Origin of the sequence: Pandoraea captiosa (assembly GCF_902459775.1) — a bacterium.
In the GTDB taxonomy this organism is placed as follows: domain Bacteria; phylum Pseudomonadota; class Gammaproteobacteria; order Burkholderiales; family Burkholderiaceae; genus Pandoraea; species Pandoraea captiosa.
In genome coordinates, this window is the sequence record NZ_CABPSQ010000014.1 from 1 (window position 1) to 114,280 (window position 114,280).

Here is a 114,280-nt window from a genome sequence, read left to right on the forward strand (position 1 = left end):
GAGATCAACGGCGAATTCGGTCAGACGGACGTGGTGCTGGTACTGGGCGCCAACGACGTGGTGAACCCGGCCGCGAAGAACGATCCGGCTTCGCCGATCGCGGGCATGCCGATCATCGAGGCTTACAAGGCCAAGACGATCATCGTCAACAAGCGTTCGATGGCGGCGGGTTATGCCGGGCTGGACAACGATCTCTTCTACCTCGACAAGACCATGATGGTCTTTGGCGACGCGAAGAAGGTGATCGAAGACATGGTCAAGGCTGCGGCCTGATCGACGCGTGTATGGGGCGCGCCGTCGCGTGCGGCGCGCCTTGGCCATTTCGGTGGCTCACTTTCTCTTCTGGCAGGGCCCAAAATGAACGTATCGCTGAGACAACTCAAGGTCTTCATGGTCGTGGCGCGCAGCAAGAACTTCAGCCGCGCGGGCGCCGAGATCGGGCTGACACAACCGGCGATCAGCCGCTGCATCAACGAACTGGAAGGGCAACTCGGCCTGCGTCTGGTGGACCGCACGACCCGCGAAGTCGCGTTGACGGACGCGGGCGTCACGTTGGCGGGCAACCTCGATCGTGTACTCGACGAACTCGAAATCGCCCTGCTTCAGACGCACGGCGCAGAAGCGCGCACAACGGGGCGCGTTCGTATCGGCGCCGCGCCGACGATCTCCGCCACCCTCATGCCGCGCGTGCTGCTCGCCTCACAGGCCACGTATCCCGACATTGCGCTCGCGCTCGTCGACCAGATGCAGCGCGCGGTGCTCGACAGCGTTCGCGCGGGCGACGTGGACTTCGGTATCGTGGTCGCCCCGCAAGGCGCCGACGATCTGACGACCGAGCATCTGATGAGCGAGCCGTTCTGTCTCATTTGCCGCACGGATCACCCGCTCGCCTCGCAGGCGGCGGTCCACTGGTCCGAACTCACCGGCGAGAATCTGGTGCTGCTCAACCAGAGTTCGGGCAGCCGTGCGCTGATCGATCGCGCGCTCACCACGCAAAAGGTGCAGGGCACCATCACGCAGGAGCTGGGACACGTCAGCACCATCTTCCGGATGGTGCAGGAGGGGTTGGGGGTGAGCGTGCTGCCGCCGTTGGCCTTGCCGCTGCCGGAGAACTCCACGCTGGCAGTGCGTCCGTTGCTGCCCGCGTTCGAGCGCAACATCGTGCTCGTGCGTCGCAAGAACCGGTCGCTCTCGCCGGTGGCGCATACGGTGTGGGAGCTGATTCATCGAGTCGTGCGTGAGCGCAACAAGGGATTCGCGATGGCAGTGGAGCCGTCGCAAACTGCTTCGCCGATCTCCGCTAGCTGAATCCTCGATTCGAATCAAAGACTTGCGTCCTCTCATCAAGGGCTTGTCCACAGACTTGAACACATAATCTGTGGATAAGCTGGCGGCGCTGGCGAGCGATTTGCCCGCGAGTGCCGCCGTCTGATGGCCTTCTCAAAAAATCCCATATCGATCAAGCGCTTGGGTGGGCGCGTCTGCGCGTTGTCCACAGCCTTGTGAACAAAAACGGTGGATAAGTCGCCACCGCCGTTACGCGCGAGGACCTCGCGGGTGCATTGGGCGATGCGGCGCAATGCCGCGCTTCGTTCACCGTCGCATTGATGTGAAGCCGGACGCGCATTGCGGGCCCTGTTGCGCAAGATGCACTGTGTTGTCACACAGAGTGCGCTAGAATTCTCAACATCGATTGCAAGTTCCACAACGCTGGCACTTCGCACATCTCGCTTCAGACGACGTTCCAGCGATATTCATCGACACGCACAAGGCAGCGTTCTGCGCCGTGTCATTCCCACACTTTTCCAATTCCGATGACTTCTGAAACAGCGAAGCCACGCACGGGCTTTTGGCCTGCACGCGCGGCAACGATGGCATTACTCTTTTGCAGCGGTTTTCTTTATGCGACGTGGGGCGTTCATGTGCCCACCGTCAAGGCGATGTTCGACCTGAACGACGCGAGTCTGTCAGTGGCGATGTTCGCTGTGGCCGGGGGCGCGATCGTCACCATGTCGCGCATGGCGCGTTGGGTCGGACGCGCCGGCAGTCGGCACGCTAGCCTGCACTCCGGGATCGCGCTCGCGCTCACCAGCGCCTTTCTCCTGTCGATGCCCAACTATTGGGGCCTCGTGGCATGGCTGGCGCTGTACGGCGCGGCGAATGCGACGTACGACGTTGCCGTGAACGCCCAGGCGGCCACGCTCGAAGCGCGTTATCGCAAGCCCATCATGGCGTCGCTGCACGGTTGTTTCAGCCTGGGCGGCATGGCGGGCGCGCTGGTCGGCGGTGCGTGGCTCGCCCATCAGGGCTCGCCGCAGTGGCACGTCGGGCTGGCGGCGCTCGGGTGCGCGGTCGTGATTGTCGTCGGCGCCCGGTTCATGCAACCGGATATGTTGCCGGGAGAGGCGTCGGTGGCGAATACGCAGACCGGGACGCCCGCGCGAAAGCACACGCCACCGCCGGTGCTCGACGATGCGGCGCGCCGCAAACTCAACCGCAAGCTCACGGGTTTCGGCGTGCTCGCGTTCCTTGGACTGGTGGTGGAGGGCGCGATGTACGACTGGACGGCCGTGTACATGCGCGAAGTGGTCGCTGCGCAAGGCGCGTGGATCGGTGCAGGTTACGCGGCATTCTCCGTGGGCATGGCGGCGGGGCGCTTTGGTGGCGATCCGGTGCGCGCGCGCATGGGCGGTGCACGGTTGCTGCGCGTGAGCAGTCTGCTTTGCGTGGCTGGGGTCCTGCTTGCGCTGTTCTGGCGTGAGCCCTTGGCGGCCGTGGTGGGCTTTGCGCTCGCCGGACTCGGTCTGTCGAACGTCATGCCGGTCATGTTCGCGGCGTCGGGCGAAGTGGCGCGAAGTGCCGGAATGGCAAGCGCCGAGGCGATTGCGGTAATGGCGCGCCTGGCCTATCTGGGGCTGCTGGTCGGGCCGGTGCTGATCGGCGCAATTGCGCATGGCGTCGATCTGCCGGTGGCGTTGGGCGTGGGGCTGCTGTGCATCGTGCCGATCGCTGTGCTCGCGCCGAAGATGCTTGCCGGGGTCGACGGGCGCGCCGATAGGCCTCGTTAGGCCTCGTCAGGCCTCGTTAGCCCGGGTCAGCCCCGGTCAGCCCCGTCAGCCCCCGACGACAGACTGACGATCACGCGCGCCGCTGAGGTTACTTCAGTGTGACGGCGACTTCGCCGACGTCCTCGATCACGCCCCGCAGCTCACCCTTGCCGCTCGCGGGGATCATGCCGACGTACGAGCCGCAGGTAACGATCGCGCCCGCGCGCATGGTGATGCCGCGTTTGCCGTTGTGGTTGACGAGCCACGTGAACAACGCACGCGGGTCACCGCCGGTGTTGAAGACCTTGGGCGGCGTGATGTCCTGGCCGTTCAGCGTGAAGACGGCCTTCGGCGTGAGGTAGTCGTAGCCGGCGTCGTAACGGCGACCGCTACCGATCACCAGCGCTCCGTTGTTCTGCAGATCGGCGAGCGCGAAGCGGCTGTCGAGGCCCTTCCCGGCGAAGCGGCTGTCGGTAATCTCGATGGTCGTGAGCATGTCGTCCACGAACATCATGGCTTCGCGTTCGTCGTAATTCCCCGGCTTGATGTCGCGCGCGAGGCGGAAGGCGATTTCGAGTTCGAGGCCAGGGCGAAAGAAATCGTCGAGGGCGAGCACGCCACCGGCGTTGCTCACCACGGACGCCGGAATCGGCGCGCAATTCGGCAGATCGGTCGGCGTCTTCGCACCGACTTTCCATGCGGCAATGGTCTCGCCGAGCAAGTCGAGTGTGCGAAGCTGCACGGCGTAAGCGGCATTGGCATCGACCGGCAGCAAGGCAGCGGCGGGCGAATCGATCGGCGTGTCGCCACGGCGAGTGTCGGCGAGCAGACGAGCCAGCGATTCGACGGCGGGTTGGGTCTCGAACATCTTGCGAATCTCCTGAGGGAAGGGCGATGCGCCGGTCAGATGCCGACAGCATGTGGCCCACATCGTATACAAAATTCGTGCGATGTTGCGCTGCGGCGCGAACGTGTCGCTTTCTCGGTGAAAACACCACACAACGTAGTCAAAATGACGGTGATCTGCGAGAATCTGAGTTCGTAATATTTCGTAATATTCCGTCGGTTCGCGATAGGTGAGCCGATCAGTATTCCGATTTGTATTCCCATCGTGCGGCGTTCCGAACAATTTCCGACCAAGGTTTGACGCCGCTCGCGCAAGTGCTGTGCATGCAGTCGCAGTCTTTCATCCAGCAACGAATGACCAAGGCAGGCCTATGCACTCCGTCACACTGAACGCCGTACGCGACCACACCGTCCACCCACCGAACACCGATGTCACCCAGCCGATCAGCCGTCAGGCGTTGCATCTCGCCGTGATGGATCGCTTGCGCAAGATGATCACGGAGGGATCGCTGCCGCCCGGCGCGCATCTGAACGAGCGCGCGTTGTGCGAGCAACTGGGGGTGTCGCGCACGCCGTTGCGCGAAGCGCTGAAGATGCTCGCGGTCGAGCGTCTGATCGATCTGTTGCCGAATCGCGGCGCCCGTGTCGTGACACTGTCCGAGAGCGATATCGCCGACGCTTTCGAATTGCTCAGCGGTCTCGAGGCGCTCGCAGGCGAGTTGGCCTGTCAACGCATTACGCAGGCGGAAGTCGACGAGATCCAGGAATTGCACAGCGCGATGGACGCCTGTTATGCGAACGGCGACCTTTCCGGCTACTTCGACTGCAACCAACGGATTCACGACCGTATCAACGCGGCGGCGCGTAATGCTGCGCTCACGCAAATGTATCAGTCGGTCAATCACCGGCTTCAGGCCCTGCGTTTTCGCTCCAATCTGCATGCGGGCAAATGGGAGCGTGCGGTCGAGGAGCACGTCGAGATGCTGCGCGCGTTGCATCGGCGCGATGGCGCTACGCTCGGACGACTGCTGCGCGCGCATCTGATGGCCAAATGTGCGGCCGTGCTCGCCAACGCACGCGCGGCAGCGTGACCTGCCGGGGGCGTGCTTCAGTGCATCCCATGCGGCATCATGCCGCCCGGTTCATGCTCACCAGTCCTTCATTGAGCATGGCCGCGACGTAAGCGTCCGTCTTGCTGCGCAAGTGCGCTTCCATCATCGGGCGCAGCCGCTTGCCATCTCGCTTGCGTAACAGCGCGAGCATCTGCGCATGTTCGTCCACGGCCTGACGCCAGCGCTCCGGCGTTGGCGTCAGGCGCTCGCGCACATGCCGCAACCGCGCATTCAGATTGTGGAAGTACTCGGCGAGCGGCCCGTTGTCCGCCATACGCAGAATGCTCAGGTGAATCTGCTGATTCAGCGCGAAGTAGGCGGCGTGATCGGCGCGTGCGTAGGCGGCTTCCATTTCATCCTGCAACCGGGCAAGCGCCTCAAGATCTGCATCCGTCGCTTTTTCGCACGCCTGCTCTCCCGAGAGTCCTTCGAGCACGGCCATGACGGCGAGCAGGTTGACGACCTCGTCAACGCTCACGCGCGCAACTCGGGCGCGACGCGTCTCGGAAATTTCCACCAATCCTTCATTCGCCAGGCGCTTGAGCGCCTCGCGCAGCGGCGTGCGCGATACCGCCAGTTCATCGCACAGTGCGCGTTCGGACAGCGGCGCACCGGGGCGCAAGTCGCCTCGCACGATGCGCGCCTTGAGCGCTTCATACGCGGCGGCGTTCAGTGAGGCAGCGGAGACGGTCATACGTGAGGCCATCAAAAATGGAATGCCAATTCTGTTCGCATCGGAGGTCGTCGTCAATCTGGAGAACGTATAAATTCCACGTTAACCCTGATTTTTGTGATTTTTTATTGCCACCGGTGTGCTGGTGATCTTATCGTTTACAAAAAATTGGTATACCAAATAATCCAAGTCGGGTGGTGACTTCACGCGCCGACGATCCAGGGAGGCAATGTGGCATCGACCGTTCTAACCGAACTGACCGGGCAAGGTGGCGCCATCGCGGTGGTCACGCTCAATCGTCCCGAGAAACTCAATGCGTTGACCAAGCCCATGTGGCAGGCGCTGGGGGACACCATCCTCACCTTGTCCGCATCGCCTGACGTGCGCTGTATCGTGCTGCGCGGTGCGGGCGAGAAGTCGTTCGCGCCGGGCAACGACATTGCCGAGTTCGAAACCGACCGCGCCAACGTGGAACAGGCGCGCACGTACGGCGCGCTCATGCATCGCACGCTCGACGCGCTCGCGAACTGTCCTGTGCCGCTCGTCGCCATGATCCATGGCATTTGCGTGGGCGGCGGCATGGAAATTGCGGCGTCGTGCGATATCCGGATTTGCGGGGAATCGAGCCGCTTCGGGGCGCCGATCAACAAGCTCGGTCTTGTGATGGCGCATGCCGAGTTGTCCGGTCTTGTGCATTTGCTCGGGCCCACGAAGGCGCTGGAAATCTTGCTGGAAGGCCGGATTTTCGATGCGCAGGAAGCGCTTCGCATCGGGCTCGTCACGCGTGTGGTGGCAGACGCCGACGTGGCGCGCGAAGCCCTTGCCAGCGCGCAGCGCATTGCGGCCGGCGCGCCGTTGGTGGCGCGTTGGCACAAGCGATTCGTGCGTGAATTGGTGAGCGGCAAGCCGCTCACCCCTGCCCAGATCGACGAAGGGTTCGCGTGCTTCGGCACGGCAGACTTCCAGACCGGCTATCGCGCCTTCCTTGAGAAGACGACGCCGGTTTTCGAGGGGCGCTGACATGACCGATACCCGCAACGAAAACGCAACGAAGGCCGGCCCATTGCAGGGCGTCAAAGTGATCGAGCTCTCGCACATCATGTCCGGTCCGGTGTGCGGCATGATGCTCGCGGACATGGGCGCGGACGTCATCAAGGTCGAGAAAATGGACGGCGACGACGCGCGCCGTTTCGCGCCGATCCTCTCGCATGGCGAATCGGCGTCGTTCATGATGCTCAACCGCAACAAGCGCGGCATTGCGCTCAATCTGAAGACCGAGGGCGGCAAAGGCGTGCTGCGCAAGATGCTTCTCAGTGCGGACGTCGTGACCGAGAACTATCGCAAAGGCACGATGGAGAAGCTGGGGCTGGGCTACGACACGCTGCGCGAGTCGAATCCCGGCCTGATTTATTGCGCCATCTCCGGCTATGGGCGCACGGGACCTTACGCGGACAAGGGCGGTTTCGATCTGATCGCTCAGGGACTTTCGGGATTGATGAGCGTGACGGGCGAGCCGGGACAGGCGCCGATCAAGGCGGGCTCGCCAATCGCCGATATCAACGCCGGCATTCTCGCGGCGCTGGGTATCTCGGCGGCCTATGCGCATCGGTTGCGCACGGGCGAAGGTCAGGTCGTGGACACATCGCTGCTCGAAGCCGGTTTCCAGCAGATGTACTGGGCCGCCGCCAACTTCTTCGCCAGCGGCGAGAATCCGCCGAAGTTCGGCTCTGCGAATCCTACGAGCACCCCGTATCAGGCGTTTCGCACACAGGACGGCTGGATCAACATCGGTGCGGCCAATCAGGCAAATTACGAACGTCTGTTGCAGGTGCTCGACGCGCCGGAGATTGCCGACGATCCGCGTTTTGCGACGAATGCGGGACGCACGGCGAATCGCGACGAACTCGTCGAGCGTCTTACGGCGTATCTCATGCGAGACACGACGCAGAACTGGGTCGAGCGCCTTGACGCGGTCGGACTGCCGGTCGGTCCGGTGTTGTCCATTTCGGAAGCGGTGACCCATCCACAGATCGTGGCGCGTGAAATGGTGGTGCAAACCGTTCATCCGCTCGACGGCCCCACGCGCAGTATCGGCCTGCCGATTCGTTTTTCGCGGACACCGAAGTGCACGGGTGGTCCGGCGCCCCGTCTCGGCGAGCACACATTCGATGTGCTCGCAGAGTATGGCTTCGACGCCGCGCACATTCGCGATCTCATCGCGCAAGGCGCAGTGCATGCGCTGGAGAGCGGGGCAGTGGTGACAGCATGATGTATATGCGCCGTCTGTCATGCGGATTTGCCGCGAGTTGACGCGCCACAGATCAATTCGTCAGAACTTCCTTTCCGGGAGCGGGTCGGTTTTGGAACCAACCGTGTCGTAAGGAGGGAGGCATGACCCTTGGCAGACGCTGTCGCAGCACCCCCGGCCACTCGCCTATTCCGTGGCACTCGCCATGGTCGCGCGTACGCCAAGCGCGTACCATAGGACTTCATTCGCTCGCATTTTCCGGCATCTCGACAACGACGGCTGCCGGAAATCCATTCCTCTTCTGTTCCCGAGGTGAGCATGCCGGCACGCATTGAAGACTACGCAATGATTGGCGATTGCCGCAGCGCTGCATTGGTGGCGCGCGACGGCTCCATCGACTGGCTCTGCTGGCCGTACTTCGATTCCCCGGCGTGTTTTGCCGCCTTGCTTGGCGGCCCGGAACATGGCCGCTGGAAAATCGCGCCGGAAGATCCGCGCGCGACCACCACACGTCGCTATCACGACGATACGCTGATTCTGGAGACGCGCTTCGAGACCGTGGAAGGTTGCGTTGCCGTGATCGATTTCATGCCGCTGCGCGACGGCGCTGCCGAGTTGGTGCGTCTGGTCAAGGGCGTGCATGGCACGGTATCGATGTCGATGGAACTGATCCTGCGTTTCGACTACGGGGCGTCGGTGCCGTGGTCACGACCGCTTGCGTCCGACGACCCGACCGGGCCCGGCATGCGCCTCATTGCAGGCCCCGACAAGGTGGTGATGCGCACCCCTGTCGAGATTCAGGACGTGCCCGGCAGCCTGCGCGCACGGTTCGATGTGAAGGCGGGCGACACCGTGCCTTTCGTCCTCTCCCGCGTCTCGTCCCATCACGCAGATCCTCGCGAAATCGATCCGCTTGCCGCGCTCACCGATACCGAGCGTTACTGGCGGACCTGGGCCAATCGCTGTCAGCTCGACGGACGTTGGTCGGAGGCGATTCGCCGCTCGCTCATCGTGCTCAAGGCGCTGACGTTCGTGCCGACGGGCGGCGTCGTGGCGGCGCCCACGACCTCGTTGCCCGAACAACTCGGGGGCGAGCGCAACTGGGACTATCGCTACTGCTGGCTGCGCGACGCTACGTTGACCTTGCAGGCGCTCATGCTCGGGGGCTACTACACCGAGGCGAGCGACTGGAGTCACTGGCTGGTGCGCGCCGTGGCCGGTGCGCCGTCGCAAGTGCAGATCATGTACGGGTTGTCGGGCGAGCGGCGGCTGCCCGAGTGGGTGGTCGACTGGCTGCCGGGCTATGAGGGGGCGAAGCCGGTGCGGGTGGGCAACGGCGCGGTGGGGCAGTTGCAGCTTGATGTCTATGGCGAGGTCATGGACGCGCTGCACCAGTCGCGCCTCGGTGGACTGCCGCCGGATGACGCGACCTGGGAGGTGCAGACGAAGCTCGTAGCGCATCTCGAGACGGTGTGGCGCCAGCCGGACGAGGGCATATGGGAAGTACGCGGCGGGCGACAGCACTTCACTTATTCGAAGGTGATGGCATGGGTGGCGTTCGATCGCGCGATCAAGTCGGCCGAGCGTTTCGGGTTGCCCGGACCGGTCGACCATTGGCGACGGTTGTGCAAGGAAATCCACGCGGACGTTTGTGCGAACGGTTTCGACAAAACGCGCAATGCGTTCATGCAGGCGTACGGGTCTTCGGAGATGGACGCGAGCGTGCTGATGATTCCGCTCGTGGGTTTCTTGCCACCGGACGACCCGCGTGTGGTCGGCACCGTGGAGGCGGTTGAGCGCGAGTTGATGCAGGACGGTCTGGTGCAGCGATATCGCACCAGCCGCGTCGACGATGGGTTGCCGGCGGGCGAGGGCGCTTTTCTCGCATGCAGTTTCTGGATGGTCGATTGTCTCGTGATGATCGGTCGTCAGCGAGACGCGCGCGCGCTGTTCGAGCGGTTGCTGTCGTTGCGCAACGACGTCGGATTGCTCGCCGAAGAATACGACACGACCCACGAACGTCAGGTCGGCAACTTCCCCCAGGCGTTCTCGCATATCGCGCTTGTTCACGCGGCCATTCGTCTGGATTCGCTGGCTGACGACGACCGTGCGGATGACGCGGCAGACGATTTGTCGGTCGACGACGACGCCCATCTGGAGCACGTGGGATATCGGGCGATCCGCGCCTGACTCGGCCTTGGCACGGGGGCGGCTGTCTACGGCATGCCGCCTCCGCGTTTTCATTTCGCCTTCACTTTACCGATCCCCTCGGTCCCTCGATCCGCTCGACCGTCACTCCGTCAGGTCGAAGTCGTCTTCCCGCGCATTCAGAATCCCTGCGAGCGTGCGCAATCCCGAATCCAGCAGGTCCATGGTCGGTCCGGCCAGCGCCAGTCGCACCGCGTTGGGCGCGTGTCCTGCGGTGACGGCGAATGCCGTGGAGGGGGTCAGCCCGATGTCATGCCGCGCTGCCGCCGCCACCAGCGCCTGCGAGCGCCAGTGCGCCGGCAACGTGAGCCACAGGTGATAGCCCTTGCCGTTGGTGCGCACATCGAATCCAGCCAGGCAGTCCGCAGCGATCGCCTGCCGTTGGCGCGCGTCGATACGCTTTAGCCGCACCAGTTCGGCAATGGTGCCGTCGCTCATCATGCGCTGCGCCGCAGCGAACGCGTAGCCCGGTGCGGTCCATCCACCGGATCGCACTGCTGCCATCACGCTTTCCCTGAGGTGGGGTGGCGTGACGAGAAATCCCAGATTGAGTCCTGGCGCTACCTTCTTCGACAAACTGTCGACCACGATACAGCGCTCGGGGGCATGCGCGGCCAGTGGAGTGGCGCTGTCCAAAAACCCATAGACATTGTCTTCGATGACGACGAGGTTCAGCGTCTCGGCCATACCAAGCAGATCGGCACGTCGCGCCGGGCTCATCGTCATGCCCAGGGGACTCTGAACCGTGGGCTGGAGGTAAATGGCCGATAGATGGCCATCGCGATGCGCTTGTCGTATCGCTTCCGGTCGCACGCCGCCTTCATCCATCGCCAGCGGGACGAGCGAGATGCCCAGCCGTGCCGCGATGCCTTTGATGAAGGGATACGTCAGCATCTCCACGCCGCATCGCCCCCCGGGCGGCACCACGGCGGCCAACGCGGCGGCGATGCTCTGGCGTCCTGCGCCGGTGAAGACAAGTTGATCGGGAGACGGTGTCCACGCCCCTTCGGCAAGAAACGCAGCGGCGGCATTGCGAATGGCGACCGTGCCACCGCTCGTGGCCGGGCTCAGGGCGAGTTCGAGTTCGGCGGCACGCTCCAGTCCCGCGAGACTCCGCGCAATGAGTCCGGATTGCCCCGGCAGGATCGGGAAATTGAATTCGAGATCGATGCGCACGCCGCGCGGTTCGCCCGGCGCCTCGGCGCCGCGTCGCGTCTGCCCGGAGACGAACGTGCCGCGTCCGACCTCACCGACCACAAGTCCACGTCGGAGCAATTCGGCATAAACGCGGCTCGCTGTCGAGGCAGCAATGCCATGCTGGTCGGCGAAGTCGCGTTGCGGCGGCAGGCGGTCGCCCGGCCCGAGCGAGCCGCTCGCAATGTCCATGGCCACCTTGTCCGCAAGCGCCAGATAGTCGGTCTTGGTCATATATTGCACCGAGAGCAATGTTTTAATTGCACTGACTTTAACATCGGAGCATTCTGATTGCACCTGCCGTGTTGGCGGCGGGGTCAACATTCCAGGAGAGGCTTCATGTTTGCAGTGCCATGGTCCCAGCGGTATGCCGCGGCGAGCGAACCGCCACGCGGTTGCGTTTGCACGCGGGCAAGGAGCGCATGATGGCGCTGCCCATGCTGTCCGGTCCCGAACTGACGATCGCGACCATTCTCGTCGCGTTCGCCGCCGTGTTTCTGATTGCCTTTATGAAGGGGGCGTTCGGTGGCGGGTTCTCCATCGTCGGTATTCCCCTGCTGTCGTTCGTCATGGACCCGGTGAGCGCGGGCGGCATGCTCGCGCCGTTGTTCATCGCGATGGATCTCTTCGCGCTGCGGTACTGGAAGCCGTCGACATGGTCGCGCCCGGACCTTGCGCGGCTCGTGCCCGGACTGCTCGTGGGCATTGCTGCGGGATACCTGTTGTTCCGGGTGCTGGACCATCGCGCGATTTCCATCGTCATGGCCTTGATCACGCTTGCGTTCGTCGGCCTCTGGCTGGTCTCGGGGGCGAAGCAGACCACGCGGGAGCGCTCGACACCCAAGGCGATTACCGCTGGCGTTGCGTCGGGGGTGACGACCATGGTGGCGCACTCGGGCGGACCGCCGTTGGCGATGTATCTGTTGCCGCTGGGGCTGAGCAAGGAGGTGTATGCCGGAACGACGAGTCTGTTCTTTACCGTGGGGAACGCAACGAAGGCGGTGCCGTGGCTGCTGCTGGTCCGACCGACGGGGTCGGTGTGGGTGCTGATGGGCGTTTGCCTGTTCGCGATTCCCGCCGGTGTGGTCTCGGGCTGGCGGCTTCACGCCAATCTGGATCAACGCCACATTTACCGCGCTTGCTATGGTTTGCTGGTGGTCACAGCGATCAAGCTGCTATGGGACGGCATCTCCGGTTATCTCGCTTGAAAGCGTTGCCGGAGCGTGGCAGGGGGATGCGTCGGGAAATTCAGGAATTCGTGAAAGATGCCGTAATATTTTCGAATCCTTAATTTTTTCCGGAGACCCCTCGCTCCATGACCATCATCATTCCCGCCAAGGGCAGCGCAACGTCCAGCATGCTGGACATCTGGCAGGCGCATATCGCACAGCAGCAGGCGGATAAAGCGCAAGCAGCACAAGCGGCCCAATCTACACAGCCAGCGCAGGCAGCACAGGCAGCGCAGACGGCGAAGTCCGCAGACACGGGCGGCGCTGCGAACGCGACGCGCGCTGCTCAGGTCGAGAACGGCCGCGCGGAGGCCGCCGGCGCGTCCGACGACGCCGCGCCGCAAAGCGACGGCGAGAAGGTCACGCTCAGTCTGCGCAGCGCCAGCGAGGCTGCCAGGCAGGCTGGCAAAGCGATGACCAGCCAGGCAGCCGGCGGCGGTGGCGCGGGCGATTCGATCGTCGAGCAGACGATTCGCAAGCTCAAGGACATGCTTGCCAAAGTGATGGCGCAACTCGAAGCCGTGCGCAACAACGACCGCCTGCCGCCCGACGAGAAGATGCAGCAGGTCAGTACGCTGTCTTCCGAAGCGATGGCGATTCAGGCGCAGATCACCGCACTCATGGACCCGACGAAGACCACCGGCACGCGCGTCAACACGACGGCTTGAACCGGCCGCGCGTCCCATGGCGCCGGGCATCGATGCATGGCGCTCATCGATCCCGCAAAAATGTGCATGAACGCGCATGGATGTGCGGGCGCGAAGCGCGATAGAATTCTGCTTTCGCTGAATTCACTCTGACGCCCGGTTTCTCCGAAGGCCTCATCCCCGCGCCGCATGAAGCAAGACAAGACACTCACCGCTTTGCTATGGATCGTCGCGGCGGGCTTCTTCATGCAGGCGCTCGACACGACCATCGTCAACACGGCGCTGCCTGCGATGGCCGCGAGCCTTGGCGAGAACCCGTTGCGCATGCAGCCGGTCGTGGTGTCCTATTCGCTGACGATGGCCATGCTCACGCCCGCATCGGGATGGCTGGCCGACCGCTTCGGCACGCGACGTGTCTACTTCGTCTCCATTTTGCTGTTCGTCCTGGGGTCGATTGCCTGTGCGATGGCGCATACCCTGCCGCAGCTCGTGCTCGCGCGGGTGCTGCAGGGCGCGGGTGGCTCGATGCTGCTCCCGATCGGGCGTCTTGCCGTGCTTCGCACGTTTCCGGCCGGTGAGTACCTGGCGGCGCTGGCCTTCGTGTCGATCGCCGGACAGGTCGGCCCGATGATCGGCCCGGTGCTCGGCGGTTGGCTCGTGCAAGTCGCGTCGTGGCACTGGATCTTCCTCATCAACGTGCCCATCGGCCTCATTGGCTGTTTCGCGGTACGGCATTACCTGCCGCGCCCGTCCAGAGACGACATCATCGAGACCGGTTTCGACTGGATCGGCTTCGCGCTGCTTTCCGTGGCGATGGTGTCGTTCACGCTCGCGCTCGATCACCCGTTTGCCGATGCGGGATGGGGACCTTCGGTCGGCCTCGCGTTGCTTTGCGTAGCGACGACGGTTGGCTACTGGCCCTATGCTCGCCGCCGTGCCGCGCCGTTGTTTCCCCTGGCATTGTTCGAGACGCGCAGCTTCAGTCTCGGTCTGCTCGGCAATCTCGTCGCGCGTATCGGCAGTAGCGCCGTGCCGTTTTTGCTGCCGCTGTTGCTTCAGGTGGCGATGGGCTACAGCCCGCTCGCGTCGGGTCTGATGATGCTGCCGGTCGCGCTCTCGGGCGTCGTCGTCAAGCGCATGGTCACTCCGCTGGTGGCGCGCTACGGTTACACGCGTTTTTTGATGGTCAATACAGCCGTCGTCGGTGGCTCGATTGCGAGCTTCGCACTGTTCGGGCCAGGCTGGCCGATCTGGCTGGGGCTGATTCAGTTGGCGGTGTTCGGCGGCGCGAATTCCATGCAATTCGCAGCGATGAATAGCGTGACGCTCAAGGATCTGGGTGCGCGCCGCGCGAGTGCGGGCAACGGTCTGTTCTCGATGGCGCAAATGCTCGCGCTTGGACTGGGCGTGACCATCGGCGGTCAGTTGCTGGCGTTGTTCGGTCACCTGGCCGGGCCGACGGGCGGCACGGTCGCCGGGTTTCGCATGACGTTCGTGTGCGTCGGGCTGATTACGCTGGCTTCGGCGCTGGTGTTTCGTCGCGTGGAAGACCCGGCCGCCGGGTCTGCACACGGCGGTGGCGGCGCGCAAACGGCGTCCGCCACCGATCTCAAACGTTGAGCCGGCGCTCGCCTATTTCTTCACCAGCGCACACTTCGATTCGGCCAGCGGCGCAAATGCCTTGTCGGCCGGAATCGTCTCCAGGATCTTGTACAGATCCCACTCCGACTTCGATTCGGCGGGCGTTTTCACCTGCACCAGCAGCATGTCGTGCACCAGTTTGCCGTCGGCGCGGATCTGACCGTTGCGAATGACGGGATCGTCGATCTTCATGGACTTGAGCTTGGCCATGACGGCGTCCGCTTCGTCCGTGCCGGCTGCCTGAACCGCCTTCAGATAATTGAGGACCGCCGAATAGACAGCGGCCTGCATCATGGTCGGCATCTTCTTGTGCTGCGCATGGAAGCGCTGGGCGAACGCGCGGGAGCGGTCGTCCTGATCCCAGTAGAAACCGTTCGTGAGGATCATGCCCTGCGCGTTTTTCAGGCCCATGCCGTGGACTTCGGTGATGAGCGAGAGCAACGGTGTGAATACCTGTTTGCCACCCTGAATGATGTTGAACTGGGCGGCCTGCTTGACGGTATTGAGCGTATCGGTGCCGGAGTTGGCCAGTGCGATGACCTGTGCGCCGGACGTTTGCGCGCGCAGCAGATACGACGACAGGTCGGGGGAGTTCACCGGGTGTTTCACCGAGCCGACCACCTTGCCGCCCTGACGCGTCAGAATCTCGCTGGCGTCCTTTTCCAGCGCCTGCCCGAAAGCGTAATCGGCGGTGATGAAATACCACGACTTCAGGCCGCGACGCAGCAGCGCCTGAGAAGTCGAGTTCGCCAGCGCGTAGGTGTCGTACATCCACTGCACGCTGTGCGCAGTGCATTGCTCATTGCTGATGGCTGACGAGCCTGCCCCCGTGACGAGTGCGATCTTCTTCTTCTCATCGGCGATGCGATCGACGGCAAGCGCGACGTTCGAGAAGGTCAGGTCGGTGATCATGTCGACCTTGCCCCGGTCGTACCATTCGCGCGCAATGGTCGCGCCGGTGTCGGTCTTGCCTTGCGAGTCGGCCGAGACCAGTTCGATCGGTGCGCCAAGCACCTTGTGGTCGCGCGAGAAGTCGTCGATGGCCATGGTGGCGGCGAGCACGCTGCCCTTGCCGGCGTTGTCGCTCGACACGCCCGAGAGGTCGGTCAGCACGCCGATCTTGACGACGCCGTCAGAGATGACCGGTGTGGCAGGCGCGGCATGTGCACGGGTGAGGGGAGCTAGCGCGGCGACGGTGGCGACGGCGGTGAAGAGAGTGAGCGCAGCCGTCGAGATAGCATTCGACGCCGCGCTCCCAAGCGCGCGGCGCAGTGCGCCGTTCGGGGTGGGCATGGTTGTCTCCAGTATTTGTTATGGCGCCCCGGTGGCGGGGTCTGTCACATATTAAACATCACGTAATCGGTTGCGCAATGCGTAACCGATCGGTGTTTTCCCCGCTGTGGTGCGCCAGCGTTATTGGCTGCTCCGTTTTGGCGTGCGCCATTTTCGGGAAGTGAGAATCGGTGCGGGGAACGCGTCGAACGGCAATCGAAATCACGACTTTTGGTCAGTATTGCGACATAATTCTCCTCGCTACCCCCCGACGACTCTGCGCCTTGCGCGCACCGCCTGCCCGTGCCGACTGTCTTTCTGATCGACGACCATGCGATGTTTCGCGAAGGCCTGCTCCTCGCGCTGCGTGCCGCCGCCCCCGAGTTGAGCTTCGAGGCTTTTGCGACCGGCGCGCAAGCGGTTCGCGCGCTTCCCCTGCGGCCAGACGTCCATGCCGTCATGGCGGACTACTATCTTCCCGATCTTGCCGGTGCGGCATTGCTCGCCCAGCTGCGCGCCGTGCGCCCGGATCTTCGTCTGCTGGTGATCTCGGCGTCCGAGGACTCGCAGGACGTTCGGGCGGCGCTGGGGGCAGGGGCGCATGGCTTCGTTCACAAATCGGCGGATAGCCGTACGCTGGTCGATGCGCTTCAGACGGTGATGCGCGGCGAGCGCTATCTCTCGCCAGGGTACGACCTCAGTGTGGAGCCGGTCGCCGCAGCGGCAGCCGGAGGCGACGAGCATGCGCCACGGCCGCAATGGCGTGAAGGCAGCGAACCGGCGCTCGACGACGTGGCGCTCATGCAGCGGCTCGCGTCGATTACCCCGCGTCAGCGCGAGGTGCTTCGCCTGGTCTGCGACGGGTTGCGCAACGGCGAGATTGCCGCACGGCTCGGGATGACGGAGAAGACGGTGAAAGCACACGTGTCGGCGGTGCTTGCCGCGCTGGGCGCGCTCAACCGGACACAGGCCGCGGCGTTGGCGCGTCGCGGCGGGCTGCTCGGCAAGCCGTCCTGAAAGAGCGCTGAATCGTTCTGAACGCTCCGAGCCCGGTGCCCCCTGTCTGGTCGCTAGGTTTGCGACTTGAGCGCCTGCTCGACGGTATGTCGCAGCAGTTGCGCATCCACGGGTTTGTGCAGCAGCGGCCACGCACGGGCCGATGCTTCCACGATGCGCTGCGGGTCGGTGTCGCCGCTCAGGAGAATGGCCGGAATGGTGTCGTCGGCGAATTCTTCGTGTAGCCGGTCGATGGCGTCGATACCTGTTTCGTGATCGCGCAGCCGGAAGTCGCTCAGGATCAGGGCGGGCTTGCTGCCGGTAGCCGCCGCCGCGCGAACGATGTCCTCCCCGCTGCTGCCGCCGACGATGCGATAGCCCCACGCGTCGAGCAACAGACACAGGCCGTTGAGGTTCTCCGCGTCGTCCTCGATCACGCACACGAGCGGTTTCTCCGCGTCAATCCCCGCCGCGTCATGCTGCGCGGCGCCGGCGCTCAGATCTGGCGGCTGGCGCACGGCCCGCACGTCGGCCAGCGGCACGCTCAGCGAGAACACGCTGCCACGTGCCGGGACGGACCGAACGAACAACGGGTGGCCGAGCAGGTCGGCGGTCCGGCGCACGATCGCGAGGCCGAGGCCAAGGCCCTTGGAGCGATCGCGCTCCGGATTGCCGACCTGATGAAACTCGAGAAAGATCTTGTCGAGATCGCCTTCGGCAATCCCCACGCCCGTATCCCATACGTCGATGCGAACCCGATCACCGCGCCGGCGCCAACTGATCAGCACCCCGCCGTGGGTCGTGTGACGAATTGCGTTGTCGATCAGGTTGCGCAGCACCCTCTCCAGGAGCACCGGGTCGGATCTGACCGCCAGCGCATGACCGGAACGGGGCGGGCGCACGCGCAGGATCAGCCCCTTCGCGGCCGCTTGAGGCGCGTACTCCAACTGCAACTGATCGATCATCGGCGCGAGGTGCATCGCCCGGGCTTTCGGCTGGATCACCCCGGCGTCGAGACGGGAGATATTGAGCAGGCCGTCGAACAACTGTCCCATGGCGGCCGTTGCCCGCCCGATATGATCGACCAGTTGGCGGCTGCGGGCGTTGAGGGTCTGCTCGCGCAATACACCGACGTACAGGCTCAGCGCATGCACGGGCTGACGCAGATCGTGACTCGCGGCGGCAAGGAACCGCGACTTGGCTAGATTGCTGCGTTGCGCCGCGTCGCGCTCTACCGCCAGTCTCGCCAGCAGGTCATCGTTCTCGAAGCGCATGTGCAGCGAATCCATCTGAGTCCGGTACATCCGGTAAGCGAAGGTGAACGTGACAGCGAGGTACAGGCCCCCGGCGACCGCCAGGGTGGAATGAATGGTGCCGCCGAGCATGCCGAGCGCGACAAAGCTCGGTGCGTAGTAAGGGACTTCGAACGCCAGTAGTACCGGCGGATGGATGCAGTATGCGTAGATCGCCCCGGTGCCGAGCGTTAGCAATCCGACGATCATGAACATCTGCTGGGCGGCAGGGGCCTGGTATAGCCAGATGGCATAGGGAACGCCCCACAGCAGGCCTGCCGCCAGCGCGCCGACCCGCACGCGCCAATCCCACTGCCGCAACGTCCTGAGATCAGGGGCATCGGCCTCGGCGGTGCTGGCCGATGGTGCGGTTTGAGTCGAACTGGCGCTCGGCGTGGCATGATGCGCGGCATGCGCCGCTTTGGCCTTCCGGGCGGTGCGCCGCGAAAGTTGCCGTGGTCCGCCGATCAGCACGCTCGCGCGCCACAGCGTGAGCAATGCATGCGCGCCGGCCCAGAGCAGCAAGTCGCGTATCGGGAACACCTCGTGGAGCACGGCCACGATCAGCCAGACCGTGAGGAACGACCCGGCGAGCGAGGTCGGCAAATTCTTGCGCAGGGTGCGCAGACGCGCGACATAGACCTCGTCGTCATGCCCTCGCGCGAGGCGTGGTGAGTCGCTTCGGGCGGCTTGGGCGAGCACATGCGGGGACGCATGAGAGGGGGCGTGCGCGATGGACGGGTCGGCGTTCGGGGGCGGCACGGTGCGTGCCGTCCGGTCGTGCGCGGCGCGCGCGTCAGGGCGGTCCGAGGAAGGGGCGTTGGGCGCGTGCGGTGTCACGGGGCGGGTGGCGAATGAGAGGGAGCCGAATTGTGCCGAGGCATGCCGGAATGGCGCCCTGGGGCAGGCAGAGGTGAGTCTCCCATAGAAAAATCGCCCGCGCATGGGACTTTAGTCCAATGCCGATACGCAAAATGCTCGCTACGATGGACGTTGGGTTCGCCACACGGGGGCAGACGCATGGCCGGTGGGCGCATACGGCGCAAACGATGCGTTCGGCACACGCGTGGCGAGCCTGAGCGATATGTCGCTCGCAATAAACGGTCGGCGGGCTCCGGGGGGGGATCGCCGTCCGTGGCACCGGCCGGTTCCGCAACGCAGCGCGGAACCGGCGGTTACCGTGTCACCGCGCCTTGCGCCGCGCTGACTATCCCCTCCGCCTCAGCGCAGTCAATTGGCCCATTCAACAGGCCCATTCAACAGGCCCACTCAACCGGCCTACCCAGCCGAAGCACTCAACCAGCACAGCGGGCTGCGCCAGTGCCTTGTGCGCTGGTGGCGATGGCGTTGCCGATGCCGTCCGACAGCCGGTCGACGAGCTTGCGCTGTGCAGCGACGACGCCGTCGATGCCGCCCGAAGCGGGTTCCGTCGCCGCGAAGCGACACGTCAGCACGAGATCGCCAGGGACTTTGCGAACGCTCCACACCGCGGTCAATGCGGCCTGTTCGCCGGGCACCGACTCGAAACGTTGCACCGACGTCGACACGCGATAGACCGCAAGGCTATCGGCACGTGGCACGCCATACACATCCATGGCGCCCAGACGCTGCGTCAGGTTGCGCGAGATCGTCGACGTCAATTCGTTCTTGAGCGGCGCAGACCAGCGGGACGCTTCGAGAATGTCGACACGTCCGCCGCTGCGCGTGACCACGATTTGCGGCCGGTCGACCTGCTCGGGCACGGCCACCGGGGAAACCTCGATGGCGTAGGGCGTCGCCGGTGCGCTCGCCCCGGTCGTGGCGACGGCGCCCCCATTCACCCCGCCATTCACGCCCCCATTCACCCCGCCATTTGCATCGGCAAGCGTATAGAACGTGGGTTGCGGCGACGCGCAGCCCGCCAGCGCGAGCACGAAGGCGGCAGTCGCTGCCGTGGCGTTGAATCCCGCCAGTGGCGTCTCACGCCTGCGCGCGGCCGGGCGCGGGGAGCGGGTCATCTCGGTCGGCTTCGTCATGGTTGCGGATCCTTCGGTTTGCCGCGCAGCAGCGCTTCGGGGTGCTGCTGCAAGTAGTCGGCGAGTGTGTTCAGCGAGCGCAGCGTCTTCGTGAGTTCCTGCATGGCCTGACGCACGTCCTGCTGCACCGGCGCATCTTCGGACAGGGTGCGCTCGGCCGCGCCGAAGCTCTTCTTCGCTTCGCCCAGCGTCGCCTTCGCTTCCGGCGCAATTTCGCCATCGAGCTGGCGGAAGAGGCCCTGCGCGCTCTCGAGCGTCTTGTCGAGCTTGCGCAGCGACGAGTCGAGATTCTGTCCGATGCTATCGAACGGAATCTTGTCGAGCTTGCTCGCAATGTCCGCAATCTGGAGCTGCAACTGGTCGAGCGTATTGGGCACGGTCGGCATGTACAGCGTTTCACCGATACGTTCGGCCTTGGCGGGTTTGGCGCTCGGGAAGAAATCCAGCGCCACGTACAACTGGCCGGTCAGCAGGTTGCCGGTACGCAACTGACCCCGCAGGCCGCGCTGGACGAGGGCGTCCAGAATCCGGTGGCTCTGGAGTTCGGTCGGCGGCACGCTGTTGGTCGGGTCGCGACGGCGCAGGCGCTCCGGATAGACATCGACCGTCACCGGCATGTTGATCTGCTTGGTCGCCTGATCGAACTCCACGCCGATCGACGTGACTTCGCCAAGCGTGATGCCACGGAAGTCGACCGGCGCGCCGACGACCAGCCCGCGCAGCGACTGCTGGAAGCGGAACACCACCTGCACCGGATGCGTGTCGGGCGCCTTCATGGCGGTCGCTTCGTCCGGGGCCAGCCGGAATTCCTGGCCCGGCTTGGCGATCACGCCTGCGCCGGAGCCGTCCGGCGCCTGAAAGGCGATGCCGCCGATGACCACCGACGCGAGCGACTGCGTATTGACCTGGAAGCCGCTCGAATCGAGCCGCAGGTCGATACCGCTTGCATGCCAGAAGCGTGTGTTCGTGCCGACGTACTGGTCGTAGGGCGCCTGTACGAACACGCGCAGCGTCACGCCCTTGCCGTCCGGGTCCAGGGAATACGCCTCGACCTGACCGACCTGAATGCGCCGGTAGTAGATCGGCGAGCCGATGTCGAGCGAGCCGACGTCCGCGGCATGCAGCACGAACGGCTTGCCGGGCTGGCCGCTGGAGACCACCGGCGGCACTTCCAGCCCGACGAAGTGGCTGACCGACTCCTTCGACTTGCCCGCGTCGGCACCGATGTACGCGCCGGAGAGCAGCGTCGACAGGCCCGATACGCTGCCGCCTGCCACGCGCGGGCGCACGACCCACCAGCGCGAGTCCTTGACCGCAAAGTTCTTGGCGTTCTTGGTGAGGTCGACCGTCACGCGCACGTGCGAGAGATCGTCGGACAATTCGATGCTCTTGACCGTCCCGATGTCGACTTCCTTGTATTTGACCTTCGTCTTGCCGGCTTCGAGCCCTTCGGCGGTCTTGAAGTCGATGGTCACGCTCGGGCCGCGCTCGATGAGCACCTTGGCGACCAGTGACAGCCCGATGAGCGCCGCGACCAGCGGGATCAGCCAGACGAGCGACGGCGCCCAGCGCTTGCGCGGCTCGATCACCGGCGTGGGCAGGCCGCCGGCATCGGGCGGGGGAACGGCTTTCGGGTCTTGCGAATCCTTGGGGTCTTTCGGGTCAGTCATGATCGTCCTGTTCGGTGTCGTCGTCGCGGATCTGATCCCAGATCAGGCGAGGGTCGAACTGCATGGATGCCAACATGGTGAGTACGACGACGGATCCGAACGCCACGATGCCCGGCCCCGCCTGAATGACGGCCAGCGACTGAATATTGACTAGCGCGACCATCAGCGCGACGACGAAAACATCGAGCATCGACCAGCGGCCGATGAACTCGACCATGTGATACAGCTTGGTGCGTTGATGCGGTTTCCAGCGCACACCGCGCTGCGCCGTGAAGCACAGCAGCGATAGCGCAATGAGCTTGAGCATCGGGACGAGAATGCTCGCGGTGAACACGACGATGGCCAGGTCGTACTCGCCGCTGGTCCAGAAATAAATCACGCCGCTCATGATCGTGTCGCTGCTGTTTCCGAGCAGCGAGCGTGTCTGCATCATGGGCAGGACGTTGGCGGGAATGTACAGGATCGCCGCCGCAATCAGCAAGGCCCAGGTGCGGGTAAGGCTGTCGACCTTGCGCTGATGCAGCACCGCGCCGCATCGCGGGCAGCGCTCCTTTTCGACGGTTTTGACTTCGCGCGAGAGCCGGCCGCACACATGGCACGCGACGAGTCCTGCCGCTTTGGCGGAGATGTATTTCATCGCGTGGCCGACCCCGTGCGGTTCGTCTTTCGGGCCTTGAGCGCTTGCACCTCAGGGTCCGGCGTGCGGTCGATCACGATCCAGAGATTGCGCAGGTCGAACGAGAGCACCGTGGCGAGCAGCATGGTGAGCGCACCGAACGCCCAGAGCGCAATGCCCGGCAGCACGCTCGCCATGGCGGAGAGTTTCACGAGCGACACCAGCACCCCAAGCATGAAGACTTCGATCATGCCCCACGGCCGGCAGAACTCGATGGCGCGCATGACATGGAACACCCCGTAGGGGCGACGGCCGAGCGACAGCGGGGTAATCAGATGGATAAGGGCAAGCAGTTGCGACAGGGGAAACACCACCGTCGTGGCGAAGACGAGCAGGGCGACCAGCCACATGCCTTCGTTATAGAGGGCCCACGCTGCGCCCACGAGCGTGGTCTCGGTCACGATGCCCTGCACCTCGATCTCGACGATGGGGAACGCATTCGCAATCGCGAACACGATCAGGCATGTCAGGGTGAGCGCAAGTACGCGCGACAGGCGCAGGTCCGGGGAGCGGTAAAGAACCGAATGGCAACGCACGCACCGGGCGGTTTCGTGCGAAGGCAGTTCCGTGCGACGGTGAAGGGTGTCGCAGTTCGGACATGCGATCAGGTTCGTCACATCATCTTCTGGGGGCAATGTGTCCATTACCGGGGACGGTGACCAAAGTGACGCTCAGAATACCAAAATGTCAAGGAAGTTCCCACGAAATAAGCTGCAATCAGGCGCAATGCAACACGAGGCATGGTTTGTGCTAAGTCACGGAAATCGTTACTTCTTTGCTCTATACTCAACACACTCCCGCAAAGTTTCTCAAAATTTGAGGAGAATTCCCCCATGCTTAATATGTCCAGGCGCCAGTTCCTGAAAGTGAGTGGCGCAACGCTGGCCGGGTCCAGCCTGGCAATGCTCGGGTTCGCACCCGACGCGGCGCTGGCGGAGGTCCGTCAGTTCAAGCTGGCGCGAGCGACCGAAACCCGTAATACCTGTCCGTACTGCTCCGTGGCCTGTGGTCTGCTCATGTACAGCTACGGCGACGGCGCGAAGAACGCCAAGAAGAGCATCTTCCACATCGAAGGCGACCCCGACCACCCGGTCAACCGTGGCACGCTGTGCCCGAAGGGGGCGAGCCTCATCGACTTCATCCACAGCCCGAATCGTCTGACTCATCCGGAGTACCGCAAGCCGGGCTCCGACAAGTGGGAGCGGATTTCCTGGGACGATGCACTCGATCGCATCGCCAGGCTGATGAAGGCGGACCGCGATGCCAACTTCGTCGAGAAGACGGACGACGGCCTGACGGTCAACCGCTGGCTGACGACCGGCATGCTGGCCGCGTCGGCATCGAGCAACGAAGTCGGTTACATCACGCACAAGGTCATCCGCAGTACCGGGATGCTGGCATTCGACAACCAGGCACGTGTCTGACACGGCCCGACGGTGGCAGGTCTTGCCCCGACGTTTGGCCGTGGCGCGATGACGAACCATTGGGTCGACATCAAGAACGCGGATCTGGTACTTATCATGGGCGGCAACGCCGCCGAGGCACACCCGTGCGGTTTCAAATGGGTGACCGAGGCGAAGGCGCACAACAAGGCGCGCCTGATCGTCGTCGACCCGCGCTTCAACCGCTCGGCATCGGTTGCGGATTACTACGCCCCGATCCGTACCGGCACGGATATCGCCTTTCTCGGCGGGTTGATCAACTACCTGCTCACGAACGACAAGATCCAGCACGAATACGTCAAGAACTACACGGACTTCACCTTCCTGGTGAAAGACGAGTTCTCGTTCGAAGACGGCATCTATTCGGGTTACAACGCCGAGAAGCACACGTACGACAAGTCCTCCTGGGATTACCAGAAGGGCGCGGACGGCTACGTGCTCACCGACCCGACGCTGCAGCACCCGCGCACGGTGTTCCAGCTGATGAAGCAGCACTACTCACGCTACACCATCGAGATGGTCGAGCGCGTGTGCGGGACACCAGCCGACAAGGTCGAGTACATCTACAAGCAGATCGCCGAGTGTTCCACCCCGACGCGCACCATGACGATTCTGTACGCGCTGGGCTGGACGCAGCACTCGATCGGCTCGCAGATCATTCGTACCGGCGCGATGGTGCAACTGCTGCTGGGCAACATCGGCGCGGTGGGCGGCGGCATGAACGCGCTGCGCGGTCACTCGAACATTCAGGGGCTGACCGATCTCGGGCTGATGACCGATCTGCTGCCGGGCTACATGTCGTTGCCCAAGCAGGCGGAGCAGACCGTCGAGCAGTATCTGACGGCGCGCACGCAAAAGCCTTTGCGTCCGAACCAGCTCAGCTACTGGCAGAACTATCCGAAGTTCTACGTCAGCCTGATGAAGGCGTGGTGGGGCGACGCGGCAACGGCCGAGAACAACTGGGGCTATGACTATCTGCCCAAGCTCGACAAGCCGTACGACATGCTGCAAGTGCAGGAGTTGATGAGCAAGGGCAAGATGACCGGCTACATCGCGCAAGGGTTCAACCCGCTTGCCGCGACCCCGGCCAAGGTCAAGTGGGACAAGGCGCTCGCCCAGCTCAAGTTCCTCGTCGTCATGGATCCGCTGGCGACCGAGACGTCGGAGTTCTGGAAGAACTTCGGTGAGCACAACGACGTCGACTCCAGCAAGATCCAGACGGAAGTGTTCCGTCTGCCGACGACCTGCTTCGCCGAAGAAGACGGCGCACTGGTCAACTCGGGACGCTGGCTGCAGTGGCACTGGAAAGGTGGCGAGCCGCCGGGCGAGGCGCGCACCGACATCGAGATCATGTCGGCGTTGTTCCTGCGCCTTCGCGAGATGTACAAGACGCAGGGCGGCAAGTATCCCGACCCGATCGTCAATCTCGCGTGGCCGTATGCGCAGCCCGAGAGCCCGACGCCCGAAGAGCTCGCCAAGGAGTACAACGGTCGTGCGCTCAAGGATCTCGTCGATCCGAAGGATCCGACCAAGGTCACGCGCAAGGCGGGCGAGCAGTTGTCGGGCTTCGCGGAGCTCAAGGACGACGGCAGCACCTCGTCGGGCTGCTGGATCTTCGCAGGCGCATGGACGCAGGCCGGCAACCAGATGGCCCGGCGCGACAACAGCGATCCGACCGGCATCGGTCAGACGTTGAACTGGGCCTGGGCATGGCCGGCGAACCGTCGCATTCTGTATAACCGTGCGTCGGCCGACCTCGCGGGCAAGCCGTTCAACCCGAAGCGCAAGCTGATCTACTGGAACGGCAAGGCGTGGACGGGCGCGGATGTGCCCGACTTCAAGGTGGATGAAGATCCGGCCGGCGGCATGAGTCCGTTCATCATGAACCCCGAGGGCGTTGCGCGTTTCTTCGCCAAGGGCGCCATGGCCGAAGGACCGTTCCCCGAGCATTACGAGCCTTTCGAGACGCCGCTGGGTTACAACCCGCTGCATCCGAAGCAACCCAAGGCCACGAGCAACCCGGGCGCACGCGTGTTCCCGGACGATCTGGCCACCATGGGCCGCGCCGAGCAGTTCCCTTATGTGGCCACGACCTATCGTCTGACCGAGCATTTCCACTACTGGACCAAGCACGCGTTGCTGAACTCGATCATCCAGCCCGAGCAGTTCGTCGAAATCGGCGAGGCGCTGGCCAAGGAGATCGGGGTGGTGGCGGGTGACACGGTCAAGGTGTCGTCCAACCGCGGCTATATCAAGGCCAAGGCGGTCGTCACCAAGCGCCTGCGCGCGCTCAAGGTGGACGGCAAGACGGTTCACCACGTGGGCATTCCGATTCACTGGGGCTTCAAGGGGCTGACCAAACCCGGGTTCCTCGCGAACACGCTCACGCCGATCGTCGGCGACGCCAATTCGCAGACACCCGAGGTGAAGTCGTTCCTCGTGAAGGTCGAGAAGGCATAAGGGGGCGCCATGGCATTGCAATCACTGGATATCAAACGGCGCTCGGCAACGACCTTGCCGTCGCCCTCTGTGCGTGAGGCGCACACGGGCGACGTCGCCAAACTCATCGATGTCTCCAAGTGCATCGGCTGCAAGGCATGTCAGACGGCATGCATGGAGTGGAACGATCTGCGCGACGAAGTCGGCACCAATGTCGGGGTGTACGACAACCCGGCCGACCTGACGGCGGACTCATGGACGCTCATGCGTTTCACGGAGTACGAAAACCCGAAGGGCGACCTGGAATGGCTCATCCGCAAGGATGGCTGCATGCATTGCGAGGACCCGGGCTGCCTGAAGGCGTGCCCGTCGCCGGGCGCGATCGTGCAGTACGCCAACGGCATCGTCGATTTCCACGAAGAAGCGTGCATCGGATGCGGATACTGCATTACCGGGTGTCCGTTCAACATTCCGCGCATCTCGCAAAAGGATCACAAGGCATACAAATGCACGCTGTGTTCCGATCGCGTGTCCGTGGGGTTGGAGCCGGCTTGCGTGAAGACCTGCCCGACCGGCGCGATCATGTTCGGCACGAAGGACGCCATGAAGGACCAGGCGGCCGAGCGCATCGAAGACCTGAAGTCGCGCGGTTTCGATAACGCCGGGCTATACGATCCGGCCGGCGTGGGCGGCACGCATGTGATGTACGTGCTGCACCATGCCGACAAGCCGTCGCTGTATCACGGCTTGCCGGACAATCCGCGCATCAGTCCGATGGTGACGTTCTGGAAGGGCATGGCCAAACCGCTGGGCGTGGCCGCGATGGCGCTCACGGCCATCGCCGGCTTCTTCCACTACATCAAGAGCGGTCCGAACGAAACGACCGAGGAAGATGAAGCGCAGGCCCGTCGGTACGATGCCTCCCGCAAGGGCGGCGGTCCCGACGGCGAGAAGGGCGTTCGCACGCACGAGGAGGTCTGACCATGGCGCATGACGCTGAAGTTGGCAAGTCGGGTCGGGACGACCTGATCGAGCGCTACAACGCCGCAGAGCGCATCAACCACTGGGTCGTCGCGGGCACCTTCATTCTGCTTGCGCTCTCCGGGCTGGCGCTATTCCATCCGTCGATGTTCTGGCTCACCAATCTGTTCGGTGGCGGGCCGTGGACACGGATTCTGCACCCGTTCGTCGGGCTGGTGATGTTCGTCGCCTTCGTGTGGCTCGCGCTGCGGCTCGCCCGCTACAACAAGTTCGAGCAACGCGACGCCGAGTGGATGAAGCACATCGGCGACGTGCTCAACAATCGCGAGGAAAATCTGCCGGAGGTCGGGCGCTACAACGCCGGACAGAAGCTGCTTTTCTACGTGATGGTGTTGTGCATGATCGGGCTGTTGCTCTCGGGTATCGTGATCTGGCGCGCATACTTCGCGTTCTATTTCCCGATCTGGGTGATTCGTCTGGCGTCGGACGTGCACGCGGTGTGTGCATTCGTGTTGATTTGCGGCATCATTACGCACATCTACGCGGCGATCTGGATCAAGGGTTCCGTGCGCGCCATGACGCGCGGTACCGTCACCCGCGGCTGGGCGTGGAAACATCATCGCGCCTGGTACAAGCAGCTCAACAAATAAGTCCGGCCCTGCTGGTGGCCGGACACTCATACGAGGCCGGCCACCTTGCAACGCATTCTCGAACCCGGGCAGATCGAATCGCTCGATCGCACCTCCATTCCCCGTTTGCGCATGCCGCAACGCGCCGAAGTGTTTTCGGCGCGCGCGGCACGTTTGCGTCAGTTGGCTGACGGCCATCCGCTGGGGGACTACCTGCGGCTAATGGCCGCACTTGTGGATGCGCAGCAGCATGTGCTCGACAACTTCCAGGCCGAGCGTCCCTCGCCCGAGTCCATCGAACAGGCGCAGCAGCACTGCATGCCGCTCGTGCCCGCCTCCGGCGGTTACGACGCCGGGCGCTGGCAGCCGTTGCTCGTCCCGCTGCTCGATGCGGTGGCGGCACAGCCGGCGTTGCCCGCCGCCGTCAAAGGGGTGATCGAGCGTGTTCGCGCGGCCGACCCGGCAGCGCTCGAAGCCGGTGCACAGGCATTGCTCGCGGGACACGGCAAGGGTGTCGATGCCGCGAGCGCGCCGTTTCTGATGGCGGCGCTGCAAGTACTCTGGACCGGCGTGGCGAGCACCTTCGAGGCCGGTGAAGTGCCGATGCTCGACGTCCCCAATGTCTGCCCCGTTTGTGGCACGCTGCCGGTGGCAAGCGTGGTGCGCATCGGCGGCGCGCATGAAGGCTATCGCTATCTTTGCTGCGGGTTGTGCGCGACCGAGTGGCACATGGTCCGCGTGAAGTGCACGCATTGCGAAGCGAGCGAGCACGTCGCCTATCACGTCGTCGACACGGCGGGCGCAGGGACCGACGCCGCATTGGCCTCGGAGGCTGAGAGCGCCGTGGCTGACGGTGGCATTCTCAAGGGGCCGGACGGGCGACCGAAGCTCGACGAGGCGTCGAAGCGGGTTGCGTCGTCGCCGATTCGCGCGGAGTCGTGTGACGATTGTCACAGCTATCGGAAGATCTTCTATCAGGACAAGGACCCGTTCGTCGAACCGGTCGCCGACGACCTCGCCAGTCTGGCGCTGGACGTACTGATGGGCGAGGCGGGTTACGCACGCGCCAACGGCAACCCGTTGCTCTGGCAGAACGCCGAAGACGCCTGATGGGGACGACGCCGATGGCAGAGCATGACAAGGGGCGCGCGGGCGCGGTGGATCTGCCGTCGCTCGACCGGTTGCTGGGAACGCCCGGTTTTCAGGCGGCACTTGCCGACTTCGGTCATACGCAGGTCGTTGCCGCGTTGCGCAGCGATCTCGACGCGCGTCGTGCGCAGGCGCGCGCCGGCACACTCACACACGATGCGCTGACGCCGGCGGCATTCGGCGCGCGGGTCGTCGCCACGTTGACCGAGCGCAATCGCGCGACGCTGCGCCCCGTCTTCAATCTCACCGGCACGGTGCTGCACACGAACCTTGGGCGGGCGTTGTTGCCCGAGGCGGCCATCGAGTCGGTCATGCAGGCGCTGACCTCGCCCGCCAATCTCGAATTCGATCTGGCCACCGGGGGACGCGGCGATCGCGACGACCTCATCGCACCGCTGCTCTGCGAGCTCACCGGCGGCGAGGCGGCGACGGTCGTCAATAACAACGCGGCGGCGGTGCTGCTGATGCTGGCGACGCTGGCCAGGCGCCGGGAAGTGGTCGTGTCGCGCGGCGAACTGGTGGAGATCGGCGGGGCCTTTCGCATTCCCGACATCATGACGCATGCGGGCGCGAAGCTCGTCGAGATCGGTACGACCAATCGCACGCATGCGGCCGACTATCGCAATGCCATTGGCGAAAAGACGGCGCTGCTGATGAAGGTGCATTGCAGTAATTACGAAGTCACGGGCTTCACCAAGAGCGTCGATGTGGCCGAGGTCGTGGAGATCGCAAAGCCGCACGGCGTGCCGGTGGCGGTCGATCTCGGCAGCGGCACGCTCACCCCGATGGAGCGATGGGGGCTGCCGCACGAGACGACCGTGCAGGAGACGATTGCCGCAGGCGCGGACCTCGTGACGTTCTCCGGCGACAAGCTGCTTGGCGGTCCGCAGGCGGGCATGATCGTCGGTCGTAAAGACCTCATCGCGAAGATCAAGAAGCATCCGCTCAAGCGCGCGCTCCGGGTGGGCAAACTCACGCTCGCGGCGCTGGAACCGGTGCTGCGTCTGTATCGGGATCCCGATCATCTGCCCGAGCGGCTGACCACGCTTCGCCTGCTCACGCGTACGCGCGACGAGATGGCGGCGCAAGCCGGGCGGCTGGCGCCGGTGCTCGCGAAATCACTGGGCGAGGACTACACCGTGACGGCCGCCCCGATGGTCAGCCAGATCGGCAGCGGAGCGTTGCCGGTGGAGCAACTTCCGAGTTATGGGCTGGCGATTGCGCCGGCTGGCGGCAAGCGCGGCAGCGGGCGCGCGCTGGCGAGACTCGAAGCTGCGTTACGCGGGTTGCCGTATCCCGTGATCGGACGCATTGCCGACCAGACGCTCTGGCTCGATCTGCGTTGCCTCGAAGCGGGTGACGAAGCGCGACTGTCGTTGCAGCTTGCGGAGTTGCGCGCATGATCGTCGGCACCGCAGGGCACATCGACCATGGCAAGACGAGTCTCGTTCGCGCGCTGACCGGGGTCGACACCGATCGTCTCAAGGAAGAGAAGGCGCGCGGCATTTCCATTGAGCTGGGATATGCCTACACACCCTTGCCGGACGGCGAGGTGCTGGGATTCATCGACGTGCCGGGGCACGAGAAGCTGATCCATACCATGGCGGCGGGCGCCGTCGGCATCGACTTCGCGCTGCTGGTGATTGCGGCGGACGACGGCATCATGCCGCAGACCCGCGAGCATCTCGCCATTCTGACGATGCTGGGCGTGACACGTGGCGTCGTTGCGTTGTCGAAGGCCGATCGCGTAGATGCTGCACGGCTCGCGGCGGTGACGAACGAGATCGGGGCGTGGCTCGCAGGCACGCCCCTTGCAAGTGCCGAAGTGATTCCCGTGTCTGCGACGACGACGGGCGATGTGGGCGTCGCGGCATTGCGTGAGCGTCTGACGCAAGCGGCGGGCGCGTTGCTGGCGTCGGGCAATGCTGCGCGTCGCGACGATGCGCTGTTCCGACTGGCGGTCGACCGCGTCTTCACGTTGGCGGGGCACGGCACGGTGGTGACGGGCACGGCCTTCGCGGGCACCGTGCGCGTGGGCGATACGCTGACGGTGATGCCGCAGAAGTTGCCGGTGCGGGTGCGAAGCATCCATGCGCAGAATCGTCCTGTGCAGGCTGGCCGGGCGGGCGAGCGTTGCGCATTGAATCTGGCGGGTATCGAGCGCGATCAGCTCGCGCGTGGCGACTGGATCGTGGCGCCGGGCTTGTCCGAGCCATCGACGAATGTGGACGTCGAGCTGCACTGGCTCCCGGGCAGCGCGCCGCTCACGCAGTGGTTTCCGCTGCATGTGCATCTTGGCACGACACACGTGCAGGCGCGCACGGTGCTGCTCGGCGGGGATACGCTTGCCCCCGGCGCCTCGATGCGGGTGCAGCTCGTGTTCGACACGCCGGTGTGCACGATGCCGGGCGACCGGTTCATCGTGCGCAATCCGCAAGCCACGGCGACCGTCGGCGGCGGGCGCGTGCTCGATCAGGCCGCGCCGGAGCGCAAGCGTCGTTCGGCGCCCAGACTGGCGTGGCTCGACGCCGTCGCGCGGTATCTCGATGGCGACGGGCTTGACGCCTTGCTCGCGCAATCGCCCTTCGGTCTGACGAGTGGTCAGGTCGTCACGGTGACGGGGTTGCCTGCGACGCAATGGGCATGGCCGTCGGGGGCTGTGGTGCACACGGGGTCCGAGGGCGAATCACTGGCATTCGCGCCGCAGGCGTGGGAGGTCATGCGTGCGCGAGTGCTCGCCTCGCTGAGCGACTATCACGCACGGGTGCCGGACGAGCCGGGGCTCGACGCGGCCCGACTGGGGCGCATGACCTGGCCGGCGCTGGACGCGGCACGTTGGCGCGTGATCGTGCAGGCCTTGTTGAGCGAAGGGTCGCTGGCGCGCACTGGTGCATGGTGGCACCTGCCGACGCATCGCGTCGAAATGACCGATGAGGAAAACGCGCTGGCGCAGGCGTTGCTGCCGAAGGTGGCGCAGGGACGTTTCGATCCGCCGTGGGTGCGCGACATGGGGCGCGAGCTGAACGTGCCGGAAGACCGGGTGCGTTCGGTCCTGCGCAAGCTTGCGCGGCAGGGGCGAGTGCATCAGATCGTCAAGGATCTGTTCTACGACGATGCGTGGGTGCAGACGCTCGCCGACATGATTGCAGGGGCTGACGGTCGGGTGGAAGCCGGTGCGTTTCGGGATGCGACGGGATTGGGTCGCAAGCGCGCGATTCAGATTCTGGAGTTCTTCGACCGTGCGGGATATACTCGCCGCGTTGGCGATTTGCATGTGCGGCGCCCCGGTGTGGTTTGGGGCGCGGTGTAGGAAGGCATCCGTATCCGGTGATGCGGCCGGGCTTCAAACCCGGTTGGGGGCGTCAGACGCTCCCAGGTCGGTTCGACTCCGGCTGCCCTCCGCCAAACACGGCTAAAACACAACCCAAATGCAACAAAAAACAATGAGGGCTCCCTGCGCGGGAGCCCTTCTTTTTTGGGGCGACGTGTTCAGCTCTGCTGGCCGCCCGGCACCATGCGCGCCGTCGAGAATCTGCTGGCGGCTTTCGGTTTTGGCCGACTCGGCGGACGCCCGCCGGATCTGCTCAATTCGGAAATGCTGTGCGACTGTTGCAGCTTCTAGATCGAACGTTCTGCTTGATCCCGTGCTACCGATAAGTCGATGAAGGAACGCGCGACTTCCGCGATCCCGTAAAATGGCGCCGATGCGGCACGAAGAGGTCGCGCGCTACGTCCGGGGCTATGGAGGGCTTCCGAAATGAAAAAACTAACGTTCCTGCTGCTGGCCGCATCGGTCCTGCTGACCAGTTGTGCCGTTTATCTTCCTGACGACGGACCGCACGGCGGTCGTGGCGGCCCTGGCAACGGATACTGCCCGCCAGGGCAGGCGAAGAAGGGTAACTGCTGAACTCAGGCTGGCACCGGTCCCCGCTTGTGAAGCGGGGACGGCGGTAGCGGCAAAGTACACCGTACATCGATAAGCGCGTCTTGCATTCTCGTATAATCCAGCCACTAAAAAAATAGACTGGATCATTGCGAGGTTTAACTATGCCGGTTCCGCGTGAGGCCGTTGTCTGGGCCTATCGTTTTTTCCTCGGTCGCGACCCTGAATCCGAAAATGCGATCATTGGAAAGATGAAGTTGGAGGACGAAGTTCGCCTGATGCAGGAATTTACCAATTCAAGAGAGTTCAAGGCGAAGCGCCGCGACCTCGTTGTATTTGGCAACTTTGAAGCGGATCGTAAGGAAAAGCTGAGCGCGCCTGCCGGGATGAAGACGATCCGCATCCGTGAAATGCCCGCTTCAAGCTTACGCAACGGGGCGGAACGAATTTCTGGAACGATTACGTTCCCATTGGCTGACGAAGAGAAGTTAAAGGACGTTATTTTTTCGTTCCACGGGCCGAAGGAAGCGGAATCGCTTACGGGCGTCGAAATCGTTCTGAAATCCGTTCCAGCGCTTTATCTGGCGATCTCCGATTCCGAACAAAAAGTTACCGTGGGTGAAAAATGTTCGGGCCGTTGGATATTCCATTTGTGGGGACCCGCAATTGTCCAGATCGGCGATCGGGTAACGTCCAACGGCACGGATTGCTTCATTAATCCAGGCGGCTCGATGCTTGTGGGTGACGATTGCATGTTCGCCAACGCATTTGTTCATGTCGGCGATAACCACGCAATTATCGACGCAGTCTCCGGCGCGCCGCTCAATTACTCTCCGAACGCGCGAATCGAGTTCAAAAAGCATGTTTGGGTGGCGTCTCGGGCCACAATCCTTGCCGATACGACGATTGGCGCCGGATGTGTCATCGGCGCGGGCTCGATCGTGAAAGGTAATTTCGACGACAAGTCGCTGATCGTCGGCGTGCCGGCGAAGGTCGTGAGAACAGGCGTGTCCTGGACACGGAGTTACGAGGGGCGCGGAGCCGAGGACGTGCTCGAAATGCTGAACACATGACCCGCGCGTTAACCTCGCCGCACATGAAGGATCCATGGCCCTGAGCCGACTGAATGCCCGACAGCTTGAGACGTTCCTCGCGATTGCGGATTGCGGGAGCATTGCACGCGCCGCCGACAGGGTCTGCCTGACGCCGTCGGCCGTGAGTCAGTTGCTTGGTGAACTGGAGCGTGAAGTCGGGTTTCGGCTCTTCGACAGAACCACGCGGCGAGTCTCGCTCACGGCGGCCGGTGCCGACTTTCTGCCTGCCGCGTCGGCCGCCATGGCGCAACTCTACGCGGCAGAGCGTTCGGCCAGGAACATCAGGGAGCGGGCGTCGGGCGTCATTCGCGTCGGCGCGCCGCTCGTTCTGTGTGCGGCCGTCCTGCCCGATGCCATTGCCGCGTACCGAACCCTGCACCCGAACGTGAGCGTCCGGCCGTCGGACGTCGAAGTCGAAAAACTCGTGCCATCCGTTGCCGACGCGCAGATCGACATCGCGCTCGGCCCCAACCAGCCGCTGGGCGAACGGGTGAGCGCCACGCCTCTGTTCGACAGCCCATGGGTGGTCTGGTGTTCGCCGCAACACGCGCTCGCGCGATACGACGTCGTGCCGTGGGAGGTATTGCGGGAAACGTCCGTGGTGGCCACCGGGCGCGACCACGAGTACAGCGTAACGCGCATGCTGAGCGATCAGCCGGACAGTCAGCGCGTGTTGCCCGTCGAAATCGTCGAGAACGTGACGACCGCGTTCGGACTGGCACGCGCGGGCCTCTCCGTCACGCTCGCACCCGATTATGTGCAAGGCTTCGCGCGTAGCCAGGGGCTGGTAATGCGCCGAACCGGAAAACCGGAGACGATTCGGCAAATCTGTCTCTATCACTCGAAAGAACGCGCGCTATCGCCGGCCGCCGCCGGGTTTCATGATTTCCTCGTGCGCTGGGTCGGCGACTGGTACAAGGCGCTGGCGGCATAACACGCTGCGCCCATTTTGCGCCCATTCTTCGCCCATTCTTCGCCCATTCGTAAGCGCGCTTAAGCAATCGCTAAGCCGAAATCGCGATACGCAACGCGAGGCCGCGTAGACTCTTCCCGAGGACTGAGGAGACACGCAACATGACAACGATTTCGGCATTGCCCGCATTCGCTTCATTCAAGCAACCAGACAATATCGACGACAACGAGTGGGCCGCACGATGTGAGCTGGCCGCCTGCTACCGGGTGTTCGACTACCTGGGCTGGACAGAGCTGATCTACAACCACATCACGCTTCGTTTAAGCGATGCCAACCCGCCCGCGTTCCTGATCAATCCCTTCGGGTTGCATTACTCCGAAGTGACGCCGCTCAATCTCGTCAAAGTGGACGGCGCGGGCAATATCCTCGGGGATAGCCGATACCCGATCAATCCGGCCGGATTCACGGTGCACGCAGCGCTGCACAACGGTTTGCCCGGGGCGCATTGCGTCATGCACACCCATACGACGGCGGGCGTTGCCGTCGCCTGTTCCGCCGCCGGTCTGCGCAGCGACAACTTCTACAGCGCGCAACTGCAGGCGCGCGTGGCGTATCACGATTTCGAGGGTGTCACCGTCAATGCCGAGGAGGGGCCGAGACTGATTCGCAGCATCGATGGAAAAAAGGCGGTGATTCTGCGCAATCATGGGCTGCTTTCCTGGGGCGGCAGCCTGCCGGAAGCGTTCACATACCTGTGGACACTGAACCGCGCCTGCGAAATCCAGCTCGCGACCAGCATGATGGGGCCCTCATTGGCCATCAGCCCCGACATCACGCAAAAATGCGCGCGCGATGCCCTGCAATTCGACCCGGCGTTCGGTGCGGGGCGCGACGTGTTCGATGCGCTCGTGCGCGTGGCTTTCCGGGCCAAGGGCTGAGACACTACGTTCGCCGCGGTGGTGTCGGGAGCCGTGCGTTCAGGCCTAGTCCGGTGAACCTCGCCGCCCATTGCGACAGCATCGGACAGCATTGGACAGCCTTGTGCAACAGTGTGTTGCAGGGGGCTGTCGGCTGAAATTCGCAAATGGCGGTACACTCCGAGCACACGCCATCGCTGCACGATGGCACGCGACTCCCAATTTCAGCCCGTTTGAACGTCAACATGAAGTCCCCTGGTACTGCCTCTGCCACGCTCAACTGCGACGCAGGCGAATGCGTCGAGCTTGTTGCTACGGCAACGCTGCCCACCCGTTACGGCACCTTCACGTCCCACGCGTTTCGCGTCAAGGACAGCAGCAACGAGCATCTGGCGTTGGTGATGGGCGATGTGACGGGCGCGAGCGGTGTCGACTTGCCGCCGCTGGTGCGCCTGCATTCGGAATGCCTGACGGGGGACGTTTTCGGCTCCTACCGCTGCGACTGCGGTGAACAACTCGACGCCGGCATGCGCAAGATTGCCGAAGAGGGCCGTGGCGTGATGCTGTATCTGCGTGGTCACGAGGGACGTGGCATCGGCCTGAGCAACAAGATCCGTGCGTATTTGCTGCAAGAGCAGGGCCGCGATACGGTCGAGGCGAACCTCGATCTCGGCCTGCCCGACGACGCCCGCGAATACGATTCCGCCGCCGCCATCCTGCGCATTCTGGGGGTGGGGTCGGTGCGCCTCATGAGCAACAATCCGAAGAAGTTCGATACGCTCATCAAGCACGGCATCCCCGTGAGCGAGCGCGTGGCGCTCGATATTCCGATGCGCGAAGAAAACGAACGCTATATCCGGACCAAGCAGGTCAAGTTCGGGCACTACTTCGAAGAGAACGAGTAAGTGCAGGCGCCGCGCGCCGGTCGGCACTTCAGCGCGACGCGCGGCGGCGCTCGGCCACAATGAGCGCCAGATAGACCAGACCGGCGGCCATGCTGGTCTGCCCGCTGTAGTGCACAAGCCCCAGTCCCCATCCCTGACGCGCCACGGTGACGACCAGCGCCGCGACCAGCGCTGTCCAGCCGATCTGCCGGTAGCGCCGCGTGCGTGACGCGCAGACGCCGCTGAAATACGTCTGCTGGTGACGTTGCGTCGCCAGTGCGAGGGCGCCAAAGCCCGCAAGGCAGAACGCAAACGTGAGGAGAGCCATCATGCGCGATCCTCGCCCAACGGCGCGTTGACGGTGGCGCTTCCCGAAGCGGGCGACGTCGTTTTGCCTGGAAGCGCTGCGCGGGAGGGCTTCGTCTTCGGCCGGTGGCGGGCGGTGCGCACGGCCAGCCACGCATGCAGCGCGGCGAACGCCCACAACGCCAGATCCATGACGGCAAAGACCCGGTCCCCGGTCGTCACGCTGTGCCATAGGCCGCGCGAAGTCGTGACGGCGTTGAGTGCCGGCAGCAGGGCGAGCGCAGCCGCGCCGATCCACAGCAACTCGATCCATGCGCGTCGGGCCGGGCGCACCAGTGCGTACAGCAGCGTCGCTGCCCATACCCAATAGAACGTGTGGACTTCCACGGCGCTGCGCTCGATGACGTCGAGCGAAATCAGACGATTGCCCCAGAGGAACGCCGTCATGGCGATCGAGAGGCCGGCAATCGCCGCGATGTTAAGACGCTCGACCACGTGGAACCCGAAGTGTGGTCGTGTCGGGTCTGGCAGCCGGGTGCGACGCTTCACTGTCCACATCACCAGCCCTGTGCCCACCATCGCAGTTCCTCCGAGGCTCACAAGGAAGTACAGCCAGCGCAACTGGAGATCGCTGAAGCGTCCGAGGTGCAGGGCGTACATCACGCCGCGAGTCTCGGCGGCGGCACCGACGCCGTCATGAACTTCGAGCACCTTGCCAGTGGCGCCATCGAATAGCAGATATTGTGGGCTCATCGATACGCGCGTGGCGTCGCCGCGCGTGACGGCAACACGCGCAGCCGCGTCACCCGCATTCGTGACGGTCACGCGTCCCACGTCGTGCGCGCCCCAGCGAGCCTGCGCCTCACGCACCATCGTCTCGATGGAGGCGAGCGGCATTTTCTGTCCAGTCGCCTTGCCGGGCGCGGGGAAGGCACTCAACTGCGCAGCCAGTTGCGCGCGTTCGACCGGCGTCTTGAGGGCAGTCTGCGCGCCCCACGGCATATACATGGCCATGAGAGTGACGAGACCCGTGTAGGTAATCATCAGGTGGAAGGGCAGGCCGAAGACTGAGAGCGCGTTGTGCGCGTCCAGCCACGAACGCTGTCCCTTGCCCCACCGAAAGGTGAAGAAGTCGACGAAGATCTTCTTGTGCGTGATTACCCCACTGATGATCGCCACCAGCATGAACATGGCGCAGAAACCGGCGAGCCAGCGTCCCCACAGGACCGGCAACGGATGGAACTGGAAATGGAATCGATAGAAAAAGTCACCGCCTAGGGTCTCGCGCGTTCCCAGCGTTCCGAGTGTCTGGCCCGTCGTTGGATCGAACGTCGCTTCCTCGAATGTGCGACGCGGTGTGTTCGCGGTGCCCGTGGGTACCGGCGCCGTGCGCCAGAACACGCTCGCGACGGGATTGCGCTCGGTCGGCAAGGTGATGCCCCACTGCGCACTGCCGGCGGCAAGTGTCGTCAACCGGTCGGCAACGCTTTGCGCAACGACGGCCGGATCTGGCAGTGTCTGTCTGTGCGGCACCTCAGGGCGCATCCATTGCGACAATTCGTCCCTGAAGTAACTCACGGTGCCCGTGAGGAACATGGCATACAGCAGCCAGCCCACGAGCAGGCCGGCCCACGTATGCAGGTCCGACATCGTCTGACGGATGCCACGTCCCGGCGGCGTGGCGGGCTGCCGGGATTTCACTGCGCCCATGGAAACCCCGGACTTCGCCGACTTCACCCCGATGTTCGGCTCAGGCGTCATGTCGCCCCTCCCGCCACCCATCCGCACGCGACGGCCCACGCCGCGAGTGCGAGCGGTGTTGCGACGATGAGCAGGCCGGCCCAGGCACGCCACGCACTGCGCGCCGCGAACACCCACACGACGGCGCCCGCATAGATCGCAAAGCTCGCCAGTTCCCCGGTGATGACTGCCTGTGGTTTGCTCATCGGCAAGGCAAGGACAGCCACGCTGGCGAGGGCGGCAACGGCGTAACCGCCGCCGATGGCCGCCACGATGCGGGCGACGAGTGCGCCTCGCCGGCCGAGTCTGCCGCAGTTGGCCGATGGCGCGCGACGAACCTGAGCCATGACGCGTGTCGCTTACTTGTTGGGGGTGGCGACCGGTCCGGCCGGCAGCGGGTCGATGCCCTCGACCTGCGTGACGGTGGTGGTCGTCACGTAGCTCACGCCCTGATATCGCTCGGCACCGTTCGTGCCAGGGCGCTCACCTGGCGTCATGTCCTTGTGACTGACTTCGGCAACGTACACGCCCTTCCACGGCATGTCGAACGTCACGCGTCCCTGCTCGTTCGTATGCGCTTCCTTCGCCCAGCCCGATTGCGTGACCAGCGAAACCTTCGCCTTGGGCAGCGGCTTGCCCTGGAAGAACAACTGGAACTCGCCGGACTTGCCGGCGGGCACGAGGTCGAGCGCCAGTTGCGGCTTTTGCGTGGTGAAGTCGGTCGCCAGACGCGCCGACGGACGGTACCAGGTCGTGACTTCCTGACCGTCGCGACGGGAAGTGAAGAGGGGATACCTGGCCTCCTCTGCGACGAGGGCGTCTCCCGCCGTGGCACGGAACGGCAGCGTGAACCCGTTCGCCGTTTTGGTACCGGCAGCCGTTTTCTCGCCGTGCGCCGAACGCAGCGTGGCGGTCGGGGCGACGAACTTGTCGAGCAGTCCCGGCGACGCTTCGCGCAGGTTTTCGCCGAACTCGCCGAAGCGGATGACGGCGTTCTGGTCGGCGGGTTGCTCGATCCAGACCTGATGCGCTTGCGCCGTTCCGGCAACGGTGATGAGGGTTCCGAGCGTGAACCCGGCAAGCCGGGCGATCCTGGTTTTTCGGTTGTCGACGGTGGTCGGCATTGCGGTCTCCTTGGTGAAATGGCGGATGCGGATTACGTCTGGCGTGGAAGGTTGTGTCATGTCGATGCGGCTCAGAAGTCGATCTGCGCCGAGAGCAGGAACGTGCGCGGCGCTGCCACGGTGGCGTAGGTGCCGCTCATGAGCCAGTAGTTCGAATTGAAGAGGTTCTCGATGTTGGCGCGCAGCACAACCGGCTTGCCCGCGATGCGGGTGCGGTAGCGCGCGCCGATGTCGTAGCGCGTCCAGGCGGGAAGTTCGAGCGTGTTGGCCGCGTTGAAGTACATGCGCGACGTATTGATGATGCGGCCGTTGAGCGAAAGTCCCGGTACCCACGGAGTATCCCAATCGACGCCAAGGTTGAACGCGCGCTTTGGCACGCCGTTCGCATCGTTGCCATCGTTCACGCCGCCGGCCGTTTTGGTCAGCTTGGCATCGTAGAACGTTGCACTGGCCATCAGACGCAGGCCCTTCACGACTTCGCCGTATGCCGACACTTCGATGCCGCGGTTGCGCTGTTCACCGTCGAAACTGTAGACGTTCGTGGCCGGGTCGGTAATCGCGTTCGGGCGCTGCACCTGAAAGACCGACACCACCGTCGTTACCGGGCCCCAGTCGGCTTTCACACCGGCCTCGTACTGTTTGGACTTGTACGGCGGGAAGACCTGACCGGCGTTTTGCGTACCGACGGGCGCTACGCCGCCGCGCGACAAGCCCGACGTGAAGTTCGCGTACACGGAAACGTTTTGCAGCGGCTTGACGACGATGCCCGCGAGCGGCGAGACGGCGCTCTGGTCGTAGTTCGACGACAGTGCGCCGGTCGTCGTGTTGAAGTTGTCGAGTGCGACGCGCTGGTGGCGCAGACCGCCGGTGAGCAGCACGCGGTCGTTCAGGAACGAAAGCGTGTCCGTCACGGCAATACTCGTCAACGTGGATTCCGAAGCTTTCCTCGGATCCGTTCGCGGGGCGTCGACGGCAGGCAGCGGCGCGGGATTGTAGATGTTCGACGCGACGGACTTCGAACCTGGCACGTAAGCGTTGCCCGAGTCCTGCTCGAGGCGCGACGCCTGTACCGTAAGGGTGTGACCGATGTCGAACGTTCTGAAACTTGCCCGAGCCCCCACTTCCCCCGTGCGTGAGCGGGTGTAAGAGTCGTAATACGAATTCGTTGCCGTGAAGTTGCCGAGGGCATCTGCGGGGCCGCTCGGGAACGTCTGGTAGGCGCTCGCGTAGTGGTAGCCGATGGCGCCCCACACGGTCACGTTGCGCAGCACGTCGTATTCGAGGCGTGAGGTCACGGCGGAGTCATGCAGATGCAGTTCGGTGCCGGGATAGAAGTTGCGATATCCCGACGGTGCTTCAGGAATCGTCTTCACCGACGACTGGAAGCCGATCTGGGGACGGAAATTGTCGTCGCCTTCATGCTGCGTGTAGGCGTCGAGTGTCCAGCGCAGGCGTTGCGTGGTGTAGTCGAGGCCGACCGAGCCGAAGCCGACGCTCTGCCTGCCGTTATCCAGCGTGGTGTTGCCGTCGCGAAATACGCCGTTCAGGCGCACGCCCCACGCCTGGTCTTCCCCGAAGCGGCGGCCCACGTCGGCTTCCACGCCCAACTGCGATTTGCTCTGAAACGTTGTCGTCAGGCGCGTGATCGGCTCGCTCGTGGCGCGCTTGGTCACCACATTGATGGCCCCCCCGATGCTGCCGCTCGGCCCGATGCCGTTCATCAGCGTGCCGGGGCCCTTCAGAACCTCCACGCGTTCGACCATCGCCGCCGGCACCCGGCTGGCCGACGCCATGCCGTACAGGCCGTTGAGTCCCACGTCGCTGCTCGAGACGGTGTAGCCGCGAATCTGGAAGTCTTCGCCGAACCCTCCGCTGGAGGTGAGCATGCGCACCGACGACTCGTTGATGACGACGTCTGCGAGCGTGCGGGCCTGCTGGTCTCGCACCATCTGCTCGGTGTAGTTCATTGTGCTGAAGGGCACGTCCATCGCATCGGCCGAGCCGAGCATGCCAAGACTGCCGCCGCGCGCGATCTGACCGCCCGCGTAGGCCGGTTGCAAACCGTTGTCATAGCTCGCGATGACGTGGGTCGTCGGGAGCGCCACGGCGCCTTCGGCGCCCGCGGGCGTCGTGGCGGGCTGGATCAGATAGCTGCCGTTCGACTGGGGGACGACCTCGACGCCAGTGCCCGCGACGAGCGCTTCCAGCCCGTTACGCGGCGTGTACGTGCCTTTGAGGCCATGGCTGTGGCGTCCTGCCGTGACTTCGGGTTTGAACGACAGCATGATGCCGGCGTCGCGCCCGAACCGGCTCAAGGTGTCTTCGAGCGAGCCCGCCGGAATGTCGAAGGCGCGAGCCCCCGGCGCGGCGGTGCCCTGGGCATGGACCGTCAGCGGGGTGAGGGCGATCATCGCCGTCGGTGCAGCGACGGCTGCGCCCAGCGCGATGCGACCCAGTGCATAGGCCAGCCGCGTGCGGCGGTGTACCCGAAGTTGTTGGCTGGGGCGTTGTTGCCGCCCGCGGACGTGACCCATGATCTGACCTTTCGTGTGGAAGAGAGTGGTGGTGCTCGTCCTCCATGACCCGCGAAACACAGAAACGGATCACCTTTGTGAAAAAATTTTTGCGCCGTTGAATCTCACGCGACCGCGCGGGCATGTCTCGGTCGCTGGATTGCGTCGGATCGCGTCGAGTTAAGTGGAATGGCGTGGCGGTACGTGGCGGTACGTGACGTAACGTGGCATTACGTCGGGTATGTCTGTTATGCCCGGTGCATCGGCAGCGCACTGATCTATGCTGGGACCAGCCGGATTTCGCGCTTGCCCCAGAAGCGCGTGAACGCTTCGGCGCGAACGGCGAGCGTGCTGCCCAGGGTGTCGAGGACCTTACCCACGTCGTCGAGCGGAAACGTGCCCGATACGCGCAAATTGGCGACATCGGGGTCGCACGAGAGCGACGCATCGCTGTAGCGGTCCAGCTCGGCGATGAAGTCCGCGAGCCGCATGCTGCGCGCGACGATGAAGCCTTCGGCCCAGCTCGCGTCGGCGGTCGGCGTGTCGATCGTCCCGGAGATGCTGTCGGCCGTGTAACTGGCATGTCGCCCGGCTTGCACGATCAGCGATCTGGCGGGCGCCGCGCGCGGACGGAGTTCGACCGCGCCCTCGAAAACGCTCACATGGGTATCGTCCTCGCACTGCCGCACGGTGTAGCGTGTACCGAGAGCGCGTGCGGTTCCTTGCGAGGTCTCAACGAAAAAGGGGCGCGGCGGTGCATGTCTGTCCGGCGCGGTCGTGATCATGACTTCGCCGGCCACGAGCCTGATGCGTCGTTCGTCCTCGCGATACCGGATGTCGACGGCACTGTCGGTGTTGAGTACCAGGCGCGTGCCGTCATCGAGCAGCAAAGTACGGCGCTCGCCTACGGCGGTGTGCACGTCTGCCGACCAACGCTGCCACGCCGATGAGTGCAGGACAGTCCATGCGCCGGAGCCGCCGAAAAGAAGGACGGTGAGAGACTTCACGGCGCGGCGACGCGATTTCGATGCGGGCGGTGATGATGACGAAGGTGGTGCCGATGTGCCCGATCGCGCCAATGCGGTTTGCGCGACCCCGGCTTCGACGGGAGCTGCCAAGGGGGCGAGCTTGCCCTTGACCGATTCGATGCGTTGCCATGCACGTTCGTGATCGGGATGCGCGGCACGCCAGGCATGCCAGTCGGCCACGGTTTGCGGCGACGTATCGTCGCTCTGCAATTCGATGAGCCATTCGACCGCTCGCTCGGCGACCTCTGGCGGCACATTGGCGGCGTCGCGCGTGGAGTCGTACCAGCTTGAGTGCGTGGCGGGCATGGCAGGCATGGCAGGTGAGGGGGCGTTCTTGCGCATGCGTCAGCCCAGAAACGACAGGTCGGCGAAGTAGCAGCGGTGCAGTGCCTTGGCGAGATAGCGCTTGACCGTTGGTACCGAGACACCGAGCGTCTGTGCAATCTGTGCGTGCGTTTGCCCGTCCAGTTGCGAGGACAAAAACGCCTGACGGACAAGGGGTGGCAGGCCGTCGAGCAGCCGATCGAGCTCCAGCAGTGTTTCCAGCATCATGGCGCGCGTCTCGGGCGACCATTCCACGTCGCGCGGCACTTGCGCGAGCGCATCGAGGTAAGCCCGTTCGAGCTTCTGACGACGCCAGTGATTGGAGACGAGATTCTGCGCTACCGTCGTGAGATAGGCGCGAGGTTCGTCGAATGTCGACGGCACGCGTTCGCTGCCAAGCAATCGCACGAAAGTGTCGTGCGCGATGTCCGCTGCCTGTTCGGCACTGCCCAGCCGTCGATGCAGCCAGCCCTTTAGCCAGGAATGGTGATGGCAATAAAGCAGTTCGACGGTAGAGGGAAGGGTGCCCGGGGTTTGCATGATCCAGCCTGATGCTCGGTCCACTCACGACACTCGGGACCAGCGCAAGCACTGGCTAACGGTCATGCAGCAGTTGAGACGACTCGCGGTAATTTGTTAATGATAATCATTATTAATAACGCATGGGAAATGTCCCTGTCAATCTAAAGTCTTTTGACTCGGGAATCGGTCGGTGTCCGTAATTCGGGACAACCTTGCGCAAGGCCGTCCATCGGCCGTCTACGAGCAGGGCGAGTGTTGTATCCAAGCAAATTCCGAAGAAGTTTGCGATGCAGCATTTATCGCTTGACGCTCTAAATTAGCCTCAGTTACCATCCGCCCTGTCTTCAATTTAAGGGGTCAGTCCGTGAATTCCGATGCCAGTAGTCCTCGATCTTTGATCGATTGATTGCCTGAGGATCCACAGTCTTTCCCTGTGCCGCGTCCTCATGCAGGATGCGGTATCCAGCGCCAGCCTAGCGCTCTTCCCGAGCGTGCCCTTTCGGGGCTTCCCGGCGCGATTTCCGCAAAAGTTTCCATCGTCGTGCCCGTAACGGGTGTCGTCGTGTTGCGCGTGTGTTGCTCATGCGCCACCTGACTGCGCTCTTGCGTGCCGGCCGCCCGTGCGTGGCACGGGCACTTCGCAGCCATGCGAGGAAATCATGCGAGCTTTTCAAACGTTTCAGGCTTTCCAGAGCCAGCCGACGCGCACCACGCCCGTGTCGCATCTGACCATCGTCTGTCTGGCCGAGGCGCTCGGCGCCTTGCGCAAGCAGATGTTCATCGACCTCACGGCGCTCGGCCTGCGTGCCACGCATGTGAGCATTACGCGCTGGAGCGACCGCGACGAGGCGTCCGCCACCGTCACGCTCGACTGCCCGCATGCGTCGCGAGCATCGCTCACGTCGCTCGTCATGCGACTGTCGGGTGAGCGCAGCGTGCGCCGTGTTTTCTGGTCCGATGACCCGTCGCGTCGCGCAACGCTCGGCGCGGCCACAGCCGCTTAAACATCCGGGTAAGCACCCGCCGATCCACGAAACCACCGTCGGCCTACGCTTGACCGTTTGCCGACTGCCGAATACAAAAATTTAAGGAGTCCGAAATGGAAGACGGATCTAGTCGAATGTGGCCCGTCGGGGCCGCGCGTGCGCTCAATGGTGCGTGCGGCTTCCCGGCGGGCGACCTGATGCCATACCCCCAATTGTTTCGCTATCACCGACCGCGCGCTGCGCGGCGCGGCTGGGTGCGTTCGCGCTGATTTCCGGAGACATGATCTCCGCTAGCGTCTGACGATACCGGCCGGCCGCCATGCTTCGTGCATGCCTGCGTAAGCCGCGCCAGGAAAAATCGTCATGACAAACAACCACCGCTCCCGCCACAAGCAGCGCGGTTTCGTCGATCATTCGACCGCGACCGATCTGCCGCTCTCGGGGCCCGACGTCGTCGCCCGACTCGCGACCGAACCGCTGCACCACGTGCTCCACACCCTCGGTACCGACACCACCGGCCTGCCGCTCGCCGATGTGGGGCAGCGCCAGACCCGCTACGGTCCCAACGAAATCGCGCACGACAAACCGCCACACTGGACGCGTCAACTGATCGGCGCCTTCAACAACCCCTTCGTGTTCGTGCTGCTCGCGCTCGTCACGATCAGCTTCTTTACCGATGTCTATTTCGCCGATCCGGGCGACGAGGACTACAAGAGCATCATCATTCTGATGACGATGGTGACGATCAGCGGTCTGCTGCGCTTCTTCTCGGAGTTCCGCTCGCTGCGCGCGGCCGAGAAGCTCAAGGCGATGGTGCGCACGACGGCCAGCGTTCGGCGTCGCGCGTCTGCGTCGGGCAAGTCGGAGCGTCACGAGGTCGCCATGCGCGATCTGGTCGTGGGCGACATCGTGACGCTTCAGGCGGGCGACATGATTCCGGCCGATCTGCGACTGATCGAATCGCGCGACCTGTTCATCAGTCAGGCTGTGCTGACCGGCGAGGCGTTGCCCGTCGAAAAGTACGACACGATGGGCGCCGTCGCACAGAAGTCCGCCACGATCGCGGCAGGGCAAGGGAATGCCAATCTGCTCGACCTCTCGAACATCTGCTTCATGGGCACGAACGTGGTGAGCGGCACCGCCGTCGGCGTGGTCGTGGCCACCGGCGCCGACACGTACTTCGGCGCGCTGGCGAAGAACGTCGTCAGCCACAAGCGCGTGGAGACGAGCTTCGACCGTGGGGTGAACAGCGTGAGCTGGCTGCTCATTCGCTTCATGCTGGTGATGGTTCCCATCGTGTTCATGATCAACGGCCTGACCAAGGGCGACTGGCTGAGCGCGCTGACCTTTGCTCTTGCCGTGGCCGTCGGTCTGACGCCGGAAATGCTCCCGATGATCGTAAGTGCCAACCTCGCGCGCGGTGCACTGGCGATGTCGCGTCGCAAGGTCGTGGTCAAGCGTCTGAATTCGGTACAGAACTTCGGCGCCATGGACGTGCTGTGCACCGACAAGACCGGCACGCTCACGCAGGACCGCATCATTCTCGAGCAACATCTGGATGTGACGGGCGACGAGCAGGAAGACGTGCTGCGCCTTGGCTGGCTCAACAGCTATCACCAGAGCGGCCAGCGCAACCTCATCGATGTGGCCATCATCCGCCGCGCCACCGAGATCGGCGAATCGGTACAGCCGCGCACTTACGCCAAGGTCGACGAACTGCCGTTCGACTTCGTGCGCCGCCGACTGTCGGTGGTCGTGGAGAACGAGCGCCACGAACATCTCATGATCACCAAGGGCGCCGTTGAAGAGATGCTGTCGGTCTCGACACACGTGAAGACCCCGCACGGCGTGCGTGCGCTCGACGACACGGCCCGCGCCATGCTCATCGCGCGTGCCGAGGCCTACAACGAAGACGGTTTCCGCGTGCTCGTCGTGGCCACTCGGGACATTCCGGCGGGCGAGACGAAAAACCAGTACAAGACGTCCGACGAGCACGGCCTGACCGTCTGCGGTTTCCTGACGTTCCTCGATCCGCCCAAGGATTCGGCCGCCCCCGCGATCGCGGCACTGCGCGAGCATGGTGTGACGGTCAAGGTCCTCACCGGCGATAACCCGATCGTGACGATGAAAGTGTGCCGCCAGGTCGGGATCGAGCCGGGCACGCCGTTGCTGGGGGCGGACATCGAGTCGATGGACGATACAACGCTGCGCGACGTGGTCGGTCGCACGACCGTGTTCGCCAAACTCGCGCCGCTGCACAAGGCTCGCGTGGTCAAGGCCCTGCAAGCCAACGGCCATACCGTGGGCTTCCTGGGCGACGGTATCAACGATGCCCCCGCGTTGCGCGACGCCGACGTGGGCATCTCGGTCGACACCGGCGCCGACATCGCCAAGGAAACCGCCGACATCATCCTGCTCGAAAAGAGCCTGATGGTCCTGGAGGCCGGCGTGATCAAGGGGCGCGAGACGTTCGGCAACATCCTCAAGTATCTGAACATGACGGCCAGCTCGAACTTCGGCAACGTGTTCTCGGTGCTCGTGGCGAGCGCCTTCCTGCCGTGGGAGCCTATGCTCGCGGTGCAACTGCTCGTGCAGAACCTCGTGTACGACATCTCGCAGATGTTCCTGCCGTGGGACCGCATGGATCCGGAGTTCCTCAAGAAGCCACGCAAGTGGGATGCCGGCAACATTCGTCGCTTCATGCTGTGGATCGGGCCGACCTCCTCGGTCTTCGATATCACCACCTATGCATTGATGTGGACGGTCTTCGGTGCGGGCGCGCTCTATCACCTGCACGGCGGCGCGGGCGGGCAGGTCATCATGAATTCCGGCTGGTTCATTGAAGGGCTGGTTTCGCAGACGCTGGTGGTCCACCTGTTGCGCACGCAGAAGATTCCGTTTCTGCAAAGCACGCCGGCGCTGCCGATCATGCTCTCGACATCGGTCGCGATTGCGATCGCCTGCTGGCTGCCGTACTCGCCGTTCGCGCAAGCCATGGGGTTCGTCAGTCTGCCGGGCTCGTACTTCTACTGGCTTGTGGCGACCATGCTCGGCTACATCATGCTCGCCCAGACGGTCAAGACGATCTACATCCGACGCTTCGGTCGCTGGTTCTGAGCGAAGCCTGATAGTCATTCGACACCCGAATCGCTGGAATGCTCCTGCCCACGAGGGCGGGAGCCCGGCGCTCACATTCACGTCCCGAACTGCGCGAAATCCATGCGCGGCATCGGGGCGGCACACGCACATCGAGAACGACTCATGAAGAAGCAACTGATGTATCTGGCGCTGTTCTGCCCGCTCAGCGCTTTCGCGGCCCACCCGCTGACCTCCGACGATACCGGCACGCAAGGCGACGGAAACTGGCAATTCGAGACGAACGGCGAAGTGACGTCGAAACAACCGGATATCGGGCGTCAAACGCTCTGGAACAGCACACTCACCCGGGGCTTCGGCGAAGCGCTCGATCTTTACGTCAACGTGCCGTATACCAACATTCAAAATCGTTCCGAGTCGGCCGGCAGCGGTGTCGGCGACGTGGAGACCGGCGCGAAGTGGCGTATGTATGACGATGGTGCGTTCAGCGTCGGCTTGAAGCCGTACCTGACGTTTCCGTCCGGCAACGATCAGCGCGGACTCGGCACCGGCCGCGTGAATGCCGGGGCGACATTGCTCGCGCAGTATCAGATCGACGACTGGACGTTTCTGGCCAATGCGGGTGCCGCATATCAGGCGAACCGGCAGGCCCAGCGGCAGGGCGTGTGGAAGGTGTCCGCCGCGGTGCTCTATCGGGTGCTGCCGTCCACGCAACTGATCGTCGATATTGGCACGGCCCAAAATCCGGATTTCGCTCAGAAGACGAACCCGGCGTTCATGATCCTCGGCGCGATTTACAGCCCGACGTCATGGATGGATCTCGACGTCGGGTACCGGCGTGGCTTGAATCCGCAAACCTACGATTACTCGTGGATGGGCGGGTTGACGGTGCGCTGGTAAGTCCTTGCGAGGTCCATTCGGTCAACTGCACCGGGTGCCGCCGAGTGGACCGTGAATCCATTCGTCGGCGTATCGGCGGCTTCCACGATCGGAAGATTCATGTGGATGGCGTCGTACGACCGACCATCGCAACGAAGCGAATCAGGATCTGTGCCGGTTTTCACGAAGCCTTGTGACTCGTACAGCGAAATTGCCGATGCTGAGGCGGCACTCACGACGAGACTCAGGCGTGTGAGTTGCGGCATCGTGCGCGCGAGGGCAATCGCGGACGACAGCAATTGGCGTCCGATGCCTCGCCCTGAGGCTTTTTCGTGGACAAACATTCCCCAGAGCGCTGCGTTGTGCGAGCGCTTTCTCGCGACCAGCGGCCGCAGTCCGAGCATGCCGATCAGGCCGTTGTCGTCGAACGCGCCAATGACAATACCGTTGGGGGATTTCGTGGCTTTGGCCCATGCCGACGTCGGACTCAATTCGACTTCCTCGTCGTAATCCATTTCGAACGCTGTCGGGTTCATACGCAGGGCATGAAGTCGCAACGCCTGAAAAGGCGTGGCGTCCTCTGCGGTCAGCTCGCGGATTTGAACATCGGCCCTTCTCGTCGACACGTCACCCACCGCAGAAGCGCCGAATATCCGACGGGCCGTTGAGAGCCGATTTGTCGTGAGGTCGACGCGGGAAGCAGCATCGAGTTGCGCCAGAATTCGGTGCAAGTGGGTGCGAACTTCCGAATGAGGGGCTGAAGCGATTTCCGGAATAGCATGACGTCCAAGGGTATGGCTTAGCCGCATCCGATCGTCATGCGCCAGCGTGATGGGATCATCGGTGGATGACATCCAGTCGGGACAGCCTTTGACTTCCAGATTGCCGACCACGAAGTTTGGCGGGGCGTCGTCGAACACCTTCCATTGCAAGGCACCCGAATGGGCTGGAGCCACATATCGAGTGAGGCAGGTGAACGCAAAAATTTGTTGTGGGGCCGATGTAGCGTCCAGTAACCGTCGGAACTCGCACGAAGCGTCGTGCGCCTTGTCGGAGAGGAACAGGTGTGTCAGCGCGGGCCACCAACGCGTCGTTTGGCAAGACACGGATGTTGATCCTTGCGTGACGGACGCGGACACCGATGTCAGAGCGTTCGGCATTGACGGGTTCGCATGACATGAGAACTCCATGGAAACTCCTTTCGCTGGGGGGCGATTTAAGCGCGCCGGGGCTCGAACGGTTGCAGGACTAGGGCGCGACGGCATCTTCTGATTCCGCGCTGTCGGCTCACTTTCACAAATTGACCAATTCGATCCCGTTGGGAAATGCGCCGTCGATTGCCCGTCGCTTTTCGCTCAATCCGCCCACTTTCGTTAGTCGGGCATGGGACATAAGATGCAAATCGGGGCCATGTTAAACTGCCTCGAATATTCATCCGGGGCGGTGCGAAGCACTGCCTTGTTCATTCCCGCAGCCGCCTCTTGTTCGCCGTCGCATGCGACTTACCGACCACACCGATTACAGTCTGCGCACTTTGATCTACGTCGCGGTTCATCCCGACGAACTGGTGCATGTGCAGTCGGTGGCGGACGCCTTCGACATTCCCAAAAACCACCTCGTGAAGATCGTTCAGAAGCTGGGGCAACTGGGCTTCCTTCACACGGTGCGCGGGCGGGCAGGCGGCATTCGTCTCGGACGTCCCCCCGAGCGCATCGGCCTGGGGGACGTGGTGCGGGCGATGGAGCCCGATTTCGCGATGGTCGAGTGCTTCCACCAAGGCGACAACGCTTGCGTGATTACGTCCGCGTGCAATCTGCGCGGGGTTCTGGGTGAGGCGTTGCGTTCCTACTTCGCGGTGCTCGATCGCTACACGCTGGCGGACCTCGTCGCGCAGCCCGCGGTGCTGCGCCGCCTGCTCGGCAACGCTGCGGCCACCGTCGTTCCGCTCACGGACATCAAGGTCGGCAAGCGCGTCACGCAGTCGTAATTCCCGTTGCCGTCATTGCCGCTGCTGTCGTTCCCACTGTCCTGATTTTCGCTGCCGCCATTCCTCCTGTCGTCATTCCCTCTGGGATCATTCCCTCTGAGGTCATTCCCCCTGTGGTCATTCCTGCTATTGGGTCGGCACTTGCAGCGTGTCGTCGGCCATCATTCCGGCATTTTCGGCCATCCCATCGAGGCTCGCTATCGCCGTCATAGCGCTGCGCAATCGCCGAGCGATCGCCGACATCAGAACTGGACGAACGGTTGCATCTTGTAGACGTCCTGCCGCGCAGCGCGCGGCGTCCTTTCGTAATCTTCAGTCATACCCGATAGCGTCCATCCGATCACGAAAATGGGCGCTTCGCGGGATTCGACATCCGGCCATTGTTGCCGACCGAAAGGAGTTTCATCATGAACGCACGTATCTTTGCCGCCGCCCTGATCGCCACTGTCTCGCTGGCTTCCGTACCGGCTTTCGCCGACACCCAAACGGCGGACGCGGGTCAACCCGCTGTGTCTCAAGGCCTGAGCCGCGCGCAAGTCCTTGAAGAACTGCGTCAGGCACGCGCTTCCGGAAAGCTCGATCAATCGCTCGAAACGTACCCCTCGCTGCTGCAACAAGCGCCGTCGATCGGCCGTTCGCGCGCCGAAGTCCGCTCGGAAATCGGGACCGCTGCGGCGCTTGCCGACAGCCGCGCCTGATCGCACCTGACGCGTGTATTGACGTCGGGGCCGGCAACGGACTTTCCCGCCGTTTGCAGGGTAGGTCCGGTCCAAGCAAGGGTTTGATAAATCCTCCATAATCGGCGCACCGGGTTATTTCAACGAGTGCGCCATGGACCGGCTCTCCACCCTGATTTCGAATTTCGGCGTTCGCGCCGGTGTGTTTCATAGCGGCGGCATGTGTGGTATCGCCAGCTACGGTATCGATGCGCATGACGGTGGGCATCTCCACTTGCTGCGCTCGGGCGAAGTGGCGCTGGTCACGGAAGACGGCGCACGACGACAGATCGACGAGCCGTCGCTGATCTTCTTTCCGCGTCGCAACCATCATCAATTGCTCTCAGGCGAAGCGGATCGCACGGAACTGGTGTGCGGTTCGTTGTCGTTCGACGGTGGTCACAACAATCCGCTCGTGGCCGCGTTACCTGACTTCCTTGTCCTGCCTACGAAATCCCTTTCCACGCTCGAACTCACCTTGAACTGGCTGTTCGCGGAAGCGTTCGGACAGAATTGCGGGCGCCTGGCCGTGATGGACCGCTTGTTCGAACTGCTGGTCATTCAACTGTTGCGGCACGTGCTGGAGCATCGTCTTGTGAGCTTCGGCATGCTGGCCGGATTGGGCGACCCGCGCCTCGCCCGTGCGTTGAACGTGATCCATAACCAGCCGGGCGAGCCGTGGACGGTAGAGACGTTGGCAAGCACCGCGAACATGTCGCGGGCGAATTTCGCCGCACAGTTTCGCGAAGTGGTCGGGCAGTCGCCGGCGGATTATCTGCTGGACTGGCGCATCGGGCTGGCGCAGAAGCGTTTGCGTGACGGTCAGCCGATCGCGCGTGTAGCGCAGGAAGTGGGTTACGACAGCGCCTCGGCGCTGGCGCGCGCTTTCCGGCGCAAGACGGGCAGCAGCCCGCGCGACTGGCTGCGCGCCCAGATGCATGCGGTCACGACGTTGCCGCGACCGCGCGTGCAGTTCGAGCCTGTGTTGCCCGCGCAGGCAGCGTAATCGCTGGACGAACGCGCGGTCATCGGTGTCGTCGTCGGGATATTGTCGTCTCCGGCGCCGTCATGACATTACCTTGCTCGCAGGCCGAGCTCTGGCTGGGACTGCGTGCGCGTGGCCCGTCGCCAGCCAGATTTTCATTTCGGCTTAGAACACGTGACTGACGCCCAGACGCACGACCGTCTGCGAGCTGGTGGCAGACGACATGCCGTTGGCCGCATCGCCCACCGACGCCGTGGCGTCGACCACGTTGCCGTAGGCGTCGAGAGTGTTCCCCGATGCCTTCTGGTATCCCGCCAATGCATACAGCTCCGTGCGCCTGGACAGGTTGTAGAACGCGGCGAGGTTGAACTGATGGTATTTCGCGCCTGATGCATTCGCCGCCGGGGCATTCACGTTCGTGAAGCTGTATCCGCCGCCGAAGCGGAACGCATTCGTGAAGCGATACATGCCCAGCACGCCGACCGTGTCGAACTTGGCCGTGCGCGTGAAGCGCGAGTACGTGCCCGCCGAGTACTCCGTGTGGCTGTAGTTTGCGCCGAGCGTGGTGTTGCCGAACTGGTACGTCATGGCGGTGGCGACGATGTCACGCGATCTGGCGCTGGCATATCCGGCGTTGATGGACGACGCAAAGGCCGATTCCGACGAGCCTGCCCAACTCCCGATGGTCGTATCCGTGGCGCTCGCCTTGTCGTTGTTGGCGTGCGAGTAGCCGACGCCCCACGTCAGCGGGCCGTTGGCATACTGGCCGGCGAAGCCCCAGGTGTTCTGACGCCCCATCGTGCCGGGCTGGCCGCCAAAGCCGTACATCGCCCCGAAGGTGAATCCGCCCCACGTCGGCGACCGGTATTTCACGCTGTTGTTGACGCGCGAGCTGTGGTCGAGATTGTCGACGTCGCCCGGGTGTGCGCCCACGCCCGAGAGCAGGGCGGTGCCGCCCACCGAGCCGACGAGATCGATCAGCGGATCGTACTGACGACCCAGCGTGACGGTGCCATAAGCTTTGTCCTGCAAACCGACATAGGCGTGACGGCCGAACTCTGCGCCCCCCTGGCTGGCCGTGCCGTTACCGATGTTAAAGCCATTCTCGAGACGGAACAGCGCTTTCAATCCGCCGCCCAGATCTTCCGAGCCCTGAATGCCCCAGCGGCTGCCCTGCCAAGTGCCGCTCTGGAACGCGTAGTTCGACGCGCCGGTCAGGACAGCGGGACGTCCTGCCGCGCCCGCACGCGTGACCGATGCCACGTTGCTGGCATAGCCAATGCCGCCGTCGACGATCCCGTAGAGCGTAACGTTGGACTGGGCGCAGGCGAGCGTGGCGGTACTGCAGCCGATCACCAGCACGGCGGCGCGGGAGAGCGGCGCAAGCGCGAGAGATTTCGCGAAAGACTTCATGGTGTGTTTCCTGAGTGAGTTCTGACGGGGAAGTCAAAAAAGGCGATCCGCGTTCCGGTGTCATGTCCCGGATTGGCGAATCGATTCATAAATTAGAAGTACTAAGTACAAAATTCCCGAGTTCCCCTCGCAGACGTTGCCACCGACGAGGGATATCCGATGTGCGTGCCGCCGCCGGGCGTGGGGAAAGAGGTCCCTGCGGCGGTGCTGCGCGTTGTGCGCGTCGCCCTCGTCGAGTTACCTGGCGATGTCCTTGCCTTGCCTGGTCAGCGCGTCGCGCAAACGAGCGGGCGAGTCGGTCATCACCGCATCGAACCCCAATTGCGACGCGGCTTCGAAGTCCTGCGGCGTTTCGATACCGAACGCGACGAGATGCACGTTGCCGCGCGCTTTGAAGCACTGCACGGCGGCGGGCGTCCACCAGTTGGCGACGACCTTCGAGATGCCTTCGCCCAGCGTGAAACGCTCGACCACTTCGACCTGACGATGGAACTCGATGCCGGCCCACGTGCCCGGCGCCGGCGGGGTGGTGCATTGACCAGCCAGCGCTGCGGCAACGAGTCGGTTGCGTGTTGCGTCGCGCGATTCGAACAACTGGGCTTGCGGGCGGCGCTCACGCATGCGGTCGGTAGCCTCGGCTTCCGTGGAGTAGAGACGCACGCGTGACCACGCATGCATGTCGTCGAGCACCTTGATGACGGCTTCGACCAGCGGTGCCGCGGGCGTCTGCTTCATGTCGAGCAGCACGGGGACGTCTGCGGGGACAGCGGCGAGCGCCTCCCGCAGCGTGGGGATGGGCAGGGGGTGGTCGCGATACGGGTAGACCGTCTGGCCCGCCGCGTCCTTGCGAGCAAAGGCATAGCCGGCGTTGAGCCGCTTCACGTCGGTATAGTCGAGGTCGGCAAGTTTGCCGCGACCGTCGGTCAGTGCGGAAAGATCGGCCGGGCGGTACATCACCGGTACGCCGTCGCGCGTGACCTGCACGGTCATCCACAAGGCTTGCGCGCCGTTTTGCAGTGCGTTGGTAAAGGCTTGCACCGTGTTTTCCGGCGTATCGCCGGTCCCGCCGCGATGCGCGACGATGAGCGGGGTCGCACTGGCCGCGAGCGGCATCACCGCACCGAAAAGACAGGCGGCGACGCTCGCACCGATAGCGGCTACGCGCCAGTTGAACGAACGCATGGGGATGGATGGCATGGTGGGCGATCTCGTTGCGAGGGCGGGCGTGAACGGGGACGTGGGCATGCGAAATGAGGTGTGGTGGCGACGGGTTCAGACAACAAGGATTTCCGGCGATGCGATCGGCAGGCGCTGACGCAACGTGTCGGGCACCGGCGCATCCGTAATCACAAGGTCCTGCTCGGCGAGCTGACCGCCGCGCACGCTCGGCTTGCGCGTGAATTTGTAGGCGTCGGCCACAAGCATGCGATACCGGCTGGCCTCACGCAGCGCTTCGCGCGACGCCGCTTCATGGCGGTCGTAATCGAGCAGCGTGCCGTCGTCGTCGATACCGCCAACGCTGTACACGCCCACGTCGGCCCGATAAGCACGAAACAGCCGGTCCGCTTCGTCGCCGAGAATCTCGGGATTGGGCGAGCGCAATTCGCCACCGGGCACGATCACGCGATGTTCGGGATTGTTGGCAAGCACGAGCGCCGCACGCAGGTTGTTCGTAATGACGCACAGGCGTTTGCGATGCATCAGGGCGACGGCGACCTGTTCCGGCGTGGTGCCGATGCCCAGCAGCACGGTCGCGCCGTCCGGAATGCGCTCGGCGGCGGCATGTCCGATACGCAGCTTCCCTTCGAGATTGCGCACCCGGCGCACCTCGTATGGCTGATTCGTGCCGGGGGGCATGAGACGCGCGCCGCCGTGATAGCGACGCAGCACGTTCGCGTCGCACAACGTGTTTACATCGCGGCGAATCGTTTGCGTTGCTACGCCGAAGTGGTCGGCGAGGGCGTCAACGCTCATCTCTCCATGCTGGCGAAAGAGCGCGACGATACGGGTCTGACGTTCGGAAAGGTCCATCGGGCGGTCGGGCGTTGCCCATTCGTTCTGGAATGGGCGCCACTTTGACAGCCGAGAATGACATTCAAATGACGATGTCGGATGTTCAAATGAACATTTTCATTCAGCGAGACGCTTTCGCATGAACCGGCGCATTCGCTTCGAACTTGGCGCAACGGGTCGAAAAGAACGTGCGTACGTTGCGAATGTTGGCGGCGCTTTTGAAGATGCGGCGCGCGAGCTCGTCGTAGGCGGCCATGTCGGGCACCTCGGCAATGAGCACGAAGTCCGGTCCCGGCGAAACGCGGTAGCACTGCGTCACGGCGGGTTCTTCGCAGATGTAGGCTTCGAAGGCGTCGTAGTCCTCAGCGGCTTGCCTGTCCAGGCTCACTTCGACGACGGCGCGCAGCGTCGGGCCGAGCCTCGCGGTGTCGATGATGGCGATCTGGCGGGCAATGATCCCGGCCTCTCTGAGTACGCGTACGCGTCGCAAGCATGTCGGTGCAGACGCATGGACGCGTCGCGACAATTCCAGATTCGAAATGGAGGCGTCGGTCTGAAGTACGCCCAGGATACGCAAGTCCAGATCGTCGAGGGTGAGAGGCGGCATGTCGATTCCTGTGGCACGAAGTGAATGAAATTTAATTTCACCTCATGCAGTGCATGAATTTTAATTTCATTTCGATGTAAACGTTGAAGATTAATTTCAGTTCGACGACTCTACCATCGCTTCACTGGCTGGCAACGAATCCTTCTGGAGAAGCGTTATGTGTGGAATCATCGGCGCGGTGGCGCAACGGGACATCGTGCCCAATCTGGTCGACGGGTTGAAGCGCCTTGAGTATCGCGGGTATGACTCATGCGGCGTTGCGCTGTATCGTGACCGCGACCTGGTTCGGGCGCGCAGCGTCGAGCGTGTAGCGAATCTGCAGCAGGAGGTGGCACGGCTCGGGCTTGCGGGGTACACAGGGATTGCGCACACGCGCTGGGCGACGCACGGCAAGCCGATTACCGACAACGCCCATCCTCACTTCTCGCCGAACGCGCAGACACCGCGCATCGCGCTGTCGCACAACGGCATCATCGAGAATCACGAGGCATTGCGCGCCATGCTGGTGACGCAGGGCTACACATTCGCGAGCCAGACGGACAGCGAAGTCATCGCGCATCTGATCGATCATCTCTACGACGGCGATTTGTTCGAGGCAGTCAAAGCGGCCGCCGCTCAATTGTGCGGGAGCTATGCGATCGCTGTGATCTGCCGTGACGAACCGCATCGGCTGGTGGGCGCACGCGACGGCATGCCGCTGATTGTCGGCGTTGGCGACGGTGAGAACTTTCTGGCCTCCGATGCGATTGCGCTCGCGAACGTTACCGATCGCATCGTGTATCTGGAGAACGGCGACGTGGCGGATGTACAGTTGCATCGCTACTGGGTGGTGAATGCGCAGGGGCAACGTGTCGAGCGCGCCGTGAACCAGGTGGCGGCGCACAGCGGTGCGGCGGATCTCGGGCCGTATCGTTATTACATGCAGAAAGAGATTTTCGAGCAACCGCGCGCGGTGGCCGACACGTTGCTCGACGTGACCTCGATCATGCCGGAGTTGTTCGGCGACAACGCATGGCGTGTGTTCAACGCGGTGGATTCGGTGCTGTTGCTGGCGTGCGGCGGGAGTTATCACGCGGCGTTGACGGCGAAGTACTGGATCGAGAGTCTGGCGCAGGTGCCGGTGAGTGTGGAGATTGCTAGCGAGTATCGCTATCGCGACAGTGTGCCGAACGAGAGGACGCTCGTCGTCGCTGTCTCACAGAGCGGCGAGACGGCGGACGTGCTGGGCGCCGTGCACGTGGCGAAGCAACGGGGGATGTTGCATACCCTGGCGATCTGCAACGTGGCGACGAGTGCGTTGGCGCGCGAATGCGCCTTGACGTTTTTCACGCGGGCAGGGGTGGAGATCGGCGTGGCCTCGACCAAGGCGTTCACGACGCAATTGGTGTCGCTGTTCATTCTGGCGTTGACGTTGGCGCAAACCCGCAATCGTCTGTCCGAGGCGGATGAGCAGCGGCATCTCAAGGCGTTGCGTCATCTGCCGGATGCGATTGCCAAGGTGCTCGCACTGGAGCCGCAGATCATCGGCTGGGCGGAACAGTTGACGCGCCGACAGGACATCCTTTTCCTCGGGCGGGGGCTGCATTATCCGGTGGCGATGGAGGGCGCGCTGAAGATGAAAGAGATTTCGTACATCCACGCGGAAGCGTATCCGGCCGGCGAGCTCAAGCATGGACCGCTGGCGTTGGTGAGTGACGAGATGCCGGTGGTGGCGGTGGCGCCCAACGACAAGTTGCTGGAAAAACTGAAATCGAATATGCACGAAGTGAGTGCGCGCAATGGCAAGCTCTACGTCTTTACGGATAGCGATTGCGGGCTATCGCCCGGACCCGATATCGAGGTGATCCGCTTGACCGAACACTACGGTCTGCTCTCGCCGATTCTGCACACCATTCCGATGCAACTGCTCGCGTATCACGCCGCAGTGGCACGGGGCACCGATGTGGACAAGCCGCGGAATCTGGCGAAGTCGGTGACGGTGGAGTGAGAGACGATCCGGGGGAGGCGATGTCGACAACCGTTGTCGCGTGGGAACGCTATTGATGTCGTTCGCGCGGGTGAATCGTCTGTCTTCGCGATGCGCTTTGCGTCGCCCCGCGTACTTCTACGCAACGGTTCGTGACTGACTCGAATCCGCGATGAAAAACTCGTTCGCGTATTCGCGCGTGCGCACTGACAACAGGCCGAACTGACCACCGAGGTCCATCGTGCTTTGCGCCACCTTGGTCGGTGTGGCGTCCTCACCGATCGTTACGTTGACGCGGGCGATGCCTGCCCTGGTGAATGCAGGAAGCACGCCGGTAATCCTGGTGTCGCTCGCAACGCTGAAACTGCGCGCCGCGATCTTTTGTGATGCGGCGTCTGTGAAATAGACCTGGCGTGCCTTGGTGAAGTCGACAACGCCTCTCGCCCGGCTGGCTGCGCGAGCTTAGGAGGTGCGCCGATGACTCAACCCGATAGGTTTGCCAATACGCCTTGCCCGATGGTCTGCTTCAAGTGCGCGAGCGCAGGTGGCATTTCTTGATGTGCGGCATGCAGACACAACGTAACGTCCGGTAGCGCAGGAAGCCCATCCCGTTCACCGAGCGGTTTCAACGTCGAAGGTAGTCCGGCGGCCGTTCGCAGCGTGATGCCGAGCCCTGCGGCAACCCCTGACCACAAACTCTGAATGCTCGCCGTGGTGTAGGCGACGCGCCACGAAATACCCGCCTTGTCGAGCGCTGCCAGGCCGGCGCGCCGGAAAAAGCATGGCGCGTTGTAAAGTGCCAGATCGAGCGGCTCACCTGACTCACCCGGCTTACCCGACTCACCCGGCCGCGTCGCGCCATGCGCGTGCGCCGGACCGATCCACGTCATGGGCAGTGTGGCGACCGGTTCGGCATCGGCGCGCGTCTCGTAGCCCATTGCCAGCACCATGTCGAGCTCACCCCGGTCGAGCCGTTCGAGTAGTGCACCGTTTCGCTCAACCGCCACTTCCACGCGAACACCCGGATGCGTCCTCTTGAACTGCCCCAACGCCGCTGGCAGCCACGTTTCTGCAAAGTCGCCCGGCAAACCGAAGCGCACCACGCCTTCGACCGACGCCGCGCGCACCGACCGGACTGCCTCGTCGTTCAGATCGAGAATGCGATGCGCATACGAGACGATTTTTTCTCCGGCATCGGTGAGCGCGAGGCCGCGTCCTTTACGCCGGAACAGGGGCATCCCCACCTGTGCTTCGAGCTTTCGCATCTGCTGGCTGACGGCAGATTGCGACCGGCCGATCCGCTCCGCGGCCCGATTCAGGCTGCCAAGCTTTTGCGTCGCGATCAACGTGCGCAGCGCATCCATGTCGAGATTGGGTTGCATCATTGTGCAGAATCTCTGAACTGAGAGTGCCGAATTATCGCATCCACTGAAGTTTTGCGCAGGTAGCATCGACGCGTGAAATGAAGCGTCAGCGGTGCGCGGCAACGGTTGTCGCGCTGTGCCAACCCAATCGGAAAAGGAAACGAGGCATGAAGGCTCAGACGGTGTGCCAATGGAGCGCGATCGGCGCGATGCTTGTGGCGTGTGGACTGACGGCGAACGCCGCGCAAGCGGACGTGAAGACGGACCAACGCGCGCTGGCAGGGACATGGACGTTGGTCGCGGCAGACGTTCAACACCCCGACGGTTCGCGCGCACGCGACTACGGCGCCGACCCGAAAGGAATGCTCGTGATCGACGCGCAAGGTCATTACTCGCTGCAAATCTTCAAATCGGAGCGAGTGAAATTTGCCTCCGGGGATAAGGCCGTTGCTTCCGCGGAGGAATACAAGGCGGCCGTCATCGGGTCCAGCACGCACTTCGGCACGCTGAACGTCGACGCGGCGGCCGGCACGTTGAGCTTTCACATCCGGAGCGCGTCATTTCCGAATTGGGAAGGGCAAACGCAGACTCGCCATTTCGAATTGAACGGCGACGTGTTGAGCTATCGCGTGACGCCACGTCCGAATGGAGACGTGCCGATCTCGATCTGGAAACGGGTGGACGACCACGCGAGGTGACACGTCGTCAATACGACGCCACCGCACAAAGCCCCGCACCTTGGCGGGGCTTTGCGTTCCAGTGACGCCAGACGGGATCAATGCGCGCGCTTGCCCACCAACCGCATTCCGCTCGCAACACATCCCGCCGCAGAAAACACGGCGCCCCACGCCAGTGCCCACGTCGAGCCGTGCGTGCCGAACAGGCCGAGCGCCAGGGCGACCAGCGCAGCGCCGGTCGCCTGTCCGAGCAGACGCGATGTGCCCACCATCCCGCTCGCGCCGCCACTGCGCTCCGGCGGCGCACTGTGCATGAAGGCCTTCAGGTTCGGCGATTGAAAGAAGCCGAAACCCAGACCGCACAACGCCATGCGCCAGCCGATATCCCATAACTGCGCCTGCTCCGGCATGATCGCCAGCAAGGCCATCCCGGCGCTGAGCATCGCCAGGCCGATGGCGCCCAATGCGCCCGGCGGGTACTTGTCGGACAAGCGTCCGGCGACCGGCGCAATAGCGGCCACGAAGAACGGCCAGGGCGTCATCAGGAACCCGGTCTCGATCGGGCTGCGATGCAGCACGTTCTCGAAATAGAAGGGTAACGACACCAGCCCCAACCCCTGCGTGGCAAAGGCGCAGATCGCCGTGAGCGTGGACAATGCGAACGCGGGCAGGCGCAACAGGTCCACCGGCAGCATCGGCGCACGATGACCGCGCTCACGCCGAATCAATGCCCATCCGAACACGAGGGCGCCCACGAAGCAGGCGAGTGTCAAATGCCAGTCGGCCTGCTGCGCGCTCTGACTCAGCGCGAAGATCAACAGCGAGAAGGTCAGCACGTTGAGCAGCGCGGCGATCATGTCCGGCTTGTGCTCGCTGCGTGGGGTGTCCGGCAGATTGCGACGCGAGAACGCCAGCGCCAGCAATCCCGTCGGCACGTTGATGAGGAACAACCAGGGCCAGCTCGCAAACGCAAGCACCAGCGACGCCACGGTCGGCCCGATGGCAAACGAGATGCCGACGATCAGCGCGTTGAGACCGACACCGCGTCCCAATTGCGCGGCCGGGTACAGGAAGCGAATGAGCGCAATATTGACGCTCATCACCGCCGCCGCACCCACCCCTTGCAGCACGCGCGCGCCGGCGAGAAAGCCCAATGAAGGGGACAGCGCACACAGCAGCGACGCGACGAGAAACAGCGCCACGCCCCACATGAAAACGCGCTTGTGCCCGACACGCTCGCCCAACGAGGCAAACGGCAGCAAGGTGGCGACCATCGCCAGCTGATAGGCATTGACGATCCAGACCGAGGCCGAGGGCGTGGTTTTCAGATCGAGCGCCATTTGCGGCAGGGCCGTATTGGCGATGGCGGTATCGAGACTGGCCAGCGAGACGGCGAGGAGAATCGCCGTCATGGCAAGCCCGCGTCCGGTCGTGGGCGGTTCGTGCGAGTGCGCCGCTGGGGCGCTCACCGTCGAGGGGGCGGCGGTCGGGGGCAACGACGACATGACGGTTCAGCCCTCGGCCAGAATCTGACGAATGGCTTGCTCGAAGACTTCGGGCGGCTGGCCGCCACTCACCAGATGGCGGTTGTTGAAGATAATCGCGGGCACGGAGGTGATGCCGAGATTCTGATAGTGACGCTCAAGCGCACGGACTTGCTCCGCGTACTCGTGCGTCGACAGGATCTCGCGCGCACGTGTGGCGTCGAGCCCGACCTGTTGCGCAGCATCGACCAGCACTTCCGGATCGCTCGTACGCTTGCCCTCGACGAAGTAAGCGCGAAACAGGGCTTCCTTGAGCGCGAGTTGCTTGTCGTTGCCAAGCGTCTGCGCCCAGTGCAGCAGGCGGTGCGCGTCGAACGTGTTGTACGCATGCGTGCGCAAATCCATGCGCATCGGAAAACCTTCTGCGGCGGCGCGTGCACTGATGTTCGCCTGATTCTGCGCCAGTTGCTCCGGCGACAGACCGTACTTGCGCGACATGTAGTCGGCAAGCGGCACGCCCTCCACCGGCATGTCGGGGTTCAGTTCGAAGGGGCTGAAGTGCAGGTCGGCGTCGACCTCGTTACCCAGACGGGCAAGTGCCGTCTTCAACGAGGCAAGGCCGATGGCGCACCACGGGCAGGCGACATCCGAAACAAAGTCAATCTTGAGTGTGGCAGACATGATCCGACGGCGCCAAAAACGGCGCGTGCAATGAAAAACGCGTCGCCTGGCGCGACGCAACGGCAATCGTCGCACAAATCGAAAAATCTCGCCGATGCGGGCCGCGTTTATGCGCTCGGTCTTGCGCGATGCGCCGTTCGGGGTAGGTGCGACACGGTGATCGATTTGCGGCCTGTTTTATCTGTCGGAATCATTGTTTTGTCAGGCGAATCACGCGGGGTTTGCCTTCGTGACGATAGCGACATGCGATATCGTGTGAAGACTTTCCAAGGAGTCCGTTATGTCCACAGCCGCATTCTCCGCTGCCGATCTCGTCGCTGCGCTTGGCCTGTTGCCGCACCCCGAGGGAGGACATTATCGGGAGACGTATCGGGCCGCAGAGACGGTCGCCGCTCAAGCGTTACCGAGCGGATTCTCCGGCGCTCGCAGTATCTCGACTGCGATTCTCTATCTGCTCGAAGCCGGTGACTTTTCTGCATTCCATCGCATTCTCAGCGACGAAGTCTGGCATTTCCACCTTGGCGGGACGCTATTGATCCATGAGATCGATATGGACGGCAAGCTGATTACCACGCGCCTCGGTCACGATGTCGCGAGCGGCGAACAGCTCCAGCATGTCGTGCCGGCCGGACATTGGTTTGCTGCACAACCGGCGCCGTCGACACCGCCGTCGACACATTACGCACTCGTCGGATGTACCGTCGCGCCGGGCTTCGCTTTCGAAGATTTCGAAATGGCCGACCCGGCGGCGCTGGCCGCGCAATGGCCGATGCACCGCGACCTGATCGCGCGCCTGGGACGCAGCGCATCGACGTGACGTTGCCGCTGAAGTCTGCACGTTGGGGAGGTGCGCGACGGGCCATCGGAAACAATGGACGGCGAACGCAGATCGTCAGAGTGCGATAGCATCGACGCAATACCACACTCCATCGCTTATCCATTCTCATGTCCCAATCCGACGACGTTCATTTCTACGATCCGGCCAAAGGCCACGGCCTGTCGCACGACCCGTTCAAGGCGATTGTCGCGCCGCGCGTGATCGGCTGGATTTCCAGCCGCGATGCGCAAGGCCGCGCCAATCTCGCGCCCTACAGTTTCTTCGGCGCATTCGCCACTTTCCCGCCGATCATCGGGTTTTGCAGCGAGGGTTACAAGGACTCGCTCTCCAACATCGAAGCCACGCGCGAGTTTGTCTGGAATCTGACGAGCAAAACCCTCGTCGAACAGATGAATCAGTCGTCGGCGCCCGTACCGCACGAGGTGGACGAGTTCGAGCTCGCGGGCCTTACCAAGGCGCCCGGCGTCAATGTGAGCGTGCCGCACGTGGCCGAGTCGCCTGCGTCGCTCGAATGCAAACTGCTGCAAGTGGTGCGCATGCACGACCTCGACGGCAAGCCCATGAACAACTGGCTGACGTTGGGGCAGGTGGTCGGCGTGCATATTCGTCGCGAGTTCCTGAACGACGATGGCCTCTTCGACACCGCCCGCGCGCACCCGGTCATGCGCGCCGGGTATCTCGGCGACTATGCCGAGATCGGTCCGATGTTCGATCTGCGTCGTCCGAAGGCCTGATCGACGTTTCGATTTCGATTCTCTTGCGGTAACGCGCGGCAATTGATCGCGCGTTCTCCGTGCTTGCGCTGCGTTCGCACGCTCTCCGTGTCCCGCTTTGTCCCGCTTTGTCGCGCAAGGCCGCCTGCGATACACCAAACGCCGACCGGCCAGTCGGACAACACACTCGCAATCATTTGTAAAATTTGCTGCGATGCAAAATACATTTGACGCGCGTATGCTTGCCACCTTCGTTGACGCCTCTGCGCCCGGCGTCCCCTCCGCAGGCATTGATATGCCTTGATTTTCGCGTTTCGCGTCGAATGATGCGCGAGGGGTAGGTTCGTCCGTGGCCGCGTCGACATAGCGCAATTGCGCTCGTTTTTGTTGCGGCACACCAGGACCCTTCATGTTCCCCATCCTGTCCCTCCTGATCTGGCTTCCCATCATCGCCGGCGCGCTCGTCATGCTGCTCGGCCGTGATCGTCATCCCAATACCGTGCGTTGGGCATCGCTCGTCGCTGCCGTGATGTCGGCCGCGCCGATCGTGCCGCTCGTGCGTGGGTTCGAGACCAGCGCCTCTCGCGTGCAATTCGTGGAGCGCTTTCGCTGGATCGACTCGTTCGACGCGTCGTGGCATGTGGGCATCGACGGCATTTCGCTATGGCTCGTTGCCCTGACCGGTGTGACCACGATCATCGTCGTGCTGGCCTCGTGGCGTGCCGTGACCACGCGCATGAGCGCGTACTTCGGCAGCTTCCTGGTGCTCTCCGGTCTGATGCAGGGCGTATTTACCGCGCAGGACGGCATGCTGTTCTTCGTCTTCTTCGAAGCGACGCTGTTGCCGCTCTACCTGCTGATCGGCGTGTATGGACGCGCCAACAAGACCCGCGCGGCGGTGAAATTCTTCTTCTTTTCGCTGACCGGTTCGCTGATGATGCTCGTGTCGATGCTGTATCTGTACATGCAGACGCAGAGCTTCGACATGGCCCGCTGGCAGGCGCTGCATTTGCCGCTCGCCGTGCAGGTCATGCTCTTCATCGGATTTCTTGCCGCGTTCTCGGTCAAGGTGCCGATGTGGCCGGTGCATACGTGGCTGCCGGAAGTGCATCTCGACGGGCCGACAGGCGCTGCCGTGATGCTCGGCATGCTCAAGCTCGGCGGCTACGGATTGCTGCGCTTCAATTTGCCGCTGCTGCCCGACGCCAGTCACTTCCTTGCGCCGCTGATGGTGGTGCTGTCGCTCGTCGCCGTGATTTACGCGAGTCTGGTGGCGCTGGTGCAGACCGATCTTCGCAAGCTGCTGGCCTATTCCGCCGTGGCGCACATGGGATTGGTAACCCTCGGCCTGTTCCTCTTCTCGGAGATGGGCACCGACGGCGCGGTCATGCAGATGATTTCGTACGGCATCGTGTCGGGCGCCATGCTGTTGTGCACCGGCATGTTGTACGACCGCACCGGCAGCGCGTCGATCGACGGATATGGCGGGGTGGCGAGCACCATGCCGCGCTTCGCGGCGTTCACCATGCTGTTTTCGATGGCGAACGTCGGCATGCCGGGCACGTCCGGTTTCGTGGGCGAGTTTCTGGTGCTGATGGGCGCCATCAAGGCCAACTTCTGGATCGGTGCGCTGGCCTCGCTGACGCTCGTGCTAAGCGCGGCCTACACACTGTGGATGTACAAGCGCGTGATGTTCGGTCGTGTGGGCAATGAACGTGTGGCCTCGCTCAAGGATCTGAGCCGTCGCGAGTTTGCCTTGCTGGGGGCGATGGCGGTCATGGTGCTGGGTATCGGCCTCGATCCGAAGCCGTTGACCGACGGTATCGACGCGACTGCCATCCAGGTCGTTCAGGACATCGAGAGCCACCGGTTGCCTGCGGGCGATCCTGGCAGCGCGGAGATGGCAGGGCGGCGGCACACCGACCCCCGCAGCGATACCGCAGGCCACGCGGCAGCGACGGTCAAGGGCGTGCGCCCGGATGCCTAAGGTGCGCTGACGTTGACCGTAGACAGGGACGCGGGCGCCCCAAGACGCCCTGGCGTTCCCCTGACGGTCCGCTGATGATGCTCTGTGGGTCCTCCGTTGGTTCCTCGTTGGTCATTCGTTGGTCATTCGTTGGACAGTCGTTGGACAGTCGGCAGCGCCTGACTCGCTGCCACAATTCTTTAACGATCCCTCGCCAGAATGTCGGACATGCCATGCAAATGGCCATTTTCTGTACCGGATTTGCACACGTGTGCAATCGCAGGGCCACCGACGTCGTCAACCCAGTGAGAGATCGCATGAAACCATTTACCCGCCTGCGCGCTGCTTGCGTCGCCGCCTCCGTCGGTCTGTTCGTTGCGGCGGCAGGCGCGAGTGCGGCCGATCTGGTGATCGCCGGGCGCGACGACATTTACGGCAAGGGCCTCGCCGAAGCCGTGGCGGGCTTCAGGAAGCAGCATCCCGATGCCGACATCGAGTTGCTCAAACTGCCCAATGCCAATCTCTATCAGAAGCTGAAGCTGTCGATGCGCGAGGGGACCGGCGCTTACGACCTCGTGATGATGGACGACACCTGGTCGCCGGAATTCATGGCAAATGGCTGGCTCAAGCCGCTGCCCGCGTCGCTGGTCGATGCCGATATGGTGGCGTCCACCGTGGCGCTGGGGCGCGCACCGAACGGCAATCTGTACGCCTTGCCGGTCGTCGGCAACGTCGAAATGTTCGCCTACCGTCGCGACCTGCTCGCCAAGTACAAACTGCAAGCCCCGCGCACCTGGGACGACGTGTTGAAGATCGCGCAGGCGACCAGCGCCGATACCAGCGTGTCCGGCGTCGTATTCCGTGGCACGAAGGGCAACCCGGTCGTTACGGGCTTTCTGCCGATTCTGTGGGCCTACGGCGGTGACGTGATCGACACGAACGGGAAGGTCGCGATCGATTCGCCGCAGGCGCTCGCCGCGTTGAAGATGTTCGTCTCGCTCAAGGCCTATGCGCCCAAAGACGTTGCCGTCTACGGTGCGGCCGAGGTGCGCGATGCGTTGCAGAAGGGCGCCGCCGCGCAGGCCATCGAAGTGTGGCCGGCGTGGGTGCCCGCGCTGGACGATCCGAAGCAGTCGCGCGTTGTCGGCGAGGTTGCTTTGCAGGCACCGCCCGGACAAGTGAAGGGATCGGCACCCATGCTCGGCATCTGGCAGATGGCCGTGCCGAAGGACGCCCGGCACGCTGCGCTGGCGCAGGCGTTCCTCGCGTACCTGACATCGCGTGAGACGCAGACGCGTCTGGCCGCGATGGGCATTCCCCCCACCCGCAAGAGCGTGTTCGAAGACCCCGCGCTGGTGAAGCAATTCCGCTGGTACCCGGATCAATTGAAGGCGCTCGAAGCGGGCCGCGCACGTCCGCGAGTTAAAAACTGGGAGCAGATCGAAAGTCTGCTGGGCGATTCGCTGCAACTGGTGCTCACCGGACAACTCACGCCGGAGGCGGCGCTGCGACAGGCGTCGCAGAAAATCGCACCGGTGATTGCCACCGCAGCCAACTGATCACGCCATTCGGGCATTGGACGATTCCATGCGTGCCGTACGTCGCTGGTTGCCCCTGGTCTGGCTCGTTGGACCGGCGTTTGCCGTGATCGCCGTGCTGGCGTTGTATCCGGTGCTGCGGGTGCTGGTCGATTCGTTCTTTCATGTCGACTACGCCTCCGGGCACCGGGCGTTTGCAGGACTGCAGAATTATCGGACGGTACTCGCCGACGACAACTTTTCAGCGAGCTTCTTCAATACGGTGCATTTCACCGTCGTCGCCTCGGTATGCGAGGTGGCGCTCGGTGGTGCGTTGGCGCTGTTGTTCTCGCGGGCGTTTCGCGGGCGGCGCTTCGTCATGCCGTTGCTGATCCTGCCGATGATGCTCTCGACGCTCGTGTGCTCCGCCATCTGGCGCAACTGGCTGAATTTCGGCGGGTTCCTGAACGCATGGCTCGCGAAGTTCGGCATGTCCGGCGTGCCATGGCTCTCGGATCCGGGGATGGCGATCTGGTCGCTCATTCTCGTGGACGTCTGGCAGTGGACACCGATGGCGTTTCTCATCATTCTCGCCGGCATTCAGTCCATCGATCCCGAGTTGTACGAGGCGGCGCGCACCGACGGCGCGAGCGAATGGCAATGTCTGCGCGATATCACGCTGCCGCTGCTCGTGCCACAGTTTGTCCTGGCCCTGCTGTTGCGCTCGATCGACACGTTCAAGCTGTTCGACAAGGTCTACGCGCTCACCGGTGGTGGTCCGGGGAACGCCACGCAGACGTTGTCGACCTACGTCTACGACACAGGCTTTCGCTTTTTCAGTGTGGGACCGGCCGGTGCGGCTTCGGTGTTGATGTTGCTCGTGGCGTCGGTACTGGTGTCGGTCAACGTGTGGATGTCGATTCGAAAGCCGAGGGCGCGATGAACGGTATGACCGATCGTATGACGAACCCCGCGTCTTCCGCGCGCGCTGCGTCTTCAGTCACGGATGCGAGTTCTGCCATTGCGCAGCCTTGGCAGGCTGAGCAGACGCGCACACCGGCACTTCGAGCGCTTCGAGCGCTTCGAGCGCTTCGAGGGCTTCGAGCGCTTCAAGTGCTTCAAGTGCTTCAAGCGCTTCGACCATCGGGACAGCACGCGGCGCTCTGGACGTTGCGTATGGCTGCGCTGATCCTGATGCTCCTGCCGTGTATCTGGATGCTCGGCGCGGCGTTCATGCCGACGCTGGAGCGTCTCGATCGTCCGCTCGCCCTGTGGCCGCATGCACCGACGTTGCAGCACTTCCAGGCGGTGTGGGAGAGCGGCATCGGTCGTCAGATGCTCAACTCGCTGCTGGTGAGCGTCGGCACGACGTTGCTTTCGCTCTCGCTGGCGTTTCCGGCGGCGTACGCGCTGGTGCGCATGCAGTTCCCGGGGCGTCTCGACATCGTGTTTCTGATGCTCGTACTCGCCGTGAAGCTGATGCCGCCGATTACCGTGGCCGTGCCGCTGTTTTCCCTGGCGAAGACACTGCACCTGCTCGATTCCGAAGTCGGCCTGATGCTGGTCTATCAGGTATACACATTGCCGCTCGCCGTCTGGATGCTGCTCTCGTTCGTGCGGGAGATTCCGGTGGATTACGACGAGGCCGCGTGTATCGACGGCGCAGGGCTCGTCCAGCGGCTCGTGCACATCATGCTGCCGCTATGCGCGCCCGGGCTCGTAGCCACGGCGATTTTCGTGCTGATCGCCGCATGGAACGAATTTCTGCTCGCCTTGTTGTTCGTCTCGTCGCCGAGCCGCTTTACGTTGCCGCTTGCCGTGGCGGGCTACGTGACGGAGAACGGCATCGACTGGGGCGATCTGATGAGCGTGGGGTTGATGGCGTCGCTGCCCACGCTCGCTGTGGCCGGATACGTGCAACGGTATTTGCTGCGCGGCTTTTCCGGCGGACTCAAATGATCGTCAGGGAAGTCGATTCGTCGGCGTGAGGCCACAGCTGTGGCGCACCACGCGGGTCACGGGCACGACGCGGGTGCGGGACGCACCGGAATAGGCGTTCATCCGCTCGATGAGCATGTCGGTCGCGGTGTCGGCCAGTGCATGGGTGTCTTGCGCGATGGTGCAGAGTTGATAGTTCCCGTAGCTCGCCGCTGGAATGTCGTCGAAGCCAACGATGCGCACGTCTTCCGGCACCCGCATCGCGAAGTGCCGACGAGCGGTATCGATGAAGCCGAGCGCCAGCAGGTCGGACGAGCAGAAGACGCCGTCGGGCCGCGAGGCCTGCGAGAGCAGGGCGTGCGCGGCCGCGACGCCGCACTCGTAGGTGTCGCCGGTCGTGCTGTGCGTGTCGACGTGGCGTGCGCGATGCGGGTCGGCGTTGGCAATGTTTCGGATTGCGCGCAGGAAGCCGGTGCAACGCGCCTTGCCGCTGTAGCTCGGTCGTGTCGGCCCGACGAAAGTCAGACGCGTAGCGCCGGCGTCGATCAGCATGTGCGCCGCGAGGCTGGCGCCTGCGGCGTTGTCGCTGACGGCGACATCGGCGCCCGGCAGATTCGATGCGCGGTTGATCATCACCACCGGGATTTCGCCTTCGAGGTATTGGCGCGCGAGACCGAGCGGGGAAGACGCAGAGGTCATGATGACGCCGCCGATCCGGTAGCTCAGCAGCATGTCGAGCGATTGCCGGATCTGCACCGGGTCGTCGGCATTCACCACGATGGGGGTGAGCTTGTGGCGTCCGAGCGCGGCAATGATGTGTGCGAGGAGCTTCGCACGAAACGGGTTTTCGAATCCGGCGGTGACGACTCCGACCATGCTACTGCGTTGCATGATCATCTCGCGCGCGATCAGGTTGACCTGGTAGCCGAGCGAGCGAGCCGCTTCCATGACGCGCTCCCGGGTCTCGGGGGCGATGCTGGCCGCGGGTGAGAAGGCGCGCGATACGGCGGAACGCGAGACACCCGCCTGACGAGCGACATCGGCAGCGGTGACCCAGGACGTTTGTTTCTTCGGCATGGCGTGGCGAGTAAGGAGACGCAAAGCTTGCTTCGCGCAGCGTGCCCGAAGAATGGGGCAGGAAGATGACGACGAAACGAGATGCAACGGTAACACGTACGATGCCGGTCGCCGAAAGGCGCCGGGGAAATGATCTCCTATGAACCTGATGCCAATTGAGCTGACCGGTGCGGGCATGGCCGACTGGATGACGGCACTGCCCGAGGATATCGCGCTTAATCGCCTGACTTTGCCCGGCAGTCACGACACCTGCGCCTATACGGTAGACGACGCGCTTGTGAAAACACAGGGGGCGAGCCTTGCCGTTCAGTTGGCGCGCGGTGTGCGGGTGCTCGACATTCGTTGCCGTCACGAAGACGACGTGTTTCACATCAACCATCAACGCGTGGCGTTGGGGTTGACGTTCGACGACGTCATCGTGACGTGCGCGGCGTTCTTCGCCCGGCATCCCGGCGAGTGCATCGTCATGTCGATCAAGGACGAATGCGGCGACCAGCACTGCTCGCGCAGTTTCGCGCAGACCTTTGCGTCTTACGTCGACAGCTACGCCCCGCACGTGCGGTGGTATCTCGGTGACAGGATTCCTGTTCTTGGCGATGTGCGTGGGCGCATTGTGGTGTTGCGGCGTTTCGGTCATTCGCACGCGGCGAGCGGGCCGCTGGGCATCGATCTCACGGCGTGGCCGGATAACGCAACGTTCGATATCGACGCGCCCGGCGCATCGTTCGCCATTCAGGACGAGTATCGCGTGCCGGTCGAGCGCGCCATCGACTACAAATTTCGCCGCATCGAGGCATTGCTCGAACACACGGCGCGCCTTGCGGTGCAGCGCTGGGTGCTCAATTTTTGCAGCGGCACCGGCATGGGCGCGAATCCCTTTCGCGTGGCGTGCGGCGGTGTACGCGGCGGTCAATGCGGAATCAATGCGATGCTGCTTGAGCGGTTGGCCGCATACGCGGGGCCGTGCGGCACGTTGATGATCGACTTTTGCGAGCATGCCGATTGGGCGCTCGTTCGGGAACTGGTCGCGCGCAATGCTTGCTGGCAGCGCGAGTCATCTGACGATGGCGCTGCCGGGACGTGAGTTCGGGGCGCGTTGCAGGTTCTGCGGGGCCGTGACGTTGCGTCGCGAGCGCCAGATTTCAGTGTGGACTTCAGGACGGTCGTGCTGGCCGTTCGTCTTCAGGATCTTCGTGTCATGCATGCCATGCTTGCTGTTGCGGTCAACGCGGCGATCAGTGCCGCACAGATCATTCATCGCGCCTCGGGCGATCTCAACCAGCTGACGGTCAGCAAGAAGCAGCACAACGATTTCGTGACGGAGGTCGACAAGGCGTCGGAGGCCGCCATCATCGAAACGGTGAGAGCGGCGTTTCCCGATCACGCGATTCTGGCCGAAGAGTCGGGGTGCACCGACGGCCGGTCCGACTTCCAGTGGATCATCGATCCGCTGGACGGCACGACCAATTTCATACACGGCTTTCCGTACTACTGCGTGTCGATTGCGCTGGCCTACCAGGGGGAGGTGACGCAGGCGGTGGTCTACGACCCGAGCGCGAACGAGCTTTTCACGGCGACACGTGGGGGTGGCGCCTTCCTCAACGAGCGTCCGATTCGCGTGGGGGCTCGGGATTGCCTGGCAGACGGATTGATCGGTACCGGCTTTCCATTTCGCGCCACGGACGATGTCGAGACCTATGCGCGATTGTTTGTGGAAATGAGCCGCGCGTGCGCGGGATTGCGACGCCCGGGGGCGTGTGCGCTGGATCTCGCCAACGTTGCCGCAGGCCGTCTGGACGGATTCTTCGAGCAGGGCGTCAATGCGTGGGACATGGCGGCGGGCAGCCTGTTGGTCACGGAAGCGGGCGGCCGGGTGGGCGACTACACCGGCGGTGCCGATTTCCTGCGCCTGGGTGAGATCGTCGCCGGTAGCCCCGCCGTTTACGGGCAGATGGTGCCGAGGCTCGCCGGGTATAGCCGGGTATAGCCGGGTATAGCCGGGTATAGCCGGGTGTAGCCGGGCGGGACGGTGAGGGTTCGTGGCGGGGCTGTGGACAATGCGGCGCACGGTGCACGGCAAATGTCGGACGGTCACGACATTTTTCACCGACCTTGCATCCGAATCGACGGCTCATGTGTAGAGAGGGTGATGCGCTCGAATTCGAGCCATCAGACCAAGTCCATCCTCTTCAGGAGTTCTGCCATGAATCGCGTCGTCCTTCTCAGCTTGGCCGTCCCGGCCTTTCTCAGTGCATGCGCCGGCAATATGTCGATGCCCGGTCCCACCGCTCCGGTTGCAGACGCCGTCAAGGTTCCCGACGGCCACCGCATTGCGTGGCAGACCGTTGGCAAAGGCGAAATCCTTTATGAATGCCGGGAAAAGAAAGACGCCATGGGGCAGTTCGAATGGGCCTTCGTGGGGCCCGACGCGGTGCTGAGCGACCGTTCGGGCAACGCCATCGGGAAGTACTACGGTCCGCCCGCCACGTGGGAGTCCAGCGACGGCTCGAAGGTGACGGCCACGCAGGTCGCCGTATCGCCTGCGGGCACCGGAAACATCCCCCTGCAACTCGTCAAGGCGAACCCGGCGACGGGGTCCGGGGCCATGCAGGGCGTGACGTATATCCAACGGTTGGCGACGCAAGGCGGCACGGCGCCGAGTTCGCAGTGCAGCATGGCGACCAAAGGTGCGAAACAGACCGTCAAATATCAGGCCGACTACATTTTTTGGAAGGCCTCTTGACAGGTTCTGACGCCAAAGGCATTTTTCGGACAACGTAGAACGTAGTCGATCTTCGGCGGCATGACAGTCATGCCGCCGAACGCTTCCGAGAGGTGCGTGTGCACGAAGAGACGGACGAGTTTGACTACGAGTCGTTGATTGCTGCCTGTCGGGGACGGGACCCCACGGCATTGCGGCAACTCTATGAGCGAGACGCTGCCTATTTGCTGGGTGTCGCCCAACGCATCGTGCGCGACCGGCAATTGGCCGAAGATGTGCTGCATGACGCGTTCGTGAGTGTGTGGACGCAAGCCGCCACCTTCGATGCAGCCCGCGGCTCGGGCCGCGGATGGATCTTCAGCATTGTCCGCCATCAGGCGCTCAATACCGTTCGACGCCGGAACAAGGAAGTCGATATGGACGAGAGCGAGATCGATATCCATGTGAATGCCACGACGATGCCCGCACCCGACGCGTTTTCATGGGAAGCCGATCCGTTGATGCGCGGGCGTCTGGCCCAATGCCTGGAGCGGCTCGACCCGCCTCGTCGTGCAAGTATTCTTTACGCGTATCTCGACGGCTGCTCGCACAGCGAGATCGCGCAGCGCCTGCGTTCGCCGCTCGGCAGTGTGAAGGCGTGGGTACGTCGTGGGCTGCAGTCTTTACGTGAGTGCATGGAATGACGCCGGACGAACTCACCGCGCTCGACGACCTCGCGGGCGAATATGTCCTTGGCACCTTGTCCTGGGAACGCAGGCAAGAGGTGGAGTCGCGACTCCCGCATGAGCCGGTGCTGGCGGCGAAGGTCGCGCAGTGGGAGTCGAGGTTGCAACCATTGGCCGATGCCGTCGTGCCGGTCACGCCATCCGCGGAACTCTGGCCGCGCGTCAGCCTGAGCATTACCCCGGCTCGACAGTCGGTATGGCGCCGCTGGTGGGACGATATCCGCTTTTGGCGTCTGGCCTCCGGCGCCGTGACATGTGCCGCCGTTCTCCTTGCCGTCGCGTTGGGGGTCAAAGTCGGCGCGCCGACACCGGCTCCGCGGTTTGTCGTCGTGCTCGCGTCTCCGTTGGATAAAAGTCCAGGCTGGCTGGTGCAGGCGGGGGCCGACCGGAAATTGCGGTTGATTCCATTGAAGCCGGAGCCCATGCAGTCCGACAAGGCGTTGCAGCTATGGACGAAGGCAGACGGGTGGTCGGGGCCAGTCTCGCTGGGGCTGGTCAGAGCGGGCGAGCCTGTCGAAGTCGATATCGACAAACTTCCCCCGTTGCAACCCAACCAGTTGTTCGAGATCACGCTCGAACCGCCGCAAGGCTCGCCGATCGGCAAGCCGACCGGGCCGGTGCTTTCAATCGGACGCGCCGTCGCGACGTAGTGGTGCGGTTCGGACGTTGTGCCCCGCGATTTCGACGTGGGCACAAAACACCCGCTGCAAAAACGAAAAGGGGTTGCGATTTCTCGCAACCCCTTCTGTATTCTGGTAGGCCGTGCAGGATTCGAACCTGCGACCAACGGATTAAAAGTCCGCTGCTCTACCAACTGAGCTAACGACCCAACGAAGAAAAAGATTATAGCGTCCGGGTCGTTATAGTGTCAATACTTCTGTGACGCAGATATGTCCGTTTGCAGGCCATTTCTCGCGGTTACGCGCAATTTGCGCTCAAACGCTGCGCTCAATGCGCCACATCTGATACTTGAACGCGCAGATGCCGCCCACAAGAATTGCCCCGATCGCCACGAACGAACCGAGCGCCAGCGTCGACAGGCCGGATAGTCCCTGGCCCACCGTGCAGCCCAGTGCCGTCACGCCGCCGAAGCCCATCAGCACACCGCCCACCATGTGGTTGGCCGTGTCCTCGGTGCCCTGAAAACCTTCCCAGCGGAAATTGCGCGATACCAGCGCGTAGGCGAACGATCCCGCGATCACGCCCAGCACGCTGGAGATGCCCAGTGTGATGACGTTGCTCGTGTCGCTCCACATCATCAGCCAGTAAAGCGTGTAAGCCAGCGGCGAGACGAACGACAGGGCTTCCATCTTCCCGGAGTTCGTCGCGACGAAACTCTCTTCGAGCGTGTTCGGATTTTCAGCCACGTAGCCGACGTTGCCCGACACGTACCAGAGCCCCACGATGATCGCGCCCACGACGAGCCCGCCGAGCCAATTGTCGAACGTCCAGAATTCACGACGAGCGATGGCGGCAATCACAAAGGCGCCGCCGATCAGCACACCGAGAATGAGCTGTGCCCGATGCACATCGCCACCGAACACGCCGCCGAGCAGCGTCGGCAGATCCTGCGATGTCGCAAACGTCGTTTGCACGCTGTCGAGCGCGGCAACGCGCAAGACGGCGAACAAACCCTTGAGCGTCATGTAAGCCGACACGCCGATCATCACGAACACGAGCAACGACTTCAGATTGCCGCCGCCGATACGCACCAGCGTCTTGCTGCCGCAACCGGAGGCGAGCACCATGCCCACGCCGAAGCACCATCCCCCAACGAGATACGACAGCCAGGTAAAGCGCGGCGTCGTGTAAATCGCCTTGACCGGGTCGATGATGCCTTGCGACGCCATCACCCCGGTGCCGATCGTGGCGACGCCGATGGCGAGCCACCACATGCGCATGCGATTCCAGTCGCCGATATTGACGATGTCCGAGAGCGCGCCCATCGTGCAGAAGTGGGTGCGTTGAAGCACGGCCCCGAACACGAAGGCCAGTCCGAAGGTGAGCCACACGACAGTGTGGGAGAGGGCGGTGAGATCGACGTCGGTCATGAGGCGAGAGGACGATAGCGGCCGTGCCCGGCCGTTCGATACATGATGCGGGCCACGGGGCGCGGCCGGCTTTGTTGTTATCAGACACGTCGCGCAGCCAGGTGCGCGTACCTGTCGCGGGCACGGTCGTCATGACGTGGCAGTGCCGTTTCGGCCCACCCGCATCCCCTGAGACGCCGCGCCTCGAACGTTTGGAAAGTCCGTATTCTACTTGAGGTCTCGCGCGTGTCCGGCAAAGCCGACGCAATTGGAGGGCAAAACAGGGCAGGGAGGTCGAGTCGGCCCAGGATGTAGGGAGACCGTCAGGAAGGCTGAAGCGGCCGAAAACGACAACGCCGCCCAAAGGCGGCGTCGTACGCATGACGAGAGACCGGAGCGGGAGATCGGTTCGCGCAACCTCCCGAGGCAGGTCTTACTTCGGATTAGGCCAGCGCTTCTTTGCGTCGGCGGCCGATTGGCTGTTGGGATACTTGGCCAACAGGTCGTTGTACGCCTTTTTCGAGATGGCCACTTGCCCGGCCGCTGCGGCATTGCTGGCGATCGCCATCAGTGCTTCGGCAGCCTTGGGGCTATCCGGGTATTTCGTCACGATGCTTTGCAGCGTCGCGGTCGAGCCCTTCAGATCGTTGTTGGCGTACTGCGAATTGCCAAGCCAGAACAACGCTTCAGGCTGATACGGGCTGCCCGGATACTTCGCGGTGAAGGTCCGGAAATCCGTTTGCGCCCCTTTGTAGTCACCCTTGCGGAATTTGTCGAGCGCGGCGTCGAAAACTTCCTTCTCGCCCGGTTGGACGGTGCCGGTGACGCCACCGACGGTCATCTGCTGAGGTTCGAATTTCTTCAGCCGGCCATCGAGGTCGGTATAGAAGTCCTTCTGACTCTGTTGCAGGTTGGCAAGCTGATTTTTCAGATCTTCGTTCTGGCCGCGCTGGTCGGCCAGATCACGTTGCAACTGCTGGATCTGGTTGTTCAAATCCAGCACGTTGCGCGTGAGCCCCTCGATCCGCTGCTTGTCCGAATCCAGACGGCTGCGGATATCGAGGATCGCTTTGCGCGCCTCGTCGTCGTCGAACAATCCGGCATGCGCGAGCGGGCTCAGCACCGAAGTGCCGAGCGTCACCGCGCAAATCATGTTTTTAAGCAAACGAGACGTCATAACGATTCAATCAATAAGCCAGGTCGACGCGACGGTCCTGAGCCCAGGTGGCTTCGTCGGTACCCGTAGCCTTTTCCTTGCCCAGCGACACGGCTTCCATCTGGCTGGCGTTCGCGCCCAGTGCCGTCATCGTCTTCAGAACGGCTTCTGCACGCTTCTGACCCAGTGCCAGGTTGTACTCGCTCGTACCGCGCGGGTCGGTGTTGCCTTGCAGCAGCACGCGGCGTTGCGAGTACTTCGTCAGGAAAGTCGAGTGCGCCTGGAGCAGCGGGGTGTACTGCGAATCGACGCTGTACGAATCGAAGCCGAAGTACACGCTGCGCTTGGCGAGCGGGCCGTTCGGGTTGTTCAGTTCGTCGGCCGAAGCGTCGACGGGGGCGACGGCGCGGGCGTCGGTCGTGGTTTGACCCTTGTTGGCGTTAGCCTGGTCGTCGAGCTTCACGCCCGACGAGCAAGCGGCCAGTGCGGCCAGCGAAGAGATGGCGAGGATATTACGAAGCAGGGAACTCATTTGAGCCTCCGAGTGATGTTGCTGTTGATGTTATTGCATGAAAGGGCCCCAGGAGGGTTCGCGAACTTCCCCTCCCCGGACCTGAAGAATCTGCCGGGTTTGCCCGTCCACCGAGACTGCCGCAAGAACCTTCCGGCCCCCCGACTGCGTTGCATAAAGAATGTACTTGCCGTTCGCGGCAAAACTCGGTGACTCGTCGTGGCTGGTGTCGGTCAGAGCCGTAACATCGCCAGTACTCATATCCTGCACGCTCAGCTTGAATCCGCCACCCTGACGCGCGATGAACGCGAGCAGCTTGCCGTCGGGACTGATTCGCGGGCTGACGTTGTAACTCCCCTTGAAAGTGACGCGCTGCGCGCCGCCTTCACTCTCGCCACCGGCCGGCATCTTGTAGATCTGCGGACCACCGCCACGATCACTCGTGAAGAAAATCCATTTGCCGTCCGGGGAATACTGCGGTTCGGTGTCGATCGCGCCGCTGCGCGACAGACGTTTGAGGCCGCCGCCATTGGCGTTGACCTGATAAATCTGCGTATTGCCGTCGCGCGAGAGCGCCACGGCGAGCTTGCTGCCGTCCGGCGACCATGACGGCGCCGAGTTGTTGCCCTTCTCGTTGGCGAGCACGGCGCGGCGACCGCTGGGCAGGTCGTGGATGTACACGACCGGCTTGCGCTTCTCGAACGAGACGTAGGCGACCTTGGTGCCGTCCGGCGACCATGCCGGCGAGATGATTGGCTCACGGCTGTTGAGCGCGACGCGCGCGTCCTGACCATCCGAGTCGGAGATCTGCAACTGATAGTTCGGACCGTTGTGCAGCACGTACGACAAACGCGTGGCGAATACGCCGCGATCGCCCAGCAGCTTCTGATAGATGTAGTCGGCGATCTTGTGCGCGGTCAGGCGCAGGTTCGCCTGCGAGGAGGTGAGGGCCAGGCCGCCGAGCGGTTGACCGTTCACGGCGTCGTACAGACGGAAGCTGACCTGGAAGTTTCCGTTGCCTTGCGGAACGATGGTGCCGGAGACGAACGCATTCGCACCCTTGGCGCGCCAGGTGCCGAGGTCGACCGAATCGTCCACGCCGACGGTGGCGCCGCCCGTGTCGATCTGGTTGAAGCGGCCGCTGTTGCTCAGGTCGGCCTTGACCACGGACACGATGTCCGTCGGTGCGGTGCCCTTGAAGTTCGACACGGCGATCGGGTAGCGGTTACTACCGACGCCAGTGATGTCGACGGTCAGCGGTGTCTGCGCATGGGCGATCGTGCAAGCCGCGGTGAGCCAGGTGGCCACCAGCGCACGCCATGCATATTGACTGGAGATTCGCATGCGTTCGATTGGTCAGTTACGCGGTGCAAGGGCCATTTTTACCACATTCGAGTGAAAATGGACTCACAACGCTCGGTTTTCGTTCCCGTTTGACAACACCGTCAGCCCTTCGGGCTGAAGCGGAGATTGACGCTCGGGGGGGCTTTGCCGTTCGTGTCGCGCGGCAACGGATCGGATTTGGTGATGGCGGCCTGCACGGCGGCATCCCAGGCAGGATTGCCGCTGGACTTGACCAGCTGCATCGAAAGTACGCTGCCATCCGGAGCAAGACGCACTGCAACGACGGCCGTGGGGTTGCCATCGGTGTCGCCGCCATAGGCGATATTCGGCTTGACCTTGGCGCGCACCCGGTCGGCGTAGCCCGCCGATGCCGTGCCGCCGGCGCCCGAGCCGGTACCGCCCGCCTGCGAGCCCAGACCGTTGCCGGTCGCGCCCGGAGTTCCACCCGCCATGCCGCGCAACGAGGCCAGACGATCGGCTTTCGCCGCCTCTGCCGCCTTTTGCGCCGCCGCTTCCTTCGCGGCCTTGGCCTTGGCTGCCTTGTCTTCCGCAGCTTTCTTCTCGGCGTCGGCCTTCTTCTGCGCGTCCGCCTGCTGCTGCTTGAGTTGTTCGGCCTTCTTGGCCTCTTCTTCCTTCTGACGCTTCTCGTCAGCCTTCTTCTGATCGGCGAGCTTCTGCTGTCGTGCGGCTTCGTCTGCCGCCGCCTTCTTGCGCGCCAGTTCGGCCGCGGCCTGCTGCTCGGCGAGTTGCTTCTGCTTGAGCGCTTCCTGACGCGCCTTTTCCTGCTGCGCTTCGAGCAGGCGCGCCTGCTCGGCGGCCTGCTGTTCCTGCTTGCGTTTCTTTTGCTGCAGCGCGATATCGGCGTCTTCTTCCGGCGGCGCAGGCGCGGCCACGGCCGGCGGTGCCGGCGTTGGCGCCGGGGTTACGACTTGCGGTGTCGGCTCGGCGACTTCGGCCGGCGTCCACAACTCGGCTTCGGAGCCGGCGGGCGAACTGTTCTGCCAGCGCATGCCATAGAAGAGCAACGCGAACAGCAGCGCGTGCATGAGCAACGCGAGGAGGAATGCCCGCCCCGTGCCGCGCTCGGCGTTGCGCGGTCCAAGAGGTCGATCGGGACGGCCCGGCTGGGCTACGGTGCGACTCATTTCTGCTTGACGAGCAGGCCCACGCGTTTCACGCCCTGAGCCTTGAGATCGGACATCACGTTCATGACGATTTCGTACTTCACCGACTTGTCGGCGGCGATGACGACCGGCTGATCCGGATTCGCCGCCTGGCGGCCCTGCAGGAAACCGGTCAGATCGCCGGCGCTCATGCGCTGTTCGATGGTGTTCTCACCATCCTTGTAGCGCACCAGCATGCGATTGTCCGCTTCGATATTGACGACCACCGGCGGCGTCTGTTGCTGCGGGCTCGCGTTGGCGACGCTCGGCAGATTGACGATCGACGGCGCGACCAGCGGCGCGGCCACCATAAAGATGACCAGCAGCACCAGCATCACGTCGATGTACGGTACGACGTTGATGTCCGCCATGGCGCGACGGCCGCGGCGAGCGTTGCGCATAGAACCTGCCATGTCTCGGCGCTCCCGGAATGCTTAGTGAATCTGCCGTTGCAGGATGTTGGAGAATTCTTCGATGAAGCTTTCGAAGCGGATCGACAGCCGGTCGATGTCGGTGGCGAAGCGGTTGTAGGCAACCACGGCAGGGATAGCGGCGAACAGGCCGATGGCCGTGGCCACCAGCGCTTCCGCGATACCCGGCGCCACATTGGCGAGCGTGGCCTGTTGCACGTTCGAGAGGCCGCGGAATGCGTTCATGATACCCCACACCGTACCGAACAGACCAATGTACGGGCTGACCGAACCGACCGATGCGAGGAACGGCAAATTGGCTTCGAGCGCGTCCATTTCACGTTGATAGCAAGCACGCATGGCACGGCGAGCGCCGTCCAGGATCGCGTGCGGATCGTTCAGACCTTTCTCGCTCGCCTTGATGTACTCGCGCATGCCCGACTCGAAAATGCGTTCGAGCGCCCCGGTCTGATGGCGGTTGTTCAGCGCGCTTTGGTACAACGCCTGAAGGTCGCCGCCCGACCAGAAGTCCCGCTCGAAGCGCTCCGTCTGGGTGCGGGCACGACGGATCGCAAAGATCTTGCGGAAGATGTGCGTCCACGAAAGCAGCGAGAGCAGCAGCAGCAAGCCCATGACTGCCTGGGCGAGCACGCTGGCATGCATGACCAGCGAAATGATGGAAAGGTCTTGATCGGGCATGGTGTGGTTATTGACTGACCGGAATTTTTTTCCCTGGCTTCAGGCGGCTGCCGCGGGGGCAGAGGCATTCGCCAGGGTGTTGGCCGCCCTGGCGGCCGATTGCATGACGGAACGGACGTGCGCGGGAATCTTGCCGGGGCGCAACGTCGCCGCAGCCACGCAGCCGATTTTGATGCTGCCGCGCGCCAACAGTTCGCTGGTGCCGTCCGGCGCGTCGCGCCACGCTTCCTGAAGGAAGTCGACCGAGGCGCCGCCGATACGATCGATGCGACTTTTCACGACGACGAGGTCGTCGAGCCGGGCGGGGCTCAGATAGTCGACGGCAGTGGCGCGCACAATAAAGATCATTCCAGTATTGCGGGCCAGTTCAAGTTGTTCGATGCCAAGCGAACGGAGCCATTCGGTTCGGGCCCGTTCGAAGAATTTTAAATAGTTGGCGTAGAAGACGACGCCTCCGGCGTCCGTGTCCTCGTAGTAAACGCGAATTGACCAACTGGTATCAAAATCAGCCATGCCGCGCATTGTATCGGAACGGAGCGGTAACGCCAGTCACGGAAACAGAATTTTTCAAACAAGCGTGATACCGATTTGTTTACGAGCGATTATTGCAACCGCTGCGGCGCACCAAAGTGGGGAGAGTCGTCGCTAACGCCCCGTGCGACGGGGGATTGCGCTAGCGTGCGAGCCCGGGCCGTCTCTATAATGACGGCTCGCAAGCCCCCTGTATTTCAGACAAGACCGCCGTATGCGCACGCCTGCACCACGCGCCCTCCGGTCTCTCATAGTGCTCAACCTGCGAGGCCCTTGAATTGACTTCCCCCACAACGCAATCTTCCACCCTTCGCGTCGCCTTCCTCGGGCTCGGTGTGATGGGTTATCCGATGGCGGGTCACCTCCAACGCGCCGGTCATACGGTGACGGTCTATAACCGTACGGCCGCCAAGGCACAGCAATGGGCCGGCGAGTACGGCGGATCGAGCGCCGCAACCCCCGCACAGGCAGTGCGCGATGCGGACATCGTGGCCGCCTGCGTGGGCAACGACGACGACCTTCGCAGCATCGTGCTCGGCGAGCACGGGGCGTTCGCGGGCATGAAAGCCGACGCCGTCTTCGTCGACCACACCACGGCCTCGGCCGACGTGGCGCGCGAACTCTACGCGGCGGCGCGCGAAAAGGGCCTGCATTTCGTCGACGCGCCGGTCTCCGGCGGCGAGGCCGGCGCCAAGAACGGCGTGCTCACGATCATGTGCGGCGGCGACGCCCCGGCATTCGAGCGCGTGCGCGCCACGCTGGGCGCCTATGGCCGTGCGGTGACCCGTATCGGCGAAGCCGGGGCCGGTCAGTTGGCCAAGATGGTCAATCAGATCTGCATTGCCGGTCTCGTACAGGGACTCTCCGAGGCCATCAACTTCGGCCAGCGCGCGGGACTGGACATGCCGCTCGTGCTCGACGTCATCAACAAGGGCGCTGCCGCCAGCTGGCAGATGGACAATCGCGGTCAGACGATGATCGACGGGAAGTTCGACTTCGGTTTCGCCGTGGACTGGATGCGCAAGGATCTGGGACTGTGTCTGGAAGAAGCGCAGCGAAACGGCGTGTCGTTGCCGGTGACCGCGCTCGTCGATCAGTTCTATGGCGACGTTCAGGCATTGGGTGGTTCGCGTTGGGATACGTCCAGCCTGATCCACCGACTGCGCGTGTTGTCGGGCAAAGCGTAAGCCCGACAAACCCTTGCGCGGCGTCCGAGCGGACGGACCGGGTTCGGCGCCTGCCGGGCCCGTCCGTCCGTTTTTTGTTGGCCGGGTATCAAATATTCGAAATATCTTCGGGTTTGTCTGCAATCGTCGGAATAGACGATTGGCACTAGAATGCGGAAAACGGGACGTCGCGGCGCGACGGCACTTCGACGTGGCAGCTTGGGAGTGGGCTGGGGCGGTGGTGTGTCGGCGTGTGGCAGCAGGGAGACCGCCGCGAGCGATAACGATCCAGAACATAACTCGACCCCGAGATCAACCGACATGAGCAATCAGTCGAACGCCGCGGCCGTCCGCGCATTTCGTATCCTCGAAATTCTCAGCGCCTCGGGCGCGCCGATGACCCTCGCCGAAATCGTGGCCGCGATCGGCTTGCCGAAGCAGACGGTGCATCGCATCCTCAAGCAACTGGAAGCGGCCTGGCTGGTCTCCCGCGAGGCGGGCAGCCGGCACTATGAGCCGTCGTCGCGCGTGCGCGCCATGGCCGTCAATGCGCTGATGCACGTGGGGCCGGCGGCGGCGCGTCACGCCATTCTCCAGCAACTGGTCGAAAAGCTCGGCGAGACTTGCAACCTGTCGATGCTCTCGGGGGACGACCTCGTCTACCTCGACCGTGTGGAGACCGACTGGTCGCGCCAGCTCAAGCTCTCACCCGGCTCGCGCGTGCCGCTGCACTGCACGGCCAGCGGCAAGTTGCTGCTCGCCTTCCTGCCGAGAGCGCGACGCGAGAAGCTGATCGCTCACCTGCCGCTGCGACCGCGTGCGGAGAACACCATTACCGATCTGGAAGACTTGCGCGCCGAGCTGATCGAGACACGCAAGCGTCGGGTCGGGACGAATAACGAAGAGCACGTACCGGGCATGATCGCGGTGGCAGTGCCGGTGATGCTCGATCGCAATCGCGCATGTGCCGCGATCGCGGTGCAGGCGAGTGCCCAGCATTGCACGCTGGAGACACTGATGACCTTTCTGCCTGAGCTACGGAGCGCCGCTGAAGCCATGGCGGCGACCTTCAACGAGTAAGGGAGGACGGGGGGCTCACTGTCCTTTGTCGACGTCGCCACTCGCGGCGGCGCTGGCCGTCCCGGGGATCGCGGTCGTCGACGATATCGAGGGCAGTGACGATGCAGACGGCATGCCCGGCGCCAGCGCTTCGAACACCGCTTCAAGTTGCTTCGCGCCTTGCTTTGCTTCGGCGCGCACGCGCGGTCCGATGAAGACCGGATCGAGGATCAGGAACAGCAGGTTGGGCGTGCGGTAGATGAAGTCGCGCTCGAAGCGGGTACCCGTGCCGTTCGGTGTGAGCTTGTAGCGGACTTCGCCCGACGGACGCCGGTTCACTTCTCCCTCGATACGCCATTCGAACGGCGGGTTCGCTTCGACCACCTTCCAGTGAAGAATGCCGTGGCGGCCCGCGAGCCGGAATTCTTCGGCCACTTCCTCCCCAACCTTGAGCGGATGATCGGTCGCCCCCTGCACCGCGAGCGACGCCGGGTGCCACTTCGGCCAGTTCGCCGGCGTGGTCGCATAGTCGTACACGACCTGGGGCGGCGCACGTAACGTGACGACGCTCACCACATGGGTCGTGCGCTCGAAAGGCAGCGGGAGCAGCGAGAGCAGGGCGACGATGGCCACTGCCCCGAGCAGGAACAGAAAGGCTCGCTTCATCGGTGCGCGCTCACGCACCGGCAGGCGAATCGAGTTCGACATCGACCATCAGGTCGTCGGCAAGACTTTCCAGAACCTCCCGCAGCGACTCGGTGCTCACGCTGGCCGGTACATGCAGGCGGGCAGTCGCACGAAAAAGCGTGCCGCCCGACATCGAGCCTTCGACACATTCGGTCGCCAGTTCGTCGATCGAGATGCCGCGCGTGAACAGCACGTGCGAGATTTCCTTGACGATGCCCGGATGGTCCTGTCCGACGAGATCGAGCTGCAATGTGCGGGCTGCCGGATCGGCGGCGGCGCTTTGCGCGCGGGTAACGGAGATTTGCAGGCCATGCGTCTCCAGTGCGTGCATAGCCTGGGTGAGGGCATCGGCCCGATCGTCGGCAACTTGCAAGTGGATGATGCCGGCGAACTGGCCGGCGAGGTTGGCGAGACGGCTTTCCAGCCAGTTGGCGCCGGCGGCGGTGGCGCGATCGGCAATCGCGTTGACCATACCCGGGCGATCCGGGCCGATCACATTGAGAATCAGGGACGTCGTCATCACAGGCTCCGTCGAAACTGAGGGGCAAGAGGCGGCGCAGGCAGCGCGCTCGTCCTCCGGCGTGGTCCGACGTGCGCAGCAGGCTCAAGTGTAGTGCAATCGCGGGGTGCGCCGCTACGGCGGACAACGCCAGGTGCGGCGGCCGCAGCATTCGTGGCGCGCGACCGGCGACTTACGTAGGATCCGCGGCCATCGCGAGCAGCGCGATGACCGTGGCGTCGTCCGTCTGCGCGAAATCGTTGTAGGCCAGGCTCACGGCGTAGAAGGGCTGCGGGGTTTGCAGGCAGACGACGGCGTCGGCCAGTGCGCTCAGCCGTTGGATGGCCTCGCGTGCGCCGACAGGCGCGCAGGCCACCAGCGGCGTCGCGCCCAGACGCCGCATTGCCCGCAATGCCGCCGTCATGGTCGCCCCGGTGGCAATGCCATCATCGACCACGACGACCGGTCGTCGCGCGACATGCGGCGCACCTCGCCCCGGCGTATAGGCCTGACGCCGTTGCTGAATCAGCGCGCGCTGCCGGGCGGTTTCGTGCGAAAGGTAAGTGCCGGTCGCACCCAGCGACAGCGCGTGGTCGGCGAGGAAGATGCCGCCGAACTCGTCGACCGCGCCCACGGCCAGCTCGGCGTGATGGGGCGCGCGCAGCTTGTGCGCGAGCAGGACGTCGAGCGTGCCGTTCAACTGGCGGGCGATGGGCATGGCGACCGGCACACCGCCGCGCGGGATGGCAAGCACCAGCGGCGGCGCACAACGCGCGAGCAGTTCGTGCGCAGCAAGCACTTCGGCCAGCGCGTGGCCTGCGGCGGCACGATCGAGAAATGACGCAGCGGCTGGCATGTCAGGCATGGCGAGAGCGCAGTGGCAAGTCCGAAGAGTCAGTCAGGGAGGATTCCCATCCGGTCTCGCTATCCTAACGCTGCGGCCTCATGCTCGTTTGGACCGGTCGCGATGCCTCGGCTCTCCATGCCTCGGCCCCCCGTCCCGTCAGGGCAGACTCGCCCGATTTGCCCGGGACGTCCGCCTGACGATCTCATCGGGCAAGCAACTCCGGCACTGTCCCGACCAGCAGCGTGACGCCCGAGCAGGCCAGCAGCGCAAGCACCATGCGGCGAAACGCGTGATCCGAGAGAAACTTGTACGCCCATGCGCCGATCAGCGTCGGCACGATCATCGACGGCACGGCAATCGCAAACACGTGCAGCGTCTGTACGGTGATCACGCCGTGCACGGCATAAAGCGTAACGGTGAGCGTGTGCATGACGATGAAGAAGATCTGCATGACGGCGCGCTGCATGTCCTTGTCCCAGCCGCGCAGCGTGCACCACAGCGTCGGGGCCACGCCGACGAGTCCCCCAATGCCGCCCATGACCCCGCCGATGAAGCCGACGATGCCGTCGGCCGCACGTCCGCCGTGTTGAATCCGGGGCAGGCGTGCCGCGAGCAGGAGGATCGTGCAGTAGATGACGAGGATCGCCCCGATGCCTGCGCGAAACCACACGGGGTCGAGGTAGCGCAGGATCCACACCCCCACGGGCACGCCCACGAGTCCGCAGAGCACGAACGGCGCGAGGCGATCGAGCGGTGCTGCGCGACGCGTCGCGCGCAACGCCAGCAACTGACCAACGAGCGAGCAGAACGCGGCCAGCGGGCCGGCAAGTGTCGGCGGTAACGACCACGCCCAGAAGGAGAGGGCCACCAGACTGAAGGCGAAGCCGGACAGACCTTGTACGAAGCCGGCAACGCAGGCGCCGACAATGAGCGGGATGAGATGAAGCGAAGGATCGACGGTCATGGTTTCTTGTTTTCCGCCGACATTATGCTGCGATCCTGCATCAGGATGAACCGTGCCACGTTCCCGATGGCGCGCCTGATGCCACGAACTATGCCCCGAACTATGCCCCGAACGTCTGTGTCCTCGGCTGCCACCGCTGCCATGCCGCAACGACCATCGTGCCGACGACGATGCCGAGTGCCGCGCCGGCCAGCGCGTCGCTGGCCCAGTGATAGGCGGACGCAAGTTGTCCGAACGCGGTCAGGGCAATGGCCACTGCGCAGGGCAGGCGAAGGGCGCGGTGGCGCAGCGCAAGCACCGTCGTGAAGGCAAGCATCACGGTGAGGTGTCCCGACGGGAACGACGCGAATGCATAGTTGCCGCCGCCAAAGAACCGGAACTCGAATACGCCGTCGCGCAGATACGACGGATTGTCGTGGATCCACGTGGCGGGCCAGGTTCGGCCGAACACGACCTTCAGCGCCTGTTTGGCCAGACTGCCGACGCCGACCGCCCCGGCAGCGAGCCACAGCGTCGTCGCCCACGTCGGCAACTTGCGACGCCAAAGCAGCGCGGCGCCGAGCAGGAAAAACATGGGCCACGCCAGCACGAACAGCGGCGCGGGCAACTCGGCGACGTGCTGAATCCAGGGCGTGCCTTGCGTGTGCGCATGCGCGAAGTCCACGACCGGGCGGTCGACCCAGGCAATGCACGCGATGGCGATCAGCAGGCAGCCCAATGCGCTCCACAGTGCGGTGCGCAGGCAGGGGGGGCTGGCTGGCGCGTCGTGTGGCGCGTCGGGTGGCGTTGTTGGTCGGGCGTTGGGAGCGAGTTCGGTCATGAAGCGATGCAGGGCAGGGGGCGGAATAACGGCATAACGGAATAACGGAACGGGGACCACGGACATTCGGTAAGACGGTGCCATGGTAGACGCCATTGGCCATCATCGGATGGCCACGCGCAAGCTTCGGGCATTCACGCAACGCTCCCCAAGCCGTCGCCCATGCCGCGCCGGGTTGGCTCACCCCACAGGCAAGACTGCCTCGGCGCGATGGCGATTTGATGACGGTCATGGCCGCCGTGTTGTCGATGTGCCATGCTCCGGAGTTACGACGACGTTTTGAAAATCAAAGATTTTTTTGCGGCAGAGCGGCGCAACGTCCTACAATCGTCCCCTACGTAATTGCCGTAGATGGCCGTTAACCGCTGGAAGGCTGGAAGCGTTGTGCGCGTCGCGGGCGTCGGTCAACAAAACAAGATCAAAATTTGCATGCGGGGGCAGGAGTGATTCGGGGATTCGAGAGCATCATCGATCGGCTGGCGCGCGAGTTCTGGCGCGCCGCGCACACGCGTGAACAGCAACACGCCCAATCGCAGGAACGTTCGCTGGCGGAAGTCCGGGCGCTGGATCAGGCGCACCGCGCGTGGGAAGGCGCCCCTGCAGGCGACGCCGCCGCGAGCGAGCGTTTGCATCTGGCTTGGCGGCAGGCGGAAGCCGCCGCCGAAGGGGCACGGGCCCGATTCGAGGTGGCGCGTTTGTCCCGCTTGCTTGCCGACGGTCTGGCCCGCGACCTGCGCATCCCGCCGGCGGATCTGCGTGCTCGCAGCACGCCGCCGGTGCTCGACACGCGGCATCTCCCGAAGATTCTGCCCAAGCCCGAGTGGGAGACATTCGCCCCCGAGAAACCGGGACGGCTGGCGCTGGCCATGCCGGGCGCGTCCGGACGCTATGAGCAGGCCGTCGCCAAGGCGCGCAGCGAATTCGTACATGCCGAGCGCGAGTACGAAGCGTCGAAGATCCGGCGAACGCAAGGGTCGATGATTCTTCAGATCGCACAGCAAAAGGCCACGGAAGCCGCGCGTATCGAGAGCGCGCAACACAATGCGGCGGTGGCGGACTTCGAGGGCGCGCTGCTGCGCGGCGAAGCGGCCGCCATCACGCGCTATGCCCGCATCGTGCTCAGCCGCAGTCCGTATCCGACGGCCTTCGAGCAAACACTGGCGGCGCACTACGTCGAAAACCACAAGCTGCTCGCCATCGGCTACGACGTGCCTACGCTCGACGCGGTGGTTCCCGTCGCCTTCGAATATCGCTACAACGCCACGCAAGCCGCCATCCAAGGTGTGCCTGCCGATGACGCCACGCGTGCCCGAGTCTATGCCGACGCGCTTCGCCAGATTGTGCTGCGCTCGCTTCATGAGTTGTTCGCGGCCGACCCGTTGCGTCATGTGAACGCCATCGTATTCAACGCCTACGCTCGGCAGGGCGACGAGCGCGTGTGCCTCGTGAGCGTGCATGTGGCGCGTGCCGACTTCGCCGCACTCGTGCTGACCGAAGGCGACGCCGCGACGCATCTTGCCGCACTCGGCGCGCATGTGTCGGTGCGTCCCGAAGCGCTGGAGCCCGTCGCGCCGGTCGCCGGTGTCGACATGACGCAGGTCGTCACGGACGCCGACGTCGCCGTCGATCGCCGCTTCAATCTGATGACGCTCAGCGACAAGGATTTCACGCAGGTCATGTTCCACCTGCTGCGCTCGCACGGCTTCGAAGGGCCGCCGCTGCTGCCGGGCGATCAGGATGGCATGCTCACCTGCCGCGCATGGGATCCGCATCCGATTTTCGGCGGCGACGTCGTCGTGCACGTCTTCCGCGTCATGGACCGTGCCGCACGGCTGGACATCGCCGCAGCGCGTGCAGTGCTCTCCGAGATGCAACAGATCGGCGCGGCGCGCGGCATGCTCATTACGACCGGTGAGTTCGGCGAGGGCGTGGAAGAGTTCGCGCGCGATCGGCGGATCGAATTGCTCGCCGGGCATCATCTGGTCTTCCTGCTCAAGGAGAACGCCGGCGTCGATGCCAGCGTCGTCGTGCCGGACACGACCGATCGCGTTGCCGTCATGTCGTAGGAGACCTGCCGGCACCGGGGCGGTGAGTGATACGTGATGTGGGGCCTGTTATAGTGCTCCGACCTGACCCCACGTCATTCACATCACGGAGGAACGTATGTCCCGACGCATGGAATGCAAGGCACACAACGCACACCAGGCAAACAAGGCGCGCAAGGCCACGACGGCCGACACGGCGAACCGGGTGCGAGCAGGTTTCAGGGGATGGGCGAGCCGAGGTGCGGCGAGCGCCGCGTTGCTGCTGGCCGTCGTCGCCCCGATGCAGGCACACGCCCAACTGGATCTGCTGAAAAATGCCGTGGGTAGTGGTAACGGTAGCGGCAGTGGCAGCGTCGGCGGTGGCGATTCGGGCGGTCTGGCGGGAAGTCTCGGTGGTCTTGCCTCGTCCGGCTCGCTGGCGTCGAGCAGTATCGGCAACGCGACCGGGGTGCTTCAGTTCTGCATCAAGAACAACTATCTGAGTGGCGCCAATCTGAGTTCCGCGACCGACGTCAAAGACAAGCTCCTTGGCAAGATCGGCACCCAGTCCGGCTCGGCGGCGGCCAGCCCCGGCTATCTCGATGGCGTGAAGGGCATGTTGTCGTCTCCCGACGGCAAGACCGTGGATCTGAACGGTGGCGGCCTCAAGGAACAGCTCACACGCAAGGTCTGCGACAAGGTGCTCGATCAGGCCAAGTCATTCCTCTGACCGGCGAGGCGCAGGTGAGTCATTGAGCGGGAGGCGGGGGACCGCCATTCCCGCCATTCCTGGCACTCCCGGCTTCGTGGCATCAAAAAAATCATCGATATTGGGTCTTTGCCGGGAGCCACGTGCGGACGTACGCTGTGCGTCGTTCCTTCCTCGCCGCTTTTGTCCGGAGTCATCGATGTATCAGCCCGCCGCCTTTACCGAAGATCGTCCCGAAGTGCTGCACGATCTGATTCGCGCCCACCCGCTTGGCCTGCTCGTGAGTGCAGGCGCGGCGGGGCTGGTGGCCGATGCCATTCCGTTTCTGATGTACGCCGACGAAGGCGAGTTCGGTACGCTTCGCGGACATCTGGCGCGCGCCAATCCGCATGGCGCTGCGCTGCGCGACGTCGACGATTGCCTGATCGCCTTCACTGGCCCGCAGGGATACATCACGCCCTCGTGGTACGCCGCAAAGGCCGAGCACGGCAAAGTCGTGCCGACCTGGAACTACGCCGCCGTGCATGTGTGGGGCAAGCCGCGCGTGATCGACGATGCTGCGTGGTTGCGCCGCCTCGTCGGTGACCTCACGCAATCGCAGGAGCATGGGCGCGCTGCGCCGTGGGCGGTCGAGGACGCCCCTGCGGACTACGTGGACAGCATGCTGCGCGCCATTGTCGGTGTGGAGATTCCGATTCGCCGCATCGAAGGCAAGTTCAAGATGTCACAGAACCGGCCGATGCCCGATCGCGTCGGTGTCGTGAACGGTCTGCGTGCCGAAGGGCCGCACGGCGACGCGCTGGCGGCGCTCGTCGCCAGTCGGGGCGACGTGCCGACAGCGTGATTGCGGCGAGGTTGATCGCGTCCACCACGTCGATCACACCTCGCGCTCGCCGGTAACGAAACGAAACATTTTCGCGGGATGCGAGGCGCTCGCGCGCCGTTGTCCCCGCATACAATGCGGCAACCCAACTCGGATGCCGCAATGAAAACGCTGCTCCTCATGCTCGCGCTGATGCTGTGCCTGCTCTTTCTCGGGCAGGCGTGGATGCCGAGCGCGCAGGCGGACGAGTGCGACAACCTCGGTCCGGTCCAGACACTGCAATGCGCCGCGTACGGCGCCGGGAACGTCGTCCCCGAATAGCCGTTCATCCGCTACAATCGCACCCCTTTCGTCTTACCGTAAGCAGTGCGATGAAGCAGTCTCGATGGACGGTCACCGCAGTGCGCGCAAGCCGTTTGCGCGCGATGGCCGGGCAGTTGGCAATCTCCCTCCCTCTCGTCATTTCGCTGTCCCTGACCGCCGTGTCGGGCGCGTCGGTCATGGCGCTCGTGACGTTCTCGCGGGAAGCTTCTGCGGCGACTACCGCGTGTGGCGAGCACTACTGGTCCGGTACGGCCCCCGACATCACCAACGGCGCGATGACGCGCGCCGCACGCGAGGTGTGCTTCACCGCGTTCGGTGTCATGCACTCGGGCGTGACGCGTACACCGCTCTGGTCCGCCGAGCACCTCACGCGGGGCGGGCTGAGCGATGCGCGACAGATCTCACGCGTCAACAACTTCCACGCCGAATCACGCCTGCCCGCGAGCGAGCGGGCGGAACTGCGTGATTACGTACGTTCGGGCTACGACCGCGGCCATATGGCGCCATCGGCCGACATGCCGGACCCGCAGGCGCAGTCGGAGAGTTTTTCGCTCGCGAACATGGTGCCGCAGAACAGCGAGAACAACCGCTTTCTGTGGGCGGGCATCGAGTCGAGCGTGCGCAAGCTGGCGCAGGACCGAGGCGAACTCTTCGTCATTACCGGGCCGCTCTTCAAAGGCAAGACGATCACGCAAATCGGCGACCGGGTCATGGTGCCGACGCAGTTCTTCAAGGTCGTCTACGATCCGAAGCGCAAGCAGGCGGGTGCCTATCTTGTCGCCAACGAGGCGACAGGCGACTATGCCGTGGTGAGCGTGGCTACGCTCGAAAAACTCGCCGGCATCGATTTCTTCCCGGGCATGCCCGCGAGCGTGAAGCAAACGGCGATGTCGTTGCCGAAGCCGAAGGCGGCAGGCGGGGGCAGCAAACGCAAGCGCGAGCAGGAGATACCGACGTATCGCGAAGTGCAGACGGTGCTCGACTTCCTGCGTACGATCATTCGCTGAGCGTATCCGGCCGCAACCCCGATGCAACCCCAAACGACTGATTTCCCCCCGATTCAGGAGTCACGAATGTCGAACTCGTCTTCCGCCAATGTCAAATTCACGCCGTTCGCCAACGATACCGAGGCGCTGACGCTCGGCGAACTGAACGTCGAAAATCACACCGATCACGTGGCGATCTTCGGCAATGTGGCATTTCGGCGCGATGCCGAGGGGCTACATCAGGCGCGGGTGCTCAAGGCCGTGCTCGACGCAGTTGTCGCGGCGCTCTCGGGCGCAGACCTGCCCGCACATGCCGAAACGCCGACGGGCACGACGGCCAAACAGGTGAGAAATCCCTTCGAATCCTGAGCGGCCGGTGGGGGATCCGGCAGGCATGGCGCGCGCATACCCCCGGATTTACCCCAGATTTGTCGCTTATTTGAAAAATCGATGTTGCATTGCACGAAACGCCTTCGGGGGCGTGTCGCGGGCCCTGCGTTTGTCTGAACCTGCCGTCGCGAGCGAATCCCTTTCCTGCGACACGAGCACACCTGTCACGGGTGCCAGAAAATGGTCGTTGCACGATCCATGCGGGTTGCGCGACAACTTGTCGCACCTGCGACATTCTGTCGCATTGACAGCGTTCGCCAAAAATCTCGAATCGCGTCATGGTGACGGTATTGGTGACCGCCTTTGCCGGTCCCGAAAACCACACGAATCAGGCGTTTTACTTGCGGCGACGCAGCACGGATAAGGGGTTTACCGTTGCCGGACAAAGCGCATACTAGCCCTGCGTCTCGTCGATTCCGATAGCGAGAATCGATGACCGGCAAGGCTACGAACACTAAACAACGCGAGGTAACTTATGCACATCCGTTGGAAAAAAGTGTATTCGAGTGGTTGGGGAACGATTCATCACGATGCACCCCGTTCCCATCGCAGCGCGAGCGAGCGCGAGCAGCTCTTTCAACGCCTGTTGGCAATGGCGATCGCCTGTAGCGTCGGCGGTTTCGTCCTGCTGTCAGTCGGTGCGGCCTTCCTGGGACGCTAAAGCCTCAAGCCCTTCCTCAAGTCCTTCCTTTTCGTGCGCGGCGCCGCCTCCGGCGGAATGCCGCGCTACGTTGCCCTGCACTGATCTTTCATCTGTTTGCGCCGGCCAATCCAGCAAAGCGAATGACGTGCACGCTGCTACGCGCCTTGTAGGCACTGGCGCCGCGACACACCGAGCGCGACCTGCCTTGCGCTTTCAATCGCCCGATTCAATCGCCTGTACATTTTTCATTTGAAACGTTTTGTTACAGGTGCGACTGCCCGCTGTAAAAGCGGTTAAGGCACAATTTCAGCGATGCGGCACAATTCCCGGTTAAAGGTGCTTCGCGATTTATGCTAAAGCACGCTTTGCACGGCATAACCATCGTGGACAGCGATGGTCGTCCGTGGTTTTGGCGTCGCATTCTGCGAGTTCACGCTATTGCAATTCCGGAAGAATAGTGCGATCTTGAAGCGACGGTGCGATGTCGGAATTTTGGGAAGTTTTCGGGTGTATCACACGACGGGAATTGCTCGGATTTATCCGAATTGTCTTGCGCCTCAAAACTTTCGATAAAGAAGAAAAGAACAAGTTGTGCGGGCCGGTTTGATTGATTGATGAGGTGCGCCATGGAAATTCGCTGGGAAAAGCTTTACTCGGGCGGATTGGGTCGTTTTTACGACACTTCGGAATCCAGCCGCCGCCGGGCGCGGCGTGCGCAGTTGGCCTGGTTCGGCGTGGTCATTTCCATTGGCGTCGCTATCGGCGCCGTCGCCATTGCATGGCGCTGGATCTGATGACTGCGTCCACCACGCGTCTTTCGGGGATTTCAGGCTTGCTGGTGCTTCTCGCCTTCGCGGTGAGCGGGCCGGTGCATGCGCAGACATCGGCGATGCCCACGGAGCCGGTCGACGCCGGCGGGCAACCGTGCGGGGCGATTCGCGCCCTGCCGGCCAACGTCACCGACTACCGGTATGAAGTGACGAACCGGTGCGAGCGCCCGGTGACCTTCTATTGGCGCTGTAACGCCGCCGACACCGAGCATTCGGTCGATGTGCCCGCCAAGGGCCAGCAATCGGCGGCATGCACAAAGGCAAGCGGCGCGGCCGGTGAAATCGTGTTCCGCTTCGGGCCGCCGGGCACCGGTAGCTGAGCTTCTCTCTCCGATCGATGTTGGCGATGCGCTGTGCCGACGCACAGCGGCGTCTGCGTTTGCATTTTGCGCGTGCCTTTCCGCGTGCCGTGGGGCCGACCGGTCGTCACGGCCCGACGGAAATCGCTATCATGACGCCATATCGCCATATCGCCATATCGCTGCTATAGCGGCGCGCATCCCGTCGCCGCCATCCGACACCATCGGAAACGATCCGAATTCGCCCCGAGAACATTTACCGAGGTCTTCCCCATGAACGACACCGTCACTCCGACTCAGCCGACGCTCGACACTGCGGCATTGCGCGAGTTCGTCGAACGCAAGTGGAACGACGAAATCCTGCACGCACTGACCGACTACATTGCCGTGCCTGCCAAGAGCCCCGGCTTCGATGCCGACTGGGCGCGCAACGGCTACATCGACCGCGTGGTGCGCGACGCCGCGCAGTGGGCGGAGCGTCAGCCGGTCAAGGGACTGAAGCTGGAAGTGATCCGACTGGAAGGTCGCACGCCGGTGATCTTCTTCGAAGCGCCGGCCACGCGCTCGGGCAGTACCGACACGATCGTGCTCTACGGTCACCTCGACAAGCAGCCTGAATTCGACGGCTGGCGCAAGGATCTTGGCCCGTGGACGCCCAAGTTCGAAGACGGCAAGCTCTACGGCCGCGGCGGTGCCGACGACGGTTACGCCATCTATTCTAGCGTCACGGCGCTTGCCGCGCTCGATGCACAGGGCGTGGAGCGTCCGCGCTGCGTGGGCCTGATCGAGACGTGCGAAGAGTCGGGCAGCTACGATCTGCTGCCGTATGTCGACGCGTTGCGTGACCGCCTTGGTCGCGTGAGTCTCGTGGTCTGTCTGGATTCGGGGGCGGGCAATTACGACCAGCTCTGGCTCACGACGTCGTTGCGGGGGCTGATCTCCGGCAGTCTGGAAGTCCAGGTGCTCGACGAGGGCATTCACTCCGGTGGCTATGGCGGTATCGCACCGTCGAGCTTTCGCATCATGCGCCAGTTGTTCGAGCGTCTGGAAGACGCCGGTAGCGGCAACGTGCTGCCGAAGGGATTCCACAGCCCGATCCCGCTGCAACGGCTCAAGGAAGCGGAGGCGACCGCGCAGATTCTCGGCGACGACGTGTGGAAGAAGATGCCGTGGGCCTGCGGTCAGGACGGCCTGTCCGTATTGCCGACCACGACCGATCCCAAAGAGGCGCTGCTCAACTCGACGTGGCGTCCGTCGCTGTCGGTGACGGGGGCGGCGGGCCTTCCGGCGCTGGCCGATGCCGGCAACGTGTTGCGTCCGCGCACTGCCTTCAAGCTCTCGCTGCGTCTGCCGCCGCTCGTCGATGCGGTGCAGGCCGTGCAGGAGCTCAAGGCCTTGCTCGAAGTCGATCCGCCATACAACGCGAAGGTGACATTCAAGTCCGACGCCGGTGCCGCTTCCGGCTGGAACGCGCCGGATGTCGCGCCGTGGCTCACCTCGGCGCTCAACACGGCGTCGCAACGCCATTACGGCGCGGATGTGGCCTACATCGGGCAGGGCGGCACGATCCCGCTGATGAACACGCTGCAAGCCGGTTTTCCGACGGCGCAGTTCATGGTGTGCGGCGTACTCGGACCGAAGTCGAATGCGCACGGACCGAACGAGTTCCTGCATGTGCCTTACGCGAAAAAACTGACGGCAGCCGTCGCGGAGGTCATCTCGCTCGCGCCTTGAGACACAGCACGTCACGCCGCCTGCGCGACGTCGGTTTCAGGCATTACCGTACGGAACGGACCGCCATAGTGCGGTCCGTTTTGCATTGGTGTGGGGATGAGATCGGGTCCGACCGTCCCGACGCTCACAACCGATGCGTCGCCGCTTCTATCGCTTGCACACCGCGCATGAAGTCGTTCAGGTCCATGCTCTCGGCCGGGTTGTGCGACCCGTTGGCGTTGCGTACGAACACCATGCCGCTGGGAATGCCGGCGTTGGCGAAGATCGCGGCGTCGTGTCCTGCACCGCTTGGTACGCGCTCTTGCGGCAGATCCAGCGCGCGGCATACGTCCTCCAGGATCGACGACACCTGTTTGTCCATGACTGCGGGTGCCGAGGCGAGCCGACGGTCGAAGACGAACTTCACGCCACGGTCACGCTCGATGGCGCGGCACTCGGTGCGCATCAGTTCGTAGAAGACGTCGAGCGTGTCGGCGCTCTGGCTGCGGACCTCCAGACTGAAATCGACTTTGCCCGGAATGCGCGAGATCGCATGCTCTGCGGGATCGGTCCCCACGATACCGGTGGTCACGACCAGGTCGATGCCGCGCTCGAGCAGCGCACGCCAGTGTTCGTCCAGCCGCGTAATGAAATCGGCCACGGCGAACATCGCGTCGTGACGCAACCATCGCGGCACCGCCCCCGAATGCCCGGCTTCGCCGACGCACGACACGCGGTTATGCCGCACGTTGCCGCGAATGCCCGGCACGATGGCCACGGGCATGTCGCGCGCCATCATCACCGGCCCCTGTTCGATATGCAGTTCGAGCCACGCCTTCGCGCGCGACGCGTCGAAGAGGATCTCCCCGGCGCGAATCGCCTCGACATCGGCCCCGGCCTGCGCCATGCACTCGCCGAGCGGTCGGGCGTGCGTGCGATGCGGCATGGCGAGATCGGCGTCGCTCAGTTTGCCGAATAGCGCACTCGATCCCATGTACGCGCGGCCGAACCACGCGCTTTCTTCGCCGCGCAGCGCGAGCACGCGAACCGGCGTGGCACTCGCACGCCCGCTGCGCCGTTGTTCGACGAGGCACAGCAGCCCGGCGACGATGCCCGCGAGACCATCGTAGTTGCCGCCCTGCGGCACGGAGTCGAGGTGCGAGCCGATCCACGTCGCGGGGGCGGTGGCGTCGTCGTCGGGCAGGGTGAAGACGAGATTGGCCGCACGGTCGCGCGCGACCGACAGTCCCTGATGACCCGCCCATTCCGAGAGATAGGATGCTGCGGCGTTCTCGCCGTCGCCATAGCTGTCGCGGGTGATGCCGACGCCGTCGCTGCCCAGACGGCGCAGGTCGGTAAAGAGTTGCTCGGCCAGCGGGGCCAGCGCGTTCAGTTCCATGTGTGCTTCTTTTCGCGTGAGACGATGCGAGGGTTAACGGGTGAAACGGGTGATACGGGTGATACGGGTGATACGGGTGATACGGTTGGTGCAGGTGAAGTTCTGTGCGACGTGCCGAACCTCTCAGCCCGACTGTTGCGCGAAGCGCAGCCAGCGGTCGGTCAGTTGCGCGTCGATGGCGACGGCGCCCGTGAGCGTCGAAATCCTGTCGATACCGTGCGTGTCGCAGTACGACGTGAGCCCATCGACGATGTGTCCCATCACGGCGGGATCGCGAAACGATGCGGTGCCGACCTGTACGGCCGTTGCGCCCGCGAGCATGAACTCGGCCGCGTCGTGCGCCGTTTCGATACCACCGCAGCCGATGATCGGAATGCGCACTGCCCGGTGGCATTGATGCACGAGACGCACTGCCAGCGGCTTGATCGCCGGGCCCGAGAGGCCGCCCATCACATTGCCGAGTTTCGGTTTGCGGGTGTGTACGTCGATGGCCATGCCAAGCACGGTATTGCCCATGACAATGGCGTCGGCACCGGCGTCTTCGGCCGCGCGAGCGATGAGCGCGATCTGCCCCGCATTGGGCGTGAGCTTGACCCACAAAGGGTGCGATGTCCGGCGGCGAATCGCGCTCACGGCCTTGTATGTGCTTTCAGGCTGCATGGCGAAGGCCATGCCGTCAGCTTCGAGGTTCGGGCATGAGATGTTGGCTTCGATGGCCGCGACCTCCGGCAGCGAGAGCGTCTCGCAGGCGTGCGCGAACGACTCGGCCGTATCCGCCGATACGGACACGACAACCGGGGTGTCGAAGCGCGTGTAGGCAGGCAGCACGTCGCGGCGATACGCGTCGAGCCCCTTGCTGGGAATGCCGATGGAATTGAGCATGCCGCCGGCCGTCTCGGCCACGCGCGGGGTCGGATTGCCCGCGCGCGAGTTCGGCGACACGCTCTTGATGACGAGTGCCCCGAGCCGGTTGAGGTCAAGCGCTTCGGCGTATTCGACGGCGAAGCAACCCGACGCGGGCATCACGGGATTGCGCAGCGTCAGCGCGCCAATGCGAACGGAAAGATCAGCCAAAGTCCACCTCGCCTACAACGTTACGAATCGGAAACACGGGGCCTTCGCGGCACACGCGAAGGAATTGCTTGTCGCCGTCGCTATCGAACAGGCGGACGCACGACAGGCACACGCCCATGCCGCACGCCATACGCTGTTCCATCGCGACTTCACCGACGATGTTCGGATACGCATCGAGCGCTCGCTGGAGCAGCATCAGCAGGCGATGCGAGCCACATGTGTAGACGGCGTCGTGCGGCGCGGCGGCGAGCAGGGCGTGCACACGCGGCGCCAACGCCTCCACGGCGGACGAGCCATCGCTGTCGAACACGCAATGCACGTCGGCCAGCGCACGGGCTTGCGGCGAGCGCAGGAATTCGTCGTGCATCAGATCGGCCTCGCTGCGCGCGGACATCACAACCGTCAGTTGCAGACCGGCGGCGGCCGCGCGTTGCACGAGCGGCGCCATCGTCGCCAGCCCCACACCGCGCGCGACGAACATCACGCGTTTCCAGGCAGTGTCGAGCGTGAACGTGTTGCCGAGGGGACCGACGATGTCGAGCGATGCGCCCTCGGCGAGCGTGGCCAGCGCGCGGGTGCCGACGCCTGTCACGTTGTAAAGGAACTCGATGGTGTCCGGCTCGGGACCGGTGCCGTAGACGCTCATCGGGCGAAGCAGGAACGGCGCCTCGCTGGCAGTGACCGGACACTTCAACTGATAGAACTGTCCGGGGTGCGTGGTCAGGGCGATGGGGGCGTCTGCCTGCAAACGCAGATAGCGATACCGCGCATTCACCGCGTGGTGGCTCAGGACCCGGCAGCGATGGGTCGCGACGCTCGGGCCTGCCGCCGTACCGCATGTGGCTTCGGCGCAAGTGTGCGATGCACGCGTGTGGCACGCCGGCGAGTGCACCGGCACTACCGGATGGGGGGTGTTGCCGGAGGTCAGGGAAACGACTGACATGGGGACTCCGAATAGTGGGGCGCGCACGATGGGCGCGAGGAAATGATGCGGCGATCAGACGATCAGACGATCAAACGATCAAACGATCAAACGATCAGACGATCAGACGATCAGACGATCAGGCAAATGGACGAAACGAATCACGGTGCCGGTGGCGCGAAACCGTATCGCGTCACCGGTGCCGCATCATTCGAGTTCTGCGCCTTTGAGTTCGGGAATGAGAAATCGCGTGGCGATCATGTCCAGGACATACAGGCTTGCAAGCAGCGCGATGGCGATCTGGAACGAGTAGCGCGTGGCGAGCGCGCCGACGACGAGTGGACCGAGACCGCCGATGGCGCGCCCGATGTTCCACAGCACGTTCTGCGCAGTGGCTCGCGCCGCCGTGGGATAAGCCTCTGACATGAGCGTGCCATAGCCGCCGACCATGCCGTTGACGAACATTCCCATGAACGCGCCCGCGAAGAGCATCACCGTCGGATCGGTCAATTGCGAGTAGACGATCACCATGACGACGGCGCCTGCCTGATACAACAAGAACGTGGGGCGACGGCCGATGCGGTCCGCCAGTTGGCCGAAGGCCCAGACGCCGAACATCATGCCGATCACCGTGGCGGCGGTCCACAGGCCCGACTTCGTCAGCGAGAAGCCGAGCTTCTGCGAGAGAAAGGTCGGCAACCAGATCATGATTCCGTAATAGCCGAAGTTCTGCACCGAACACAGGATCACGATGCCAAGGCTCACGCGCGTGGTGCGGGCGTCTTTCACGAGCAGACGAAACGCGTTCGCGCTGCCGTGACGCGATGCCGGGTCCGTGCGACGCACGAAGACTTCCGGCTCATGCAGCTTGTTGCGCAGTACCCAGGCGACGAGCGCGGGCAGCACGCCTACGACGAACATGCCGCGCCAGCCGATGTACATGAGCAGCAACGGCGTGAGCAGGGCGGCGGCGAGCACGCCGGTCTGCCAGCCGAGCGCTACGTACGACGAGACGCGCGCGCGTTTGGAGGCGGGCCAGGCTTCTGCCGCGAGTGCCATGCCGATGCCGAACTCGCCACCCAGGCCGATGCCCGCAATCGTGCGATAGACGAGCAGGTCCCAGAAGCCCTGCGCCAGCGCACACAGGCCGGTGAAAACGGCGAACAGCAGAATCGTCCACGTCAGCATGCGCACGCGACCGTAGCGATCCGAGAGCGCGCCGAAGAGGATGCCGCCGGCGACCGCACCGATCAGCGTCCATGTGACCAGTGCCCCCGCTTGCCCTGCGCTCAGATGCAGGCCGAGCGTGATGGCAGGCAGCATGAAACCGAGAATCAGCAGATCGAAGCCGTCCATCGCATAACCGATGGCCGATCCCGCGAGTGCTTTCCATGCGTACGGTGTGACGATGTCATCGCCCGGCTTGGCCGAGTCGCCGGTGCGATGCGCTCGCGTTGTGTTCAGATTGGCTTCCATGATCGATTCCCGTGGGAGGCAAGGGCTTCGTCTGTTCACGAAGCGGACTTGTCAGATTGTCTATATTTTTAGACGATCAAGTGAAAAAAACGCGTGACGTCACGCGTAGACCTCGGTCGTCGACTGCGTGGCGAAATGGTTGAGTGCGGCGAGAAAACGGGTGTCGGACTCGACGGCCGCATCGCGCAGCAGCGTGGCGTGTGTTCGAGTGCGCGCGAGAAAGGCGTGAAACGTTTCGCCGCTGGTCGCTACGCCCGTTTGGCGCTCCGCGAACGTCTGCGCCGCCTGTGCGAGCAGGAGCAGCGCGGCGGATTCGCGCGTGGCGGTACGCGACGCGTTCAGACAGCGTGCGGCGAAATCCTCGATGTCGGACAGACCGACCGTGTCGCGCTGTAACCAGGCGCATGCGAGTTGCAGATCCATCATGAACTCCATTTGTCTAAATATTTAGACTAAACGAACCCGACAGGGCAGGCAAGGCGAAAATAATCGGGGCTAACCCTGATGTCGGGCGGTCGTGGCGACACGCCTCGCACGCCATCGTGCATGCCCGCGCAGGGCGCTTTGTGGGCGCTTTGTGGGTGCTGTGTGGGGCTGTGCGAGCCGCCGGCGGGCGAAAGCGCGTGAAGTCGCCCGCCGGAAAACATCGCGATATTGCGATTCGCCGCGTCAGAAGCGCACGCGCATACCTGCGCCGTACGTCTGTCCCGTCGACATATCGCTCATGTGGTCGTACTTGTACGCCACGTAGACGTCGGTGCGCTTCGAGAGGGGGTAGTCGTAGCCGAGCGCCCACGTCGTGCGGCGCTGGTTGTCGCCGGAACCGCTCGAGCCGGTGTAGGCCACCGACGCCAGCACGCTGCCCGGACCGACCGGCACCGATGCGCCGAGCTGCCCGGTGTTCGCGTGGAAATTGCCGCTCGTTGCCTGGCTGGCGACCAGCATGTACTGCGCGAAGACCTTCACCACACTCAGGTCGTACGAGAGGCCGAGCTGCACGGTGTTCTGATTCGTGAGGCCGGTCACACCGGGCAACTGCGAGCCGAAGTCACCCGGCGTTGCGCTGAAGTTCACGTACTGATAATTCACCGCGGCGGCGAACGGACCGTTGGCGTACGTGAGTGCGGCAGCCCACTTCTTCGCGCTGTGATCCGACGCGCTATTGCCCGTGGCGTACAGCAGCGTGCCGGCAAGACCGGCGTACGTGGGTGTCGTGTACGCGATGGCGTTGTTCCATGCCGAATCGCCCACCACGCCTTGCGTTCCCAGACCTTTGTAGGTGTGGAAGACCATCGGCGAGAAGGTGTACGAGTTGTTGAACGGGTTGAACTGGATCGTCGCGAGGTACATGGGCGTGGTGATCCGCCCGATGCGCAACGTGCCAAGGCGCGTGTTGGACAGCCCCACGTAAGCGTTGCGCGAGAAGAAGCTGTCGCCCGCAAAGCGCCCGTACGTCCCGTTGTTCGGCTGGAAGTAGCTCTCCAGTACGAACAGCGCACTATTGCCGCCGCCCAGATCTTCCGTGCCCGACATGCCCCAGTACGAGGTCGTCATGCCGCCGCCTTGCTGCACGACCGCGGCGTTGCCGCCGGGGTTCTTCATGGAGCCCACGTAGGCGTCTGCCAAACCGTAGAAGCTCACGCTCGATTGCGCATGCGCGGTGCTTGCAAGTGCGACAGCGCCCACTGCGGCGGCGCCCGCCACCTTGTGCCAGGTTTTCATCATTCCCTCTTTGTTTGTATAAATTTCTGGACGGCGCGCAGGCTATCACCCCCTGCGCCTCAGGTCATCCCCCCTGTGAGCCTGCTGGCCGCTGCGAGTCGCGGCATTCTCACGCGATGGGTGACCGTGTCCGGAATCGTGCGTAAATCTAAAAAAATAGACAACCGGAAAAATATTCCGTGAGCAGAGGTAAGGGGGCGTGGGGGAGGGGCGAGGGGGGACCGGTATAATCCCGGCACTGCAATGCGGGCACCGCATGCGCTGGCAGATGGCGAGCGCACGCCGCGTGGATCGGTGCGGATGACGTGGATGGTGTGGACAGTACGGACAGTACGGACAGTACGGACGGTAGCGATGGCACGCAGAGTCATGCGCCGCACTTCGCACGACGCAGTATCGGACATGTATTCGACAGGAGGCGATTTGAATCGGGCAGCAACGACATCCCGCGCACCGCGTGGCGCGCGCTTCAATTTCCGAGCCATTGGCGAGCGCTTGCGCGCCTATCGACTGGCAGCGGAGTTACGCAGTGAGGATGTCGCGGAGCAACTCGATATCTCGCGCGCGGCCATCTACAAGCTGGAGCGCGGCGAGATCGTCAAGATCGACACACTGGAGCGGCTGGCAGCACTGCTCGGGGTGTCGCTGGCCAACCTGCTCGGCGTGGAGGTCGAATATCACGACTCGGCCGTCAGCTACTTCGAGCGCATGCGCCAATTGGAAAGTCGTTCCGAGCGCATCGTGGCGCATTTCGATCCCATTTCGTTTCTGTTGACATCCGACGATTACGACATCTGGCTGCGTCATATGCTCGACGAGAGCATTCCACCGACGCTGGCCGACCGGCATTGGGAAAACACGATCAATCGCGTGCTGGGGATCTTGCAGGAGCGTAAGTCCAGTTTCACGCGTCAGCGGCTCGCGGTGACGAGCCTGATCGGGCTGCGTCAGATCGAGCAATTCCTGCATCACGGGCTCGTCGGTCGGCTGGGGCTGCCGCCGGGCGTGCAGTTGGAGCGCAAGATGGCCGCACGCCGCGAAGTCGCGCGCATCGTCGAATTTCTGGAAGCCGATACTGCCGGCGTGCAAATTGGCATCGTCAGCGACAACATGCCCAACGAGACGTTTCAGATTTTCGAGGCTCAGGGCGAAGCCTACGTCGCGGTATCGCCGTTCCGTCTGGGCGAGTTGCCGAATCTGCGCACGGGCATCGCGACCATCACCACGTCGCCGGACGGCGTGGGCATGTATCGCGCCATGATCGACCGCCTCTGGGCCGACTCCGCGAAGGGCAAGGAAGGGGCGGCATTGCTCGGCCAGTTGCTCGCGCGCTTCTGAACATCGCCGCAGCCCTGCCGCTTCGGCGCGCGCTTCCATTTGCACGCTTCGCCAGAAGGCATCGAGCGCTGCGCACCTGGGACGCGCGCCCCGGGCGCGGCCCATCACCCGCGTACTGGAATGTCCTCAACCGGTGCCGCAAAGCGAAGCCATTCCCCACAATCGAAATCCATTTGCGGTAATCCTGCCTAATCTCCGTGCCCGAAGGCCATCCGGCCTTGCTAACAGGAGATCAATGATGGGAACACTCTTCGGCGGCATCGGGGGCGCGTCATCGACGCCCGTGCTCATTCGCGGCACGCGCTCGCCGTGCGATTGCGGACACAGTTTCGGCTCTGACTTCACACGGCTCGGCGCGGCGTCGGCAACGCCCGTCGGGGCATGCGGCAAGCCGTGGCAGACCTATCCGTCGCGTCGGCAAAGTGCCGAGGACGCCAATGGAATTTCGTTCGGGCAATGGCAGGCGCAACGCGCGCGCGACCAATGCGCCGCGGACGATCTGAGGGACACGCCGTTGATCCCGGGACAGATCGCGCAGCGCGTAGATGGCTGGCATGCCTCGTTTCAGGACGCCGTCGTGCATGACGTGGTGTTCGAGGACCGCCGTACCGAAGCCATGCGTCAGGTGCGCTACGGGGTGCCGCCTGCCGAGACTCCCTTCGTGCGCACGTTCGGCAACGCAGCGGTGCTCGATCAACTCGAGGCCATTGCCTATGTGAACGACGAAATCGAACGCGTGCAGGCAGCGGTGAGCAAGCTGTCAAAGGGCCCCGCAAGGGCGATGGGGCAGCACAATCTCGACGCTCTGGTGTCGCTGCGCGACACGATGCTGTCGCTCACGACCGGCCTGCACGCTCGCAAGTTCCAGGAACTCAGGGTCGAGCTCAACATGCTCATCGCGCTCAACGACATGGCGCGCGAGGCACGTCAGGAACTGACGAACGGCGGAGCGGGCACGCCGCTTCGTCTCAAGGTTCGGGGCGGCAAGCTGGTACTCAAGCCCGCGACGTCGAAGTCGCGCTTTCAAAAGAACCAGATTCGGGCACGCAACGATGCGGCGCGTCTGGCCCTGCTGCTGGGCGAGCCCGCGGGTACGCCGATTTCGCTGTCCGACATTCATGCCAAGGGATTCGGCCAGTACGAGTATTCGACGGTGCTAAGCAGTGCGCGCACGGCGATGCCGGGACAACACACGTCATGGCTGGGTGAACGGGCACGCAACATCGATACGTGGAAGTGTGCTTCGCGCGCCCTGCAATCCGACCTCGAACAAACGCACGGCGGCAAGCAACTCGGCGCACTTCCGGTACACACGCATGACGATAGTCGGCTCGACGACGTCGATGCCGCGACCCGTGGGCCTGAGGCGGAACCGCCGGAAGCAAGGGTCTCCGGGGCCTCCGGGGCGATGACGACGCCGGAGGGCGGGGCCGCCGCTGCGCCTGCTGTCATTCTGGGAACGTTCGATGTCCTGGAGGACGGCACGCTCGTGCCCGAGCGCAAGACGACCTCGTCGATGTCTTCGACTGCCTCGAAGACATCGAGCACCTCGGGCACCTCCAGGGCCGAGGTGGCGGCAGCGCGCCCGCGCAAGCGTGCGTCATCGCAGCGTCGACATCGTCTGGCCGATGAATTCATTGCCGCGCATGCGGGACGCGCCGGGCGTCTGAGCATGATTCTGGAGCGGCCGACGTTCGTCGAGCGTCTGCATGAGTCCGACGCGTTGCAACGGGAAACTGTGCCGCCCGGCGCGTCGGAAACCACAGGTGCACAAATGCCACAGGAGCAATGGCTGCGCCAGGGGGCGCGTCCAAAGACATATCGCGTGTCGTCTTCCGACGACGAAGGCTCGCCACCCCCGCTGCCGCGAACGCAGCCGCCACATAGCGGCTAAGCCGATTGCTCCATCGACCTGACTGATTGAGCCGCCACCGCACACGGGGCGGCTTTTTTATTGGTGGCGCGCATCGGTTCCCGCAGTTTTCGCGCTGGCGGCGCGCACGTGAAAACGCCGCATATTTTGCGTGTCGAAACCCTGCGCGCACGCGTAATAGTAAATATTTTAATTATCTGCAAGCCTTTTCAATCAATCAGTTGCGTGATTCACGCAACAATCTCTTTCTTTGCCATGTAGGGAACTTGTCAGTAGAATGGCCGCGTTGTTAATAGCGCTACGCGAGGTGAATAGCCTGTCAGGTTTTCTTCACGCATGGCGAGCCACCGCCTGACTGTCATGCGTGATTCGTCCCCCCAAAAACGGAGAACTCCATGTCACAGGACAAGGAACCGCGCCGGCGCTTTTTGCGCCAGGTGCTGGCGATCGTGCCTGCCACGACTCTCGCCACCGGTGCGACGCTGACGCAGTCCGCCTGTAGCAGCGAATCCGCTGCCCCCGCCGCCGCTTCCGGCAAATCTTACGAGCCCAAGTACTTCACTGCCGACGAATGGCGTTTCGTGAACGCTGCCGTCGACCGTCTGATTCCCGCAGACGACCTCGGCCCGGGCGCGCTGCAAGCCGATGTGCCGCAGTTCATCGACCGGCAGATGGAAACGCCGTTCGGTCACGGCAAGCTCTGGTACATGCAGGGACCGTTCCACACCGATCAGCCGGCCGAGATGGGCTACCAACTGAGCCTCGTGCCGCGCGACATCTATCGTCATGGCATTGCCGCGTGCGACGCCCACTGCAAGAAGCAGTACAACAAGGTGTTCGCCGATCTGGATCACGCCACACAGGAAGCCGTGCTGAGCGATCTGGAGCACGCCAAGATCGAATTCGACGCGGTGCCTGCGCGCACGTTTTTCTCTTACCTGCTGGCCAATACGAAGGAAGGATTCCTCTCGGACCCGATTCACGGCGGCAACAAGGACATGGTCGGCTGGAAGCTCGTGGGCTTTCCCGGCGCGCGTGCGGACTTCATGGATTGGGCCGACCAGCCCAACGTCAAATACCCTTACGGGCCCGTGTCGATTTCCGGAAAGCGGGGCTAAGTCATGGCAATCAAAAAAGACAAGGTCGATGCCGTTATCGTGGGCTTCGGCTGGACCGGGGCCATCCTCGGCCAGGAATTGACGGACGCAGGGCTCAATGTCGTGGCGCTCGAGCGCGGCGCGATGCGTGACACGCCGACCGACGCCCAGTACCCCAAGGTCATCGATGAACTCGAGTACTCCGTGCGCGGCAAGCTGTTCCAGGAACTCGCGCGCGAGACGGTTACGATTCGCCATACGCCAGACGATCTCGCCGTGCCCTACCGCCAGAACGGCTCGTTCCTGCTCGGCAATGGCGTGGGCGGCGCGGGCTTTCACTGGAACGGCATGCACTACCGCATCCTTCCCGAAGAGCTGAAGCTGCGCAGCCATTACGAAGAGCGCTACGGCAAGAAGTTCATCCCCGAAGGCATGACGATTCAGGACTTCGGCGTGAGCTACGAAGAACTGGAGCCGCACTTCGACTTTGCCGAGAAAGTCTTCGGCACCTCGGGCAAGGCGGGCAACCTCAACGGCAAGATCGTGCCCGGCGGCAACCCGCGCGAAGGTGCGCGCTCCAGCGAGTTCCCCACGCCGCCGTTGCAAAACACTTACGGCGCGCAGCTCTTCGAAAAGGCGGCGCGTGAAGTCGGCTTCAATCCGTATCCGGCGCCCGCAGCGAACACCTCGCAGCCCTACACGAATCCGTATGGCGTGCGGCTGGGACCATGCAACTTCTGCGGCTTTTGCGAGAACTACGGTTGCTACATGTATTCGAAGGCGTCGCCGCAGACGACCATCCTGCCGGTATTGCTCAAGAAGCCGAATTTCGAACTGCGTCCGCACTCGTACGTCGTGAAGGTCAATCTCGACAGCGACGGCAAGAAGGCCACCGGCGTGACCTATATCGACGCCCAGGGCCGTGAAGTCGAGCAGCCCGCAGATATCGTCATCATGGCGGCGTATCAGTTGCACAACGTGCGCTTGCTGCTGCTCTCCGGCATTGGCAAGCCATACGACCCGAAGACCGGCGAGGGCGTGGTCGGCAAGAACTACGCTTACCAGATGAACGGCGCGATCAACGTCCTGCTGCCCAAGGGCACGCAACTCAATCCGTTCGTCGGCACCGGCGCGGGTGGGGTGTCGATGGATGACCTGAACGGCGACCAGTTCGACCACGGGCCGCTGGGTTTCGTTGGCGGCGCGAGCATTCGCCACATCCGCTACGGCGGACGCCCGATCAAGATGACCCCCACAGTGCCCGGCACACCGGCGTGGGGCAGCAAATGGAAGGCGGGAATCGCAGACGCCTATCAGCGTTACATGACCATCGGCATTTCAGGTTCGGTCATGTCGTATCGCGACGCATGTCTCGATCTCGATCCGACCTACAAGGACGCTTACGGTGTGCCGCTGCTGCGCATGACGTTCGACTGGCACGACAACGAATACAACATGCTCGGTTACATGGGCGACCGGATGGAGGAGGTCGGGCGCGCGATGAACCCCGAGAAGGTGTTCCGTGCGATTCGCAAGAAGGGCACACATTACGACACACGGATTTATCAGAGCACGCACACCACGGGCGGCGCCATCATGGGCACGAATCCGTCGAACAGCGTGGTCAACCGGTATCTGCAAAGCTGGGATGTGTCCAACGTGTTCGTGATGGGCGCGTCTGCGTTTCCGCAGAACATGGGTTACAACCCCACGGGCGTGGTGGCGGCGCTGGCGTACTGGTCCGCGAAGGCGATTCGCGAGCAGTACCTCAAGAACGCCGGCCCGCTGGTGCAAGCCTGAGGAGCGCAACCATGATCCGCAAAACGATGATGAAACGCTCAGCCGGCATGCTCACGGCCGGTGCGCTCGCGCTCGCCGCCGTGGCCGTCTGGGCGCAGAATGCCGCCGCGCCCTCGGGCGCTGCCGTCTCGCCGGTGCCGACGCCGTCAGTGCCGGCCTCGACGGTGGACGCCACGCAACCGACACCGCAGGCAACGCAAACGCCCGCCGCAAACGATCCTCAGGCGCAGCTCGTCAGGCAAGGGGAATATCTCGCACGTGCGGCCGACTGCGCCGCGTGTCACACGGCGCCCAAGGGCAAGCCGTTCGCCGGCGGCTTGCCGATCGCCTCGCCCATCGGCACGATCTATTCGACGAACATCACGCCTGACAAGGACACCGGTATCGGCAGCTACAGCCTGGAGGACTTCGACAAGGCCGTGCGTCATGGGATCGCCAGGAACGGCGCCACGCTGTATCCCGCCATGCCGTACACGTCGTACGCCAAGGTCCGTCCTGCGGACGTGAAGGCGCTCTACGCGTACTTCATGAACGGTGTGCAGCCCGTGGCGCAGGCGAACAAGGCGACGGATATCCCGTGGCCGATGTCGATGCGCTGGCCGTTGTCGATCTGGCGCAAGATGTTCGCGCCGGCCGTTGTCGCCGATGCGGCATCGACGGACAACGACCCGATCTCGCGGGGGCGCTATCTCGTCGAAGGGCTGGGCCATTGCAGCGCATGCCATACGCCGCGCGGCTTCGCCCTGCAGGAAAAGGCGCTCACCGACGACAGCACGGCGTTCCTTTCGGGCGGTGTGGTCGACAACTTCCTCGCGAAGAATCTGCGTGGCGATCCCACCGACGGTCTGGGCAACTGGACGCAAGGCGATATCACCGCCTTCCTCAAGGGCGGGCGCAACGACCATTCCGCTGCGTTCGGCGGCATGTCGGACGTGGTGCAGCACAGTACCCAGCACATGAACGACGACGACCTCGCCGCCATTGCGAAGTACCTGAAGACGCTCAAGCCGGTCGATCCGAACGCGAAGGCGCTCGCGTATGACGACACCGTCGCCAAGGCGTTGCGCGTGGGGTCCGACAAGAGCAACGGCGCGCTCACGTTCCTCGATAACTGCGCGGCATGCCACCGCAGTACGGGTAAGGGCTACACGCAAACGTTCCCCACGCTCGCGCTCAGCTCGACGGTGAACTCGGTCGATCCGACCTCGCTCATCCACATCGTGCTGCGTGGTGCGGAAATGCCCTCGACGAAGTCGGCACCGACGCACTACGCCATGCCGGGCTTCGACGACCGTCTCACCGATCAGGATGTGGCCGATGTGCTGACGTTCGTGCGTTCGAGCTGGGGCAACAAGGCACCGGCGGTGACGGCGGCGCAAGTAGCCAAGGTGCGCAAGGACGTCGGCGCTACGCCGCAACCGCAGCGGTAGGCGGGGCAGGTCGCGAGGAGGCTGTGCGGGCCGGTGTGCTTAGGCATATGCATGGCGTTTGTGATGGAATGAAGCTCCGCCGGTCTGGCGACTGGCGGAGCTTTTTTGTTGTCGATGCACTTTCGATGTCAAGGAGGGCGGTGTGCCGTTCGTTCTTTTGGCGCTTGTCGTTTTGGCGGGCATTGGGTACGGCGCCGTACGGCTCTATGCCGCCGTAGCGTTGCGCTTCGGCACGCTGGCCGCGGTTGCCACGATCGGCGCGTGCGTGCTGATCGTAGTGTGGCTCGTCGTCGATGCCGTGCGTCGCTATCGCGCCGTGCATGGGGTTCGACGTGACGGAAAGCGGCTCGTGAGGATCTCAGGCGGCTGGGGGGAACTTGCGATCGATGCGGATCGCAAGATGGGCGAGCTACGCGTCGATGGTCGGCAGACACGGTTTGTATTCTCGGACGTGACGTCTGCGCATCCGGTCAGCGACAGCGGACAGTGGTCGCTCGCGATCGAACTCGCCCACAACGCGCAACCGCGCTGGCAGGTGCCGATGCCCGGTCGCGCGGCGGCGCAACGCTGGACGAAGATATTTCGTCTGGCGAATGCGCACAGGCTGTAAGGGCGCTCACCTCGCTGATGTCGTTTTTGACGTTGCTCATGCCGCTCAGGCCTCGACCGTCGCCGGCTCACGCATCGACGGCACGACACTCTCGTCGTTGATGGGGAAGTGAAGCGCAGCTGCCACGGCGCCGAGGACGGCCGTGGCAGCCCAGATCAGGTTGTACGAGCCGGTCACATCGAGTACGAAGCCGCCGAGCCAGGCGCCGAGAAACGAGCCGACCTGATGGCTCATGAAGCACACGCCGAAGAGCGTGCCCAGATGCTGCGTGCCGAAGACTTTCGCCACCAGTCCGCTCGTGAGCGGGACGGTCCCGAGCCACGTGAGGCCCATCACGGCGGCGAAGATCACCACGCTGGCGTCCGACTTCGGCAAGACGAAGAAGAGTGCAATCGCGGCGCCGCGAATGAGGTAGAGCCAGCCAAGCACATGATGCTGCCGGTAATGTCCGCCGAGCCAGCCGCACGCCCAGCTCCCCACCATGTTGAACAACCCGATCAGCGCGAGCGCCGTGGCGCCAAGTCCGACCGGCAGATGACACATCAACAGATAGCCGGGCAGATGCGTGGCGATGAAGGCGAGCTGGAAGCCGCACGTGAAGAAGCCCAGCGTCAGCAACCGATAACCGCGATGGGCGCACGCTTGCCGCAGTACGTCGCGCAGTGACGTGTGCGCTTGCGCGTCGTGCTTCTGGTCCTTGGAGTGCTTGCCGTGCTTTGTCGCAGCGAGCGACGCCGACGCCGGGGCTGCATCCGTCGTCTTCCTGCGGTAATGCATCGTCATGAGCAGGCCGAGCGGCGCGGCACAGCACAGCACCAGCGCGAGCACGAAGAGCGACGTGGAGACGCCATACGTCTGACGGAGTCCTTGCGCGACCGGCACGAGCGCGACTTGCCCCAGCGAGCCGCCGGCGCTCACGAGGCCCATCGCCATGGTGCGCCGCTCCGGTGTCACGGCGCGGCTCACCGCCGGCAGTACGACGCCAAACGTGGTGCAACTGATGCCCAGCCCGACCAGCACCCCCAGCCCGAACACGAGCCAGACACCGGATGGCGCGAGCGCAGCCATCGCCAGTCCTGCGGCAAAAGCGATGGCGCCGAAGGCGACCACGGGGCCGGGACCATGTCGGTCGGCCATGGCGCCGGCAAAGGGCTGTGCAAACCCCCACACGAGGTTATGCAGCGCGATGGCGAAGGCCACCAGTGTGACGGGAACCCCGCGATCGTACGAAAAGGGATTGATGAACAGCCCAAACGTCTGGCGGGTGCCCATCGCGGCGCTGAGCACCAGGGCGCCGGCAAGAATGATCAGGGTGACGCGGCCTTGCAGCGAAGGCGACGGGGAAATTGACGTTCGCGACATGATGATGAGTCCTCCTCACCGAAGTCTCGCAACGAAATCCCCATCTGGCAAAGGAGTTGTATGAGTTAGCAGGTGAATTTCATTCACCCTGATGCGTGCCCGCCTGCTCGATCACCCAGTCACGAAACGCCACGCATCCGGGGTGTGGCTCGATGTCCCGGGCGCTGATCAGCCAGTACGCGCCTTGCGACTGTGTGGTGACGTCGTGCGCGCGCACGAGCGCGCCTCTGGCGAGGTACTCATCCACGAGGGGGCGGCGGCCTATGACCACGCCGAGTCCTGCGATGGCGGCTTCGAACGCCATCTGAATGCTGTCGAAGCTCAGCCCGCCCCGGGTATCGAAGTCGTCGATACCGGCGCCTTCGGCCCAGACCTGCCAGTCTTCGCTCGCGCTGCTCACGTGGATGCGGGTCGTGGCTCGCAGGTCGAGGTTGCCGTCCGCGTCCGCGTGCATCGTCTGATAGGCCGGGCTGCATACGGGCACGAAGCGTTCACCGAAGAGGCGGTGCCACGTGTCGCTCGCGACCGGCGCGCGCGACAGGCGGA

General features: G+C 63.6%; 107 protein-coding genes and 2 tRNA genes (1 of these 109 cut by a window edge). 60 read left to right on the plus strand and 49 right to left on the minus strand.

Annotated elements, in window-relative coordinates:
* The 3 genes from PCA31118_RS23430 to PCA31118_RS23440 all read left to right on the plus strand — a co-directional run.
* Positions 1–273, plus strand: a 273-nt coding sequence (locus PCA31118_RS23430; protein WP_150627384.1) for an NAD(P)(+) transhydrogenase (Re/Si-specific) subunit beta, incomplete at its 5' end; no start/stop codon positions are given.
* An 84-nt stretch (positions 274–357) separates the two neighbouring features.
* The gene (locus PCA31118_RS23435; protein WP_150627385.1) at positions 358–1,308 is read left to right on the plus strand and encodes a LysR family transcriptional regulator; all 951 of its coding nucleotides are present in this window, start codon (positions 358–360) and stop codon (positions 1,306–1,308) included.
* A 563-nt stretch (positions 1,309–1,871) separates the two neighbouring features.
* Entirely contained in the window at positions 1,872–3,068 is a 1,197-nt protein-coding gene (locus PCA31118_RS23440) for an MFS transporter (RefSeq protein WP_150627386.1), read from the plus strand.
* A gap of 88 nt (positions 3,069–3,156) precedes the next feature.
* Here PCA31118_RS23440 and PCA31118_RS23445 read toward each other — a convergent pair whose 3' ends face one another.
* Entirely contained in the window at positions 3,157–3,915 is a 759-nt protein-coding gene (locus PCA31118_RS23445; protein ID WP_150627387.1) for a 2-keto-4-pentenoate hydratase, read from the minus strand.
* Between the two features lie 349 nt (positions 3,916–4,264).
* Here PCA31118_RS23445 and PCA31118_RS23450 point away from each other — a divergent pair, with 349 nt between their 5' ends.
* Positions 4,265–4,984, plus strand: coding sequence for a GntR family transcriptional regulator (locus tag PCA31118_RS23450; protein WP_150627388.1), 720 nt, complete (start codon positions 4,265–4,267; stop codon positions 4,982–4,984).
* A 37-nt stretch (positions 4,985–5,021) separates the two neighbouring features.
* On the opposite strand, the gene PCA31118_RS23455 is transcribed toward PCA31118_RS23450, so the two are convergent.
* Entirely contained in the window at positions 5,022–5,699 is a 678-nt protein-coding gene (locus PCA31118_RS23455) for a GntR family transcriptional regulator (protein ID WP_174990579.1), read from the minus strand.
* A 210-nt stretch (positions 5,700–5,909) separates the two neighbouring features.
* Here PCA31118_RS23455 and PCA31118_RS23460 point away from each other — a divergent pair, with 210 nt between their 5' ends.
* The 3 genes from PCA31118_RS23460 (at position 5,910) to PCA31118_RS23470 (ending at position 10,116) form a co-directional block, all read left to right on the plus strand.
* Positions 5,910–6,698 carry an enoyl-CoA hydratase-related protein gene (locus tag PCA31118_RS23460; protein ID WP_150627390.1) on the plus strand — a complete coding sequence of 263 codons (789 nt, stop codon included), beginning with the start codon at positions 5,910–5,912 and terminating at the stop codon, positions 6,696–6,698.
* Between the two features lies 1 nt (position 6,699).
* Positions 6,700–7,947: a CaiB/BaiF CoA transferase family protein gene (locus PCA31118_RS23465; RefSeq protein WP_150627391.1), complete on the plus strand. Its 1,248-nt coding sequence runs from the start codon at positions 6,700–6,702 to the stop codon at positions 7,945–7,947.
* A gap of 297 nt (positions 7,948–8,244) precedes the next feature.
* Positions 8,245–10,116, plus strand: coding sequence for a glycoside hydrolase family 15 protein (locus tag PCA31118_RS23470; protein WP_150627392.1), 1,872 nt, complete (start codon positions 8,245–8,247; stop codon positions 10,114–10,116).
* Between the two features lie 102 nt (positions 10,117–10,218).
* Here PCA31118_RS23470 and PCA31118_RS23475 read toward each other — a convergent pair whose 3' ends face one another.
* Positions 10,219–11,562, minus strand: coding sequence for an aminotransferase-like domain-containing protein (locus PCA31118_RS23475; protein ID WP_150627393.1), 1,344 nt, complete (start codon positions 11,560–11,562; stop codon positions 10,219–10,221).
* Between the two features lie 188 nt (positions 11,563–11,750).
* Here PCA31118_RS23475 and PCA31118_RS23480 point away from each other — a divergent pair, with 188 nt between their 5' ends.
* The 3 genes from PCA31118_RS23480 (at position 11,751) to mdtD (ending at position 14,824) form a co-directional block, all read left to right on the plus strand.
* The gene (locus PCA31118_RS23480; RefSeq protein ID WP_150627394.1) at positions 11,751–12,536 is read left to right on the plus strand and encodes a sulfite exporter TauE/SafE family protein; all 786 of its coding nucleotides are present in this window, start codon (positions 11,751–11,753) and stop codon (positions 12,534–12,536) included.
* Between the two features lie 107 nt (positions 12,537–12,643).
* The gene (locus PCA31118_RS23485; protein ID WP_150627395.1) at positions 12,644–13,225 is read left to right on the plus strand and encodes a hypothetical protein; all 582 of its coding nucleotides are present in this window, start codon (positions 12,644–12,646) and stop codon (positions 13,223–13,225) included.
* 168 nt (positions 13,226–13,393) lie between these two features.
* Positions 13,394–14,824 (plus strand): multidrug transporter subunit MdtD, encoded by a 1,431-nt coding sequence (gene mdtD, locus PCA31118_RS23490; RefSeq protein WP_150627396.1) that lies wholly within the window; start codon positions 13,394–13,396, stop codon positions 14,822–14,824.
* A 12-nt stretch (positions 14,825–14,836) separates the two neighbouring features.
* Here mdtD and PCA31118_RS23495 read toward each other — a convergent pair whose 3' ends face one another.
* The gene (locus tag PCA31118_RS23495; RefSeq protein WP_150627397.1) at positions 14,837–16,138 is read right to left on the minus strand and encodes an ABC transporter substrate-binding protein; all 1,302 of its coding nucleotides are present in this window, start codon (positions 16,136–16,138) and stop codon (positions 14,837–14,839) included.
* A gap of 282 nt (positions 16,139–16,420) precedes the next feature.
* On the opposite strand from PCA31118_RS23495, the gene PCA31118_RS23500 reads away from it, so the two are divergent.
* Positions 16,421–17,134, plus strand: coding sequence for a response regulator (locus PCA31118_RS23500; RefSeq protein WP_150627398.1), 714 nt, complete (start codon positions 16,421–16,423; stop codon positions 17,132–17,134).
* A gap of 53 nt (positions 17,135–17,187) precedes the next feature.
* Here PCA31118_RS23500 and PCA31118_RS23505 read toward each other — a convergent pair whose 3' ends face one another.
* The 5 genes from PCA31118_RS23505 to PCA31118_RS23525 form a co-directional block, all read right to left on the minus strand.
* Positions 17,188–19,167: an ATP-binding response regulator gene (locus tag PCA31118_RS23505; RefSeq protein WP_174990580.1), complete on the minus strand. Its 1,980-nt coding sequence runs from the start codon at positions 19,165–19,167 to the stop codon at positions 17,188–17,190.
* A gap of 533 nt (positions 19,168–19,700) precedes the next feature.
* Positions 19,701–20,420, minus strand: a complete 720-nt coding sequence (locus PCA31118_RS23510; protein WP_246190402.1) for a PqiC family protein — start codon at positions 20,418–20,420, stop codon at positions 19,701–19,703.
* The gene (locus tag PCA31118_RS23515) at positions 20,417–22,090 is read right to left on the minus strand and encodes a PqiB family protein (RefSeq protein ID WP_150627400.1); all 1,674 of its coding nucleotides are present in this window, start codon (positions 22,088–22,090) and stop codon (positions 20,417–20,419) included. Before PCA31118_RS23515 ends, PCA31118_RS23510 begins: the two co-directional genes overlap by 4 nt.
* Positions 22,083–22,727: a paraquat-inducible protein A gene (locus PCA31118_RS23520; protein WP_044455106.1), complete on the minus strand. Its 645-nt coding sequence runs from the start codon at positions 22,725–22,727 to the stop codon at positions 22,083–22,085. Before PCA31118_RS23520 ends, PCA31118_RS23515 begins: the two co-directional genes overlap by 8 nt.
* Positions 22,724–23,383 carry a paraquat-inducible protein A gene (locus PCA31118_RS23525; protein ID WP_237165271.1) on the minus strand — a complete coding sequence of 220 codons (660 nt, stop codon included), beginning with the start codon at positions 23,381–23,383 and terminating at the stop codon, positions 22,724–22,726. Before PCA31118_RS23525 ends, PCA31118_RS23520 begins: the two co-directional genes overlap by 4 nt.
* A 216-nt stretch (positions 23,384–23,599) precedes the next feature.
* Between PCA31118_RS23525 and fdnG the strand changes: the two genes are divergently transcribed.
* The 12 genes from fdnG (at position 23,600) to ribA (ending at position 37,118) form a co-directional block, all read left to right on the plus strand.
* Positions 23,600–26,668, plus strand: coding sequence for a formate dehydrogenase-N subunit alpha (gene fdnG / locus PCA31118_RS23530; RefSeq protein ID WP_150627401.1), 3,069 nt, complete (start codon positions 23,600–23,602; stop codon positions 26,666–26,668).
* 9 nt (positions 26,669–26,677) lie between these two features.
* On the plus strand, positions 26,678–27,628 hold the full coding sequence (fdxH, locus tag PCA31118_RS23535; protein ID WP_150627402.1) for a formate dehydrogenase subunit beta: 951 nt from the start codon (positions 26,678–26,680) through the stop codon (positions 27,626–27,628).
* 2 nt (positions 27,629–27,630) lie between these two features.
* Positions 27,631–28,278: a formate dehydrogenase subunit gamma gene (locus PCA31118_RS23540; RefSeq protein WP_150627403.1), complete on the plus strand. Its 648-nt coding sequence runs from the start codon at positions 27,631–27,633 to the stop codon at positions 28,276–28,278.
* 45 nt (positions 28,279–28,323) lie between these two features.
* Entirely contained in the window at positions 28,324–29,367 is a 1,044-nt protein-coding gene (fdhE, locus tag PCA31118_RS23545) for a formate dehydrogenase accessory protein FdhE (protein ID WP_246190403.1), read from the plus strand.
* Positions 29,368–29,381: 14 nt separating this feature from the next.
* The gene (gene selA, locus PCA31118_RS23550; RefSeq protein ID WP_150627488.1) at positions 29,382–30,809 is read left to right on the plus strand and encodes an L-seryl-tRNA(Sec) selenium transferase; all 1,428 of its coding nucleotides are present in this window, start codon (positions 29,382–29,384) and stop codon (positions 30,807–30,809) included.
* A complete protein-coding gene (selB, locus tag PCA31118_RS23555) occupies positions 30,806–32,716 on the plus strand; it encodes a selenocysteine-specific translation elongation factor (protein WP_150627404.1) in 1,911 nt (636 codons plus the stop codon). Before selA ends, selB begins: the two co-directional genes overlap by 4 nt.
* Positions 32,716–32,811, plus strand: a tRNA-Sec gene (locus tag PCA31118_RS23560). The genes selB and PCA31118_RS23560 overlap by 1 nt, the downstream gene beginning before the upstream one ends.
* Before the next feature lie 352 nt (positions 32,812–33,163).
* Entirely contained in the window at positions 33,164–33,313 is a 150-nt protein-coding gene (locus PCA31118_RS27120) for a hypothetical protein (protein WP_174990581.1), read from the plus strand.
* A gap of 140 nt (positions 33,314–33,453) precedes the next feature.
* On the plus strand, positions 33,454–34,362 hold the full coding sequence (locus tag PCA31118_RS23565; protein WP_150627405.1) for an acyltransferase: 909 nt from the start codon (positions 33,454–33,456) through the stop codon (positions 34,360–34,362).
* Positions 34,363–34,396: 34 nt separating this feature from the next.
* Entirely contained in the window at positions 34,397–35,317 is a 921-nt protein-coding gene (locus PCA31118_RS23570; protein WP_150627406.1) for a LysR family transcriptional regulator, read from the plus strand.
* A 140-nt stretch (positions 35,318–35,457) separates the two neighbouring features.
* Positions 35,458–36,234, plus strand: coding sequence for a class II aldolase/adducin family protein (locus PCA31118_RS23575; protein ID WP_150627407.1), 777 nt, complete (start codon positions 35,458–35,460; stop codon positions 36,232–36,234).
* Between the two features lie 224 nt (positions 36,235–36,458).
* Entirely contained in the window at positions 36,459–37,118 is a 660-nt protein-coding gene (ribA, locus tag PCA31118_RS23580) for a GTP cyclohydrolase II (protein WP_044457897.1), read from the plus strand.
* A 28-nt stretch (positions 37,119–37,146) separates the two neighbouring features.
* Here ribA and PCA31118_RS23585 read toward each other — a convergent pair whose 3' ends face one another.
* The 7 genes from PCA31118_RS23585 to PCA31118_RS23615 all read right to left on the minus strand — a co-directional run bounded on the left by PCA31118_RS23585 (position 37,147) and on the right by PCA31118_RS23615 (position 44,672).
* Positions 37,147–37,428 carry a DUF3325 domain-containing protein gene (locus tag PCA31118_RS23585; RefSeq protein WP_150627408.1) on the minus strand — a complete coding sequence of 94 codons (282 nt, stop codon included), beginning with the start codon at positions 37,426–37,428 and terminating at the stop codon, positions 37,147–37,149.
* Positions 37,425–39,164, minus strand: a complete 1,740-nt coding sequence (locus tag PCA31118_RS23590; protein ID WP_425495396.1) for a PepSY-associated TM helix domain-containing protein — start codon at positions 39,162–39,164, stop codon at positions 37,425–37,427. The genes PCA31118_RS23585 and PCA31118_RS23590 overlap by 4 nt, the downstream gene beginning before the upstream one ends.
* Entirely contained in the window at positions 39,161–39,490 is a 330-nt protein-coding gene (locus PCA31118_RS23595; RefSeq protein WP_150627409.1) for a DUF3649 domain-containing protein, read from the minus strand. The genes PCA31118_RS23590 and PCA31118_RS23595 overlap by 4 nt, the downstream gene beginning before the upstream one ends.
* Before the next feature lie 12 nt (positions 39,491–39,502).
* Positions 39,503–40,267 (minus strand): DUF4198 domain-containing protein, encoded by a 765-nt coding sequence (locus PCA31118_RS23600; protein ID WP_150627410.1) that lies wholly within the window; start codon positions 40,265–40,267, stop codon positions 39,503–39,505.
* Positions 40,268–40,338: 71 nt separating this feature from the next.
* Entirely contained in the window at positions 40,339–42,801 is a 2,463-nt protein-coding gene (locus tag PCA31118_RS23605) for a TonB-dependent receptor (protein WP_150627411.1), read from the minus strand.
* 257 nt (positions 42,802–43,058) lie between these two features.
* Positions 43,059–44,150 carry a FecR domain-containing protein gene (locus tag PCA31118_RS23610; RefSeq protein WP_246190404.1) on the minus strand — a complete coding sequence of 364 codons (1,092 nt, stop codon included), beginning with the start codon at positions 44,148–44,150 and terminating at the stop codon, positions 43,059–43,061.
* Positions 44,151–44,153: 3 nt separating this feature from the next.
* Complete coding sequence (locus PCA31118_RS23615) at positions 44,154–44,672, minus strand: sigma-70 family RNA polymerase sigma factor (RefSeq protein ID WP_150627491.1); 519 nt, start codon at positions 44,670–44,672, stop codon at positions 44,154–44,156.
* 641 nt (positions 44,673–45,313) lie between these two features.
* Here PCA31118_RS23615 and PCA31118_RS23620 point away from each other — a divergent pair.
* From PCA31118_RS23620 to PCA31118_RS23630, 3 genes are all read left to right on the plus strand, one after another.
* Positions 45,314–45,658 (plus strand): hypothetical protein, encoded by a 345-nt coding sequence (locus PCA31118_RS23620; RefSeq protein ID WP_150627412.1) that lies wholly within the window; start codon positions 45,314–45,316, stop codon positions 45,656–45,658.
* 345 nt (positions 45,659–46,003) lie between these two features.
* On the plus strand, positions 46,004–48,757 hold the full coding sequence (gene mgtA / locus PCA31118_RS23625) for a magnesium-translocating P-type ATPase (RefSeq protein ID WP_150627413.1): 2,754 nt from the start codon (positions 46,004–46,006) through the stop codon (positions 48,755–48,757).
* A 144-nt stretch (positions 48,758–48,901) separates the two neighbouring features.
* Positions 48,902–49,636 carry a transporter gene (locus PCA31118_RS23630; protein ID WP_150627414.1) on the plus strand — a complete coding sequence of 245 codons (735 nt, stop codon included), beginning with the start codon at positions 48,902–48,904 and terminating at the stop codon, positions 49,634–49,636.
* Here the strand turns inward: PCA31118_RS23630 and PCA31118_RS23635 are convergent.
* Complete coding sequence (locus PCA31118_RS23635; RefSeq protein WP_174990582.1) at positions 49,600–50,775, minus strand: GNAT family N-acetyltransferase; 1,176 nt, start codon at positions 50,773–50,775, stop codon at positions 49,600–49,602. The two genes, PCA31118_RS23630 and PCA31118_RS23635, sit on opposite strands and share 37 nt — an antisense overlap.
* A gap of 335 nt (positions 50,776–51,110) precedes the next feature.
* Here PCA31118_RS23635 and PCA31118_RS23640 point away from each other — a divergent pair, with 335 nt between their 5' ends.
* The 3 genes from PCA31118_RS23640 (at position 51,111) to PCA31118_RS23650 (ending at position 53,324) form a co-directional block, all read left to right on the plus strand.
* Positions 51,111–51,602 carry an Rrf2 family transcriptional regulator gene (locus PCA31118_RS23640; RefSeq protein ID WP_150627416.1) on the plus strand — a complete coding sequence of 164 codons (492 nt, stop codon included), beginning with the start codon at positions 51,111–51,113 and terminating at the stop codon, positions 51,600–51,602.
* 407 nt (positions 51,603–52,009) lie between these two features.
* Positions 52,010–52,300 carry a DUF4148 domain-containing protein gene (locus tag PCA31118_RS23645; protein ID WP_150627417.1) on the plus strand — a complete coding sequence of 97 codons (291 nt, stop codon included), beginning with the start codon at positions 52,010–52,012 and terminating at the stop codon, positions 52,298–52,300.
* Positions 52,301–52,433: 133 nt separating this feature from the next.
* Entirely contained in the window at positions 52,434–53,324 is an 891-nt protein-coding gene (locus tag PCA31118_RS23650) for an AraC family transcriptional regulator (protein WP_150627418.1), read from the plus strand.
* 144 nt (positions 53,325–53,468) lie between these two features.
* Here PCA31118_RS23650 and PCA31118_RS23655 read toward each other — a convergent pair whose 3' ends face one another.
* From PCA31118_RS23655 to PCA31118_RS23670, 4 genes are all read right to left on the minus strand, one after another.
* Positions 53,469–54,716: a porin gene (locus PCA31118_RS23655; protein WP_150627419.1), complete on the minus strand. Its 1,248-nt coding sequence runs from the start codon at positions 54,714–54,716 to the stop codon at positions 53,469–53,471.
* A gap of 237 nt (positions 54,717–54,953) precedes the next feature.
* The gene (locus PCA31118_RS23660; RefSeq protein ID WP_246190405.1) at positions 54,954–55,913 is read right to left on the minus strand and encodes a glycerophosphodiester phosphodiesterase family protein; all 960 of its coding nucleotides are present in this window, start codon (positions 55,911–55,913) and stop codon (positions 54,954–54,956) included.
* 75 nt (positions 55,914–55,988) lie between these two features.
* Entirely contained in the window at positions 55,989–56,747 is a 759-nt protein-coding gene (locus PCA31118_RS23665) for a DeoR/GlpR family DNA-binding transcription regulator (RefSeq protein WP_150627420.1), read from the minus strand.
* Positions 56,748–56,850: 103 nt separating this feature from the next.
* Positions 56,851–57,336: an Lrp/AsnC family transcriptional regulator gene (locus PCA31118_RS23670; protein WP_150627421.1), complete on the minus strand. Its 486-nt coding sequence runs from the start codon at positions 57,334–57,336 to the stop codon at positions 56,851–56,853.
* A gap of 157 nt (positions 57,337–57,493) precedes the next feature.
* Here PCA31118_RS23670 and glmS point away from each other — a divergent pair, with 157 nt between their 5' ends.
* Entirely contained in the window at positions 57,494–59,323 is a 1,830-nt protein-coding gene (gene glmS, locus PCA31118_RS23675; RefSeq protein WP_150627422.1) for a glutamine--fructose-6-phosphate transaminase (isomerizing), read from the plus strand.
* A gap of 117 nt (positions 59,324–59,440) precedes the next feature.
* Here glmS and PCA31118_RS23680 read toward each other — a convergent pair whose 3' ends face one another.
* The gene (locus tag PCA31118_RS23680; protein ID WP_150627423.1) at positions 59,441–59,632 is read right to left on the minus strand and encodes a hypothetical protein; all 192 of its coding nucleotides are present in this window, start codon (positions 59,630–59,632) and stop codon (positions 59,441–59,443) included.
* Positions 59,633–59,784: 152 nt separating this feature from the next.
* Positions 59,785–60,687, minus strand: coding sequence for a LysR substrate-binding domain-containing protein (locus PCA31118_RS23685; RefSeq protein ID WP_150627424.1), 903 nt, complete (start codon positions 60,685–60,687; stop codon positions 59,785–59,787).
* 146 nt (positions 60,688–60,833) lie between these two features.
* Between PCA31118_RS23685 and PCA31118_RS23690 the strand changes: the two genes are divergently transcribed.
* Positions 60,834–61,364 (plus strand): lipocalin-like domain-containing protein, encoded by a 531-nt coding sequence (locus tag PCA31118_RS23690; RefSeq protein WP_150627425.1) that lies wholly within the window; start codon positions 60,834–60,836, stop codon positions 61,362–61,364.
* Positions 61,365–61,441: 77 nt separating this feature from the next.
* Here the strand turns inward: PCA31118_RS23690 and PCA31118_RS23695 are convergent, their stop codons facing one another.
* Entirely contained in the window at positions 61,442–62,755 is a 1,314-nt protein-coding gene (locus PCA31118_RS23695; protein WP_246190406.1) for an MFS transporter, read from the minus strand.
* Between PCA31118_RS23695 and PCA31118_RS27530 the strand changes: the two genes are divergently transcribed.
* A complete protein-coding gene (locus tag PCA31118_RS27530) occupies positions 62,754–62,876 on the plus strand; it encodes a hypothetical protein (RefSeq protein WP_281356303.1) in 123 nt (40 codons plus the stop codon). The genes PCA31118_RS23695 and PCA31118_RS27530 overlap by 2 nt on opposite strands.
* Here the strand turns inward: PCA31118_RS27530 and PCA31118_RS23700 are convergent.
* A complete protein-coding gene (locus tag PCA31118_RS23700) occupies positions 62,855–63,508 on the minus strand; it encodes a DsbA family oxidoreductase (protein WP_150627427.1) in 654 nt (217 codons plus the stop codon). The genes PCA31118_RS27530 and PCA31118_RS23700 overlap by 22 nt on opposite strands.
* Positions 63,509–63,788: 280 nt before the next feature.
* On the opposite strand from PCA31118_RS23700, the gene PCA31118_RS23705 reads away from it, so the two are divergent.
* The 5 genes from PCA31118_RS23705 (at position 63,789) to PCA31118_RS23725 (ending at position 69,485) form a co-directional block, all read left to right on the plus strand.
* Complete coding sequence (locus tag PCA31118_RS23705; RefSeq protein ID WP_150627428.1) at positions 63,789–64,325, plus strand: cupin domain-containing protein; 537 nt, start codon at positions 63,789–63,791, stop codon at positions 64,323–64,325.
* Positions 64,326–64,453: 128 nt separating this feature from the next.
* Positions 64,454–65,080 (plus strand): flavin reductase family protein, encoded by a 627-nt coding sequence (locus tag PCA31118_RS23710; protein WP_150627429.1) that lies wholly within the window; start codon positions 64,454–64,456, stop codon positions 65,078–65,080.
* Between the two features lie 388 nt (positions 65,081–65,468).
* Positions 65,469–67,046 carry a complex I subunit 4 family protein gene (locus PCA31118_RS23715; RefSeq protein ID WP_150627430.1) on the plus strand — a complete coding sequence of 526 codons (1,578 nt, stop codon included), beginning with the start codon at positions 65,469–65,471 and terminating at the stop codon, positions 67,044–67,046.
* Between the two features lie 296 nt (positions 67,047–67,342).
* A complete protein-coding gene (locus tag PCA31118_RS23720) occupies positions 67,343–68,584 on the plus strand; it encodes an ABC transporter substrate-binding protein (protein ID WP_150627431.1) in 1,242 nt (413 codons plus the stop codon).
* A 28-nt stretch (positions 68,585–68,612) separates the two neighbouring features.
* Positions 68,613–69,485, plus strand: coding sequence for a carbohydrate ABC transporter permease (locus tag PCA31118_RS23725; RefSeq protein WP_150627432.1), 873 nt, complete (start codon positions 68,613–68,615; stop codon positions 69,483–69,485).
* Positions 69,486–69,542: 57 nt separating this feature from the next.
* On the opposite strand, the gene PCA31118_RS27215 is transcribed toward PCA31118_RS23725, so the two are convergent.
* Positions 69,543–69,686, minus strand: a complete 144-nt coding sequence (locus PCA31118_RS27215) for a hypothetical protein (protein ID WP_217431295.1) — start codon at positions 69,684–69,686, stop codon at positions 69,543–69,545.
* Between PCA31118_RS27215 and PCA31118_RS23735 the strand changes: the two genes are divergently transcribed.
* Complete coding sequence (locus tag PCA31118_RS23735; RefSeq protein WP_246190407.1) at positions 69,656–70,501, plus strand: carbohydrate ABC transporter permease; 846 nt, start codon at positions 69,656–69,658, stop codon at positions 70,499–70,501. The two genes, PCA31118_RS27215 and PCA31118_RS23735, sit on opposite strands and share 31 nt — an antisense overlap.
* Before the next feature lie 3 nt (positions 70,502–70,504).
* Here PCA31118_RS23735 and PCA31118_RS23740 read toward each other — a convergent pair whose 3' ends face one another.
* Entirely contained in the window at positions 70,505–71,557 is a 1,053-nt protein-coding gene (locus PCA31118_RS23740; RefSeq protein ID WP_150627434.1) for a LacI family DNA-binding transcriptional regulator, read from the minus strand.
* A 139-nt stretch (positions 71,558–71,696) separates the two neighbouring features.
* On the opposite strand from PCA31118_RS23740, the gene PCA31118_RS23745 reads away from it, so the two are divergent.
* From PCA31118_RS23745 to PCA31118_RS23765, 5 genes are all read left to right on the plus strand, one after another.
* Entirely contained in the window at positions 71,697–72,641 is a 945-nt protein-coding gene (locus PCA31118_RS23745; protein WP_246190408.1) for a phosphatidylinositol-specific phospholipase C, read from the plus strand.
* A 114-nt stretch (positions 72,642–72,755) separates the two neighbouring features.
* Positions 72,756–73,544 (plus strand): inositol monophosphatase family protein, encoded by a 789-nt coding sequence (locus PCA31118_RS23750; protein ID WP_150627435.1) that lies wholly within the window; start codon positions 72,756–72,758, stop codon positions 73,542–73,544.
* Between the two features lie 216 nt (positions 73,545–73,760).
* Positions 73,761–74,300, plus strand: a complete 540-nt coding sequence (locus PCA31118_RS23755; RefSeq protein ID WP_246190409.1) for a DUF3455 domain-containing protein — start codon at positions 73,761–73,763, stop codon at positions 74,298–74,300.
* 98 nt (positions 74,301–74,398) lie between these two features.
* Complete coding sequence (locus tag PCA31118_RS23760) at positions 74,399–74,962, plus strand: sigma-70 family RNA polymerase sigma factor (protein WP_150627436.1); 564 nt, start codon at positions 74,399–74,401, stop codon at positions 74,960–74,962.
* On the plus strand, positions 74,959–75,654 hold the full coding sequence (locus PCA31118_RS23765; RefSeq protein WP_150627437.1) for an anti-sigma factor: 696 nt from the start codon (positions 74,959–74,961) through the stop codon (positions 75,652–75,654). Before PCA31118_RS23760 ends, PCA31118_RS23765 begins: the two co-directional genes overlap by 4 nt.
* Positions 75,655–75,757: 103 nt before the next feature.
* On the opposite strand, the gene PCA31118_RS23770 is transcribed toward PCA31118_RS23765, so the two are convergent.
* The 9 genes from PCA31118_RS23770 to ybgC form a co-directional block, all read right to left on the minus strand.
* Positions 75,758–75,833, minus strand: a tRNA-Lys gene (locus PCA31118_RS23770).
* 106 nt (positions 75,834–75,939) lie between these two features.
* Complete coding sequence (locus tag PCA31118_RS23775) at positions 75,940–77,055, minus strand: YeeE/YedE family protein (RefSeq protein WP_150627438.1); 1,116 nt, start codon at positions 77,053–77,055, stop codon at positions 75,940–75,942.
* Between the two features lie 412 nt (positions 77,056–77,467).
* Positions 77,468–78,211, minus strand: coding sequence for a tol-pal system protein YbgF (ybgF, locus tag PCA31118_RS23780; RefSeq protein WP_425495398.1), 744 nt, complete (start codon positions 78,209–78,211; stop codon positions 77,468–77,470).
* A gap of 10 nt (positions 78,212–78,221) precedes the next feature.
* A complete protein-coding gene (locus PCA31118_RS23785; RefSeq protein ID WP_150627439.1) occupies positions 78,222–78,722 on the minus strand; it encodes an OmpA family protein in 501 nt (166 codons plus the stop codon).
* Between the two features lie 30 nt (positions 78,723–78,752).
* The gene (gene tolB / locus PCA31118_RS23790; protein WP_150627440.1) at positions 78,753–80,045 is read right to left on the minus strand and encodes a Tol-Pal system beta propeller repeat protein TolB; all 1,293 of its coding nucleotides are present in this window, start codon (positions 80,043–80,045) and stop codon (positions 78,753–78,755) included.
* Positions 80,046–80,146: 101 nt separating this feature from the next.
* Positions 80,147–81,190 (minus strand): cell envelope integrity protein TolA, encoded by a 1,044-nt coding sequence (gene tolA / locus PCA31118_RS23795; protein WP_150627441.1) that lies wholly within the window; start codon positions 81,188–81,190, stop codon positions 80,147–80,149.
* Positions 81,187–81,621: a protein TolR gene (gene tolR / locus PCA31118_RS23800; protein WP_044455156.1), complete on the minus strand. Its 435-nt coding sequence runs from the start codon at positions 81,619–81,621 to the stop codon at positions 81,187–81,189. The genes tolA and tolR overlap by 4 nt, the downstream gene beginning before the upstream one ends.
* Before the next feature lie 21 nt (positions 81,622–81,642).
* Positions 81,643–82,317 carry a protein TolQ gene (gene tolQ, locus PCA31118_RS23805; protein ID WP_150627442.1) on the minus strand — a complete coding sequence of 225 codons (675 nt, stop codon included), beginning with the start codon at positions 82,315–82,317 and terminating at the stop codon, positions 81,643–81,645.
* Between the two features lie 39 nt (positions 82,318–82,356).
* Entirely contained in the window at positions 82,357–82,839 is a 483-nt protein-coding gene (gene ybgC / locus PCA31118_RS23810) for a tol-pal system-associated acyl-CoA thioesterase (RefSeq protein WP_150627443.1), read from the minus strand.
* A 287-nt stretch (positions 82,840–83,126) separates the two neighbouring features.
* Here ybgC and PCA31118_RS23815 point away from each other — a divergent pair, with 287 nt between their 5' ends.
* Together PCA31118_RS23815 and PCA31118_RS23820 are read left to right on the plus strand one after the other, a co-directional pair.
* Complete coding sequence (locus PCA31118_RS23815) at positions 83,127–84,035, plus strand: NAD(P)-dependent oxidoreductase (RefSeq protein ID WP_281356304.1); 909 nt, start codon at positions 83,127–83,129, stop codon at positions 84,033–84,035.
* A 300-nt stretch (positions 84,036–84,335) separates the two neighbouring features.
* Positions 84,336–85,094 carry an IclR family transcriptional regulator gene (locus PCA31118_RS23820; RefSeq protein WP_150627444.1) on the plus strand — a complete coding sequence of 253 codons (759 nt, stop codon included), beginning with the start codon at positions 84,336–84,338 and terminating at the stop codon, positions 85,092–85,094.
* A 15-nt stretch (positions 85,095–85,109) separates the two neighbouring features.
* Here PCA31118_RS23820 and PCA31118_RS23825 read toward each other — a convergent pair whose 3' ends face one another.
* From PCA31118_RS23825 to PCA31118_RS23845, 5 genes are all read right to left on the minus strand, one after another.
* Positions 85,110–85,781 (minus strand): SRPBCC family protein, encoded by a 672-nt coding sequence (locus tag PCA31118_RS23825; protein ID WP_150627445.1) that lies wholly within the window; start codon positions 85,779–85,781, stop codon positions 85,110–85,112.
* On the minus strand, positions 85,750–86,280 hold the full coding sequence (locus PCA31118_RS23830; RefSeq protein WP_150627446.1) for a glycine cleavage system transcriptional repressor: 531 nt from the start codon (positions 86,278–86,280) through the stop codon (positions 85,750–85,752). The genes PCA31118_RS23825 and PCA31118_RS23830 overlap by 32 nt, the downstream gene beginning before the upstream one ends.
* 172 nt (positions 86,281–86,452) lie before the next feature.
* A complete protein-coding gene (locus tag PCA31118_RS23835) occupies positions 86,453–87,124 on the minus strand; it encodes a phosphoribosyltransferase (protein WP_150627447.1) in 672 nt (223 codons plus the stop codon).
* A gap of 184 nt (positions 87,125–87,308) precedes the next feature.
* Positions 87,309–88,070 (minus strand): sulfite exporter TauE/SafE family protein, encoded by a 762-nt coding sequence (locus PCA31118_RS23840; protein WP_150627448.1) that lies wholly within the window; start codon positions 88,068–88,070, stop codon positions 87,309–87,311.
* A 100-nt stretch (positions 88,071–88,170) separates the two neighbouring features.
* Positions 88,171–88,890 (minus strand): phosphatase PAP2 family protein, encoded by a 720-nt coding sequence (locus tag PCA31118_RS23845; RefSeq protein ID WP_174990583.1) that lies wholly within the window; start codon positions 88,888–88,890, stop codon positions 88,171–88,173.
* A gap of 443 nt (positions 88,891–89,333) precedes the next feature.
* Here PCA31118_RS23845 and PCA31118_RS23850 point away from each other — a divergent pair, with 443 nt between their 5' ends.
* The 9 genes from PCA31118_RS23850 (at position 89,334) to PCA31118_RS23880 (ending at position 97,652) form a co-directional block, all read left to right on the plus strand.
* Positions 89,334–90,956 carry a restriction endonuclease gene (locus tag PCA31118_RS23850; RefSeq protein WP_150627450.1) on the plus strand — a complete coding sequence of 541 codons (1,623 nt, stop codon included), beginning with the start codon at positions 89,334–89,336 and terminating at the stop codon, positions 90,954–90,956.
* Positions 90,957–91,215: 259 nt separating this feature from the next.
* Complete coding sequence (locus PCA31118_RS23855; RefSeq protein ID WP_246190415.1) at positions 91,216–91,644, plus strand: DUF2501 domain-containing protein; 429 nt, start codon at positions 91,216–91,218, stop codon at positions 91,642–91,644.
* Between the two features lie 178 nt (positions 91,645–91,822).
* Entirely contained in the window at positions 91,823–92,467 is a 645-nt protein-coding gene (locus tag PCA31118_RS23860) for an FMN-binding negative transcriptional regulator (protein ID WP_150627451.1), read from the plus strand.
* A gap of 141 nt (positions 92,468–92,608) precedes the next feature.
* Positions 92,609–92,767 carry a hypothetical protein gene (locus PCA31118_RS27125; protein ID WP_174990584.1) on the plus strand — a complete coding sequence of 53 codons (159 nt, stop codon included), beginning with the start codon at positions 92,609–92,611 and terminating at the stop codon, positions 92,765–92,767.
* 50 nt (positions 92,768–92,817) lie between these two features.
* Entirely contained in the window at positions 92,818–93,777 is a 960-nt protein-coding gene (locus tag PCA31118_RS23865) for a DNA/RNA non-specific endonuclease (protein WP_246190410.1), read from the plus strand.
* A 66-nt stretch (positions 93,778–93,843) separates the two neighbouring features.
* Positions 93,844–94,125 (plus strand): hypothetical protein, encoded by a 282-nt coding sequence (locus PCA31118_RS23870; protein WP_150627452.1) that lies wholly within the window; start codon positions 93,844–93,846, stop codon positions 94,123–94,125.
* 1,290 nt (positions 94,126–95,415) lie between these two features.
* Positions 95,416–95,583 (plus strand): hypothetical protein, encoded by a 168-nt coding sequence (locus PCA31118_RS27130; RefSeq protein ID WP_174990585.1) that lies wholly within the window; start codon positions 95,416–95,418, stop codon positions 95,581–95,583.
* Positions 95,583–95,939, plus strand: a complete 357-nt coding sequence (locus PCA31118_RS23875; RefSeq protein ID WP_150627453.1) for a hypothetical protein — start codon at positions 95,583–95,585, stop codon at positions 95,937–95,939. The genes PCA31118_RS27130 and PCA31118_RS23875 overlap by 1 nt, the downstream gene beginning before the upstream one ends.
* A gap of 252 nt (positions 95,940–96,191) precedes the next feature.
* On the plus strand, positions 96,192–97,652 hold the full coding sequence (locus tag PCA31118_RS23880) for a M20 family metallopeptidase (protein ID WP_150627454.1): 1,461 nt from the start codon (positions 96,192–96,194) through the stop codon (positions 97,650–97,652).
* A 124-nt stretch (positions 97,653–97,776) separates the two neighbouring features.
* Here PCA31118_RS23880 and PCA31118_RS23885 read toward each other — a convergent pair whose 3' ends face one another.
* From PCA31118_RS23885 to PCA31118_RS23910, 6 genes are all read right to left on the minus strand, one after another.
* Positions 97,777–99,030: a hydantoinase/carbamoylase family amidase gene (locus PCA31118_RS23885; protein WP_150627455.1), complete on the minus strand. Its 1,254-nt coding sequence runs from the start codon at positions 99,028–99,030 to the stop codon at positions 97,777–97,779.
* Positions 99,031–99,153: 123 nt separating this feature from the next.
* The gene (locus tag PCA31118_RS23890) at positions 99,154–100,104 is read right to left on the minus strand and encodes a dihydroorotate dehydrogenase (protein ID WP_150627456.1); all 951 of its coding nucleotides are present in this window, start codon (positions 100,102–100,104) and stop codon (positions 99,154–99,156) included.
* Positions 100,097–101,047, minus strand: coding sequence for a dihydroorotate dehydrogenase electron transfer subunit (locus tag PCA31118_RS23895; RefSeq protein ID WP_150627457.1), 951 nt, complete (start codon positions 101,045–101,047; stop codon positions 100,097–100,099). Before PCA31118_RS23895 ends, PCA31118_RS23890 begins: the two co-directional genes overlap by 8 nt.
* A gap of 186 nt (positions 101,048–101,233) precedes the next feature.
* The gene (locus PCA31118_RS23900; RefSeq protein ID WP_150627458.1) at positions 101,234–102,502 is read right to left on the minus strand and encodes an MFS transporter; all 1,269 of its coding nucleotides are present in this window, start codon (positions 102,500–102,502) and stop codon (positions 101,234–101,236) included.
* Positions 102,503–102,601: 99 nt separating this feature from the next.
* Positions 102,602–102,928, minus strand: coding sequence for a hypothetical protein (locus PCA31118_RS23905; protein WP_246190411.1), 327 nt, complete (start codon positions 102,926–102,928; stop codon positions 102,602–102,604).
* A gap of 243 nt (positions 102,929–103,171) precedes the next feature.
* Positions 103,172–104,227 (minus strand): porin, encoded by a 1,056-nt coding sequence (locus PCA31118_RS23910; RefSeq protein WP_150627459.1) that lies wholly within the window; start codon positions 104,225–104,227, stop codon positions 103,172–103,174.
* Between the two features lie 420 nt (positions 104,228–104,647).
* On the opposite strand from PCA31118_RS23910, the gene PCA31118_RS23915 reads away from it, so the two are divergent.
* From PCA31118_RS23915 to PCA31118_RS23940, 6 genes are all read left to right on the plus strand, one after another.
* Positions 104,648–105,562 carry a helix-turn-helix domain-containing protein gene (locus tag PCA31118_RS23915; protein WP_044455173.1) on the plus strand — a complete coding sequence of 305 codons (915 nt, stop codon included), beginning with the start codon at positions 104,648–104,650 and terminating at the stop codon, positions 105,560–105,562.
* A gap of 235 nt (positions 105,563–105,797) precedes the next feature.
* Entirely contained in the window at positions 105,798–107,456 is a 1,659-nt protein-coding gene (locus PCA31118_RS23920) for a hypothetical protein (protein WP_150627461.1), read from the plus strand.
* A gap of 374 nt (positions 107,457–107,830) precedes the next feature.
* Positions 107,831–108,553 carry a gluconate 2-dehydrogenase subunit 3 family protein gene (locus PCA31118_RS23925; protein ID WP_044455175.1) on the plus strand — a complete coding sequence of 241 codons (723 nt, stop codon included), beginning with the start codon at positions 107,831–107,833 and terminating at the stop codon, positions 108,551–108,553.
* 3 nt (positions 108,554–108,556) lie between these two features.
* Positions 108,557–110,332 carry a GMC family oxidoreductase gene (locus tag PCA31118_RS23930; protein WP_150627462.1) on the plus strand — a complete coding sequence of 592 codons (1,776 nt, stop codon included), beginning with the start codon at positions 108,557–108,559 and terminating at the stop codon, positions 110,330–110,332.
* A gap of 11 nt (positions 110,333–110,343) precedes the next feature.
* Complete coding sequence (locus tag PCA31118_RS23935; RefSeq protein ID WP_246190412.1) at positions 110,344–111,762, plus strand: c-type cytochrome; 1,419 nt, start codon at positions 110,344–110,346, stop codon at positions 111,760–111,762.
* A gap of 142 nt (positions 111,763–111,904) precedes the next feature.
* On the plus strand, positions 111,905–112,372 hold the full coding sequence (locus tag PCA31118_RS23940) for a hypothetical protein (RefSeq protein ID WP_150627463.1): 468 nt from the start codon (positions 111,905–111,907) through the stop codon (positions 112,370–112,372).
* Positions 112,373–112,417: 45 nt separating this feature from the next.
* On the opposite strand, the gene PCA31118_RS23945 is transcribed toward PCA31118_RS23940, so the two are convergent.
* Together PCA31118_RS23945 and PCA31118_RS23950 are read right to left on the minus strand one after the other, a co-directional pair.
* Complete coding sequence (locus tag PCA31118_RS23945; protein ID WP_150627464.1) at positions 112,418–113,734, minus strand: MFS transporter; 1,317 nt, start codon at positions 113,732–113,734, stop codon at positions 112,418–112,420.
* 79 nt (positions 113,735–113,813) lie between these two features.
* Positions 113,814–114,280 carry the 3' portion of a LysR substrate-binding domain-containing protein gene (locus PCA31118_RS23950; RefSeq protein WP_150627501.1) on the minus strand. 433 nt of this gene lie beyond the right edge of the window, so only the last 467 of its 900 coding nucleotides appear in the window; its start codon lies off the right edge, out of view; the stop codon is at positions 113,814–113,816.

Excerpts from the sequence above, each read along its gene's own strand:
- PCA31118_RS23875 (WP_150627453.1), top strand. The coding sequence starts at position 95,583 with ATGACTGCGTCCACCACGCGTCTTTCGGGGATTTCAGGCTTGCTGGTG.
- mdtD (WP_150627396.1), top strand. The coding sequence starts at position 13,394 with ATGAAGCAAGACAAGACACTCACCGCTTTGCTATGGATCGTCGCGGCG.
- PCA31118_RS23845 (WP_174990583.1), bottom strand. The coding sequence starts at position 88,890 with ATGACCGAACTCGCTCCCAACGCCCGACCAACAACGCCACCCGACGCG.
- PCA31118_RS23765 (WP_150627437.1), top strand. The coding sequence starts at position 74,959 with ATGACGCCGGACGAACTCACCGCGCTCGACGACCTCGCGGGCGAATAT.
- PCA31118_RS23590 (WP_425495396.1), bottom strand. The coding sequence starts at position 39,164 with ATGACGCCTGAGCCGAACATCGGGGTGAAGTCGGCGAAGTCCGGGGTT.
- PCA31118_RS23650 (WP_150627418.1), top strand. The coding sequence starts at position 52,434 with ATGGACCGGCTCTCCACCCTGATTTCGAATTTCGGCGTTCGCGCCGGT.
- PCA31118_RS23565 (WP_150627405.1), top strand. The coding sequence starts at position 33,454 with ATGCCGGTTCCGCGTGAGGCCGTTGTCTGGGCCTATCGTTTTTTCCTC.
- PCA31118_RS23465 (WP_150627391.1), top strand. The coding sequence starts at position 6,700 with ATGACCGATACCCGCAACGAAAACGCAACGAAGGCCGGCCCATTGCAG.
- tolR (WP_044455156.1), bottom strand. The coding sequence starts at position 81,621 with ATGGCAGGTTCTATGCGCAACGCTCGCCGCGGCCGTCGCGCCATGGCG.
- PCA31118_RS23665 (WP_150627420.1), bottom strand. The coding sequence starts at position 56,747 with ATGGACCTTTCCGAACGTCAGACCCGTATCGTCGCGCTCTTTCGCCAG.
- PCA31118_RS23470 (WP_150627392.1), top strand. The coding sequence starts at position 8,245 with ATGCCGGCACGCATTGAAGACTACGCAATGATTGGCGATTGCCGCAGC.
- PCA31118_RS23830 (WP_150627446.1), bottom strand. The coding sequence starts at position 86,280 with ATGACGACGTCCCTGATTCTCAATGTGATCGGCCCGGATCGCCCGGGT.
- PCA31118_RS23870 (WP_150627452.1), top strand. The coding sequence starts at position 93,844 with ATGTCGAACTCGTCTTCCGCCAATGTCAAATTCACGCCGTTCGCCAAC.
- PCA31118_RS23640 (WP_150627416.1), top strand. The coding sequence starts at position 51,111 with ATGCGACTTACCGACCACACCGATTACAGTCTGCGCACTTTGATCTAC.
- PCA31118_RS23930 (WP_150627462.1), top strand. The coding sequence starts at position 108,557 with ATGGCAATCAAAAAAGACAAGGTCGATGCCGTTATCGTGGGCTTCGGC.
- PCA31118_RS23755 (WP_246190409.1), top strand. The coding sequence starts at position 73,761 with ATGAATCGCGTCGTCCTTCTCAGCTTGGCCGTCCCGGCCTTTCTCAGT.
- PCA31118_RS23785 (WP_150627439.1), bottom strand. The coding sequence starts at position 78,722 with ATGAGTTCCCTGCTTCGTAATATCCTCGCCATCTCTTCGCTGGCCGCA.
- PCA31118_RS23655 (WP_150627419.1), bottom strand. The coding sequence starts at position 54,716 with ATGAAGTCTTTCGCGAAATCTCTCGCGCTTGCGCCGCTCTCCCGCGCC.
- PCA31118_RS23660 (WP_246190405.1), bottom strand. The coding sequence starts at position 55,913 with ATGCCATCCATCCCCATGCGTTCGTTCAACTGGCGCGTAGCCGCTATC.
- PCA31118_RS23900 (WP_150627458.1), bottom strand. The coding sequence starts at position 102,502 with ATGGAAGCCAATCTGAACACAACGCGAGCGCATCGCACCGGCGACTCG.
- PCA31118_RS23450 (WP_150627388.1), top strand. The coding sequence starts at position 4,265 with ATGCACTCCGTCACACTGAACGCCGTACGCGACCACACCGTCCACCCA.
- PCA31118_RS23575 (WP_150627407.1), top strand. The coding sequence starts at position 35,458 with ATGACAACGATTTCGGCATTGCCCGCATTCGCTTCATTCAAGCAACCA.
- PCA31118_RS23480 (WP_150627394.1), top strand. The coding sequence starts at position 11,751 with ATGATGGCGCTGCCCATGCTGTCCGGTCCCGAACTGACGATCGCGACC.
- PCA31118_RS23910 (WP_150627459.1), bottom strand. The coding sequence starts at position 104,227 with ATGATGAAAACCTGGCACAAGGTGGCGGGCGCCGCCGCAGTGGGCGCT.
- PCA31118_RS23630 (WP_150627414.1), top strand. The coding sequence starts at position 48,902 with ATGAAGAAGCAACTGATGTATCTGGCGCTGTTCTGCCCGCTCAGCGCT.
- PCA31118_RS23510 (WP_246190402.1), bottom strand. The coding sequence starts at position 20,420 with ATGACGAAGCCGACCGAGATGACCCGCTCCCCGCGCCCGGCCGCGCGC.
- PCA31118_RS23570 (WP_150627406.1), top strand. The coding sequence starts at position 34,397 with ATGGCCCTGAGCCGACTGAATGCCCGACAGCTTGAGACGTTCCTCGCG.
- PCA31118_RS23445 (WP_150627387.1), bottom strand. The coding sequence starts at position 3,915 with ATGTTCGAGACCCAACCCGCCGTCGAATCGCTGGCTCGTCTGCTCGCC.
- PCA31118_RS27125 (WP_174990584.1), top strand. The coding sequence starts at position 92,609 with ATGAAAACGCTGCTCCTCATGCTCGCGCTGATGCTGTGCCTGCTCTTT.
- tolA (WP_150627441.1), bottom strand. The coding sequence starts at position 81,190 with ATGAGTCGCACCGTAGCCCAGCCGGGCCGTCCCGATCGACCTCTTGGA.
- PCA31118_RS23690 (WP_150627425.1), top strand. The coding sequence starts at position 60,834 with ATGAAGGCTCAGACGGTGTGCCAATGGAGCGCGATCGGCGCGATGCTT.
- PCA31118_RS23540 (WP_150627403.1), top strand. The coding sequence starts at position 27,631 with ATGGCGCATGACGCTGAAGTTGGCAAGTCGGGTCGGGACGACCTGATC.
- PCA31118_RS23750 (WP_150627435.1), top strand. The coding sequence starts at position 72,756 with ATGCATGCCATGCTTGCTGTTGCGGTCAACGCGGCGATCAGTGCCGCA.
- PCA31118_RS23825 (WP_150627445.1), bottom strand. The coding sequence starts at position 85,781 with ATGTCGAACTCGATTCGCCTGCCGGTGCGTGAGCGCGCACCGATGAAG.
- PCA31118_RS23855 (WP_246190415.1), top strand. The coding sequence starts at position 91,216 with ATGCAGGCACACGCCCAACTGGATCTGCTGAAAAATGCCGTGGGTAGT.
- tolB (WP_150627440.1), bottom strand. The coding sequence starts at position 80,045 with ATGCGAATCTCCAGTCAATATGCATGGCGTGCGCTGGTGGCCACCTGG.
- PCA31118_RS23925 (WP_044455175.1), top strand. The coding sequence starts at position 107,831 with ATGTCACAGGACAAGGAACCGCGCCGGCGCTTTTTGCGCCAGGTGCTG.
- PCA31118_RS23695 (WP_246190406.1), bottom strand. The coding sequence starts at position 62,755 with ATGACGGCGATTCTCCTCGCCGTCTCGCTGGCCAGTCTCGATACCGCC.
- PCA31118_RS23775 (WP_150627438.1), bottom strand. The coding sequence starts at position 77,055 with ATGACCGACGTCGATCTCACCGCCCTCTCCCACACTGTCGTGTGGCTC.
- PCA31118_RS23905 (WP_246190411.1), bottom strand. The coding sequence starts at position 102,928 with ATGATGGATCTGCAACTCGCATGCGCCTGGTTACAGCGCGACACGGTC.
- PCA31118_RS23725 (WP_150627432.1), top strand. The coding sequence starts at position 68,613 with ATGCGTGCCGTACGTCGCTGGTTGCCCCTGGTCTGGCTCGTTGGACCG.
- PCA31118_RS23740 (WP_150627434.1), bottom strand. The coding sequence starts at position 71,557 with ATGCCGAAGAAACAAACGTCCTGGGTCACCGCTGCCGATGTCGCTCGT.
- PCA31118_RS23635 (WP_174990582.1), bottom strand. The coding sequence starts at position 50,775 with ATGCCGAACGCTCTGACATCGGTGTCCGCGTCCGTCACGCAAGGATCA.
- PCA31118_RS23720 (WP_150627431.1), top strand. The coding sequence starts at position 67,343 with ATGAAACCATTTACCCGCCTGCGCGCTGCTTGCGTCGCCGCCTCCGTC.
- selB (WP_150627404.1), top strand. The coding sequence starts at position 30,806 with ATGATCGTCGGCACCGCAGGGCACATCGACCATGGCAAGACGAGTCTC.
- PCA31118_RS27530 (WP_281356303.1), top strand. The coding sequence starts at position 62,754 with ATGGCAAGCCCGCGTCCGGTCGTGGGCGGTTCGTGCGAGTGCGCCGCT.
- selA (WP_150627488.1), top strand. The coding sequence starts at position 29,382 with ATGGCAGAGCATGACAAGGGGCGCGCGGGCGCGGTGGATCTGCCGTCG.
- PCA31118_RS23700 (WP_150627427.1), bottom strand. The coding sequence starts at position 63,508 with ATGTCTGCCACACTCAAGATTGACTTTGTTTCGGATGTCGCCTGCCCG.
- PCA31118_RS23485 (WP_150627395.1), top strand. The coding sequence starts at position 12,644 with ATGACCATCATCATTCCCGCCAAGGGCAGCGCAACGTCCAGCATGCTG.
- PCA31118_RS23620 (WP_150627412.1), top strand. The coding sequence starts at position 45,314 with ATGCGAGCTTTTCAAACGTTTCAGGCTTTCCAGAGCCAGCCGACGCGC.
- PCA31118_RS27130 (WP_174990585.1), top strand. The coding sequence starts at position 95,416 with ATGGAAATTCGCTGGGAAAAGCTTTACTCGGGCGGATTGGGTCGTTTT.
- ribA (WP_044457897.1), top strand. The coding sequence starts at position 36,459 with ATGAAGTCCCCTGGTACTGCCTCTGCCACGCTCAACTGCGACGCAGGC.
- PCA31118_RS23745 (WP_246190408.1), top strand. The coding sequence starts at position 71,697 with ATGAACCTGATGCCAATTGAGCTGACCGGTGCGGGCATGGCCGACTGG.
- PCA31118_RS23495 (WP_150627397.1), bottom strand. The coding sequence starts at position 16,138 with ATGCCCACCCCGAACGGCGCACTGCGCCGCGCGCTTGGGAGCGCGGCG.
- PCA31118_RS23920 (WP_150627461.1), top strand. The coding sequence starts at position 105,798 with ATGATGGGAACACTCTTCGGCGGCATCGGGGGCGCGTCATCGACGCCC.
- PCA31118_RS23515 (WP_150627400.1), bottom strand. The coding sequence starts at position 22,090 with ATGACTGACCCGAAAGACCCCAAGGATTCGCAAGACCCGAAAGCCGTT.
- ybgC (WP_150627443.1), bottom strand. The coding sequence starts at position 82,839 with ATGCGCGGCATGGCTGATTTTGATACCAGTTGGTCAATTCGCGTTTAC.
- PCA31118_RS23820 (WP_150627444.1), top strand. The coding sequence starts at position 84,336 with ATGAGCAATCAGTCGAACGCCGCGGCCGTCCGCGCATTTCGTATCCTC.
- PCA31118_RS23605 (WP_150627411.1), bottom strand. The coding sequence starts at position 42,801 with ATGGGTCACGTCCGCGGGCGGCAACAACGCCCCAGCCAACAACTTCGG.
- PCA31118_RS23520 (WP_044455106.1), bottom strand. The coding sequence starts at position 22,727 with ATGAAATACATCTCCGCCAAAGCGGCAGGACTCGTCGCGTGCCATGTG.
- PCA31118_RS23945 (WP_150627464.1), bottom strand. The coding sequence starts at position 113,734 with ATGTCGCGAACGTCAATTTCCCCGTCGCCTTCGCTGCAAGGCCGCGTC.
- PCA31118_RS23710 (WP_150627429.1), top strand. The coding sequence starts at position 64,454 with ATGTCCCAATCCGACGACGTTCATTTCTACGATCCGGCCAAAGGCCAC.
- glmS (WP_150627422.1), top strand. The coding sequence starts at position 57,494 with ATGTGTGGAATCATCGGCGCGGTGGCGCAACGGGACATCGTGCCCAAT.
- PCA31118_RS23670 (WP_150627421.1), bottom strand. The coding sequence starts at position 57,336 with ATGCCGCCTCTCACCCTCGACGATCTGGACTTGCGTATCCTGGGCGTA.
- PCA31118_RS27120 (WP_174990581.1), top strand. The coding sequence starts at position 33,164 with ATGAAAAAACTAACGTTCCTGCTGCTGGCCGCATCGGTCCTGCTGACC.
- PCA31118_RS23475 (WP_150627393.1), bottom strand. The coding sequence starts at position 11,562 with ATGACCAAGACCGACTATCTGGCGCTTGCGGACAAGGTGGCCATGGAC.
- PCA31118_RS23880 (WP_150627454.1), top strand. The coding sequence starts at position 96,192 with ATGAACGACACCGTCACTCCGACTCAGCCGACGCTCGACACTGCGGCA.
- PCA31118_RS23895 (WP_150627457.1), bottom strand. The coding sequence starts at position 101,047 with ATGTCAGTCGTTTCCCTGACCTCCGGCAACACCCCCCATCCGGTAGTG.
- fdxH (WP_150627402.1), top strand. The coding sequence starts at position 26,678 with ATGGCATTGCAATCACTGGATATCAAACGGCGCTCGGCAACGACCTTG.
- PCA31118_RS23840 (WP_150627448.1), bottom strand. The coding sequence starts at position 88,070 with ATGACCGTCGATCCTTCGCTTCATCTCATCCCGCTCATTGTCGGCGCC.
- PCA31118_RS23835 (WP_150627447.1), bottom strand. The coding sequence starts at position 87,124 with ATGCCTGACATGCCAGCCGCTGCGTCATTTCTCGATCGTGCCGCCGCA.
- PCA31118_RS23435 (WP_150627385.1), top strand. The coding sequence starts at position 358 with ATGAACGTATCGCTGAGACAACTCAAGGTCTTCATGGTCGTGGCGCGC.
- PCA31118_RS23455 (WP_174990579.1), bottom strand. The coding sequence starts at position 5,699 with ATGACCGTCTCCGCTGCCTCACTGAACGCCGCCGCGTATGAAGCGCTC.
- PCA31118_RS23935 (WP_246190412.1), top strand. The coding sequence starts at position 110,344 with ATGATCCGCAAAACGATGATGAAACGCTCAGCCGGCATGCTCACGGCC.
- mgtA (WP_150627413.1), top strand. The coding sequence starts at position 46,004 with ATGACAAACAACCACCGCTCCCGCCACAAGCAGCGCGGTTTCGTCGAT.
- ybgF (WP_425495398.1), bottom strand. The coding sequence starts at position 78,211 with ATGACGTCTCGTTTGCTTAAAAACATGATTTGCGCGGTGACGCTCGGC.
- PCA31118_RS23600 (WP_150627410.1), bottom strand. The coding sequence starts at position 40,267 with ATGCCGACCACCGTCGACAACCGAAAAACCAGGATCGCCCGGCTTGCC.
- PCA31118_RS23610 (WP_246190404.1), bottom strand. The coding sequence starts at position 44,150 with ATGCGCAAGAACGCCCCCTCACCTGCCATGCCTGCCATGCCCGCCACG.
- PCA31118_RS23645 (WP_150627417.1), top strand. The coding sequence starts at position 52,010 with ATGAACGCACGTATCTTTGCCGCCGCCCTGATCGCCACTGTCTCGCTG.
- PCA31118_RS27215 (WP_217431295.1), bottom strand. The coding sequence starts at position 69,686 with ATGGTCGAAGCGCTTGAAGCACTTGAAGCACTTGAAGCGCTCGAAGCC.
- PCA31118_RS23715 (WP_150627430.1), top strand. The coding sequence starts at position 65,469 with ATGTTCCCCATCCTGTCCCTCCTGATCTGGCTTCCCATCATCGCCGGC.
- PCA31118_RS23865 (WP_246190410.1), top strand. The coding sequence starts at position 92,818 with ATGAAGCAGTCTCGATGGACGGTCACCGCAGTGCGCGCAAGCCGTTTG.
- PCA31118_RS23685 (WP_150627424.1), bottom strand. The coding sequence starts at position 60,687 with ATGATGCAACCCAATCTCGACATGGATGCGCTGCGCACGTTGATCGCG.
- PCA31118_RS23595 (WP_150627409.1), bottom strand. The coding sequence starts at position 39,490 with ATGGCTCAGGTTCGTCGCGCGCCATCGGCCAACTGCGGCAGACTCGGC.
- PCA31118_RS23585 (WP_150627408.1), bottom strand. The coding sequence starts at position 37,428 with ATGATGGCTCTCCTCACGTTTGCGTTCTGCCTTGCGGGCTTTGGCGCC.
- PCA31118_RS23705 (WP_150627428.1), top strand. The coding sequence starts at position 63,789 with ATGTCCACAGCCGCATTCTCCGCTGCCGATCTCGTCGCTGCGCTTGGC.
- tolQ (WP_150627442.1), bottom strand. The coding sequence starts at position 82,317 with ATGCCCGATCAAGACCTTTCCATCATTTCGCTGGTCATGCATGCCAGC.
- PCA31118_RS23885 (WP_150627455.1), bottom strand. The coding sequence starts at position 99,030 with ATGGAACTGAACGCGCTGGCCCCGCTGGCCGAGCAACTCTTTACCGAC.
- PCA31118_RS23440 (WP_150627386.1), top strand. The coding sequence starts at position 1,872 with ATGGCATTACTCTTTTGCAGCGGTTTTCTTTATGCGACGTGGGGCGTT.
- PCA31118_RS23860 (WP_150627451.1), top strand. The coding sequence starts at position 91,823 with ATGTATCAGCCCGCCGCCTTTACCGAAGATCGTCCCGAAGTGCTGCAC.
- PCA31118_RS23615 (WP_150627491.1), bottom strand. The coding sequence starts at position 44,672 with ATGCAAACCCCGGGCACCCTTCCCTCTACCGTCGAACTGCTTTATTGC.